Origin of the sequence: Streptomyces sp. AHA2, assembly GCF_036857595.1 — a bacterium.
Classification (GTDB): domain Bacteria; phylum Actinomycetota; class Actinomycetes; order Streptomycetales; family Streptomycetaceae; genus Streptomyces.
On sequence record NZ_JAUQWJ010000016.1, the window covers coordinates 1 to 115,343 of the forward strand.

Sequence of the window (115,343 nt, forward strand, 5' to 3'; positions counted from 1 at the left end):
GCCAGCGCCCGCAACGCCCGCACCAACTCCGGCACGTCCGCCGCCACCACACTGGCCCGCTGCTCGAAGTGCGTACGGTGCCGGGCGGCCGTGGCGGCGACGTCGGCCAGGGCCACGTCGTGGTGAGTGGTCAGCCAGGATGCCCAGCGTCCCGCCTGCTCGCGCAGCGCGGCCTCGTCGCGTCCGGCAAGCACCACCGGCAGCGGGCCGGCCGTCTCCTCGGCCACCGGCTCGGCCGGCTCGGTGAGCGGCGGCTCTTCGACGATCACGTGGGCGTTGGTGCCGCTCAGGCCGAACGAGGACACGCCCGCGCGGCGAGGACGGGCAGCGTCGCGCTGCCAGGGTTCGAGGGTGTCGACGACGCGGACCGGGAGGTCGTCCCAGGCGATGTCGGGGTTGCGGGGGCTGCTGTTGAGCGTCGCGGGCAGCGCGTCGTGGCGGAAGGAGGCGAGGACCTTGCAGACGCCCGCGATGCCGGCCGCCGACTCCAGGTGGCCGATGACGCTCTTGGCCGTGCCCAGGCCGAGTTCGCGGCCCGGCTCGCGGCCTTCGCCGTAGACGGCGGCCAGGGCCTGCACCTCGATGGGGTCGCCGAGAGAGGTGCCGGTGCCGTGGCACTCGACGTAGTCGACGTCGGCGGAGGTGAGTCCGGCCGAGGCGAGGGCGGTGCGGATGACCTTCTGCTGCGAGGAGCCGTTGGGGGCGGTGATTCCGCTGCTGGCTCCGTCGTGGTTGACGGCGGTCGCCCGGATCACGCCCAGCACCGTGCGGTTGTGGGCGACGGCGTCGGACAGCCGCATCAGCGCGATCATGCCGACGCCTTCGCCGCGTCCGTAGCCGTCGGCCTCGGCGGAGAAGGACTTGCTGCGGCCGTCGGGTGCGAGTGCGTGGGAGCGGCTGAGCGCCACGAAGGCGTCCGGGTCGGCGAGCACCTGCACACCGCCGGCGAGGGCCAGTTCGCACTCCTCGGAGCGCAGTGCCTCGCAGGCCAGGTGGAGGGCGACGAGGGAGGAGGAGCAGGCGGTGTCGACCGACAGCGCCGGTCCCTGAAGACCCAGGTGGTAGGAGAGCCGGCCGGCGTTGAAGCTGGGCAGGGTGCCGGTCAGGGTGTAGGTGTCGGCGGTGCCGCCCTGCCGGTGCTTGCCGTACTCGCCGACGCCCGCGCCGACGAAGACGCCGGTGGTGGTGGCGCGCAGGTCGCCCGGGACGATGCCGGCGTTCTCCAGGCAGTTCCAGGCGGTCTCCAGCAGCAGCCGGTGCTGCGGGTCCATCGGTTCGGCCTCGCGGGGGCTGATGCCGAAGAAGGCGGCGTCGAAGTGGGCCACGTCGCCGAGGAAGGAGGCGTGGCGGGTGGAGGTGCGGCCGTCGGCGTCGGGGTCGGGGTCGTAGTAGGCGTCGGCGTCGAAGCGGTCGGCGGGCACGGTGGTGACCGTGTCGCGGCCCTCGGCGAGGACCTGCCAGAGGCTGTCGAGGTCGTGGGCGTCGCCGGGCATGCGCAGGCCGACGCCGACGATCGCCAGGGGTTCGCCGGCCGGGCGGCGGATGCGGGTGGGGGTCGCCGGGGCGGCCTGCGGGGCGGGGGCGAGTTCGCCCAGCAGCCAGCGGGTGGCGGCGGCCAGGTTCGGGTGGTCGAAGACGAGGGTCTTCGGGGTGAGCACGCCGGTGCGCTGCTGGACGCGGACGCTGAAGTCGACGGACATCATCGAGTCGAAGCCGAGGTCCTTGAAGCCGCGTTCGGGATCGAGGGCTGCGGGATCCTGCACGCCGAGGACCGCGGCGGCCTCGATGGCCAGCAGGCGTTGCACATGGTCGGTGTGCGCCTGCCGGGGCAGGTCCAGGAGGGTCGCCCGTAGGGTCGTGCCGGTGTCGGGGGGTGCGGCGTCCGCCAGCGCGCGGGCGGCCTCGGGGACGGTGCGCAGGAAGGGGCGGTCGCGGCCTTCGCCGTAGGCGGGGGCGGCGACCGTCCAGTCGATGCCGGCGACGAGGACGGCGGGGCCCCGGTCGAGTACGGCGTCCAGGGCGTCCAGGGCGTGCGCGGCGGGCATGGGTTCGAGGCCGCTGCGGCGCAGCCGAATCTCGGCGGCGCCGTGGGTCATGCCGCCGTCGGCCCAGGGGCCCCAGGCGATGGAGACGGCGGGCAGGCCGGCCGCGCGGCGGCGGGCGGCGAGCGCGTCGAGGGCGGCGTTGGCGGCGGCGTAGTTGGCCTGGCCGACGTTGCCGAGGACGCCGACGACGGAGGAGTACAGCACGAACGCGTCGAGGTCGATGTCGCGGGTGAGTTCGTCCAGATGAAGTGCCGCGGTGAGCTTGGGTGCGGCGGCCGCGGTGAGGGACTCGGCGTCCTGGCCGTCCAGCAGCCGGTCGTCGAGCAGGCCCGCGGTGTGGAAGACGGCGCGCAGTGGGGTGGGGTCGGCCTTGAGCGTGTCGACGAGGGCGGCGAGCTGCTGCCGGTCGGTGACGTCGCAGGTGGCGAGGGTGACGCGGGCGCCGAGGGCTTCGAGGTCGGCGGTGAGTTCGGCGGCGTTGTCGGTGGCGGGGCCGCGCCGGGAGGCGAGGACGAGGTGCTCGGCGCCCCGTTCGGCCAGGCGGCGGGCCAGGTGGGCGGCGAGGGCTCCGCTGCCGCCGGTGACCAGGACGGTGCCGCGCGGGGTGAAGGGGCGGGCCTGTGCGCGGGGGTCGGCGCGGCGCAGCCTGCGGGCCAGGCGTCCGAAGGGGCGCAGGGCGATGTGTTCCTCGGCGGTGGGCGTGCCGTGTGCGGCGAGGGTCGCGAGCAGTTGGCGCAGTTCGCTGTCGCCGGGGTGGGCGGGCAGGTCGATCAGTCCGCCCCAGCGGGTGGGGTGTTCGAGGGCGACGACATGGCCGAGGCCCCAGATCTGGGCCTGGGCGGGGTCGGGTGCCGGGTCGGCGGCGTGCGCGGCGACGGCTGCCTCGGTGAGGAACCACAGTGGGGCCCGTACGGCGGTGTCGGCCAGGGCCTGCACGAGAGTGAGGCCGTGCGCGGTGGCCGCGGTTCCGTCCGGGTGGGCGGGGTGCGGGGTGCGGTCGGTGTCGGCGATGGCGAGGACGCCGCTGAGGGTGTCCTCGCCGAGGGCCGCGGTCAGGGCGGCGATCAGCGCCGCGCAGGCGGGCCGGTCGGTTCCGGTGGTCAGGACGTGGGGGTGGGCTCCGGCGGCCGCGAGGGTGGTGGCGAGGCGTTCGGCGCGGGCGGAGGTGGTCGCGCAGGCGGCGATCAGCCAGTGTCCGTGCAGGGTGGGCGTGGTGTGCGCGACGGCGGAGGGCTCCCACCTCTCCTGGTAGATCCAGTCGGCGATGCGGCCCGTGCGGGTCTGCTGTGCGCGCCAGGCGGCCAGGTGGGGCAGGACGGCGGCGATCGCGTCGGCGTCGGCCGTGCCGAGGAGTTCGGACAGTCGGCCGGCCTCGCCGCTGCCGACGGCCTCCCAGAAGGCGTCCTCGGCACGGGAGTGTTCTCGGGTGCGCGAGCGCGTCTGGCGGGTGGTGTGCAGCCAGTGGTGCTCGCGCTGGAAGGCGTAGGTGGGCAGGTCGGTGGGCCGGCCCGCGGCCAGGACGCGGTCGAAGGCGAGGGCCTCGCCCGCGACGTGCAGGGCGGCGAGGGCGCGGATCAGGGTGCGGACCTCGTCGACGGGTTCGGTGCCGCGCGGGGCACGCTGGGAAGCGACGAACACCGCTTGGCTCTGGACGCATCCGGCGCCCATCGCGGACAGTACGGCCGCCGGGCCGCATTCCAGGTAGCGCGCCGTGCCGGAGGCTTCGAGGGTGCGTACGGCGTCCAGGAAGCGCACCGGCTGGCGGACCTGGCGCACCCAGTAGGCCGGGTCGGCCAGTTCCGCGGCCGTCGCCCAGTGGCCGGTCACCGTCGACACCAGGGGGATCGTGGGCTCGCCGAACGCGCAGGAGGCGGCGACCTGCTCGTAGGCGGTGAGCATCGCGTCCATGTGCGGGGAGTGGAAGGCGTGCGAGACCACCAGTTCACGTGTGCGGCGTCCGGCCGCGGCGAAGTGGGCGACCACCGTCTGCACGGCCGCGCGGTCGCCGCTGACGACGGTCTGCGTGGGGCTGTTGAGTCCGGCCACCGAGATGCGGCCCGCGACCCCGGCCAGTACCTCGGCCACCTCCTGGTGCGGTGCCTCCACGGACGCCATCGCGCCGCCCGCCTCGCACGCCTGCATCAGCCGGCCGCGCGCGGACACCAGCCGCGCCGCGTCGGCCAGGTCCAGTACCCCGGCCACGTGCGCGGCCGCCAGCTCGCCCACCGAATGCCCCGCCACCGCGGCGGGCGCGAGCCCCCACGCCTGCCACAGCCGGAACTGCGCCACTTCCAGCGCGAACAGTCCCGGTTGGGCGAACTCCGTGTGGTGCACCAGTTGCGCGTCCGCACTGTCCGCGGCCGCGAACAGCACGGCCGTCAACGGCACCCGCAGATGGGGGTCCAGCGCGGCGGCCACCTCGTCGAACGCCTCCCGGAACGTCGGGAACGCCGCGTACAGGGCACGGCCCATCCCCAGACGCTGACTGCCCTGGCCGGTGAACAGCACCGCCGCAGGGGCGGTGGCGGCGGCACCCTCGACGACGTCCGGGTGGGTGTGGTGGCCGGCCAGTGCCCGCAGCGCCTCGACGGCCCCGGCGACGGTCCCGGCGGTGATGCCGGCCCGGTGCTCGAAGTGGGTGCGGTGGTGGGCGGCGGTGTAGGCGGCGTCGAGGAGGTCGCCCTCGCAGGCACCCTGGAGGTGGTCGGCGAGCAGGGCGGCGTTCGCGGCGCGGGCCTGTGCGGTCTTGCCGGACACCGTCAGGATGAGGGGTGCGCGGCGGGCGGCCGGTTCCTGGCGGCCGTGCACGGCGCCCCAGTCGAGGTGGTGTCCGTCGCACCACAGGCGTGCGGCGAGTTCCTCCAGGTCGCGGCGGGCGTTGTGGTCGCGGCGGCAGGTGGCGAGGGCCGCCGAGCGGGTGTCGCCGAGGTCGGTGAAGGTCCGCTCGACGCAGTGGCGGGCGACGGGGTGCGGGGCGATCTCGACGACGCGCAGTCCGCGGGTGGCGGCGGGACGGGCGAGGGTGAGGGCGGTCACCGACTCGGTCAGCAGCATCGGTTCGCACATGTTGCGGGCCCAGTAGGCGGCGTCCAGGGCGGTGCCGTCGACGTGGTCGGCCAGGACGGTGGAGAAGAAGGGGACGGAGGTGGTGCGGGTGCGTACCGTGCCGAGGCGGCGCAGGAGTTCGGGGGCGAGGTCGCGCAGGGTGTCGCTGTGGGAGGCGTAGTCGATGTTGACGCGCAGTGTGCGGGTGGCGCGCTGGGCGAGGTGGCGTTCGAGTGCGGCGACGGCGTCCAGGGGTCCGGACAGGCAGACCTGTCCGGGGGCGAGGTGGCCGGCGACGGTGATGCCGCGGGCGGGGTCGGCCGCGAGTTCGGCGGCCTCGTCGATGTCGAGGTCGCAGACGGTGAGGGCGCCCAGGCCGCAGGCGCGTTCGGCGATCAGCGCGGACCAGGTGGTGATCAGGCGGGCGCCCTCGTCCAGGTCGAGGGCGCCGGCGACGACGGCCGCGGCGACCTCGCCGACGCTCTGTCCGAGCACGGTGTCGGGTTCCAGGCCCCAGGCGGTCAGGGTGCGGGCCAGGGCGATCTGCACGGAGAACAGCACGGGCTGGACGACGTCGGTGCGGTGCAGCCGGGAACGGGTGCGGCCGGTGAGGAGTTCTTCGGTGACGGACCAGCCGGTGTACCGGCGCACGGCGGTGTCGCAGGCGTCCAGGGCGGCGCGGAAGGCGGGTTCGGCGAAGAGGTCGCGGCCCATGCCGAGCCACTGTGAGCCGTGGCCGGAGAAGAGGAAGGCGAGCGGGGGGCGTTCGCCGGTGCGGGCGGGGCCCGCGAGGAGTTCGGCGGTGGTGCCGCTCACGGCGGCGACGGCTCGGTGCTCGCCCGGTTCGGGGGCAAGGGTGCCGCCGGAGGCGGTGGTGGCGCCGGTGAGGGCGGTGAGGCTGTCGCGGAGGGCCCGTTCGCTGCCGGCGGTGAGGGGCTGCAGGGTGCGGCGCCGGCCGGGGGCCTCCTCCAGGGCGATGTGGGCGTTGGTGCCGCCGAAGCCGAAGCCGCTGACGCCGGCGTAGCGGCGGGGGGCGGCGGGCCAGGGCTGGTGCTCGGTGACCACGCTCAGGCGGTTGCGTGCGAAGTCGATGTGCGGGTTCGGTTCGTCGAAGTGGAGGCTGGCGGGGAGTTCGCCGTGGTGGAGGGCGAGGGCGGTCTTGAGTAGGCCGACGACTCCGGCGGCGGGCTCCAGGTGCCCGAAGTTGGTCTTGGCGGAGCCCAGGCGCAGGTTCTCGGTGCGGCCTTCGGCGAAGACGGTGCCGAGTGCCTGCGCCTCGACGGGGTCGCCGAGGAGGGTGCCGGTGCCGTGCGCCTCGACGTAGGAGACGTCGCGGGGGTCCACCGCGGCGTCCTGCCAGGCGGCGCGTACGACGTCGACCTGGGCCTGCGGATTGGGGGCGGTCAGGCCGTTGGAGGCGCCGTCGTTGTTGACGGCGGTGCCGCGGATGACGGCGTAGACGCGGTCGCCGGCGGCCAGGGCGTCGGACAGGCGGCGCAGGACGACGACGCCGGCGCCCTCGCCGCGCACGTATCCGGCGGCGCCCGCGTCGAAGGCGCGGCACCGGCCGTCGGGGTTCATGCCGCCGAACTTGGTCATGGCGACGGTGGTGTGCGGGTGCAGCATCACGTTGACGCCGCCGGCGAGGGCGAGGTCGCTCTCGCCGCGGCGCAGGCTCTGCACGGCGAGGTGGGTGGCGGTGAGGGAGGAGCTGCACGCGGTGGCGACGGCCATCACCGGTCCTTGAAGGCCCAGGGTGTAGGCGATGCGGGCGGGGATGACGGAGTTGTCCCAGCCGACGGCGGAGTGGGGGCCGATGGCGTCGGGGTCGGCGCCGGTGGCCAGGTGGTATTCCTGCGCCATCGCGCCGAGGAACACACCGGTGCGGCTGCCGGACAGGGAGCCGGGCACGATCCGGGCGTCCTCCAGGGCGGCCCAGGCGACCTCGAGCGCCATGCGCTGCTGGGGGTCCATGTGCCGGGCCTCGGCCGGGGAGATGCGGAACAGTTCGGCGTCGAAGCGGGAGACGTCGTCGAGGAAGCCGCCCCAGCGGGTGTTCATCGTGCCGGGGGCGCGGGGGTCGGCATCCAGCCACTCGTGGACGTTCCAGCGGTCGGCGGGCACCTCGCGGACCGCGTCCAGGCCGTCGGTCAGGGCCTGCCAGAGCTGTTGGGGGGTGTCGACGCCGCCGGGCAGCCGGCAGCCGAGGCCGACGACGGCGATCGGTTCGCCGTCCTCGGCGCGGACCGGGGCCCCGGGGGTGGCGGTCAGGGGGGTGGTGCCGGCCAGATGGGCGGCGAGGGCGGTGATCGTCGGGTACTGCCACACCACCCAGCCGGGTACGGGCCGGGCCAGGTGCTGCGCGAGGGCGGCGACGAGGGACACGATCCGCATCGAGTCCAGCCCGAGGTCGCGCAGGGGCCGGCCGGTGTCGACGGACTCGGGCGTGACGTCGAGCAGGGCCGCGACCGAGGTCCGCAGGAAGGCGGTGACGTCCTCGGCGGAGGTCGTGTCCCGGCCGGCGCCGTTGTTCACCTGGGCATAGCTCATCTGCTCATCCTCGAAGCTCGTGGGAAGCGAACGACCGGTGCCCGAGGCGGGCTGGGGGGGCGGGTGCCGCCACGGCGGGCGCACCCCGTGGTGCAGCTGTGCGGGGTGCGCCCGCGCGTGGTGTCAGCCGGCCGGGGTGGTCTTCACCGCCGTCCCCGGGGCTGCGGGCCGGTGGGGGCGGGGGTGGCGGCGGGTGTGCCGCTGCCCTGCTCGGGGCTCAGCGGGCCGGTGCCGCCGTACGCCTTGCGCTGCCGGGGCGTCAGGGTGCGGGAGCCGGCGATGGCCGAGTAGACGCTCACGGACTGCGTGGGGGTGCGCTCCATGGTCGTGCGGTCGACCTCGTACAGGCCGAAGCGGGCGGTGTAGCCCGAGAGCCACTCGAAGTTGTCGAGCAGGCTCCAGTGGTAGTAGCCGCGCACGTCGGCCCCGGCGGCGCGGGCCGCGGTGATCTGTTCCAGGGTGCGCACGATGTGCTCGGTGCGGCGCACGGGGTTGTCGGTGGCGATGCCGGACTCGCTCACCAGCAGCGGAATGCCGGGGTAGCGCTGGGAGTACTCCTTCAGCACTCCCGTCATGCCCTGCAGCGAGCCCTCGTAGCCCATGGCGGGCACGAAGTACGACGGGTCGCGGTAGGGAAGGCAGGGGGCGGTGGTGCACAGGTCGACGCCGATCACCGGGTAGGTCTGGCCGGTGCCGGTGCCGCCCTTGGCGGAGACGCCGATGCGGGCGTAGAGCTGCGGGCCGAGCCAGTCGAGGGTGCCCTTCCAGTCGGGGTGGCGTTCGTCGGGCGTGCCGTCCAGGTCGCTGTCGAACGTGCCGTCCCGCAGGGCGTCGACGAACCCGAAGTCGAGGTACTGGCGGTAGCGGTCGCGGGCCTCGATGTCGCGGGGGTCGTCGCTCGGCTTGCCGTCGCGGATGGGCACGTACTCCTGGGCGCCCACCGTCAGGCCCACGCTCGAGGCGGCGCCGTCCCGGTCGGCGTCGATGCGGTCGTCCTTCTTCACGGCCCGGTACATCGCCACGTGGGCCTGGAGGTAGCTGCGCTGGGCCGCGGTGAACCTGGGCAGGTCGGCCGGGTTCAGGTGGGCCTTGCCGGGCGGGCCGGCGCCGAAGGCGTGGGCGAAGGTCATGTAGACCATCGGCTCGTTGACCGTCACCCACTCGTCGACGCGGTCGCCGAAGCGCCGGGCGAGCAGTGCGGCGAACTCGGCCATCTCGGACACGACGAGCCTGCCGCCTCGCGGGTGGTCCAGCCCGCACAGGTTGGTGTCGCTCGGGCCGTTGGCGCAGGCGGCGTCGCGCGGGTCGTCGACCCATACCGGGTTGGCGAAGTGATGCAGCGTCACCATGGGGCGGATGCCCTTGGCGGCGAGGGCGTCGAGTTGCTTGCCGTAGTGGTCGAGGGCCGCTTGGTCGATCTTGTCCCGTTCGGGTTCGACCCTGGACCACTCGATGCCGAAGCGGTAGGAGTCGACGTTCAGGTCGTCGACCAGGTCCACGTCCTGGACCGCCCGCGTGTAACCGCCCACGCCGTCGCCCACGAACGGGCTCTTGCCCAGGCCCTGGGGGGCCGGCTTGGTCCACAGGTACCAGTCGTTGCCGGTGTTGTGGTCCTCGATCTGCGTGGCCGAGCTCGACACCCCGAAGCGGAAGCTTCCCGCGCCGGAGGGCTGCGAGAGCGAACCGATGCCCGGGAAGGCGATGCGCCCGCGGCCGGCGGCGCCGTCCTGCGGTGCGGGCGAGCCCTGCGCTCCCACGGGTGTCAGGGCGACGGCCAGCGCGGCAGCCGCCGCCACGGTCATGCCTATCAGTCGTTTCACGGTGTCTTCCTCGTTGCGGAGACGGTTGTCGTCGGGGCCTGCCGCCGGTCCTGCCCGACCCGGCCGGGCGCATGCGACAGCGGCCGCGTCGCCCTCGCGGGCTGACACGGCCGCTGCGAAGGCGCACCCTTGTCGGGTCGGCGGCGGGCGAAGCACGCGAGATGCTGTCCCGTCACTCTCCCCCGGTCCGCTCGAGGTCCGCTGGAGCTCAGGCGGTGCGGCGGGCCAGGTACTCCTCCACGGCGTCCGCGGCGAGGGCCGGGCCGTCGACCTCGCGCATGCGCCGGCCCATGTCCGTGGTGCGCTCGGCGATCGCCCGGTCCGCGGCGACCTCCTCGACGCTCTTGCGCAGCGACTGGGCCGTGAAGTCCTCACGCGGCAGCAGCCGGCCCAGGCCGAGCTCGTCGACGCGCATGCCGTTGGCGCGCTGCTCGCTCATCTGCGGGATGACGATCATGGGCACGCCGTTGTAGAGGGACTCCATGACGCTGTTCATGCCGCCGTGGGTGACGAACAGCGAGGCGTGCTTGAGCACGTCCAGTTGCGGGAAGCTGCGGCGCACGTCGACGTTGCGCGGCAGGGTGCCCAGTTGCGCCGGGTCGAGGGTGTCGCCCACCGACAGCAGCACCTGCCAGTCGCCGCCGCCGAACGCCTCCACGCTGGTGTGGAAGAACTCCGGCCAGCCGGTGGCGGCGGTGCCCAGGGACAGGTAGAGGACCGGGCGGTCCTCGGACTCGGGCCGCCACGTCCCCTGGAACGCCGACCGGTCGCCCAGGCAGGGGCCCGCGAAGACGAAACGCTCGTCGAAGGTGTCCCCGTCGTAGTGGAAGTCCCTGGGCAGGAAGATGATGCCGAGGCCGGCCGGCTCCATGAGGAACTCCATGGCCGTCTTCCCGGGGAACCCCAGGTCGGGCAGCATCCCCTCCAGCTCGGCGATCATCTCCATGACCTTGGGGTCGGTCATCTCGGCCATGGGGAACTTGGCCTGGATGGAGAAGTGCTCGTTGAACCCGTACGAGGGGAAGAGCCGCACCAGGGGGATGTCGTGCTGTGCGGCGTAGAAGCGGGCCCCCCACGCCATGAAGTCGTGGAGGATCACGTCGGGGCGGTTGTCGCCGTAGAAGCCCTCGACCTGGGCGACCAGGGAGGTCGCCTCCTGCAGCGTGCGCAGCCCTTCGCCCGAGATCGCCTCGGGGGTGAACGGGTTGGTGTAGTACTCCCCGAAGACGGAGGTGTAACGGACCGGTTCCGCGCCCGCTGCCTCGATGGCCGGGGCGAACCGGTCCGTGGTCGTGCACGAGACCCGGTGGCCGCGCCGCACGAGTTCCGCCACGACCCCCAATGTCGGGTTCAGATGCCCAAATGCAGGGAAATTAAAGAATGCGACGTGGGAGGTCATGGCAACACCTTCTTCGGGCTCGCAGAATTGGCGCTCACGGCGATCCGGCACTGTACCAGCGGCCGCCGTGCCGGCGCTTGGCGTTCTCGAGCGCGACGGTTCAGAACGGGACCGTCATCCCGAGGGCTCCGCGCAGACTTCCCAGTTGGCCGCCGTGGTAGGCGTCGTGCATCTGCACCAGCGACAGCGCGGACCCGAGCTTGGCGAGACGGGTCTTCCAGTAATCGTCGAGCGGGGCTTGAATCTCGACGGGAGTCTCGCGGTGCAGATCCTCGGCGCTCAGTGTGCCGACCAGTTCACGCAGCCGCCGGTGGATCTGCTTGTACAGGCCGAGCATCTCCGCCAGGGACGGGGCGTCCTCCCAGTCGACCTGATCGCAGTCGCCCGCCCACTTTTCGTAGAATTCCAGAGAAAGGGCTATTCCGCCTTCCTGGTAAAGACCCGACACGTAGTCCTTGGAGCACATCAGGTGCCCGAGGAACCACAGGGCCGGCATATGTCCGGGCGGCGCCGTGCGGGCGCTTTCCTCATCGAATCCGTCGATGAGTTGCAGGATCATTTCGTAGGCCAGGTCGAATTCCTGCAGCAGGTGGGCGCCGAGGGCGTCGGTGCCGGGCTCCGCGGGGGCGATCGTCATGTCCGGTTCCTCTTTCTTTGTTCGGCGAGCCTGGCGCGTACCTCGTCGAAGGTGGGCAGGACGGGTGAGCTGCTGACCCATCGCGTGCCCTCCCAGGCATAGGCCAGGTTCTTCGTCTTGCGCACCGCGTTCATGTGGCCCTCGGAGGTCAAGAACGCCTGCAGCGACTCCTGGTCCGTCCACACCGCGAGCGCGCGTGAACTCATCCAGCACTTGTGGGAGATGGCGAACGTCGCGGCGAGCAGGCCCTGGCAGCGCCACAGTTGCTCCAGGAGCACCCGGTTGAGGTCGGTGGCCACCTCGATCGCGCCGGGCTTGGGCCAGCCTCCGGACGTGGCGACCACATAGGTGGGCGGAAGGGGCCCCTTCAGGGCGCCCGTGGCGGGGTCGATGGCCGGCCCGGTCCAGGGGACGACGATCTCCAGGTCCGCCTCGTCGCAGGCGGCGAACTCCTCGACGGTGGCCGGCACGGGGCGGGCCGCCGGGCCGACGGCGCTGTCCGCGCTCATCTCAGGCCGCCTTCCGGCGCACCGGCAGCTGCACGAACTCGGAGATGAGCAGGCGCAGCACGAGCATCTTGGACTCGCCGTGCAGCTGCAGCGTCGGCAGGACCGGGAGCAGGGCCCGGAACATGGCGCGCAGCTCGGTCCTGGCCAGGGCGGCGCCGATGCAGCGGTGTTCGCCGTTGCCGCCGAAGGCGATGTGACGGTTGGGCTTGCGGGTGATGTCGAAGCGGTAGGGGTCGGGGAAGACCTCGGGGTCGCGGTTGGCGGCCGGGAAGAACATCGCCACCGTCTCGCCCTTGCGGATGCGCTGTCCGCGGATCTCGGTGTCCTGCCGGGCGGTGCGGGCCATGACCACGGCGACCGACGTCCACCGCAGGATCTCCTCCACGGCCCCGTCGAGCAGGGCGGGGTCGTCGATCAGCAGCTGCAGCTGGCCGGGGTTTTCCAGCAGGGCCTTCAGGCCGCCGGTGATGGCGTTGCGGGTGGTGCCGTTGCCGGCCTGCACCAGGTTGAACAGCTGGTACGACATGTCGTGGAACGCGAGGGGGTTGCCCCCGACGGTGGCGCGGGCGAGCCGGCTGAGCACGTCCGTGCCGTTGGCGCCGCCCTCCTCCATGCGCTTTGTGGCCAGCGCGGACATGTACTGGTCCAGCTCCACCATGGCGCGCATGAAGCGGGCCATGGCCTCCTCGCCCTCCTCCTGCTTGTAGCCCTTGTGGAAGGCCGCAGCGGTGTCCTGGTGGACGCGGAAGAGGTGGTCCCAGTCCTCGTCGGGTACTCCGAGGAGTTCGAAGATGGCGGCGAGCGGCAGCCGGCCGGCGAGGTCGTGGGCGACGTCGGCGGTGCCCTCCTCGTCCAGCTTCTTCAGGAAGTCGGCGACGTAGGAGGTGGACCGTTCGAAGAAGCGCTCCTCCATCGCCGCGGTCGCCTTCGGGGTGAAGCACGGGTACATCGCCTGCCGGACCTGCCGGTGCAGCGGCGCGTCCATGAAGCCCAGACCGGCGGGGTAGTCGGCGACGTGGCCGTAGACCTGCCCGCGGCGCTCGCGTTCCATCTCCCAGGGGTCGATCTCGTCCGGGGTCTCGACGGCCGTGCGCTCGCGGCAGGAGAACAGCTCCGGGTTGCGCGCGACCCAGGAGATGTCCTCGTGCCTGGTCAGCGCCCAGAACGGCTCGTAACCGGGGCGGTGGTACCAGTGGACGGGAGACTCCTGCCGCAGCCGGTCCCACTCCTGCCACGGGTAGCCCTTGTCGTCGTAGAGCTGCTCACTGGTGATGTCGATTGCTGCGAGCGATTGCATGGGCACTTACCTCTTTCGGCTCGGGGTGTTCTTCAGCAGGAACTCCACGACGGACGCCACCGTCGCGTCGCGCCGGTCGGGCGCGTCGAAGCCCGCAGCGAGCACGGTGGCCCGCGGCGCCTCGGCGGCGAGGCGTTCGGCCAGAGCGCGCGGCTGGCGCGGGCGGTCACCCGCGAGCACCAGCAGCGGGGCGGGCAGGGTGGCGATCCACTGGTCGGGCACGGAGAAGTGGGCCCGGCCGTCGGGGAACATCGCGTCCCGGAAGCGCACCAGCAAGGTGATGTACTTCTCGCGCCGGAAGGTGAGCATCTCCTTGCGGAAGTCCTCGTCGTGGTGCAGCCGCGCCGCGAACGGGCCGGCCTCGAGGTTGCGGGCGAAGACACCGTCGCGGGCCGCGGCCTCGAAGATGGCGCCCAGGCCCTCGGTGTCGGGGTCGTCGAACCCGGCGGCCCGCACCAGCCTCATCGTCGCGTCGAAGAGCCCGAAGAAGTCGCCCAGCGAGGTGTCCGCGTCCCGGCCGGCCGGCTCCTGCGCCACGATGGAGCGCACCCGCTGCGGCGCGTCGTGCGCCAGCCGCCAGGCGTGCACACAGCCGAACTCGGCGGCCACGAGGTGGGCCTGTTCGGCTCCGACGGCGTCGAGCACGGCCAGCTGGTCGCCCGCGGTCTGCTCGTAGGAGAACGGAACGGCCGGGGCGGCGCTGCGGCCGGCGTGCCGCTGGTCCATCGCGATCACCGTGAAGTGCTGCGACAGTTCACGCACCGGGTGGTAGAAGTTGTCGTTCCAGGTGTCGGTTGCGCTGCTCACGTGGCCGGGCGCCAGCAGCAGCACGGGGAAGCCGTCCCCGTGCACCTCGTAGTGGATCCGTGCGCCGTCCTGGCGGATGACTTCAGGCATTCTCTTCTTCCCTGTCCTTTCGGATCGCCGCCAGGAGCTGCGCGGCCATCGCCTTCGAGTTCTCGATCGGTGCTGCGTGGCTTCCGTCGATGACGCGGAGCACGAACTCGCCGCGTGTCAGGTGGTGCCAGCCCTGCATGGTCCCGTCGGGAAGGACCGGGTCGTCCTTCGCGGCGACGGCGACCACGGGGACGTCGAGCGGGGGCCGGTCGTCGCCGGCGAGGCCGTCGCGGTGGTTGGTGGACAGAACCGCGTCGTGGGCCAGGGCGGTGCGGTACGAGGCGAGCAGCTCGGGGCTCTTCAGTACCTCGTCCGGCAGGATGCCCCGCAAGACGTCCGCCAGGTCCTTTGCGGACGCCTGGTGAAGCGATGCGGCCAGCTCCTCCATGCGGCGCATCGCCGGCGGTACCTCGGCGAACGGCGGCAGCGCGCACGCCGGTACGAAGGTCAGCGGCGGGGCGTCCGGCAGGCTCGACAGGAACCGGGTCAGTTCCCAGGCCATCCAGGAGCCCTGGCTGTGTCCGTAGACGACGGTGGCCACCTGCGGGCGGTCCGCCAGTTCCGCGGCCGTGGCGGCGACGACGTCGCGCATCACCGTCGCGGGGGCCTCGTCCGCGCGGCCCTCGCGGCCGGGCATCTGCACGGCCAGCAGTTCCACGTCGTCGGGAAGGTGCCGGATGAGCGGAACGTGTCCGGCGGTGGTGCCGCCGCCGCCGGCGATGCAGACGATCCGGGCCCGGGGCCGGGCCGACGGCTTCAGGGTCCGCAGCCAGCGGGGCGCGCCGGCGGCGGGCGCTGGTGCCGTGACGCCGTTCAGTTCCCGCAGGAGGTGACCGGCCACGCCCCGGCAGCCCTGGTCGCCGAGGACGGTCTGTACGGGCACGGTGACGCCGGTCAGCTGCGCGATCCGGCCGCGCAGGCCCAGTGCCGTCAGGGAGTCCATGCCGAGCTGGAACAGCGGCCGGTCGGCGGGGAGGGAACCGCCCGGCAGGCCCAGGATGTCCGCCGCCTCGCCCACGACCAGGTCCAGGACGGCGGGCAGCCGTTCGTGCTCGCTCAGCGCGGCCAGCCGGTCCGTCAAGCCGTGCTGCCCGCCGCGGGCCGGAGCGGGGGTGTGCCGGGCCGCGGGCGTGTGGGGCTGTCCCTGCGTGCGCAGCCACTGCTCCAGCAGGGGCACGATCTGCGCGATGCTGTCCTGGAGGTGTTCGGGTGCGTTAAGCAGGTGCGCGACCTCGGCGGCGCCACCGGTGTTCACCGCCTCCCACAGTGCCTGGCCCGCACGGGCCTGCGCGGTGCGCGCCCGCGGTGCGTGCCGCCAGTGGCGGTGGCGCTGGAAGGCGTAGGTGGGCAGCGGCACCGGGCAGGGGGTGCCCTGGGGTGTGCCGAGGGGTGCGAGGGCACCGAGGACCCGGTCCCAGTCCAGCTCGTGGCCGTGGACGTGCAGCTCGCCCAGGTTGCGCAGCACCTGGCTCATGCCGCCGCGTCCGCGGGCCAGCGATCCGGCGACGATGCCGCCGCGCTCGGCGCATCCGTCGGCCAGCGGCGCGGACAGCAGCGGATGGGGGGAGATCTCCACGAACACGGTGTGACCGTCGTCCAAGAGCCGGTTCAGTGCCCGGTCGAAGCGGACCGGCTCGCGCAGGTTGTGGCACCAGTAGGTGGCGTCCAGTTCGGGGCCGGTGACGACCTGACCGGTCACCGTCGAGTACAGGGCGGTGCCGGCCGGGCGCGGGGTCAGCTCCGCGAGCCGCTCGGCCAGCACGGGCAGCACCGGATCCACCTGCGCGCTGTGGCCGGCGTAGTCCACCTTGATCTTGCGGGCGTAGACGTTGCGCGCCCCGAACTGGGCGACGATCCGGTCGATCGCCTCCCTCTGCCCGGAGACGACCGTGGAGCGGGCGGTGTTGACCGCTGCGACCGACAGTGTCTGCCCGTGGGGGGCGAGGAACTCTTCCACCTCGGCCACCGGGCGCTCGATCAGTGCCATGCCGCCCTCGCCGGCGTGCTCGCGCACGGTCCGGGAGCGGACGGCCACGATCTGGGCGCCCTGCTCCAGCGTGAGGGCGCCGCTGGTCACCGCGGCCGCGATCTCGCCCTGCGAGTGGCCGACGACGGCGGCGGGTTCCACGCCGAGCGAGCGCCACACGGCGGTCAGGCCGATGGCCATGGCGAACACCGCGGGCTGGGAGACGTCCGTGCGGTCCAAAGCGGGCAGGTCCTCGCCCCGGCCGGTGAGCACCTGCTGCAGCGACCAGCCGGTGTACGGCCTGAGCGCGGTGTCGCACGCCTGGATGGCCTCTCGGAAGACGGCGCTGGTGGACAGCAGTTCCCGGCCCATGCCGGCCCATTGGGAGCCGCCGCCGGGGTAGACGAAGGCGACCTTCGTGCGCCGCCGGGCGGTCCCGGTGACCACCGCCTCGTGGGTGCGGCCGTCGGCCAGCGCCTGCAGCGCCTGCACCAAAGCGGCCCGGTCGGCGGTGCTCACGCTCGCCCGTGAGGCGAAGTGCGTACGGTGGCGTGCCGCGGTGATCGCCACCTGCGCCGGCCGTACGTCGGGCCGGTCGGCCAGCCACGACGCCCAGCGGGCCGCCTGCTCGCGCAGCGCCGCCTCGTCGCGGCCGGAGACCACCACGGGCACCGCGGGCGCCTCGCCGGCCGCTGGTTCGCCGCCGTCCGGCGTCAGGGGTGCCTCCTCCAGCACCACGTGGGCGTTGGTGCCGCCGAGGCCGAAGGCGCTGACGCCGGCGCGGCGCGGGAGGGCTCCCGCTTCCCAGTGCGTGAGTTCGGTGTTGACGTAGAGCAGTTCGGGGTCGAGTTCCATTTCGGGGTTGGGCTTGTCGAAGTTCAGGCTCGGCACGAGCTGCCGGTGGTGCAGCAGCAGGGCCGCCTTGATCAGGCCCGCGACGCCCGCCGCGCTGTCGGTGTGGCCGATGTTCGTCTTCACCGATCCCAGGGCGCACGGCTTCGGCCGTGCGGCGGTGGCGAGGACCTGTTGCAGGGCCTGCACCTCGATCGGATCGCCGAGTCTGGTTCCGGTGCCGTGGGCCTCGATGTAGCCGATGGTGTCGGCCGTGACGTCGGCGTCGGCGTGGGCGGCGGCGATGACGCGCGCCTGGCCCTGGACGCTGGGGGCGGTGAAGCCGACCTTGCCGGAGCCGTCGTTGTTGACGGCGCTGCCGCGGATGACCGCGTAGACGGTGTCGCCCGCCGCCAGGGCGTCGGACAGGCGGCGCAGGACGACGACGCCGACGCCGTTGGCCAGCACGGTGCCCGCTGCGTCCGCGTCGAACGCCCGGCACGTGCCGTCGGGTGAGAACACCAGGCCCTCTTGGTGGAAGTAGCCCTGCTGCAGCGGGTAGCTGAGGGAGGCGCCTCCGGCCAGGGCGATGTCGGACTCGCCGCGCAGCAGGCTCTCGCGGGCCAGGTGCGTGGCGACCAGGCTGGTGGAGCAGGCCGTCTGGACGGTGAGCGCGGGCCCGCGCAGGTTCAGCTTGTGGGCGACCCTGGTCGCCAGGAAGTCGTTCTTCGTGCCGACCATCGTGCGGTAGAACTCGGACAGGTCGGCGGCGTCCTCGCTGTGGAGGTAGCCGCTGTGCCCGGCGCCCGCGAACACGCCGATGGCGCCGTCGAACCGCTCGGGCACCTGCCCCGCGTGCTCCAGTGCCTGCCAGGCGCACTCGAGGAACAGGCGGTGTTGCGGGTCCATGGTGTCGGCCTCTGCGGGCGAGCAGTCGAAGAACTCCGCGTCGAACAGGTCGGCGCCCTCGACGAACCCCTTGGCCGGCACGTACGCCGGGTCCTGAAGGACCTCCTGTGCCACTCCCGCCTCCTGCAGCTCCTGCACGCTGAACCGCCGGATCGACTCGACGCCGTCCTTGAGGTTGTTCCAGAAGGTGTCGGCGTCGGCGGCGCCGGGCAGGCGGCAGGCGAACCCGACGATGGCGACCGCGTCGTCGGCGGCCGGCCGGCGGGCGGCCGCGGTGCGGGGCGTGTGCGGGGCGGGTGAGACGCCGCGCAGGAAGCCCGCCAGTTGCCGGACGGTCGGATAGCGAAAGAGCGCCGAGAGGGGGAACTCCCGCCCCAGTCCCTGGCAGATCGTGCGGTGCGCCTGGAGCGCCGTCATGGAGCTGGCGCCGAGCTCGAAGAAGCCCCGGTCGACGTCCACCCGGGTCAGGTTGAGCACCTGCGCCCAGGCGCGGCAGATCAGGTCCTCCAGCGACTCCTCGCCGGCGCCCGCGGCCACGGCGGCCGCGGGCGCCGGGGCGGGCGCCGGGGCGGGTGCCGGGGCGGGCAGCGCCGCGATGGCCTGGCGGTCCACCTTCCGGTTGGGTGTGTGCGGCAGCTGCTGCATGCGCACCAGCCGGGAGGGCACCATGTAGGACGGGAGGCGGTTGAGGAAGTACCGCAGCAGGGCGTCGTCGTCGGCGTGCTCGCCCTCGGCGGGCGTCCAGTACAGGCACAGTCGCGGGTCGCTGCCCTCGTCGTTGCGGACCACCGCCGCGCACTGGGCGATCGCCGGGTGCTCGCCGGCCACCGCCTCCACCTCGCCCAGCTCGATGCGGTGGCCGTGCAGCTTGATCTGGGCGTCGCTGCGGCCGCAGTACTCCAGGCTGCCGTCCTCGCGGTAGCGGACGATGTCGCCGGTGGCGTACATGCGCGCGTCGTCCGGGCCGGCGAAGGGGTCGGCGACGAACCGCTGCGCGGTCAGCTCCGGGCGGTTGAGGTAGCCGCGCGTGACGCCCAGGCCGCCGATGTGGAGCTCGCCGCGGCTGCCCCGGGGCACCCGGGCCCCGTGCCGGTCGAGGATGTACAGGCTGGTGTTGCGCACGGCGTCGCCGAGGGAGACCTCCCCCGCCTCGGCGTGCCAGGTGGTGGACCAGACGGTCGTCTCCGAGGGGCCGTAGATGTTCGTCAAGGTGCCGCGGACGGTGCGCATCAGCTTGGCGGCGAGCCCGCGGTCCAGGGCCTCCCCGCCGACGATCATCCGCTTCAGGCCGCCCAGCAGGGCACGGCCCGCGCGGTCGGCCAGGAGCAGCCGGGCCAGGGAGGGGGTGCACTGCAGGTGTGTCGGAGCGTAGGAGCGGTAGGCGGGCCACTCGCCGACGCTGCCCTGGGCGATCACCACGCGGTAGCCGCGGGTCAGCGTCCACAGCAGTTCGACGGTGGAGATGTCGAAGGAGGGGCTGGTGACGGCGAGCCAGGTGTCGCCGGTGCCGCCGCCGATGCGTTCGTCGACGGCGTGGCAGAAGTTGACGAACTGGCCGTGTTCGATCAGGACGCCCTTGGGCCGGCCGGTGGAGCCGGAGGTGTAGATGACGTAGGCCAGGTCCTGAAGGGCCGGCGGGGTCGTGGGGGGCAGTGTGTCGCCGGCGGGCACGGCGGTGACGGCGAGGTCGTCGGCGAACACCAGCCGGGCGCCCGTGTCGGTCAGGTCGCCGGCCGTCGTGGAGCGGGTGATGACCACCTCCAGGCCGCTGTCCTGGACGACGTAGGCCACGCGGGCCTGTGGATAGCCGGGGTCGATGGGCAGGTAGGCGCCTCCTGCCAGCCAGATGGCGAGCGCGCAGAGCACCAGCTCCGCGGAGCGCGGCAGGTGCACGCCCACCGGGGTCTCGGGGCCGACACCGGCCGCGCGCAGCCGCTCGGCCAGGGCGGCGGCCCGCCAGGCCGTCTCCCGGTAGGTGAGTTCGGCCCCGTCCGAGACCAGTGCCACCGCGTCGGGGGTGCGGCGTGCCTGGTCCCAGATCAGCTCCAGCGCCGTGGGCTGGCCGGGGCTGTGCGGGCCGGCCAGGCCGCCGCGTGCGACGAGCCAGTCGAGTTCGTCGGGGCCGAGCAGCTGCAATCGGCTCAGCGCGCGCTCCGGTTCGCGCACGACCGACTCCAGCAGGGTGCGGAAGCTGTCCAGCATGCGCTGCGCCGCGGGGCGGCTGAGTACGTGCGCCTGGTATTCGAACTCGCCGCGCAGTTCCTGCCCGCAGGGGATGAGGGTGATGCCGAGTTCGAACTTGGAGGCGCCCCGGACGTTGCCGGCGAGGCTGCCGGTGGCGGGCAGGGTCCAGGCCGCGTCGCCCTCGCCCACGGTGGGCATCGCCGCGCCGGCGTAGTTGAAGACGGCACGGAAGAGCGGGTTCTCCTCGCCCGTGCGCTGCCCGCCGGCCCTGCGGACCAGCTCGGTCAGGGGGAGGTCCTGGTGCTCGAGGACGCCTCGGATCCTGGGCGCCATCGAGGCCAGCAGTTCCTCGAAGGTCGGATCACCCGTCAGGTCGCAGCGCAGCGGCAGGGTGTTGGCGAGGAAGCCGAAGGTTGCCGTCAGGCCCGGCAGTTGCCGGTTGGACCAGACGGTGCCCACCGCGAAGTCGTCCTGGCCGGTGAAGCGGGCCAGCAGCGTGGCGAAGGTGCTCACCAGCACCGTGTAGGGGGTGACCGAGGTGCGGGCGGCGAGTGCCTCCAGTTCGCTTCTGAGGCCGGCCGGGACGGTGAAGTAGAGGGTGTCGCCGCCCTGGTCCTTCGGTGCGACGCGGTCGGGCCCGGGCGGGAACTGAAGCCGCTCCACGCCGTCGAGTTCGGCGGCGAAGTGGGCGAGGGCTTCCTCGAAGCGGCCCTCGGCCAGGCTGCGCCGCTCCCATGCGGCGAAGTCGCCGAGGTGGAAGGGGGCGGGGCCCGGTTCGGGTTCCCGCCCGGCCTGGAACTCCTGGCAGGCGTGGAACAGTTCGCTCAGGAACAGTGACAGCGACCAGCCGTCGGTGACGGCGTGGTGGACGCTGAAGCACACCACCTGTTCGTCGTCGGCGACGTCCAGCACCCGGCAGCGCAGCAGCGATGTGCCGCTCAGGTCGAACGGCTGGAGTTCCTCGTGCCGGATGTGTGCCTCGACGGCGTCGGCGCCTTGGCCGCGCAGGTCCTCGAAGGTGATGTCGGCGGGGCCGGCGGTGTGCACGACCTGGACGAGTTCGCCCTCGCGCATGTCCAGGCCGGTGCGCAGCGCCTCGTGCCGGGCGGTGATCCAGGTGAGCGCACGGGTCAGCACGGTGTGGGCGAGCGGCCTGGCCGTCCGGATCCGCATCGCCACCTTGTACTGGGCGGAGCCGGGGTTCATCTGCTCCAGGAACCACAGGCGCCGCTGGCCCTCGGTGGCCGGGTGCACCTCGCGGTCCACAACCTTCTCGAGCGGTGGCATCGCCGGGTCGTCGTCCGCCGCCGCGAGCAGGTGCGGCAGCAGGTGCCCGGCCAGGGCCCGCGCGGTGGGGTAGGTGAAGGCGAGGGTGGCGGGCAGGGTGGTGCCCGCCAGTTCGCACAGGCGGTTGCGCAGTTGCAGGCCCATGATCGAGTCGAGCCCGAGCTCTTGGAGCTTGGTGTCCGCGGGCACGGGCCCGGCCGCGCGCAGCACGGTCGCGGCCTCTCGGCGGACCAGGTCGACGAGCGCGTCCGCGCGTTCCTCGTCGGGCATCGCCGCTATCCGGGCGCGCAGCCCGGCCAGACCCCGCGCGCCGGTGTCCTGTTGCCGGCTCCGGCGCGCCGCGGCGGAAGCGGCCGGTGCCGTGGCGGGCAGCGGCACGTCGGCCCAGTAGCGTGTGCGCTGGAAGGGGTAGGTGGGTGCCTGCGCCGGGTCCGCGGCCGATCCGCCGTCCAGGACCCGGCGCCAGTTCACGGTGTGGCCCTGGACGTGCAGGGCGGCCAGGGAGTGCAGCAGCTGGGCGAGTGAGCCGTGGTCGCGGTGCAGGCTGGCGACGACGGTGCCCGCGACGCCGGTGGGGCCGGTGGTGGCCTCGGTGAGGGTGGTGCCCAGGACCGGGTGGGGGCTGATCTCGATGAACACGTCGTGGCCGTCCGCCACCAGCTGGTCCAGGGCCAGGTCCATGCGGACGGTGTCGCGGACGTTGCGGCACCAGTAGGCGGCGTCGAGTGCGGTGTCCTGCACGCGGGTGCCCGTCACCGTGGAGTAGAACGGCACGGCCGGCGTGTGCGGTGTCAGTTCGCTCAGCTGTTCGGCGAGCCAGGGCAGGACCGGGTCCACGTGGGAGCTGTGGCCGGCGGTGTCGGACTGGATGCGCCGGCTGAAGACGTCCGTGCCGGACAGCTTCTCCAGGAAGGACTCGATGGCGTCGACGTCACCGGAGACCACCACGGAGGTGGCGCTGTTGACGACGGCGACGGACAGCGCACCGCCGTAGGGGGCGATGCGCTGCTCGACCTCGGCCGGTGCCATCTCGACCAGTGCCATCGCGCCGCGGCCGCTGCACTCGCGCAGCTGCCCCTGGGAGCGCAGCGCCGTCAGGCGGGCGCCGTCCTCCAGGGTCAGCGCGCCCGCGACCACGGCCGCGGGCACCTCGCCCTGGCTGAAGCCGACCACGGCGGACGGCTCCACCCCCAGGGAGCGCCACAGTTCGGCCAGGGAGATCATCATGGTGAACAGGGCGGGCTGGAGGACGTCGATGCGGTCGAAGGGCGGCAGGTCGGCGTCGGGTGTCTGGCTCAGCAGGTTCGCCACCGACCATCCGGTCCACGGTCTCAGGGCCGCGTCGCACCTGCGCACCGCCTCCCGGAAGACCTGCGATTGGGCGATCAGGGCGCGGCCCATGCCGCTCCACTGGCTGCCCTGGCCGGGGAAGACGAACACGGTCTTGGTGCGTTCGTGGGCGGTGCCCACCACGGTGTCGGGGTGGCGCAGCCCGTCGGCGAGCGCCCGCAGCGCCGCCACGGCCTGCTGGGTGTCGCAGGCCGGGATGGCGGCGCGCGCCGGAAGGTGTGTGCGGTGCAGGGCCGCGGTGCGGACCGCGTCGGCGAAGGCAGGGCCGTCGGCCGCCTCCAGCCACGCCGCCCACTGCTCGGCCTGGGCGGCCAGTGCCCGTTCGTCGTGGGCGGAGAGCACCAGCGGCAGCCGGTCGGGCAGCTCGCTCACGGCCGCCCGGCCGCCGGCGGCCGTCTGCTGGGGCTGTGGTGCCTCCTCCAGGACCAGGTGTGCGTTGGTGCCGCTGATGCCGAACGCCGACACTCCGGCGCGGCGCGGGCGTTCGCCCCGCGGCCAGGGGTGTTCCTGCTGCAGGAGCCTCAGTCCGCTGCCCTGCCAGGCGATGTGCGGGCTGGGCTGCTCGGCGTGGATCGTGCGCGGCAGGCGCTCGTGCTGCAGTGCCAGCACCATCTTGATCACGCCGACGACGCCGGCGGCCGCCTGGGTGTGCCCGATGTTCGACTTGGACGAGCCGAGGTGGACGGGGGTGTTCGCGGGGCGGCCCGGTCCGAAGACCGCCGCGAGGGCGCCGGCTTCGATCGGGTCGCCCAGCGGGGTGCCGGTGCCGTGGGCCTCGATGGCGTCGATGTCGGCGGGGGTCAGCCGGCTGGCGGCCAGTGCCTCGCGGATGACCCGCTGCTGCGCCGGCCCGTTGGGGGCCGTCAGGCCCTGGCTGCGGCCGTCCTGGTTGACGGCGGAACCGCGGATCACGGCGAGCACCCGGTCGCCGTCGCGCTGGGCGTCGGAGAGCCGTTTGAGCAGCAGCACACCGGCGCCCTCGGACCAGCCGCCGCCGTCGGCGCCGGCGGAGAAGCTCTTGCACCGCCCGTCGGGGGACATCGCCCCGAGCCGGCTGGACTCCACGAACATGCCCGGCGAGCTCATCACCGTCACGCCGCCGGCCAGCGCGGCGTCGCACTCGCGGTTGCGCAGGGCGGTGGCCGCCAGATGCAGGGCCAGCAGCGAGGACGAGCACGCCGTGTCCACGGTCACCGCGGGCCCCTCAAGGCCCAGCGCGTAGGAGATGCGGCCGGAGATGACACTGCCGGACACGCCCGTGCCCTGGTAGCCGTCGAGCAGTTCCAGGTCGGTGCGGATGGTGTCGTAGTCGGGGCGCATCGCACCGATGTAGACACCGGTGCGGCTGCCCTGGAACTGCTCGCGGCGCACTCCCGCCCGCTCCAGCGCCTCCCAGGCCGTCTCCAGCACGAGCCGCTGCTGCGGCTCCATCGCCTGCGCCTCGCGTGGTGCGATGCCGAAGAACTCCGCGTCGAAGCCGTCGATGCCGTCGAGGAAGCCGCCCTCACGGGCGTAGCTCTTGCCGGGCGCGGCCGGGTCCGGGTCGTACAGGTCGAAGGCGTCCCAGCGCTCGGGCAGCGGCCCGATGGCGTCCCTGCCCTGGGCCAGCAGGTCCCAGAACGCCTGGGGGGTGGTCACTGCCCCCGGCAGGCGGCAGGCCATCGCCACGATGGCCACCGGCTCGTGGCGCTGGTTGTCCAGTTCCGCGTTGCGCTGCTGCAGCTGGAGCACCGCGGCCATGGCGCGCCGCAGTCGCTCCTCGTTGGCCTGAGCGTTCATCTGTGCCTTCCGTCTCTTTCGCAGTGCGTCGCGGGTGCCGTGACGGCGGGGGTGCGCCGGCAGGCTCAGCGCTCGACCGTGACGTCCATGTAGGGCGGCAGTTGCGGCAGCCGGGCGCCGTCGTGCTCCAGCACGCTCACGCCGCCGGACTGCCCCACCTCGCGGAAGCCGGAGAACTTGTAGGTGACGTACATGGTCCGGTTGCGGTCGGTGGGCACGAACTCCGCGCGCAGGGCGACGCCGGCCTGGTGGGCGCTGCGGATGAGATGGCCCAGCAGCACGGAGCCGACCCCGCGTGCCATGACACGGCACGACATCAGCAGCAGCTTCACCGTCCACACGTCGCTGCCGCGCTCCACGAGGGCCAAACCGATCCTGCCGTAGGTGCCGTAGCGGTCCTCCAGGCCCGCGACCAGCAGGTCGTGGCCGGGCGAGCGGCGAAAGGCGTCCAGTTCCTCGTAGGAGTAGGTGTAGCCGGTGGCGTTGAGCTGGTGGGTGCGCACGGTCAGTTCCTCCGCGCGCTGCAGGTCGCGCTCGCGGGCGGGCGCGATGGTCAAGCGCATGCCCAGGCAGGCGAGGAACTCCTCGTCGGTGCCGTGGTGGTCCACCTGCGCCTGTTTGCGCTCGGCGTCGGCCCGGTACAGGTGGCGGCGCTCGCGCGAGTCGGCGGTGACGAACCGCGGCCGCATCCGCGGCAGGTCGGGAAGGGCGGCGGCGTCGGCGGCGTCGACGCACAGCACGTCGGCGTGTGCGAAGCGCACCTCGTCCCGTTCGAAGGGCTGGTCGTCGACGAAGGCCAAAGTGTCGACGCCGATGTTGATCGCCTCGGCGACGGCTTTCACCGACTGCGACTTGCTGCCCCAGTTGATCTGCGGGTACAGGAAGTACTCGGCGATGCCGAACTCCTCGAGCTTGGCCATGGCCGCGTCATGGTCGTTGCGGCTGGCGACGGAGTGCAGGATGCCGCGCTCGTCGAGGGTGCGGATCACCTCGACGACCTCGGGCCGCACGGTGACCTCGCCGTCCTCCAGCAGCACGCCGTCCCACACGGTGTTGTCCAGGTCCCACACCACGCACTTGACGGTCTTGACGGCATTGACGGTGGCGGTCATCGCTCACTCCTGCAGGGGCGTTGTTGGAACGCGTACTCGGCGAGGCCCACTTGGTGCAGCTGCGCGCTGCCCTCGATGATCTCCATCACGCGGGAGTCGCCGAGCAGGCGCTGGACGGGGTAGTCGGAGCTGCAGCCGTTGGCCCCGTGCAGCTGCACGGCGTCGGCGGCGGCCCGCCCGGCGGCGGCGGCCGCGAAGTACTTCGCGGTGGACGTGGCGGCCGGCGCGTGCGGGTCACGCGCGTCGCGCAGCCGCCCGGCCTCCAGGCACAACAGCCGGGCCGCGCGGGCGTCGGTGTACATGTCGCTGATCATCCGGCGCACCAGCTGGTGGTCCTTGATGAGGGATCCGAACTGCTCGCGCCGGCAGGCGTAGTCCACACAGGCCTCCAGGGCGGCGTCGAGGATGCCGACGCAGCCCCAGCCGACGGTGTAGCGGCCCAGGTCCAAGGCGGCGCCCACCGCGTGGGAGACGCCCAGCCCGGCCCGGGCGAGCAGATGGCTGCCGGGGATTCGGCAGCCGTCGAGGCGGACATGGGCGGTCATCGAGGCACGGATGCCGATCATGTCCTCGATGAGCTCGGTGGACAGCCCCGGGGTGTCCCGCTCCACCAGCAGGGCCGTGGGGCCCTCGGCGGAGCGCCCCACCAGCAAGAAGACGTCGGCGCTGTCCCCGTAGGTGATCCACTTCTTGTGGCCGCTGACGATGAAGTCGTCGCCGTCGCGGTCGATGCGGGTGCTGACCCCGGCCGCGTCGCTGCCCGTGCCCGGCTCGGACACGGCGAGCGCCGCGATGCGTTCACCGCTGGCCAGCCGGGGCAGCCAGCGCTCCTTCACCTCGCGGCCCGCCCAGCGGGCGACGGTGTGCGCCACCATCGAGTGCACGGTCAGCAGGCTGCGCACCGAGGAGCAGGCGCGGCCCAGTTCACCGGCGAGCAGCCCCAAGGTGACCGCGTCGCAGCCGCCCCCGCCGTACTCGCGCGGCACATGCATGCCCAGCAGGCCCTCTTCGGCCAGCAGCCGGATCACTGCCGGCGGGGTGCGCTGGGCACGGTGCCAGGTGTCGGCGTGGGGTGCGATGTGGCGGTCGGTGAAGGCCCGGAACTGCGTGCGGGCCTGTTCCTGGTGCTCGGTGAGCGCTCCGGTCATCGTCCTCGCCCCGCTCTCGGTCGGCCCTCTACTGCGCGAGGGAGGCGGACAGCTTGCGGGTGACGAACCCCTCAAGCGCGCTGATGGAGCGGAAGTGCTCCATCTCCAGATCCTCGTTGTCGACCGTGATGGCGAACTCGTGCTCCACGAACGACACCAGCTGCATGGCGAACATCGAGCTGACGAAGCCGAGCTCGAAGATGTCGTCGTCGTCCGTCAGATCCTGGACCGGGAAGAAACGCGCAAGGTAGGCGGCGATCGTGGCCCTGATGTCGGGGCCGGCCGGGCCGGCGGTGGTGTCCGTGCTCATGGTCGTGGTCATCCGTCCTGTCGTCGTGGCGGTGGAAAGAAGACAGCGGGGCCTCAGCGGTAGGTGTGGAAGCCCTCGCCGCTCTTTCGCCCGAGCAGGCCGGCGGCCACCATCTTCTTCAGCAGCGGCGCCGGCCGGTACTTGTCGTCGTTGAAGCTCTCGTACAGCACCTCGACCGACTTCAAAATCGTGTCCAGGCCGATCAGGTCGGCGGTCTCCAACGGGCCCATGCGGTGGTCGAAGCAGGTCCGGAAGATGCGGTCGACGTCGGCCGGCGCAGCGACCTTGTCCTGCACCAGGAAGACGGCCTCGTTGATGGTGAGCATCAGCACCCGGTTGGACACAAAGCCCGGCACGTCCTCGACGACGATGCACTCCTTGCCCAGCTCGGCCAGGAAACGGCGGGCGGTGTCGATCGTCTCGGGCGTGGTGTGGTAGCCGCGGATCACCTCCACCATCGGCTTCATCGGCACCGGGTTCATGAAGTGCATGCCCACCACCCGCTCGGGCCGCACGGTGCAGGAGGCGATACGGGTGATGGAGATCGCGGAGGTGTTCACCGCGAACACCACCTCCGGGCGCACGATACGGTCGATCCGCTCGTACACCTCCTTCTTGACCTGCCAGTCCTCGGTGACGTTCTCGACGACGAAGTCGGCCTCGGCGAGCAGTTCGTAGTCGGTGGTGAACTCCACACGCTCGATGACGGCCGCGATGTCCACGCCCGCGCCCTTGTGGAACAGGGCAAAGGTGCGCAGGCCGGTACGCAGTTCCTGCCGGGCGCGCTGAAGGACGTCGTCGTGGACGTCGACGAGGACGACCCGGTGACCGCTCTGGGCGAGGCTCTGCGCGACGCCGACGCCCATGACACCCGCGCCGACCACTGCCACAGTCGCAAATTCCATGTCCGAAACTCCGTTCACGTCAGCGTCAGCGTCAGCCGCGAACGGCGTAGATGTTGTGGATGTCGGTGCCGACATACATCTCGTCCTGCTCGGCACACACGGTGAAGCCGTGTCCCCGCAGCAGCTTCACCAGGCGGGCGACCTCGCCGTCTGCGTCGTGCACCTCCAGCACCATCTGCTGGATCTTGGGCCAGTCCTGCTCGGCGATACCGTCGATGACCTGCCGCTCGCTCTTTTGCACATCGATCTTGATCAGGTCGATCCGCTCGATGCCCTGCTCACGGATCACCGCCGACAGCGGGCGCAGCGTGGCGGTGAACTCGATCGCCTCCAAGCGCACATCGAGCAACTCCTCGTCGGCGACCAGCCCGGCCACCTCCGCGTCCGCCTCCCTTCGGTGCTGGTTGGCGATGATCGTGCGCAGGTTGTGCTTCTCCTCCGCCTCGTCGGGGTGGAAGGAGGACATGCCGGAACTGCGCGGGTAGAAGGTGAACGCCGCCTGCGACTCGGCGTCGGACAGGCCGATGTCGAACACGGTGGCGTTCACGCCGTGCTCGGCCACGTTCCGGCTGAGCAGCTCGACCATGGGCGGGGCCGGCTCGAAGGCGAAGACCCGCACGTTCTTCGCCTCGTAGTGCGCGAACAGGGTGAACAGGCCGATGTTGCCGCCGACATCGACGACGGTGGCCCCCTCACGCAGGGTGATGCCGTTCCTGGCGTAGGTGCGGTGCTCGAAGATGTCCTGGTAGAAGTGCCGGGTCTCGGCCTCGTTTTGGTGCCACACCGTCAGCGCGTTGGGCAGCTCGATCCGCGCCAGCGACGTGCCGGTGTGCGAGGAACCCGCGGCGTCACCGTCGAGCTGCCCGCCCGCCCGGAGCCTTTCCACGGCGGCGGCCATCCGGGCGATCGTGGACCACTCATAGACCTGACGCAACGTCAACTCCACGCCGAAAGCACGCTTGATGCGCAGGCAGAGCCGGGTCGCCAGCAGCGAGTTCCCGCCGACCTCGAAGAAACTCACATCACGCGCCAGCCGCTCGTTGTTCAAGATCCTCGCCCACACACCGGCCAGCTCCCGCTCCACCGCGCCCACCATGCCGGCTGAACCACCCCCCTCCCGCCCGACCGTGCCGGCACCGGCGGCAACCCGGTCCCACTCCCCCACGGCACCGGCGGCAGCACCATCGGCAGCCGTGTCCAGCGCACCCGCAGCACCCCCGGCAGCACCATCGGCGACCGGGCCCCACTCCCCCACGGCACCGGCAGCAACCGGGTCCAGCGCACCCGCGGCACCGGCGGCAACCGGGTCCCACTCCCCCGCAGCACCCTCGGCAGCACCGCCGGCGGCCGGGTCCAGCGCACCCGCGGCACCGGCGGCAACCGGGTCCCACTCCCCCGCAGCACCCTCGGCAGCACCGCCGGCGGCCGGGTCCAGCGCACCCGCGGCACCGGCGGCGACCGGGTCCAGCGCACCGGCGGCACCGGCGGCGGCCGGGTCCAGTGCACCGGTGGGGAAACGGTCCCAGTCGATGTCCGCGCCCGCCAGCCACAGCCGGCCCAGCGCCTTCAACGCCACCGCCGAGTCCGACGTGCGCTGAAGCGAGTGACGCATGGACGCCACGATCGCACCGGCGTCGCTGCCGCGCACCGCGCTGGCCATACTGCTCAGGCTCTGACCCGGACCGGCCTCCAGCAGCAGCGCACCGGCCGGCAGATGCGCCAGCCCCTCGGCGAACCGCACCGGACTGAGAAGATGACGCGCCCAGTACGCGGGATCGGTGGCCTGCTCGTCGGTGATCGGCTCACCGGTGACATTGGACAGGTAAGGGATGCTCGGCGCTTTGAGGGTGACCGACCGCGCCAGCTCCGTCACCCGCTCGGCGACAGGCTCCATCATCGAGGAGTGGAAAGCGTGCGTGCTCTGCACCCGGCGACACACCACACCACCCTCACGCAGGGAAGTCTCCAGCGCCTCCACCGCAGCCACCGCACCGCCCACGACACACAACTGCGGGCCGTTGACCGCCGACAGCGACAGCTGCCCACCCAGCAGCGCGGTGACCTCCCGCTCAGGCAGCATCACCGCCAGCATGGCCCCCGCGGGCAACTCCTCGATGAGCGCCGCCCGACGAGCCACCAGCATCAACGCATCCCCGACACTGAGCACACCGGCCAACGTCGCCGCCACATACTCACCCAGGCTGTAACCGACCATCAACGACGGACGAGCACCCCACGACTGCCACAACCGGGCCAGCGCATACTCCACGACGAACAACGCCGGCTGCGCCAACGCAGTGGCACGCAACCGGCGCTCACCCTCACCACGCGGACCCCTCCCACCGGCCAGCATGCGGCGCAGATCCACCACCGGCCCGCCCGCCACGGCCGCATCACCACACCCAGCGGCGGGAAAGATCACCTCGCGGATGTCCACACCCAACTCACCGATCAGCGCCTGCGCACAGACATCGACCGCCTCACGAAACACAGGGAACTCGCGATACAGATCACCACCCATGCCCACGTAGTGATCCCCCAGACCGGGAAACATGAACACCACCGGCTTCACACCGGCGACCTCCCCCACCCCGACCCGCGTGGTGACACCCCCACCCGTCAGGAAAGCACCACGCCACCCACCCGGGGCACCACCCACCGAACCCACAACCACCGGCACACCCCCCCCAGCGGCCGCCCCACCCCGACCGGCTCCCGACCCGCCACCACCCGCACCCACCACCGCACGGCAACCGGCCAGCAACGCCAACCGCCACGACACCGGCCCACACCCCGCCGACACCGCCCCGTCATCGGTCCCAGCTGTCATGATCCTGGAGCTCATGCCTCTCCCCGCAGTGTCGGCCGTCCGCAAGGGCCCAGCACCCACAGCCCCGCGCCCCCACATCCATCACCCACCCACCCTCACCACCCCACCTAGAGCACCACCAGAGCAACACCAGAGCACCACCCCACACCCCCACACCCGGCACCCCGACACCCCGACACCCCGACACCCCGACACCCCCAGCACCCGGCACCCCGACACCCCGGCACCCGGCACCCGACACCCGGCACCACGACACCCCCGCACCCGGCACCCCGACACCCGGCACCCGGCACCCCCGCACCGGAAACCACAGCCCAAGACGCAAAACCGGAAAACGCAACGAGCCGACCGACCGCCATGCCATACCCAGTCCATCGCTGGGCACGAAGCGAAACGCCAGAGCACGACGATCGGGAACGAGAAACACCCACCCGGGTATAGCCGCCCACCGTGGCGAGGCAGCTCGCACACCAGCGGTAGGCGTGGGCCGTGCCCGGCTGGTCGAGGTGGCAGGCGACCACAGGAGCGCCGATCGGTGTCTCCGCTCCCGGCCTCCCGTCAGCTCGCCGCAGCATTTCCATGTCCTGCTCGCAGAACGCTGTGAGATCGGCATCCGTGCGCCACGGACACCGCGTGCACGGCCAGTTGCGATACTCGTACACGGCGCCCGGCGGCAGATGCCACACCGCGTGCCCGCTGCTCTCTCAGGCCGTGCCCGTCTGACAGAGCTTCTCCATCGGCCCTTCCGCCCTGCTCGCTCGGCACTCGATCATCCCGGCGTGCGATGCGGTTTGACCGGCCCCCGCACGTCATGTGGCGCGGTCCACCGTCTGGTTGGGCCGTCCCGAAGTCTCCGACGGGCCCGGGGCGCAGGTCCCTGCCCGCCGTCGAACGCCCCCGGCGTGCACCGGAGCGCCCCCGCGTGAGGGGATGACCGTCGGCGCTTCTGCGCCAACCATGGGAGCGGGCCGGGCCGGGACCGGCGCCACGGAGGCGAGGGCCGTCGAGAGCGTGCGGGAGGCAGCGATGGGGCGACGTTGGCTGGTGACGGGGTGCTCCTCGGGACTGGGCCGGGCGCTGGCCGAGGCGGCGGCGCGGGAGGGGCACGAGGTGGCGGTCACCGCACGCGACACCGCCGCCCTGGACGACCTGGCCGCCGCCTGGCCCGGACGGATCGTCCCCCTCCCGCTGGAACTGCGCGACGCCGCCCAGTGCGAGGAGGCCGTCCGCACCGCCGCCGACCGTCTGGGCGGGGTCGACGTCCTCGTGAACAACGCGGGCGCCGGCCTGTTCGGCGCGGTCGAGGAAGTCTCCGACGCCGAGCTGCGCGACCAGCTGGAGACCCTGGTCGTGGGCCCCTGGCGGCTGGTCCGCCTGGTCCTGCCGCTCATGCGCGCCCAGGGAGGCGGGCACATCGTCAACGTCTCCTCCCTGGCGGGCCGGATGGCGTTCCCCGGGCTGGGCGCGTACGTCGCCGGGAAGTACGCCCTGGAGGGTATGAGCCAGGCGCTGGCCGCGGAGGTGGGCGGCCAGGGCGTGCGAGTCACCGTGGTGGAGCCCGGCGGTTTCGCGACCCGTTACGGGACGTCGCTCGCCGAGTCGGGCCGCCGGCTGTCCGAGTACGCCGCGGTCACCGCCGAAACCCTGGACGCGGTGCGCGGCATGGCGGGCGACCCGGCCACCGGACGGCCCCAGGACTTCGCCGCCCGGATCCTCGCCATCGTCGCCGCCGACGTGCCCACCCCGTTGCGCGTCCCGGTGGGCGATGACGCCTACACCTACCTGGAGATTGCCGAGCAGGCCGCCCGCGAGGAACTCGCCGCCGCCCGCGCCCTGGTCGGGGGATTGTCACCGCTGCCGTCCGCCACGACGTAGGAGCCGCGCCGCGCACCGCCGACCACGTGACAGGCGGGTGTGACGGGCGCCGTCGCCCGCCCGGTCGCGGTCGGGGTTGCACAGCACGGTGAACGCGTCGTGGTTGCAGGTCAGGGAACCCCTCGGGGGCCTCGTAGAACTGGAGGCGGGGTTAACGACCAGCGCGCGCAGTTCGCGTCTGCCGGGGTAGGTCCCGGCGTAGCGGGTGGAGAACTCGGCGGCCGTGGCGCGGTAGCGGTCGGCGGCCGGGCCGCTGACCTTCTCTCCGGCGTCGATGCGTTCGCCGGCCTCGGCGAGGGTCTCGGCCAGGGCAAGGCCCTTCTCCTGTTCCGGGACCTCGAGCATGTCGGCCTTCGGGCGGCCCAAGCGGTGATGCCGGTGGGGATCCACGGACGCATGCACCCCTCCTCGGTTCGTAGTCGTCCCGTCACCTACGGTAAGGAAGGGTGCCGGCCGGAGACAGGGCGCGACGAGTCACACGAGGGCAGGGCCGTACGACGCCACGCACCCGTCCCGTCACCAGGCCGCGTTCGGCCCGTCGCGACGACGTCCGGCCGTGCGCCGGCGACGTGCCCAGTCGCCTCGCCGAGCGATCTCTGCTCGAGGAAGCCAAGCGCTGGTGCCACCGAGCAGCTCTGGCCTCGCCTTCACGCCGACGGCCCGTACACCCGTCGGCAACAGCGCCGGCAGCACGGCCCCGCTGTCCGGTCACCTGCCCAGCACCGAGTCGAACGCCGTACGGATGTCCGACTCGGAGGGGGAGACGAACTGGTCGCCCGGGCCCAGGTCGTACAGGTGGTACTGGTAGTGCAGGACGCTCGGACAGCTGGTGCCTTCGATCTGGACCGAGCGGGGGGTGAGTCGTTCGCCGGTGCGCAGTTCGTAGACCTTGAGAGGAATCCTGGCCTCGTAATAGGTGACCCGGTGGGGCAGGTACCGAGACTTCTTGTTCTCGTACGAACAGGTCTGCACGACGCTGCCGTTCTCCGCCTCGCCCGCGCAGACCACCAACGCGGCCTTCGCCGGGTCGGCCGTGCGCCAGGAGCCGGGGAGCCTGTCGGTGTACTCCGTGTCGCCGAGGAACAGGGCGCGGGCGGAACCCTTGCGGAAGGGCGGGGCCGCGCTGTACTTCGCGGGCTTGTCGCAGTAACCGGACGAGGTGTCCGACGTGGCCTCCACCAGCTCCCGCACCTGGTTCAGCTCAATGGCGACGGTGGCCTTGCGCACCCCGCCGCGTGCCCGGCCGGCCCGGCTGTCGGCCGGGTACTCGGCGAGAAGCCTTCGGTACTGCTCGCGCGCCTCGCGCCAGGCGTCCCGCGCCATCAGCCGGTCACCGCAGTCCACCAGGGCGGCGGGTTCCGTGCGGCCCGCCGTGGACACGGAGCGGTCCAGGACGTCGTGGCTGCGTGGGCGCTTGCGCAGCCAGGCCGTGAGGTCGGACGTGTCGCAGGAGTCGTCGGTCGGCAGCGCGTCGAGGAAGCCGTCCAGGACGGTCCCTACGGTCTGCTCGTTGCCGGGTTCGTCCAGCACAGTGGCGAGCGTGCCGAAGCCGCGGGCCAGCTCCTTCGTGCTGCCCGTGCGCACCGCCCTGGCCAGGGCGGACGCGGCGCCGTCGAGACGCCGGCACGCCCGCACGACCGCGTCCCCGGGCTGCACCACCGGCGCGCCCGCCAGCCGGTGCCCCCGTCCCACCTCGCCCTGTGCCGCCACGGCCGCCTCGCAGTCACCGGCTTGACGGGCCGCCGCAACACGGTTCTCGATGCCGTGGGCGTCCACGCGCAACAGCACCGCCGTCAGCAGGACCGTCAGAGCCCCGGCCAGGGTCGCCGCGCGCTGACCGCGGCGTACCGTGTGCTCGGGCCACCGCCGCGCCAGGTAGCGGCCGTGTGCGATGCCGCCGGCCCACCACAGCAGCAGCAACACCTCGGCCCAGGTCTCGGAGGATCTCGCCACGGCGGTCAGCAGCATGACGGAGCCGAGCACGGCGACCGCCGCCGCACGCCGTCGGCGCAGCATCAGGTAACCGATACCGAGCAGCGTGGCGTTGCCGAAGGCCACCGCCGGCGGGTCGGGCGCGGCCGCAAACAGGGAGCGTCGGGGTGCGTACGCCGAGTGCGCCGCATCGGTGTGTTCCGTCATGGCGCGTCGACCTCCCGCGCCCCGGTGACGGCCGGGCGTGCCGCGAAGTAGGAACGGCCGCTGCCGCCGCTCACGGTCCACAGCGCCGCGCCGTCCACCACCGCGATCAGGAGCACGCCGAGGTTCGGCGCCCCGCCCGCGAGCGAACCGAGGAGCGCGAAGAGCATCGCAAGCGTCACCAAGCCCATGCAGACGATCAGCACCACACGGACCCAGCTGTGCCGCCGGTGCGCCAGGACGGCACAGGCGATCAGCATCGCCGCCAGCCCCCAGCACAGCAGCGCCACGAACCAGGCCAGGCCCCACGACATGATCAGGTCCTGCCCGTGGTCCTGCTTGTTCCGGTTCTCCGCGATGACCGCCCACCCGCCGAAGACGCACCCGACCGCATGCCCGGCGGCCACCACCAGGACGAAGATCAGTGCCCCGGGCATCTTCACCCTCCGGGAGTCCCGCGCTTCCTGCATCACCGTGACCTCACCCTTCGTCGTCCCACGTCCATGTCTGACGTCTTCGTCGCCGGGGCCGCCGTGCCCTTCGGGCAGGTGCGGCCCGAAGCCTCCCCACGCGGGATTCGGGCCGCACCCCCGGCCCGGCGCTCAGTCGACCACCGCGCGGGGTTGTTCGGCAGGTCCCCTTCCGGCACCGAACAACCTGGGCGGACACCCGGCACGCGGGGCGCACGAGGGCCTGGCCCGCGCGAGGCGGGATCCGCCCCGTGCGGCGGGAGGATCCGTGAGGATCGGGTGAACTCCCGTGTGTCGCAGGGCGATATGTCGGAGTGTCGATCCGACGGGGACGCTGGGGAGGGGGCCACATGGCAGGGCAGTCAGGACCGGGTCGTGCCGAGGGCGACCTCGACCCGGCGGCCGGGCCGGTGCAGCGGTTCGCCGCGGGGCTGCGCGCGCTGCGCGAGTCGGCGGGCAGACCCACCTACCGGGACATGGCACGGCGGGCGCGCTACGGCGTCACCACCCTGTCCCAGGCGGCGGCCGGCAAACAGTTGCCCACCCGCGCGGTGACGCTCGCCTACGTCAAGGCCTGCGGCGGTGACCTCGACGAGTGGGAGCGGCGCTGGCACGAGGCGTCGCGGGAACTGGCCGCCGAGACCGCCGCCGACGACAGCGTCCGGCCCCCCTACCGCGGCCTGACGCGGTTCGAGCCGGGCGACGCCGAGCTGTTCTTCGGCCGCGACCGGCTCGTGGAGCGGCTCACCGAGCTGAACCGCAAGCACCGCTTCACCGCGGTCTTCGGTCCCTCCGGCAGCGGCAAGTCCTCCCTGCTGCGCGCCGGCCTGATCCCCCGGCTGGGCGAACCCGGCGACGACCCCCCTCCCGCCGCCGTACGCATCCTCACCCCCGGCCCCGACCCGCTCCGTACCCACGCCGAACGGCTCGCTCCCGTGCCCGGCACGGACGCCGACACCTGGCTCGTCGTCGACCAGTTCGAGGAGCTGTACACCCTCGGCGCCGACCCGGCCGACCGGGACACCTTCATCGACCGCCTGGTCGCCGCCACCGGGGCCGACAGCCGGCTGCGCGTCGTCCTCGCGGTACGGGCGGACTTCCTCGGTCGCTGCGCCGAACACCCGGCACTCACCGCCGCCTTGCAGGACGCCACCCTGCTCGCCGGTCCGATGAGCCGCGCCGAGCTGCGGGAGGCCATCGTCCGGCCCGCCGCCGCGGCCGGCCTGATCGTCGAACGCACCCTGACCGAACGGCTCCTCGACGAGGTCGAGGACGCCCCGGGCGGGCTGCCCCTGATGTCGCACGCCCTGCTGGAAACCTGGCGCCACCGCGCCGGCCGAGCCCTGACCGAGACGGCCTACGAGGCGGCCGGCGGGCTGCACGGCGCCGTCGTACGAACGGCCGAGGAGGTGTACGGCGGACTCACGCAGGCGCAGGCCGAGTTGGCTCGGCGTATTCTGCTGCGTCTTGTCACTCCGGGCGACGGGACCGCCGACACCCGCCGCCCCACCGTCCACGCGGAGCTGGACTTCGGTGACCCCGAGGACACCCGGCTGGTCCTGGAACGACTGGTGCGGGCCCGGCTTCTCACCTTCGACGACGGCACCGCCGACCTCGCCCACGAGGCCCTCATCACCGCCTGGCCACGGCTGCGCGCCTGGATCGACGCCGAACGCGACCGGCTGCGCGTGCACCGCGCCCTGAGCGAGGCGGCCCGTACCTGGCAGGAACTCGGGCACGAGAACGCCGCGCTCTACGCGGGCTCCCGCCTCGCTGCCGCCCGGGATGCCTTCCCGGCCCCCGCGCCGCGGCCCACCCGGCCGCCCGAACCCCCCACCTCACCGAGGCACTCCCCACCGACCTCGCCCCGGCTCTCCTCACTGCCCACCCCACCACCCCCTTCCCGCGTCTCGGCCGGCGACGAACTCACCCCACTGGAGCGGCGGTTCCTCACCGCCTCCCTGCGGCGCCGGCGCCGCGCCCTGCTGCTGCGCCGCACGGTCGTGGCGATACTCGCCGCGCTCGCCCTGCTCGCCACCGGCACCGCGGTCGTCGCCCTCCAGGCGCGCGCCACCGCGCAGGCCGAACGGGACGACGCGGTCTTCGGGCAGCTCACCGCCGAAGCCGACCGGGCCCGCGAGACGCACGCCGGGCTGGCCGCCCGGCTCGATGTCGCCGCCTACGGCATGCGCTCCACCGCCGGGCTGCGGACCCGGCTGGCATCGGACGCGGGCCGGGTCCTGGCCACGCGGCTGCCCGGGCACGACGGGGTGGGCAGTTCGATGGCGTACGCGCCGGACGGGCGCACCCTCGCCAGCGGTGGCCACGACGGGTTGGTCAGGCTGTGGGACGCCGGCGGGAAGGCGCTGGGCGCGCCCCTGCGGCTCGGTACGGCACGCGTCGGCGCCGTAGCCTTCGCCCCGGCCGGCCGCGACCTGCTCGCGGCGGCCGGCGAGGGCGGTGCCGTCCGGCTCTGGGACGTGCGCGACCGGGAGCGGCCCCATGCCCTCGGCCGGCCGCTGACCGGCCACGACGAAGAGAACGTCGTCTCCGCGGCGTTCGCCCCCGACGGCCTGACCCTCGCCACGGCCGGCGACGACGGCACCGTACGCCTGTGGGACCTGACCGACCCGGCCCGCCCCGTGCCGCTCGGCAAGCCGGCCACCGCCGACGACTCGGACGACCGCAGCGTCCGCGCCGTCGCGTTCGCGCCCGGCGGCGGCACCCTCGCCACGGCCGGCTACGACGGCACGTTACGGATGTGGTCCTACGGCGACGAAGGCGTCCGCTCCCTCGGCAAGCCCCTGCGCGCCCACACCGACCCCGCCTGGTCGCTGGCCTTCTCGCCCGACGGCCGCACCCTCGCCACCGCCGGCTTCGACGAACGCGTCCGCCTGTGGGACGTCTCGGACCCCGGCCGCGCCGAGGCGCTCGGCGAACCGCTCACCACGCACACCGCGCCCGTCATGTCCGTCGCCTTCAGCCCCGACGGCACGGTCCTGGCCAGCGCGGGCGAGGACGACGCGCCGATCCTGTGGAACGTGGCCAACCCCGCCTACCCGCAGCAGCTCGGGGAACCGCTGACGGGCCACACCGAGGCCGTGTGGGAGGTGGCGTTCAGCCGCGACGGCCGGACCCTCGCCAGCACCGGCGCCGACGGCGGCGTCCTGCTCTGGCACCGGCCGCCGACCGTCCTCACCGACTTCACCAACCCCGTGACCGCCGTCGCCTACAGCCCCGACGGCCGCCTGCTCGCCGCCGCCAGCACCGACGACGGGCTCGTCCGTCTGTGGGACGTGCACCGCCCGGACCGGCCGCGCCGGCTGCCACGGCCGCTCGCCCACGACGACCGGGTGCTGGCCTTGGCGTTCTCCCCGGACGGCCGTACGGTCGTCAGCGGCAGCGGGGACGGCACCGTCCGCCTGTGGGACCTCGACGAACCGGACCGCCCCGAGCCTATCGGCGCACCCTCGGAGGCACACGACGGCGCCGTGCACGCCGTCGCCTTCTCCCCGCACGGCCGGGCCCTGGCCACCGGCGGCGAGGACGACACGGTGCGGCTCTGGGACGTCCGCCGACGCCACGCTGTTCGGCCGCTCGGCGCGCCCCTGCGCGGCCACGAGGACACGGTCGGCGCGCTGGCCTTCTCCCGGGACGGGCGCCTGCTGGCCACGGGCGCCGGGGACGCCGCGGTGCGCCTGTGGACGCTGGACGGGGCGCTGCGGGCCCGCCCCGGCGCGCTGCTCGACGGCCATGGAGGGGCCGTCGAGGCAGTGGCGTTCGCCCCGGACGGCAGGACCCTCGCGACGGGCGGCGACGACCGCACCGTGCGGCTGTGGCGCACCGACCGGTCGGGCCGCGCCGAGCCGCTGGGCCAGGAGCTGACCGGGCACCGCGCCGCGGTCCGGGCCCTCGCCTTCGCCCCGGACGGCAGGACCCTGGCCACCGGCAGCGGCGACCGGACGGTCCGCCTGTGGGGCGTGACCGACCCGGCCCGCGCCCAGCCCTGGGGCGAGGAACTCACCGGCCACCTCGACACCGTCACCACGGTCGCCTTCAGCCCCCGCGGGGACACCCTCGCCTCCGCGGGCTACGACCTGACGGCTCGGGTGTGGACGCTGGACACCGACCGGGCGGCGAGCTACGTCTGCGACCGCACGGCCGGTGTCCTCACCCGCGCCGACTGGCAGGAGGCCCTGCCCCGGCTGCCGTACCGGGAGGTGTGCGAAGGGCGCGGTGAGAGGGTGCGCCGGGAGGTGCGCGAGCCGCGCGACTGAATCCGTACCTGCCGGTGTGCGAGGGGGGCCGCCGGGCCCCGGAGAACTCCGAGCCACGCGCCTGGCATCATCCTCAGCCGCTGGGACGAGCCAGAGCGGGGGAAGACCCGGCTGCGCATCGGCATCGACGCCACCGACGGCGACCAGGACGCCGAGCCGGACGCCTGCCTGGCGGTCGCCGCCGGGGCCGCAGGTGAGGGGGCAGGCGATGACGGCGGCCTGGCCGTCGCGTGTGACGAGACCAGGTGTCCACCGTCAAGGGGAAGCCTCAGACGTCCTGCACCGCCCCGGGCGTTTGCCGAGCGGCTTGCCAACGTCATCCCGTAGTAACCCCTGCGCCGAGTTGTTCAGGGGGTGGAACAGGTTACTGAACAACCAGGCGGGTGCTGGAATCGGTGCAGCGGGGGCACCGGCCGGCCGGTTCGGCTCCGGGCGCACTGGGTGCTTCGGCTCCGGTGGCGCAGGTATCCCCCTTGCCGTTTCCGACCGACCGAAGGGCAATGACGTGAACCGTATTCGTCGCCTGACAGACGCCACCCTGGTGACCACCGCCGGTATGCGCCGCAGGGCCGCGACGACCGCCGTGACGCTGACCGTGGCGGGCACACTCGGGTTCGCCGTGATGACGCCGGTGGCATCAGCCGCCAACGGGCCCTGCTATGACGGGCGGTGCAAGACCACTGTGTCGGCGCCCAAGACCATCAAGGTCGACAGCCGGAAGTTCGGGTTCGGTAAGTTGAAGATCACGAGCATCAGCTCCCGTTCCGTGAAGATGTCGGCCGCTGACGGGCGCCTCAGCGGCAGCACCAGCCCGGGCGGCACCGTCCAGTTCAACAACCTGAAGATCTGGGTGAAGTCGGTCTCCGGCAACAAGGCCAAGCTCGAGCTGTTCCCGACGCGGTACTGAGCCAGTCGGTGGGCTGCGGCGCGTCTGCCTCGCGCCAGGGTCCGTCGTTCCCCGAAGAGATGGGGTTCCGCCGCCCCCTGGGGTGGCGGAACCGCTGCCTGTCCGAACGCTTGCTGTTTCTCGTCCCCCTGGCGCATCGTGGCCGCGCCTCCGTCTCACCGGTGCCCCTCCGTCAGGTCCGGCACTCCAGAGACAGTGGCTGCTCCCCCGCGGACCTCCGGCTGCATCTCTGTGTTGCTGACCGGTGAAGGCCCTGGAGGTGGTTCGGGCGCCTGGGACTTGTCACGGGAGTGTGCCGGCCGACTGCGGGGGTGAGGCTGTTGCGGTGCGCCGGTAGTCGCTGGGGCTGATGCCACGGGTTCGTTTGAACGCCGCGCTGAACGCGAACGCGTCGGAATAGCCCACGGCGCGGGCGACCTCCGCGACCGTCATCGTCTTGCGCTCGGTCAGCAGGTCTGCCGCGAGCGTCATGCGCCAGCGGGTGAGGTAGGTCAGCGGCGGTTCACCGACCAGGTCGGTGAACCGCTTCGCCAACGTGGCCCGCGACACCCCGGTCCGGCCGGCGAGCGAGGCAACCGTCCACGGCGCTGCCGGTTCCCCGTGCAGCAGACGCAGCGCGCCGCCCACCACCGGGTCACGCCCGGCGGAGTACCAGCCCGGCGGAGTTCCGCCGGGCCGGTCGAAGTACTCGCGCAGCGCGCACACCAGCATCCAGTCCAGCAACCGGTCGAGAACGACCTGCTGGCCCGGCGTGTCGGCGGCGACCTCGGCGGCGAGGTGGTCCCACACGGGGTCGGGCCCGTCGCCGGATCCCACGCGCAGTACGACGGGCAGCGCATCCAGCAGCCTGCGACTGATCTCGCCGTGCGCCGGATAGGCGCCGACGACCAGGGTCGTCGTGTTCTCCCCGCCGGTACCGGCGTCGTGCCAGCCGAGCCGGTACCGGGTCCCGCCCTGCTCGGGCGTCGAGCAGAATGCGCCGCACGCGACGGGGTCGGCCCGGGTGCCCACCTCGTCGACGAAGAGGAACGGCGCGGGGCCTCGCACGATCACCGTCTCGCCGGTGCCCAGACGCTCGGGCGGGCGGTGCTCCGGCACGATCCAGCCGCCTCCGGAAAGGACGGTGCACAAGGTCAGCGGTGCGCCGTCCACGAAGTGCAGCGACCAGGGCGGGGTCAGGGTCGAGCTGCCGAACAACGAGCCCTGGGCCCGCAATCCGCGCAGCAGGTCGCCGAAAGCATCCACACGCCGAGGGTAGACGATCCAGACGATCACCCAGGTGATCTGGCGTATGACCTATGGATTCGTCCGAGTGCGTGCCGTTGACTCGCTGTCATGAGCAACGACCCCACTCTCGTCCTCGGCGCGACGGGCAACACCGGCCGGCGGGTGGCCGTCCGGCTGCGGCCGGGAAACACACCCGTGCGCGCCGCGAACTTCGCCCAGAACTTCGACGGGCACCCCTTCCGCGTTCCGCCGGCCGCCGGCGAGCTGGCGCTTCCGGCGGGCACGGTCCCTGAGCCGTTCACCGACGTCGAGGATGTCGCCGACGTAGCGGCCGCGGTGCTGTCCGAGCCCGGCGGGCACGCCGGTCGAGTCCATGAGCCGACCGGGTCGCGCGGGCTGACCTGGGCGGAGGCCGTCGAGCTGATGTGCGGACCTTCGGGGACTTCGTGCTGCGGGCCACGGCTGCGGAAGCCTGGCAGTGCTGAGTACGGCGGGCCCTGGCCCGACGCACTGGACTCAGGGAGGCGGAGCAGCGCGCGCCGACCTGCACACCCACACCACTAGCCGACGTCCGTTCTTCACATAACCGGAGCCATCGATGCACACCTTGCTGGTCGCCGCCAACCCGGACCCCCGGTCTCTCACGCATCACGTGCTGGGAAGACTTGAGGCCGCGCTTCGACCCGGTCCGGTCGAGATCGCCGACCTGTCCGCGGAACGGTTCGACCCCCGGTTCACTCCGGCGGATCGTCGGGCGTACCACGAGGGCGGCAGCTATCCGGCCGACGTCAGGGCCGAGCACCGTCGTCTCGAGCGTGCCACCGATCTTGTGCTGGTCTTCCCCGTGTATTGGTGGTCGATGCCTGCGCTCTTGAAGGGGTGGATCGACCGTGTCTTCGTCAACGGCTGGGCCTTCGAGCACTCCCCCGCTTCGGGTCTGAAGCCGAAGCTGCAGAACCTCACCACCCATCTTCTGCCCATCGCCGGCGACGACTCCGGCGCCTACGAGCGTCACGGATACGAGAGCGCGCTGCGGACGCAGATCGAGCACGGCATCGTCGACTACTGCGGCAGCCGGCGCGGCTCGACGGCGTTCCTCTACGAATCCGAACAGCTCTCCCGCGAGGCCACGGTGCGCGGGGTTGACCGTGCGGTGCGGATCATCAGCGAGGCCATCCTGGCCCGTTGAAGGAATGAGGCAGGTCAGACACCCGCTGAGGCTGTCCGGGACGAACACGACCGGGTGTTCGTCCCGACGGCGCAGAGCTGCGCTGGAGTCCGTGTCCGCCGCCCGCCCGCTCGTCGCGCCGTGCGCTCTGTGCCCGTCGACCACCGCGACCGATGTCCGTGCACGACGACGTGGTTCTGGAGGGTCCGCCATCGGGCACCGCTGAGCTGTCACACCGCCGCTGTGCTCTGGCACCCGGGCGGCACAGTGGGTCGGGAGCGTGCCCGGAGGTGAGAGCCGTGCACCGGGCGCGGGTGCTCGTCAGTTCGTGCGCCGTTCATGAGGAAAGGACGGCGGCGTGAGCGAGGGCAGCGGTCTGCTGTGGCGTTCCGTCGATCGGGACGGCCGCGCCCCTTTCCTCCTCGCCCAGCGGTTCGAGGTCGGACACTTGCGAACGGAGCAGTTCGGGCGGCATGAAATGGCCTCGTCGGGCGGTGATGCGTGCGGCGATGACCTCCGGTGAGCCGTCGAGGTGCAGGAAGAAGACATGTGGCGCGGCGGAGGCCAGCCGGTCACGGTAGCGCCGTTTGAGCGCCGAGCATGTCACCACTCCGCCGCTGTCCGCATGGTCGACGAGCCACTGTGCGATCTTGTCCAGCCAGGGCCCGCGGTCGGTGTCGTCGAGGGGATGGCCTGCTCGCATCTTCGCCACGTTGGACGCGGGGTGGAGGTCGTCCCCCTCGGCATAACCGACATCGAGGCGCTCTGCCAGCAGTCGGCCCACTGTTGTCTTCCCCGAGCCCGAAACGCCCATGACGACAACCAGGGGAACGGTGTGGTGAGACATTCAGGTCCTTCCTGCGAGATGGTGTCCCTTACGGATCGATCAGAGTTCGATGACCACCTTGACGTCGTCCTGTTGTGGGCTGAACGCTTCCATCGCGCGCTCCAGCGGCACCCGCCGAGTGATCATGCGCTCCAGCGAGGACAGGTCGGCCTGTGCCAGGGCGTCGGCAGCCTGGTGGTAGTGACGCAGGTTGGCGTTGACCGATCCGACCACCGCGTCATTCTGCAGGACGATCTCCCTGTTGATGGCACCCCCGTCCACGGTCGTCCTGCGGCCCGTGGGAGACACCCCGGTCAGGCACACCACTCCGTAGGGCGCGGTGCCCGTCAGGGAGGTGAGGACCACCTCGTTCGCGCCCGTGGCCTCGATGACGACATCCGGGCAGACACCGGTGATGACCTGCTCGACGTCCCCCGCGTGGTATGTGGCACCCAGGTCCCGTACCAGGGCGGGCTTGGTCCCTTCGGTCACCCGGTCGAGTACGTGCACCTCCAGACCACGCTGTGCGCCCAGGAGAGCGGCCAGCAGGCCGATGGGCCCTGCACCCGTCACCAGGACGCGGCGTGGCTCGAACCACGAGCGGGCACCGACACGCTCGACCTGTTCCCATGCCTTGGCCACCACGGAAGTCGGCTCCAGGAGCACACCTGCGCGCTCCAGATGCGGCGCAAGCTTCACCGCGTAGTCGGCCTCCACGCACCACGTCTGCGCGCCGAAGCCGTCGATGCTCTTGATACCGCGTTCGGTGTAGCGGCCGTTGCGGCACATGTCGAATTCGCCCCGCGCGCAGGCCCCGCAGGGCTCCGGGTCCGGCCGCCGTACCACCCCGGCCACCAGGTCGCCGGCCGTGAAGTCGCTGCCGGGCGGCGCCTGCCGGACCCTCCCGAGGGACTCGTGCCCCAGCACCAGCCACTCACGCTCTGCGGGAGCCCAGCCGTACTCGCCCTGGACGATCTCCTTGTCCGTTCCGCACACGCCCACGGCCAGGCCCTGCACCAGCAGCTCACCGGCTGCCGGAACGGGATCGGGCACATCACGCACCTCGAGGGACCCCTTCTCACCGGGCCGCACGGTCAATGCACGCATCGCCAACCTTGTCCCTCCTGTCATGGGCGCCGTTCGTGCGCGCCGCTCCATGACGTATGTCCCGTTCGGAGCCCTTCAGCACCAGTCAGCCGGGATGACGACCTGGGAGCGCGCACCGGGCAGTATCCGCATCGAGGCTGTCGAGATCGCGGACAAGTGACCCGTCCCCCGTCCCGGCGAGGCGCCATCGCCCTCAGCTCGTCCTCACCCATTCGTGGCTCCGCAAGGGGCCTGCGGTCTTCGGGTCCGGCTCGGCTTCACCCTGACGTTGATGATGCGAGGGGCTGTGTCGCCGGGTCGGGCGTCCATGAACCGCTGATGGCACGACTGCCGCTACTCCTGGTACTGCGTCAGGTCGATGCCGTACAGCACCAGGTCGTGGCCGTGGAGCGGGTCCTGCGCGGTGCCTTCCGCCTGCATGCCGAGTTTGCCGAGTACGTTCGCCGAGCTCCTGTCGTCCACCCGGCACACCGCGACCACGCGGTCGAGACCCCGGTCCTGCACGGCGAACTCCAGTGACGCGTGAGCCGCTTCGGAGGCGTATCCCTGCCCCCAGAACGCCCGTCCCAGCCGCCAGCCGATCGCCACCTGGCCGGCGACGTCAGCCGGCGTCTGCGCCACGGAGAGGCCGACTGCACCAGCCAGTTCACCGGACCCCAGGAGCTCGACGGCGAACATGCCGAATCCTTCCTCGTCCCACTCCTCCTCCCACGCCTCGATGTCGTGGGCCGTCTGCTCCAGGGAACGGGTCGTGCCGTTTCCGACGTTCTGCATCACCACCGGATCGGCGTGGATCTCCGACAGAGCGGCGAGGTCGTCGTCGAACCATCGGCGCAGGACGAGGCGCGGTGTACGGATTTCGGTCATGGCCCCATCCTGCCGACACGGCCTCGCCGAAGCGAACCGGGGCGCCGCCCGTGGTCAGGGACGAGTCACCGGATGGTGAGACCCGCGGTGGAGGATGAGGAGAGAGACATTCGCCAGGAGAAAGCCTCCGCCCATACCAAGAAAGGTGGTGTGTGGTGTCACGGGGCTTGGATCCGCCGGTGCGGCCGAATGGCCGCTCAGTGCTTTCCTGCGCTTCCTGGCGGCGGCATACCCGTCAGAGCCAGCCCTGCCGGGACGCCTGAAGACCCAGTTGGAATCGCGTCTGGGCTCCGAGGAGCTCCTGAAGTCTGCTGATGCGTCGGGCGATCGTCCGCTCGCTGACGCCCAGTTCGCGGGCGATCGCCTCATCGGTGAGGCCTGCGCTGAGGTATGTCAGCAACTGCTTGGTCCGGGCTGGTGCGTCACGGTCGGCCGCGTCACCGGCGGTGATCGGCACGGCCATGCGCCAGAAGGCGTCGAAGACTCCGGCCAGCCCGGACAGGAACGGGGAGTCGTGCACGACGACCGCGGCGACCTGGGGCCTCCCGACGAGTGGCGCTCGGGCCGCGACCAGCGCCCACCGGTCGTCGACGAGGGTGATGTTCATCGGCACGTGGGCGAACACCCGGGCCTCCTCACCCGCGTCGACGCACTGCTGCACCATGCGCAGGGCCTGCGGGTCCCGCAGGACGTGGGTTCCATAGATCACTTGGTACTCGACGCCCCGGCCCAGGGCGTCGAAGAGGCCGTCGACGATCTTGTGGCCCTCTGTCGAGAGGTTGCCGAGGGTCATGGCCCGCACCCGCTCGCGCGCCAGCCGCTGGACGCTGTCGAGTACCTGGCGGCCCGCCCGGTGAGAGGGCAGCAGCTCGAAGTCCGAGCGTTCCCCGAAGCTGCGGCTCCACAGCTGCGACAGGACTTCTGCGCTGTCCCGGGCCGCGGCCGCTTCCCGTGAGCGGCGTTCGGCGAGGGCTTCCATGACGAGGCGGGGCGGGAGGGGAAGGACCGTTTCGGCGTCCCGGCGCTCGACGAGGCCGAGGGCTCGCAATTCCTCCAGTGCGTCCACGACGTCGTGCGAGGGGACGTGCAGGCGGGTGGCCAGTTCGCTCACGACGCACTCGCCGGAGTCCACGAGATCGAGGTACGTGCGCTCTGCGGCGGCGGACAGGCCGAGAGCTTGCAGGGGGCCCATGGACGACGTTCTACCACCACTGCCGACGGTGAACGACGCACACGTGACCAGCACCACTGCGGTCCGGGCCTCCCGCCGCCTTGGAGCGCCGGTCAGGCGTCGGGCTCGGTGAGCCGGGGCAGCTCCTGATCGAACAAGGTCGCGAAGGTCTGCGAGGCCAGGATGTGCCCCTGCTTTTGAGCGGCCTGGGTGACGCCGTAGGCCCACTCGACGGAGTGCAGGCGCTGGTTCGGCGTGCCGTGGTGGCTGGAAAGGGAGAAGGAGCAGTCACCGAGCTGGAAGAAGACCTGGGAGAAGGCCTGGACGCGCTTCCACTGCATCGCAGCACCCCGCGCGTGGGTCAGGTAGTAGGAACCGAAGGCGTCGGCCATCAGCTCGGTCCGCCTGCCGGCCTCCGCACCGGTGAGATCGCTGGCGAACAGGCCCTTCCGGTACTGCACCTGGTGGCCGTACTCGTGGGCCAGGATCGCCTGGGGGGCTACGTCGTCCAGGCCGGCGGCACGGAAGCCTTCGAGGACGCCGTCACCCATCACGATCTCGGGCGGGATCGTTCCGACGCCCGGCAGGTCCAAGCCGTCGACGGCGAATGCGTTGAAGGTGAACAGCGGATGCCGGCCATGGTCGAACTTGTCCTGGTCGGCAAGAGTCGCCACCGCGTTCGCGAGCTGGGCCGAGATGCTTTCGCTGAACCCGAAGCCGGTCTCGAAGACCCGCTCGACACGAGCCGGGTCGATGAGGACGTCGGAGTGCATGGGCACCACCCGCACGCGGCTGCCGTCGATGTCCCAGAAGGACCGCAGATCGCGCGCGGCGTGGGTGACCTGGGTGGTGAACTCACCCTGCGGCCCGAAGTCGGTCCCCGCCTCGTCGGGAAACAGTACGGCGTTCAGCAGCACCACCTGCTGGAAGATGCCGGCGACGCTGTGGTCGGAGGCGTCCCATCCGCTGGTGGAGGTGGCCAGCCAGTCGCGCACTGGCGTGGACGTCGTGCACTGGTAGTCGGCGGGGTCTATGGCCTCGCCGGGCAGCAGGTCGTCCACGCCCAGCTCCGCCCGCAGCCGTTCGGCCCGGGCCGTGCCGTCCGGCAGCAGTGATGCGAGACGCTGCTCCAGCGGCTGCGCCTGAGCCGGGTTCAGGTCGCCGGAGGGTGCGCCGTGCGCCTGAGCCGGCAGCGCGATCAAACCGATCGCCAGGCTCACGGCAGCAGCGGCGGTGCGCCAGGTGGTGCGTGTGTTCATCGTTCTCCTCGGACACCGGAAGATGTGGGACGCGCTCACTAAACACAGGCGACGCCCAGGGAATCGAGGTGCTTGGGCTGACGGAAAGCGGCATGGCAGGAAGACGACGTCACACAGGCCGCAGCATCCGCAGGCGGTGGGCTCAGCCGCCTGGTCCGCCCCGCCTTCGAATGGAACTTCGCTCCGCAGCGGAGGTCGCATGTGCGCGGCAACAGCCCAGCGGCGTGCCGCTGACCGTGGAGGAAGCCCATGTGTCCTTACACGGCCTCTCAGCCCGGCCCGGGCCGGGCCTCCTGGCGCCTTGTGCGCCATCAGCTCATCCCCGGCGAAACCACGTGCTCCGGCGTCGGTTCTGGCCGAGTTCGACAGCTCCTCGTGGGATGCCAGGGCTGTCGACGAGCGCGTCCTCAGCGACCTGCGCCACCACTACGCGGGCTCCGAGAAGCGCGTTGAGTTGCTCACGTCAACTCGCTATGTGCGCGCAAGGTGAAGCGATACTCGGCCCGGGAGCCCTGCTCCCGGGCCGTACGTCTAACGGTCGCCGTGTTCGGTGTGCCGGGCTCCCCGCCGACCGGGCAGGTCCTCAGGCACACGGATCAGGTGCACGGCCGTACTGGCCCAGTCACCGGCCGGCAGGTCGAGACGCAACCCGTACTCGGTGAGCACCGTGGACCGGTGGAGGGCGCCGGTGCGGCTGTCGCGGTACCGCGCACCGGGCGGCAGGGCGGCCAGCCGCACCGGCAGCCGCGGGCTTCCGTGGCGCGGCCCGCGCTGCCAGGCCAGGATCAACACCTCGTCGGCGTCCTCGGCCACGTACTGCACGACGGTGGGGGCGTCGTCCAGCGGTGGTGCGGACAGCCAGTGCAGCGAACCGTGCTGTACGAGGTGCCGCACCTTCTTGTACTCGGCGACCAGCGCCGCCGCCTCGGAGAGTTCCTCCTCGGACCATCGCGTGAGATCGCCGCCGATGCCCAGCAGCCCGGACATCGCGACGTGGAAGCGGAAGCGCAGCGGCACCGAGCGGCCCGTCAGCTGGTTGGGCACGTCGGTCACCCATGCGGACATCGCACGCGCCGGATGGAGCTGGGTGAAGCCGTGGTGGATGGAGAGCCGGTCCACGGCGTCGGTGTTGTCCGACGCCCACGCCTGGTCGGTACGGGCGAGGATGCCCAGGTCGATCCGGCCGCCGCCGCCGCTGCACGTCTCGATCCGCAGATCGGGATGATCGGCACGCAGCCGGTCGATGACGTCGTAGAGGTTGGTCACGTACCGCGTCCACAGCCGGTCGGCGCCGTCGGGCTGTCCCGGCCAGCCGGCCTCTCCGAAGGACCGGTTCATGTCCCACTTGAGGAAGTCGATGTCGTGGTCGGCCACGAGGCGGGTGAGCCAGTCGTAGGCCCAGTCGGCGACGTCCTGGCGGGCGAAGTTGAGGACGAGCTGGTTGCGCAGTTCGGTGCGCTGCCGTCCGGGGATGTGCAGGACCCAGTCGGGGTGGGCGCGGTACAGGTCGCTGTCGGGGTTGACCATTTCCGGCTCGACCCAGATGCCGAAGCGCATGCCGAGCTCGTGGACGGCTCGGGCCAGGGGGCCGAGCCCTTCGGGGAAACGGTCGGGTGCGGGAACCCAGTCGCCGAGGCCGGCGGTGTCGCTGCGGCGGGCGCCGAACCATCCGTCGTCGACGACGTAGAGCTCCACTCCCAGTGCGGCGGCCCGTTCGGCCAGCGCCTTCTGGCCGACCTGGTCCACGTCGAAGCCGGTCGCCTCCCAGGAGTTGTACAGCACCGGCGCCGTCTCGTGGGCGTGGGGCATCACGTGCTTGCGGATGTAGGCGTGCCAGGCGCGGCCGGCCGCGCCGAATCCGCCGTCCGTGCACAGCCCGGCGAAGACCGGGGTGGTGAACTCCTCCCCCGGCGCGAGAGGTACGGGGACGCCTTCGTGGCCGGCGCCCCCGGTGAGGCCCGCGCGGCCGTCGGGCGTGCGCTGCACGGTGATGCGCCAACTCCCGCTCCACGCGAGGGCGGTGCTCCACACCCGGCCGTGGTGTTCGGTGGCCTGGCCGGAGTCCAGCATGACCCAGGGGCTGACGTGGTGACTGGTGATACCGCGCCGGCTGGTCAGCACGGTCTCGCCGTGCGGCAGCCGGTCACGGTGCACCTGGCTCTCGGCCGACCACTGGCCGGTGACGTGGCTGAGGCGGTAGTCCGGCAGCAGGGGCAGGGCCCATGCGGCGGAGTCGGCGCGAAGCAGGCTCAGCTGCTGGTCCCCGCCGTTGCGCAGGACGGTGCGGCGCTCGATGACGTCGGTGTCGCGGCGGACGCGGTAGTGCAGCGTCACCTCCAGCGGGTACAGCCGGTCGCGGAACTCGAGGACCAGCTCGGCCTCGTCGGCGGAGGGCTCCAGGACCCTGTGTCCGGTCGGCTGCCACTCGAAGGCGCGGGAGCCGTCCTCGTAGCGGATCTGCAGGGAGGGAGGTCCGTAGCGGGTGCCGCCGTCGACGGGCAGTTCCTCACCCACCGGCGGCCGGCCCTCGAAGCTGCTGGCCGACGGGCCGGGCGAGGTGAGGAGTTCCTCCGCCTCGTCCAGCGTCAGCCGCGGGCCCCAGGCCACATGGCAGGGCGCGCCGGTCTCGTCGATCCGCAGCACGTATGACGTTCCCTGGGTGTTCAGCAGCCATGTCCCGGTGTCGGGGTGGCGGGAGATCAACGGCATGGGGCCTCACGTTCGGGCTTCGGGGATGCTCCACAGAGACAACCGCGACCTTTGATCACGTGTCAACCCCCCGTGCAGGGTGAGGATTTGCAAGCTCAAGGCGGCCTGAACTTTCACTTCCGACGATCTCTGCTTCTTTCATTGACAGCAGAAAATAACCAACATAAGTTCCGGCCATGCACCCCGCCCTCCGTCCCGAGACGTTCCCGGTGAACACACCGGCCGCCTCCCAGATCTTCACCACCGTCCTGGCCCATGGCCCCCTCACCCGCCTGGAGGTGGGCCGCCGAGCCGGGCTGTCGCCCGCCGCCGTCACCAAGGCGGTACGTCCTCTCATCGAGGCCGGTTACCTGGTGGAGGGCGCCGACGAGGACGCCCGCCCCGCGCTCGGACGGCCGGCGAACCTGGTTCGGGTCGACGGCGGGCGGGCGCTGTTCGCCGGCCTCAAGGTGACCGGTGACGAGATCATCGGTGTCCTCACCGACCTGTGCTGTCGCATCCTCGTTGCCCGTCACACGCCACTGACGGGCCGGGACCCCGGATCGGTCCTGACCACGGCCGCCGAACTGGTGCGGGAACTGCTCGCCGAGGCCGACGGCCTCGGTGTGGGGGTCCTGGGCCTCGGTGTCGCCGTCTCCGGCGACGTCGACCGCGGGGAGGGCACCGTCCGCTACTCGCCGTTCCTGGAATGGCACGACGTGCCGCTGGCCGAACTGGCCGCCACCATCACCGGCCTGCCGGTCACGGTCGACAACGACGTGCGCGCGCTCACCGTCGCGGAGCAGTGGTTCGGTGCGGGGGTGGGGCTGTCCGACTTCGCCGTGGTGACGGTCGGCGCGGGCATCGGCTGCGGGCTCGTCGTGCACGGCCGGGTCGTCGCCGGTGCGCACGGGGTGGCAGGCGAGATCGGCCATGTGACCGTCGATCCGGCCGGCCCGCCCTGCCACTGCGGCAACCGCGGCTGCGTGGAGGCGATCGCGTCGGACGCCGCGATCATCGGCCGGATCCGGGAGGCGACAGGGGTCGAGGTCACCGACCCGCTCCACGCCGTCGAACTCGCGCGGCAGAACGTGGCCGGTGTACGGGAGGTGTATGCGGCCGCGGGTGACGCGATCGGCCGCGGCATCGCCACCGTCGCCAACCTGCTCGGCCCCGAGCGCGTGATCATCTCCGGTGAAGGGCTGGCCGCCTACGACTTGTTCGCCGAGCAGATCCGTGACGCCTTCACCACGGCCGCCTTCGGGTCCGCCGCCCGGTGCGACGTACAGACCCGCCCCCTGCCCTTCGAGGAGTGGGCCCGTGGGGCCGCGGCCACCGCGATCCAGTCCTTCATCAGATCAGAAACGAACTAACACGCACGAGGAGCAACGATGACGCAGCAGAGCCGCACTCCCCTGGCTGCGCAGGGTCCCGGCCGTCGCAGAGTCGTGGGCGGGCTGGTCGGCCTCGGCACCACGGTCCTGTCCGCTCCGCTGCTCGCCGCCTGCGGCGGAGGAGCGGCAGCCGATCCCAAGACGGTCACCTTCGGCTCCAACGGGGCCGACGCCACACCGAAGTCGGCCTACGCGGCCGTGACCAAGGCGTTCACCCGGGACTCGAAGCTGAAGGTGACGACGAACACCGTCGACCACGACACCTTCCAGAAGAGCATCACCAGCTACCTGCAGGGCACTCCGGACGACGTCTTCACCTGGTTCGCCGGCTACCGCATGCAGTACTTCGCCGAGAAGGGCCTGTGTGCCCCCGTCGACGACGTGTGGGACACCATCGGCGGTGGTTTCAGCGAAGCCACCAAGCAGCTCTCGCGCGGCGAGGACGGCAAGTACTACTTCGTCCCGCTGTACAACTACCCGTGGGCCGTCTTCTACCGCAAGAGCGTCTTCAAGGAACGGGGCTACGACGTTCCGCACAGGTGGGACGAGTTCACCGCGCTCGCCAAGCAGATGAAGAAGGACGGCCTGGCGCCCATCGCCTCCGGTTACGGCGGCGGCGACAGCTGGTCCGTCCTCGGCGCCTTCGACTACCTGGACCTGCGGGCCAACGGCTACGACTTCCACATGCAGCTCATGCGCGGCGAGGTCTCCTGGACGGACAAGCGGGCCGCCCGCGTCCTGGACCTGTGGCGTGAGGTGACCCCGTACTACCAGAGCGGCGCCGGCGGGCGCTCCTGGCAGGACGCCGCGCAGTCGCTGATCGACAAGAAGTCCGGCATGGCCGTCATCGGGCTGTTCCTCGGCCAGCAGGTCACCGACGAGAAGATACGCGCCGACATCGACTTCTTCCCCTTCCCGGAGATCGACGCCGCCCACGGTCAGGACGCCGTCGAGGCACCCACCGACGGGTTCATGCTCAGCCGCAAGCCCAAGAACGACAGCGGCGCACGGAAGTTCCTGGAATTCCTCGGCGGCGCCCGGGCCGAAGAGCTGTACATGGGCGTCGACCCGAGCAACCTCGCCGTCAACAAGCAGGCGTCCACCGCCTCGTACAACGACCTGCAGAAGAAGTCCGCCGAACTCATCGCCTCCGCCAAGCACATCAGCCAGTTCGCCGACCGCGACAGCGACCCCGGCTTCATCTCCACCGTCGTCCTGCCCGGCCTCACCGAATGGCTCGGCCACCCCGACGACGGAGCGTCGACGCTGAAGAGGATCGAATCCCAGCGCTCGCGCTTCTTCTCCGCCTGACCAGGACCGGAAAGGCCCCGCCGTGTCCTCCGCGACCTCCCCCTCCCGGCTGAGCAAGGGCGACCGTCTCTTCCTGACGGCCGCCATCGGCCTGCCCGTCCTCGCCCTGCTCGTCTTCGTCTGGCTGCCGGCACTCGCCTCGGTCGGGCTGTCCTTCACCACATGGGACGGCATCTACCTGAGCGACATCCACTGGACGGGCACGGAGAACTACCAGCAGATCCTGACCAATTACCCGCCCTTCTGGCCCGCCGTGCGGCACAACGTCGTCTGGCTGCTGTTCACGGCGCTGCTGCCGACCCCGTTCGGCATCTTCCTGGCCTACCAGCTGGACAAGAAGATCCGCTTCACGCGCTTCTACCAGACGGCGATCTTCCTGCCCATGGTGCTCTCCCTCGCCGTCGTCGGCTTCATCTGGGAGATCATCTACAACCCGGACACCGGCCTGCTCAACAGCCTGATGGGCGCGACCGGTTCGGCCCATCACATCGACTGGCTGGGCAACCCCGACCTGAACCTGTGGGCCGTCCTCGTGGCATCCGGCTGGCGGCACACCGGCTACATCATGATTCTCTACCTGGCCGGCCTGAAGAGTTTCGACCCGGCCCTGAGAGAGGCGGCCTCACTCGACGGCGCGAACGGCCGCCAGACGTTCCTGCGCGTGGTCTTTCCCGCGCTGAAGCCGGTGAACATCATCATCCTGGTCGTCACCGTCATGGAATCCCTGCGGGCCTTCGACATCGTCTACGTCCTGGGCGGCGGCATCGGCAGCAAACCCGGCATGGAACTGCTGTCCCTGCTCATCACCGACAACATCATCGGCGAGTCGAGTCACATCGGGTACGGCTCCGCCCTCGCGGTCGTCCTGCTCCTGGTCTCCCTGGCCGCCATCGGGACGTTCCTGTTCCAGACGTTCCGCAAGGAGGACCAGTGACCACGACCGCCCCCCGGCCGGCTCGGCGGCCGCGGCCGGCGCGCCGGCCCGAGCCGCACGACGGCCCCTCCCGCCCGCCCCGCAACCTGGGCCGCCACCTGCTGCTCGGCGGCGTCTCCGTGCTGTGGCTGGTCCCCCTGCTGTGGGCCGTCTACACCTCCCTGCGCTCCTACGGCGACACCTCCGAGCACGGATACTTCTCCCTGCCGCACAGCTTCGGCCTGGAGAACTACAGCGACGCCTGGAACGAGTCCGGGATGCCGCACTTCTTCTGGAACTCCGTCCTCATCACCGTCCCCGCCGTCCTCGGCACGCTCCTGTTCTCCGCGGCCGTCGCCTTCTTCGTCGCCCGCTTCGACTTCCGCTTCAACATCGCCCTGCTGATGCTCTTCACCGCGGGCAACCTGCTGCCCCCGCAGGTCCTCATCACCCCGCTGTACCGGCTGTACCTGCAGATCCCGCTCCCGCCCTGGATGAGCGACTCCCTGCTGCTGTACGACTCCGCCTGGGGCATCATCGCCATCCACATCGCCTACCAGTGCGGCTTCTGCACCTTCGTCCTCAGCAACTACATGAGGACGGTCCCCAAGGAGATCTTCGAAGCGGCCGTCGTCGACGGAGCGCAGGCCTGGCGCCAGTTCTTCCAGATCGTGCTCCCCCTGTGCCGCCCCGCATTCGCCGCACTGGCCACGCTGGAGTCGATCTGGATCTACAACGACTTCTTCTGGCCCCTCATCCTGATCGACACCGGTGACAAGCGCCCCATCACGTCCGCGCTGGCCAACCTCCAGGGCCAGTACTTCACCAACCCCAATCTGATCGCGGCAGGTGCGCTGATGACCGCGATCCCGACCCTGCTGGTGTACTTCGCGCTCCAGCGCCAGTTCATCAGCGGTCTCACCATCGGCTCGGGCAAGGGCTGAGCCGCCCCGTTCCCCCGACGGAACCGAACCCACAGGAGGCGCGACCCATGCGGTCATCCTCATACACCGTCCTGCCCGCACGCACCCTGAGAGCCCTCGTGGTCCTCGCCCTCACCGCGGGCGCCGCCACCGCCGTCACGCCCACCGTCCACGCCGGGACCCGGACGACCCCCGCTGCGGCCCCCACCTCTGCCGAGGTCTCCTCCGCCCCGGCCGCCAAGCCCTACATGGGCTGGTCCAGCTGGAGCATGCAGTCGTCCAAGTACCCGGGCCTCAACCCCGACGGCGACTACAGCTACCTCACCGAGGCCAACGTCCTGAAGCAGGCCGACGCCCTGGCCGCCAAGCTGAAGAAGTACGGCTACGAGTACGTCAACATCGACGCCGGCTGGTGGCGTGACAAGACGTGGAAGCCCGGCTTCGACCAGTACGCCCGTCAGAAGGCCGACCCCGTCCGCTTCCCGCGCGGCATGAAGGCCGTCGCCGACCACATCCACGCCAAGGGCCTCAAGGCGGGCATCTACCTGCCGGCCGGACTGGAAAAGGAGGCGTACAACGACGGCAGGACGCCGATCTGGAACACCGACGACTGCACCACCGCGGACATCGTCCACGACGACCTGCGCACCACCAACGGCTGGGACAGCTCCTACAAGCTCGACTTCTCCCGTCCCTGCACGCAGAAGTACATAGACTCCCAGGCCCGGCTGTTCGCCGACTGGGGCTACGACTTCCTCAAGCTCGACGGCGTCGGACCCGGCTCCGGCAAGAGCGGCGCGCAGTACGACAACGTCGCCGACGTCGCCGCCTGGCACAAGGCCATCGCCGCCACCGGCCGCCCCATCCACCTGGAACTGTCCTGGTCCCTCGACATCGGCCGGATCGCCGACTGGAAGAAGCACTCCCAGGGCTGGCGCATCGACACCGACGTCGAGTGCTACTGCAACACCCTCGTCAGCTGGGAGAACTCCGTCGACGACCGCTGGGACGACCTCCCGGCGTGGACCCGGCACGCCGGCCCCGGCGGCTGGAACGACCTCGACTCCCTCGACGTCGGCAACGGCGAGATGGACGGCCTCACCAAGGCGGAACGGCAGAGCTACGCCACCCTGTGGGCCATCGCCAAGTCGCCGCTGTACACCGGCGACGACCTCACCCGCCTGGACCCCTACGGCCTGTCCCTGCTGACCAACCGCGAGGTCATCGCCCTCAACCAGGGCCCCAACCCGCCCGCACGCCCCGTCACCCCCTCCGACCCGCAGCAGGTGTGGGCGTCGAAGAACCCCGACGGCAGCTACACCGTCGCCCTGTTCAACCTCGCCGACAAGCCCGCCTCGGTGACCGCCGCCTGGGCCGCCCTCGGCTTCACCGGCAAGGCCGGGGTCCGGGACCTGTGGAACCACGAGAACCTCGGCACCCACAAGAACAAGATCACCCAGGCCCTGCCCGCCCACGGCTCCCGGCTGTTCACCGTCGACCCCAGGGGCGAGTCCCTGACGACCACGGCCTACGAGGCGGAGCGGTCCGCCAACACCCTCGCCGGCAACGCCTCGGTCGCCGACTGCTCGGCCTGCTCCGAGGGCAAGAAGGTCGGCAACCTCTACCAGGGTGGCAAGCTGACCTTCAACGACATCGTCGTGACCGAGCCCGGCACCTACCAGGTCAGGATCGCCTACATCAGCGGTGACCCCCGCTCCGCGCGGGTGTCCGCCAACGCCGGCGGCGGAACCGGCCACAAGTTCGCCTCCACCGGCGACTGGGGAACCGTCGCGACGGTCAGCGTCCCGGTGACGCTCGAGGCCGGCAGCAACACCATCACGATCGACAGCGGTACCGGCTACGCCCCGGACATCGACCGGATCGACGTACCGAAGACGCTCTGACATCCCATGGGGCCCGGCCACCGGCCGGGCCCCTCGCCCGACGTCCCCGGAGCCGCCGCCATGACCCTCCGTCCGTCCCAGCCCAGCAGACGAACCCTGCTCTCGCTCACCGCCACGGCCGGTCTCGCCGGAGCGCTCGGCACACTGCCCGCCTTCACCGCCTCCGCAGCGCCGCAACGCCCCACCGACGCGCCGTCCCTCCCCGCGTCCCCCGCCGGCCGACTGTGGTGGCAGGCCCCCGCCGACGACCACTCGATGATCGAGCAGGGCCTCCCTGTCGGCAACGGCCGCCTCGGCGCCCTCGCGGGCAACGACCCCGGCCGCGAACTGCTGCTGATCACCGACGCCACGATGTGGACCGGCGGCCTCAACGACACCCTCGAACAGGACGGCCAGTTCCCCTACGGCCGCGACGACTTCGGCTCCTTCACCCTGCTCGCCCGCCTCACCGTCGACCTCGACGGCCACGACCTGTCCACCGTCTCCGGCTACCGCCGCACCCTCGACCTCGAGCGGGCCGTCGTCACCACGTCCTACGAGCACTCCGGCGTGACCTACCGCCGGGAGATCTTCGCCAGCCGCCCCGACGACGTGATCGTGCTGCACTTCACGCAGAGCGGCGGCGGCCGCCACACCGGCACCGTCACCCTGGCCGGGACACACGGCGAGGACGCCGCCACCTCGTTCGGCGCCGCCCTCCCCAATGGACTGCGCTACGGCGCCGCGGTCACCGCCCACGGCAAGGGCGGCCACGTGACGGTCGACGGCGAGCGCGTCTCCTTCACCGGCTGCAGAGAACTCACCGTCGTGGTGAGCGGTGGCACCGACTACCAGCCCGACGCCGCCACCCACTTCCGCGACACGTCCCTCGACCCCGAGCGACTCGCCCGCACCAAGGTCCGCACCGCCGCAGCGCACACCGCCGCCACCCTGCTGCGCACTCACATCACCGACTACCGCGCCCTGTACGGCCGCATGGACGTCTCCCTCGGCACCTCCACCCCCGAACAGCGCTCCCTGGACACCTGGGAACGCATCCGGGCCCGGGCCCACAACGGGACACCCGACCCCGAACTGGAGGCCGCCTTCCTCCAGTTCGGCCGTTACCTGATGATCTCCGGCTCCCGGGGCAGCCTGCCGCTGAACCTCCAAGGGCTGTGGCTCGACGGCAACGACCCCGACTGGATGAGCGATTACCACACCGACATCAACATCCAGATGAACTACTGGCTGGCCGACCGGGCCGGTCTGTCCGCCTGCTTCGACACGCTCACCGACTACTGCCTCGCCCAGCTGCCCGCCTGGACCGACCTCACCCGCAAGCACTTCAACGACCCGCGCAACCGCTACCGCAACTCCACCGGCAAGATCGCCGGCTGGACGGTGGCCATCTCCACCAACCCTCACGGCGGCAACGGCTGGTGGTGGCACCCGGCGGGCAACGCCTGGCTGTGCAACTCCCTCTGGGAACACTACGAGTTCACCACCTCCCGCACTCACCTGGAGCGCATCTACCCCCTCCTCAAGGGCGCCTGCGAGTTCTGGGAGGCGCGGTTGCTCACCACCACCCTGCCGGGCAGCTCGAAGGAGGTGCTGATCGCCGACAGCGACTGGTCGCCCGAGCACGGCCCGCTCGACGCCAAGGGCATCACCTACGCCCAGGAACTCGTCTGGACCCTGTTCGGCAACTACTGCGCCGCGGCCGCCGAGTTGCGCAAGGACGGCGCCTACGCGGACACCGTCGGCGCCCTGCGCCGAAAGCTTCACCTGCCGAAGGTGAGCCCGAAGACGGGCTGGCTGGAGGAGTGGATGTCCCCCGACAATCTCGGCGAGACCACCCACCGCCACCTGTCCCCGCTCGTCGGTCTCTTCCCCGGTGACCGCATCCGCCCCGACGGCTCCACCCCGCCCGACATCGTCGAGGGCGCAACCGCCCTGCTCACGGCACGCGGCATGGAGAGCTTCGGGTGGGCCAACGCCTGGCGCGGCCTGTGCTGGGCCCGCCTGAAGGACGCCGAGACGGCCTACCAGCTGGTGGTGAACAACCTGCGCCCCTCGGCCGGCGGCAGCAACGGCACCGCCTTCAACCTCTTCGACATCTACGAGGTCGAGAAGGGGCGCGGCATCTTCCAGATCGACGCCAACTTCGGCACCCCGGCGGCGATGATCGAGATGCTGGTGTACTCGCGTCCCGGCCATGTGGAGCTCCTGCCCGCCCTGCCGACGGCGTGGGCGGAGTCCGGCTCACTCACCGGGGCGGGCGCCCGCGGCGGCTTCGTGGTCGACCTGGAGTGGAAGCAGGGCAGGCCCACCGAGGTACGGGTCCGCAGCGTCGGGGGCCGGACCACCACGATCGCGTACAGGGGAGGGTCCCGCACGGTGTCACTGAGGCCCGGTGAATCGGTCACACTGAAGGGCTTCGCCCGATGACGCGCCGACTCGCCCGCGCCGGCGGGCTGACGGCCGCGGTGCTGGCCGCCGTCGTCCTGCAGCCCGCGCCGGCTCCCGCGCAGGCAGTGGGTCAACGGGGTGACGTGGTCACCTGGGCGGCGAGCGCGGACCGGATGGGCGAGGCCGCCGCCGACCGGAGCTACCGCCTGGTCGTGCGCACCAGCGTCGCGGGCACCGATCTGCGCATCCGGCTGTCCAACGCCTTCGGGGACCGCCCGGTGACGTTCGACAGCGCCTACACCGGACTGCAGGCGGAAAGAGCCGCGCTCGTGCGGGGCAGCAACCGTCGGCTGACCTTCGACGGGAACCGCTCCGTCACCGTCCCCGCCGGGAAGAGCGTGCTCAGCGACCCCCTGCCCGGCAGGCTGCCCGCCGGGAGCGACCTGGTCGTCAGCATTCACACACCCGACGCCGCGGGCCCGGCCACCGGCCACGGCATGGCCCTGCAGACCTCCTACGCCGCGAAGGGTGACCACACGGCGCAAGCGGGCGCCGAGGCATGGACGGACGAGATCGGTTCGTGGTTCTACCTCGACGCGGTCTCGGTCCGGCCGCAGGCCGGCACCGGGGCCGTGGTGGCACTGGGCGACTCGATCACGGACGGCTGGCAGTCCACGACCGACCTCGACCGCCGCTGGCCCGACTACCTCGCCCGCCGCCTCCAGAAGGCGGACACTCCCCTCAAAGGCGTCGCCAACGAGGGAATCTCCGGCAACAAGGTCCTCGCCGACGGCGCCGGGCAGAGCGCCCTCAACCGCCTGGACCGCGACGTCCTCTCCCACCCCGGCGTGCGCACTGTGCTCCTGTTCGAGGGTGTCAACGACCTCAAGGCCCACACCGGCGTCACCGCCCAGGACTTGATCGCCGGATACCGGCAGATCGCCGACCGCGCGCACAAGGCGGGCAAGTGCGTCGTCGGAGCCACCGTCGCCTCCTTCAAAGGCTGGTCCGAATGGGACCCGGCCGCCGAAGCCGTACGCCAGGAGGTCAACACCTACATCAGAACCAGCGGCGACTTCGACGCCGTCACCGACTTCGACCGCGTCCTGCGCAGCCCCTACGACCCCGAACGGATCCTGCCCGTCTTCGACGGCGGTGACCACCTGCATCCCAATGACAAGGGCATGCAGGCCATGGCCGACGCGGTCGACCTGCACCGCCTCGACTGCGACCGCCCACGCCGCACCGGCTGAGCACTCCGTACACGGTACGGCTGGCAGCCCGGGCATCAGCCCTGCACGCTGAACGGCATGCCCATCTCGACGCCGCCGGGTGATCGCGTCTTACCGGCTTTCGGTCACCGTTCATCAGTGCTGCCGGTGGACGGCCGTCGCCTGCCGGAAGCCCGGACGGCGACGGCCGGACCGACCCGGCCCTGCCTCCCGTCCCGGCGGCCCGAGGGGTTCCTGGCTGAAGAGGCCGGGGTGCGGGAGGAGACGGCGAGGTCGAGTGCGCAGCGCGGCCGGTCCCGATCGGTCCGGGCGCCGTGGCAGCCGGCGGCGTGCAGCGGCAGGAAGGCCGGCGTGCCCTGCGGGCACCACCACACCCGCCGGGGCGACTGCCCGGGGGCGGGCGGTTCGGTGTGTCCGGGATGCTGGAGCACGGGTCCGGTGACGGTGTCCCAGAGCCACTCCGGTACGCCGGGGAAGGTCTCCTGCGCGGACCGGGTCCCCTCCAGGCGGGCTCCGGGGCGGGAGGCGGCGCGGATGGCGTCGCGGAAGGCGGCTACCTGCTCGGCCACGGTGCCGGAGCACACCTTCAGCGGCAGGACGTCGATCGTGCCGTCGGCCACGATGACGGCGTCGCAGAGACGCTGATGCTGAGGAGCACGACGGGTCCGTCGCCCGCCTCGCGGAGGGTGTCCTGGCCCGGGTGCCGGGCCAGGACACACTCGGCTAGCCGCGCAGTGTCGTCACTGCGCTGTTGTACGCCTGCGCGGTCAGCACCGGGCGCCGTGAAGCCGAGGCCTCCGACGGCCAGGACAGGGTGACGCGGCGGGATTCGCCGGGCAGCAGCCAGAAATAGTTGTCGCTGTACAGCGTCGGCAGCACCCGGCGGCCGTCCGCTTCCTCCAGCAGCGACAGCCGGACCATGGCGGCCACCGCCGCTCCGCGGTTGTGGACCGTGGCCGTCAGCTCGTGACGGTCTCCGGAGCGCGACGTCCTGGTGATGTCCCCGGTCAGCTTCACCCGCATGACCTTGTTGAGCGCCCGCAGGGCCGAGGCGTCGCGGTGGCGCCAGTAGGTGTTCCGTGAGACCTCCCTGCCCTCGGCGTCGGTCAGCGTGAGCCGCAGAAGATGCACATCCGGAAGGTCGTCCGTCCACCCCGCGGTGAAGGCCTTCGCGGTGGCCGCACGCGCGACATTCAACCGAGCCGTTCTGGTCGAGCCGAGCTGACGGCCGTTCAGGTCGAGAATCCGGGCCGTGACGGTGGCTGCGCGCAGGTCGCTCGACGTGTGGTTGACGGCCAGGACCTGCCACTTCACCGGGTCGGCCTGGACGTGCAGCGGTTCGCAGGCCGAACGGGCGCCGTAGTAGGTGCCGTTGACGTCGAAATCGTAGTCGTAGGTCTGCCAGACCGTGCTGTGCCAGGCCGGGTGGGACATCCACAGCATCAGGCCGGAGGCGTTGTCCCACAGGTTGGCGTTCCACGCCTCGAACATGGCGCGGGTGTTCTCGTAGTTGACGAACTGCGCCTTGCGGGCGAAGTCGTCGAGGTCTGCGGCCTCGCCGAGGCGTGCCTCGATGGCCGCCTTGTAGTTCTGCGGCGCCTGGTTCCCGCGTTCGCTCCAGTCGTGGTGGTACCAGGCCCCTCCGATGGGCCACTCGGGCTCGTCGCCCGTCATGGCGCGGACGCTGGCCGCGGTGGAGACCACGGGCATACCGATCTCGGTGTGGAAGCCGAAGTCCTTGCTGCCGTAGGTCATGGGGTCGAAGTACTTCTCCGGCTCCACCCAGCCGTAGGGACCGCCGCCGGTGACGATTCCTCCGGCCGAGTTGTTCTGGTACAGCAGGCCGGGTGCCTGGCCCTGCACGGCTTCGCGCATGCCCTTGTCGATGGCGGCCGGGGGGTTGCCCTCGTTGGCGCCGCACCAGACGACCACGCTCGGGTGGATGCGGTAGCGAAGCACGGTGTCCCGGGCGAGCGAGATGAAGGCCTCACGGTCCGGCGGGTCCATGCCCCACGCGTTGGGGAAGTCGTTCCACACCAGAATGCCGTGCCGGTCGCAGGCGGCGAAGAACTCCTCCCGGTCGCTGCTGCCGACCCAGTTGCGGATCATGGTGAAGTTCATGTCGCGGTGCATGCGTACGGCCGCGTCCATACGCTCGGGGGGCATCCGGCGCAGCAGCTCGTCCCAGCCCCAGTTGCCGCCGCGGGCCAGCACGCGGACACCGTTGACGCTGATCTTCAGGGGTTCGGGGGTGTTGGACACTGACTTGACGTCGGTCCAGGACTCGCCGTCGTCGGAGACCTGGATGACGTACGTCTTCGGGTACGCGCTCTCCCAGACGACGGCGACGCGGTCGAAGGCCCGTGGTGATCCGAGGTCGACCTGAATCCACTGATGGTCCTCGTACGTGGAGGACCAGCGGGTGCCCGCATCGCCGTCGGTGGCGTGGGACGCGGGGTGCTCGGACTCCTCGGTCGAGGCGGTGGCCGTCCGGCGCAGAGCGAGATCGGTGCCCGGGTCAGTCCGGTCGATGACGCTGAAGGTCCACAGCGAGTTGCCCCAACTGGTGTTGCGCAGGCCGCAGCTGAGACGGACGTAGCGTGCCGTGCGCCGGTCGAAGTCCTCGACCCGGAGACTGGCGTTGCCGTTGCCGAACGGCAGTGGCACGGCCCCGTTGTCCACCGACCGCACGTCCGTCCACTTCGAGCCGTCCGCCGAGACCTGGACGACGAAGGTCTTCGCGTACGCCTGCTCCCAGGTCAGGTCGACGCGGTCGAAGGACTGGGTGGAGCCCAGGTCGACGCGTATCCACTGGTCGTCCTCGTAGGCGGAGGACCAGCGGGTGCCGGCGTCGCCGTCGGTGACGTTACCCGCTTCGTGGTCGTCCTGGTCCGTGGTGGATGCCTCGGCCGGGGCGTGCAGGGCCAGGTCGACGCCCGGCCGGGCGCTGTCGCCGACGGCAAGGGCCCACAGGGAGCTGCCCCAGGAGGTCGCGCGGGTCAGGCAGCGGATGCGGACGTGCCGGGCCTGCTGCCGGTCGAAGGTGACGGTCTGCGTGTAGGAGTCACCGGACGCGGTGAACGGCAGCGGCGTGTCGTACTCGTAGCCGAACTGTCGGAGCCCGAAGCGTGTGGTGCGCCGGTCGCTCTCCCGGCCGCCGGCCGATGCCGTCAGAGTGAGGTCGTGCAGGTGAGGCTCGCCCAGGCCGTTGGGCCACCACAGCTCGGGGTCGCGCACCTTCAACTGCTCGTATGCGCCGGGAGCGAAGACGACATCGACGCTCTCGCCCGCCTTCACGGTGACGCTCCGGGAGACGCGCACGCCGTCGAAGGCTGCGGTGACCGTCGCCCGGTGGTCGATGTCATCGGCGTTGCGGACCGGTACGACGACGGTCACCTCGGCGGCCGACACATCGGGCAGGTCAGGCAGCACGGTGTCCACCCGCGGGTCGCCGAGGACGACGTGCCCGGTCGACCGGAGCCGGACGTGGTTCCAGATGCCGGCTGCGCGGTCGCGTACGGCGGGCATCCAGTCCCAGCCCGACGAGGCCAGATACGTCGGGGAGTTGAGGTTCATCTGCTGTGCGCCGGCGTCGACCCAGGCCTCGCCCGCGGGGCCCTTGTCTCCTGGACTGCCGGGCACCGGCATCGGTGTGATCCGCACGGCGAGCGCGTTCTCGCCCTCGACATCGAGGTGGCCGGTGACGTCGAAGGCGGAGCGGGCGAACGGGTAGGTGAGGTCGCCGACCTGCCGGCCGTTGAGCCAGACGTCGGCCTTGTGATTGATGCCGTCGAACTCCAGCCAGACATGCCGGTCGGCGCCGGTGCGCAGGCCCTTGGGCAGCGCGAAGTCGCGCTTGTACCACCAGGAGTGGCGAGACAGGGCTTCCGGGATGTGGAGGTTGTTCAGACCCGCCACGGGGTCGGGCAGCTTGCCCTGGTCCACGAGGGAGCCGAGCACCGTGCCGGGCACGGTCGCGGGCAGCCAGGTACTGGTGTCCACGGAGGTCTTCGAGAGGCCGGCGCCGTCGGCGTCGGCCCAGTCGTCCATGGTCAGGCGCCAGCCGGATTCCAGGGGCACGGTCCCGTCGCCCGCGACCTTCAGTTTGGGCGCCTTGGCGGGGTGGGAGCCCCAGTCCGTCCAGCCGGTCGCCGAAGGGCGACGGCCCTCAGTGGTGCCGTACACCTCGAAGCCGTTCAGGCCGAGTGGCAGTGGGCTGGAGCGCTTCTGGGAGGTCATGCGCACCCAGCGGGCCCTCACCGGGCGCGGGAACTGGACGTTCACCATGCCACCGGTTCCGGCCGTGGTGCGGTATGCGGTGGTCCAGGACTTGTCGTCGAGGGAGGTCTCCACCACGAAGACCAGGGAGTAACTGGACCGGATCTCCTTGCCGGTGGTGCCGCTGTGCACATTGCCGCTGGTGGGAGGCGTGTACACCGGGTCGGAGGCATCGGCCTCGAAGGTCAGCCGAATGTGGGTGACCTCGCACGCCGCCTGGAGGTCGACGGCGATCCACTGCGGGTCACCCCCCTCGGCGCGCCATCCACTGCCCCTGACGCCCGGGGAGGCGAGGCGGTCGACGACGAACGAGCCGGGCGTGGCGGCGTAGGCGGTGGAGGAGACCGCGACGGGTCGGTACAGAGCCAGCTCGCCCGGTGTGGCGGGCGCAGCCGGTGGGCCGGTCGGGGCGGCGGCAGCATGCGGCGCGGGAAGCGAACTGAGGCCGAACCCGGCCAGCAGCGTGGCACCCGAGGTGACAACGGTCCGTCGCGACGGAAGGCGCGATGAGCCCGGAAGATCTGTCATGTGTGTGATGTCCCATCAAACAGCGCAAGCCGAACCGGCTCCGCACGCCGGCGCCGAATCGGATGACAACGTTGCCAAAGGCTGTGCCGCGCAGCGTTCACTGTCAACCCCTGGGGCGCGTCTGCTTGGCCCGCCGTCTGACGGATGTTCGCAAGCCATTGCTGAAGCGAACGTCGCGGATCGTGGGGCACACTCAAGACCACGTCCCGTCGCGGCCGTCTTTCACCTTCGGTACGCGCCTTGTCGGCGACTGCGACGTTCCTTGTCCGAACTGGGTTCTCTGCGCGGCGCCTTCCCTCGTTCGCCGACCGGCCTCAACCATCTGACGTGCGGTTTTAAGGCCTCACTTAGAGACTTGTCGGGCCAGATGGTGGCTGCCAGTGTGTTCCACGAAGCGCGCTGTGGTCGGTTCACAGCCCCAAGCGGCGCGACGGGTAGGTCACTTCGATGAGAGAGGCACATGTATGCGCCGAATTTCTCGGATCCTGGGAGCATTTGCCGTGGCGGGATCCTTGACCGTCTCCGGGCTGGCAGTGGCGAGCCCGGCGGTGGCGGACCAAGCCGGGGTGCTCGCGTGCAGTCTGGGTGCCAGTCCGCCGACCGCGGGCGCCAACGGCACCATCGTCGGAGTGGGTAGCCGGACCGACTGCGGCTCCAGCCGTGTGACGCTCACTGTCAGGGTGCAGAAGAAGAGGACTCTGCAGACGGACGTCACCGTCGGATCGCGCACGCATGCTCTCTTCGGCAACGGCAACATGAGCGTGGTCGCCGGTTGTGACGGCAACGCCACGTACTACACGGAGACGATCAGCTCCACCGGCAACAAGGTCAAGTCCGCCGAGCGGAGGCTCTGCTGAGCCGTCCGCTCAGACCCGGGGACCGCGGCAGGTGGGGTCGTCGCGGCCCCCGGGTGCCGGAGGTGTGCCTCCGCCCGACAGGGCGGCGCCCAGCGGGGTGATCAGGTGAAGTACCGATCCACCCCGCCTCCTTGTCGTGATCAGGCGCGCGTTGCGGAGGATTGCCGTGTGCTGACTGGCCGCCGCCACCGAGATGCCCAACCGCCGGGCCAACTCCGTTGTGGAGACGCCCTCCACCGTCGCCCTGAGAGCGGCGGCTCGGGTACGTCCCAGCAGCGCGCCCAGGTTGGCAGGGGCATCGTCCGATCCGGTCGAGTCCGGTGAGGTGGGCGCGCCGTGGACGGCGGGCACCGTCATGCGGGGTGCTTGAGTGATGTCGAGCGGATCCCACAGGAAGCTGACGGCGTTTCCCGCGAACAGGGTGGGTGTGATGACCAGCCCCCTGCCCTGTAGACGCACCTCCACCTCCCGTGGATAGGAGACTTCCAGGACCGGCCGGCGCCACCGGATCAGTTTCGGTTCCAGTTCCCGGAAGAAGGCGTCGACGCCACCGCCGAGCATCAGGTCGGAGTGCCGGGTCGACATCACCACCAGTTCGGTGCGCGCCCTGTTCCAGGAGGGGGCGACCAGGAGTCGATGGCAGGCGCGCAGCGCGGCGACGAGTTCCTGTCTCTCCTCGAGCCGCCCCGCCGCGACGGCGTGCGCCCACGACGCGTGCCGCGGGAGGAAGGTGATGTTCCGGAATTCGGCCTGCCAACGCGAATCGGAAACACTCAGAAGGTTGTCGACCGCGTGGTCGATGAACGGTGTGTCTCCGGCCAGGGCCAGCAGATCCGGGCCGATGCCGCCTGCCTCGAGGAGAGAGGTCAGGGGGCGCGTGTCCGCTCCCCGATCGCGTGGGCCTGCATGAGCCTCATGAGACGCCCTCGGCCGTCTGCTCATCACTGTTTCCAGTGCGTAGCAGGTCTCCGCCGCCACTCCGATGGTCGGGGCGAAGCGTATGCGTTCCAGGTCGGCCGTCGTGAAGTGAATGCGTAACACGCAATGCCTCCGTTGCATGGAGCGAAAGCCCGCTTTTCTTCTTCCGCGCGCCCCCGGTCGATCGACAGCCGTCCCGACCATCATGCCCAGATCGCCAGGCTACTTCACGGCGCCCGCCATCAACCCCGACTCCCACAACCGCTGGAGCAGCACGAACGCGATGACCAGCGGCAGGACGGCCAGCCAGGAGCAGAGCACCCCATGGTCAACCTCCAGGTTCGACGTTTCACCGCCGGCCGTGCACCAGCTCGTCAGTAGTCCCCGCGCCTGCGGAGGTAGCCCGAGGCAGGCCACCTGGCCGACTTCCTTGCGCTGACTGCCGATCGGGACTCCAGGCACCTGCCTGGCCCTTGCGCTGTCGTCACAGCAGCCCTTGCCCGCGTTCTGGGCCTTCCCGCATCGGCCCTGTCGCCGAAGCCGTAGGACGGCACGGGCTTCGCCGGCCACGAAGGCGGTCCCCTGGATTGTCATCGTGTGCGACGCGGTGAGCATGTTCGTGTGTACCTCCCTGCAGGAAGACGCCCTCTGTGGTGGACCGTTGGCCCGACGGGGGAGCCGGCTGTTCTGCTCGTCCATCGGCATCACCTGCGCCGAATGCGCTTCGTGAAGGGTCGGGGTCAGCGGGGAGCCACGTACTTGAGGCGGACCACCCCGTCGCACCGAAACGACGCCTGGGCCGCACGCGGACCCGGTCGGGGACGGTCCGCGTACGCGTCAGCCGACCCCGAGGCCGACCGCCAGTGTCAGTTCGAGGACCCGGTGCGGCGATGCGAGGTCCGGGAACAGCTCCCGCAGTTGCGACATCCGGTACCGGACCGTCTGGGGATGGACGAACAACGCCGCTGCCACCTCGTCCCGTCTGCCCTGGTGCAGCAGCCACGCCCGCAACGTCTCCTCCAGCCGCCGTGCCCTCGCGACAGGCAAGGTCCGCAACGGTGCGAGGGCCCGGGCGCGCAGGTCTGCGAACGCGTCCACGTCGGCGCTCAGGACCAGCTCGGGCAAGTGGTCCTCGGTGTCGCGGATGTCGGAGGAGAGGGAGCGCGCACGCAGGGCTCGTGCGTAGGAGGCGGACGCCAGAGTCCATGGCCGGGCCGGGCCGGCCACGGCGGTGCGGTCGGTCAGCCTCCGCAAGAGGAGTGATCGGTCGGCGTCGGGAACGAGCAGCACACCGGTGGCGTCCGGCAGATCGTCGAGGACGAGGGTGTTCGGGTCGAGCGTGCGGTAGGCCGGCCGGGCCTGGGCGGCGGGCAGCAGGACCGCGGTGAGCGAAACCGGAGGCTGCCACCCGGCCCGTTGAGCAGAGGCCAGCAGCACCTCCGGGCTCGCGCCGGCGAGGAGGTCGCGGGCCAGGTGTTCCAGCTGGCGCTCGTGGGCCCTGCCCTGGGCGGCCAGTTCGTCGGCGTGGCCCGCGGCGCTCGCGGCGGAGAGTTCGTCGATGTAGGCGAAGGTCAGCTCGGCGAACTTGGCCACCTCGGCGGCGGGCAGACCTGCCGGTACGGCACCCGCTGCCAGGCATCGCCAGGCCACGCGTGCGCCGACGCGGTAGGCGCTGAGCAGGGCGTCCATCGAACGGCCGTCGCGGACCTCCCCGCGGCCCAGCTCGTAGGCTGCGTCACCGGCGTCGCCTCCTGTGGCCTTCCCGCTCGCGAGGTCCAGGTAGTGCCCCAGGGCGGTGCGGACGGCTCGCCGGATGGTGGCGCCCATGTGGCCGGAGAGGGCGTTGGCGTAGGGAGGGACCTCGTCGATGATCGCCTGGACGACCTCGTCGGCGGTGGTCTTCAGCGTGGCCCGAAGTACGGTGACCGTCGTCTCGTCCAGGGCCAGTTCGCTCGCCCTCTGGATTGCATGACTCACTTCTTGTTCCCTGCGAATAAATCAGGCGATCAGATTCACGTCCTGCGGTCAGGACTTTACGCCCTGAGGCGCAGCAAGCTGGAGTCATGACGAGTGCAGCCCTGCGCGGCAGGGCGTGGAAACTGCTGGAGATGGTCACGACACCGCTGCTGCCGTCGGACTACCTCGACCTGGTCAGCCCGCTGCGTGCGGGCGCTGACCTGCGCGGGCGCATCGAGGCCGTGCACCCCGAGACGGGTGACGCCGCGACCATCGTGATCAGGCCGGGACGGAGCTGGCGCGGCCACACAGCCGGTCAGTACGTGCGGATCGGGGTCGACGTCGACGGGGTGCGCCTGTGGCGCGCCTACTCCATCACCTCGCCGACCGACCGCCAGGACGGCCGCTTCACGATCACTGTGAAGGCGATCCCGGACGGCAGAGTCAGCAACCACCTCGTCCGCAGGGCGACACCGGGCACGTTGATCCAGCTCGACCAGCCGACCGGAGATTTCGTGCTGCCCGAGGCCAGGCCTGCCAAGGTGCTCTACCTGACGGCCGGCAGCGGCATCACGCCCGTGATGGGCATGCTGCGCGACACCGAGCTCGACGACGTCGTCATGGTCCACTGCGCGCCGCGGCCGCAGGACGTGATCTTCCGCAACGAACTGCACGACCTGGTCGCGGGCACGAAGCTGCGGCTCACCGAGGTGCACAGCGACACGGACGGCGTGCTCGACATCGCCCGTCTCGACGAACTCGTGCCTGACTGGGCCGAGCGCGAGACCTGGGCCTGCGGGCCCGCGGGTCTGCTCGACGCCGCCGAGCAGCACTGGGCCGAGCACGGCGTCCCAGAGCGCCTGCACACCGAACGCTTCCGTCCCGGCATCGTCGTCACCGGCGACGGCGGCGGCGAGGTCACGTTCAGCGGCACCGGCAAGACCGTCGACGCGGACGGCGGCACGCCGCTGCTGGACGTCGGCGAGGAGGCGGGCGTGCTCATGCCCTCCGGGTGCCGTATGGGCATCTGCTTCGGCTGCGTCACGCCGCTCAAGGCGGGCGCCGTCCGCGACCTGCGCACCGGCGAGATCACCGAGGCCGAGCCGGGCGTGCTCATCCAGACTTGCGTGTCCGCCGCGGCGGGCCCCTGCGACATCGAACGGTAGGAGCATCTTGACCGCCATCGACCCCACCGCCCACCTGACCGCGGAGCAGATCGAGGAGCTCGGCCGCGAGCTGGACGCGATCCGCGACGAGGTGATCGCCGGCCGCGGCGAGAAAGACGCCGCCTACATCCGCAAGGTCATCTCGGCGCAGCGCAAGCTCGAGCTGGTCAGCCGGGGCGTGCTGCTGTTCTCGCTCTTTCCGCCGGCGTGGCTGATCGGCACCGCCGGTCTGTCCGTGGCGAAGATCATGGACAACATGGAGATCGGCCACAACATCCTCCACGGCCAGTGGGACTGGATGCGGGACCCGAAGATCCACTCCACCACCTGGGAGTGGGACCACGTCTCGCCGGCCGACCAGTGGAAGCACTCGCACAACGAGTTGCACCACACGTACACCAACGTGATCGGCAAGGACAACGACCTCGGTTACGGCATCATGCGCGTCGACGAGGACCAGAAGTGGCACCCGTTCCACCTCGGCCAGCCGCTGTGGAACTTCATCAACGCCTGCTTCTTCGAGTACGGCATCGCAGCGTACGACCTGGAGCTCGGCAAGAACCTGAGCAAGCGCCGCCGCAGGAACCCGGAGTTCCGCGCGCGGGCCAGGGCCGTGGGGCGCAAGATCCGCAAGCAGGTGCTCAAGGACTACGTGATCCACCCGCTGCTGTCGGGCCCGTCGTTCCTCCCCACGCTCGCCGCCACGTTCACCGCGAACCTGGTCCGCAACATCTGGTCCCACTCGGTGATCATGTGCGGGCACTTCCCCGAGGGTGTGCAGGTCTTCGAGCGCCGGTCGATCAAGGACGAGACGCGTGGCCAGTGGTACCTGCGCCAGATGATGGGCTCGGCGAACATCAGCGGCAGCAAGGCCATGCACTTCATGACCGGCAACCTCTCCCACCAGATCGAGCACCACCTGTTCCCGGACCTGCCGAGCAACCGGTACGCCGAGGTCGCCGTGAAGGTGCGTGCGCTGTTCGAGAAGTACGAGCTGGAGTACGTCACCGGACCCCTGCCCAAGCAGGTGTTCTCCGCGTGGCGCAAGGTGTTCCGGCTCTCGCTGCCGAACAGGAAGGCGGAGGTCAAGACGCCGGACCGCGAGCAGAGGCTCGTCGCGGCCTGATCCCGGTATCGGTTCGGCCGGAGGTCGGTCGCGGCGTCGCGGCGTCCGCCGACTGCTCGACGCTGCGGCAGGTCATCCTGAGGCGGCACTGGACCGAGCGTCGGCTGTGTCCCGCCTTCGGCGGAGCGTGGACGGCGGCGTGCCGGGACCGGGTCTCGCCTGCGAACCGATGGTCCCGTGGCCAGGACGAAGCCGACGGGTGCGTGGGCGGGACGATGTCGGTGCGGGTCCGGGCGCTGTCGGCGTCACGATGCGCCGACAGCGGCCGTGCTGCGCAGCGCTCCGCTCGGCGGCTGCGCTCAGGTCGTGCCGCAGCCGCCGAGCAGCGATCCGGACCGCATCCGGCGTTCCGGCTGCGGTCCTCGGGCTGCGGCGCTCCGGCTGTGGTGCCGGCGGCGAGGAACGGCGGCGGCGTTCGACGTCCACCAGGACAAGCCACCCTGCAGACCTGGTGGGGTGCGCCGAACGCGGGCGCTCGCGTGGCCGGCAGCGGCGCGCGGTTGTCCTGAGACGTCCCGATCACACGCGTACTGCGTTCGCCGGCACCGACCACGCGGTTCAGATGCCACAGGTAGGGGCGGACCAGTACGGGGAAGGGTCGAGTGCGACATGGGTGTGGTCATTGTGACCGGGATAGCCCGGACCGAGGATCTCGGAGAAGCCGTGCGTGCGGGCCTGTTGGGCGAGGCGGCAGAGCGACGGGGAGCCGGTCAGATCGGCGGCGTCGCCGTACAGGTGGCGGCTGGTGGACGAACCGCCGACTGCGTTGTTGCAGGCGTAGGAACGAAAGCCGCTGGAGACGGTGAGCGGGACGTCGCCGAGCTTGTGCCGCATCGCCTCCAGTTTCCACATGGTCTTCAGCGCGTTCGCCCTGGCGGTGGCCGCCGGGACGGCACCGCCCGACCAGTCGGAGTTGCAGCGGTTGAGCTCGGCGTAGGAGAAGTGGATCGGCGTGCAGTCCGCGTCCTGCAGCGCGTAGAGCCTGTTGAAGGTCGCCGGACCCGCGACCCCGTCGGCGGCAAGGCCGTACGCGGACTGGAAGGCCCGCACGGCGGCGGCCGTGCGGGCGCCGTACTGGCCGTCGTAGGAGAGACGCTCCCCGGACGTGACCCAGCCCGCCACCCGGATCTGCAACTGGGTGACGTCGCTGCCGGAGGCGCCCTGGGAGAGGGTTCGACTCCAGGTGTAGCACTCGTCGGCGTGTGCGGTGCCGGCGGTTGCGCCCACACCGACCACCGCCCCTGACGCGAGCATGACAATCACAGTGAGGAGACGTGCGAGCCGTCTGAGCATTCAGACCTCCCGGTCGTCGGTGCGACCAACCGCATGCGTGGCGGTCATCGGTCCCAGCCTGAGCCCAAGTGCTACGCGCGTCAACGGTGCGGTCATGGCGGGAGGGTGAACGGCGGCGGCTCTCGTCGCGTGAGCGTGCGCCCGGGAACGACGCGGAGTGAGGAGAGCACGGGTTCCGCGGACGCGGAGGGGCCGGGCGCAGCGGCGCCGGTGAACCCGGAGCCGCCGCCATGGTCGGGGGTGGTGTCGTGGTGAAATCCTCAGCGGCCCTTTGGCCCGTGTCGGCTCAGCCGCCGCTCTTGCGCCTGAACGGCCGCTGGTGCGCAGCCGGTCCGTGCGCGCCACGGACCTTCGCCGCGTGGGGGCTCGCTGCCACGTCAGCGGCATCCGCCTGCAACCCCCGCTTGCGCGCCAGAGCTTCCCGGAACTTGCGCTTCAGGTCGTACTGACCGTCGGCGTCGGGCGAGAGAGCGGAGTTCTCGGCGTCGGCCGGTTCCGAACTTTGTGGCGTTGCAGACTCTTCAGCCATTTCGACCTCCTGGGATCGGGCTTGTGAGACCACAGCTTGTCATGCCGTGGACCGCGTCCGGCTCCGACGGCCGATATCAGCAGCCGCTTACCTGCGATCTCGTCGGCGGACCAGCGAGTGCGACCCTGACTGCAGCGGGCCGACTTGGGCGGGATGGCGGTGGACACCGACAGGCGCTGTCACCGACGGGCACCTTCCCGAACTGCTGCCGGCACCTCGTGACGTCCCGGTCACGGATCATGACCGAGTCCCGCGGGCTCCCCGCGTCAGCTCTGCAGACCGAAGAAGTGGATCGGGGAGTTCGGCTCGAAGCCGATGCGCGGGTAGACCGGTGCGCCGGCAACGGTCGCGTGCAGTGTGGCGCGGGTCAGGCCGGTGACGCGAGAGCCCTCGTACAGCGCCTTGCGTGTGACTGCTTCCCCGTAGCCTCTGCGCTGCCACTGCGGGTCCGTGGCGACCAGGACGACGAAGAGCCGTCCCTCCGCAGCGATGGCGCCGGCGCACGCAACGGGGAGATCGCCGCGCATGGCCAGGTAGGCGTGCACGTCCTTCTTCCAGAGCGTGGAGCCGACGAGGCCGTCGCGTCCTGCTTCGAGGGGGAAACCGTAAGCACGCGAGTTGATGTCCGCATACACCTCGAGGTGTTCGTCGGTGGTCACACGGACGAACGTCAACTCCGGGTGGACGGGATCGGGGATGGGAAGGAGGTCGCCTGCCATTCCGGTCCCGGGAAAGGCGTACTGCAGCCCCGCCTGCTGGGCCGCTTCCTCCAGCGTGGAGCGGGCCCCGTCGTCGAGCAGGTCCTCGAAGAGCCACAGGAAGCCCGGATATCTCTTCGCCCGCATCAAGTCGGCCACTCGGGCCAGACGTTGGCGAAGAAGCCGTGCGTCGGCGCCCACGTCGGTGAGAGTGATGGCGTTCCAGAACGCGAACCGGCAGTCAGCCCAGCGAACAGCGATGCCGGGGAGGTCGCGCACGTCCGCATCCGCATCTCGATCGAGCACCATCGCACGCCACACCACCGCGAGTTGCTCCCTCGACTCGATGGACTGGGCGAGGTCCGTCATCGCATCTCCTTCATCGTCGACACTTCATGCGTACGCGATCCTTCCCTCTCCGCTCTCCCGGGTGACGCCTTTCGTGGTTACTGATCACTACAAGACGATCACGCCCGTAAGGTTCGGCAGCCGCGCACGCCCCTCCTGCCGGGCCCGCTCCAACGCACCGTATCCTCGCCGAACGGTGGAGCGCCGACCCCGACGTGCTCCGCTCCTCGTGACCGCGCTCGCCTTCGTCACGTGGCTCACGGGGCTGCGGCACCTGCCCTCGGCGACCGTGGGTCTGATCGGCCTGCTCAACCCGGTCACGGGCGTACTGCTCGGCATGGGGGTCGCCGGCGAGGAACTGGCCGTTCAGCACCTGTGTGGCCTGGTGCTGGTCATGGTCGGCGTCATCCTCGGCCGACCCGCGCGGGCGACACCGCTCGGCCACGCGGGCAGAAGCCCTGTTGCCCCCGAACGGTCACGGTCTTCCGGCACTCCCCCGGGCACGCACGACCGCCCGCCGACAGGGAGGCCGTTGGGAGTATGGAGCCGCCTTTCATCGCGGCTTCGCCGGTGACTTGGAGTCTTCTGCCCCCGGAGCTGCCGGCAAGGGCGTCGCGTCCACATCTGGTCGCGTGCGGACGGCGTTCACGCCGGGCCCTCGACGGCCCGCCACCGGTCCGCGCGGGATGCCGGTGCCGCGGCCGGTGGAGGGCTGCCCGTCCGTCTCGTCTGAGGGGGCGAGGTGTGCCCCGGTCAGGCGTCGATGATCACCGGGATGATCAGCGGCCGGCGCCGGTGGGTGCGGAACGCCCAGTTGCCTACGGCGCGGGCGAGGAGCTGTTCGAGCTGGCGGGCATCGCCGACGCCTTCCTGAGCGGCGTTGGCCAGCGTTTTCTCGATGACGGGGATGACCGGCTCGAAGGTGGTCTCGTCGTGGACGAAGCCGCGGGCCAGGAAGTCGGGGGGCTCGGTCAGTGCTCCGGTGTCGGCGTCGACGATGGCCACGACGGTGACGACGCCTTCCTCGGCCAGGGTGACGCGGTCCTTGAGGGAGGCTTCCGTCGCGCCGCCGACTTCCATGCCGTCCACGTACACGTTGCCCGCGGGCACCTTGCCGGTGATGGAGGCGCGGCCGTCCACCAGGTCGACGACGACACCGTCCTCGGCGATGACGACCCGCTCGGGGTCGACGCCGGTGCGGATGGCGAGGTCGGCGTTGGCTCGCAGGTGGCGGAACTCGCCGTGCACGGGCATGACGTTGCGGGGGCGGACGATGTTGTAGCAGTAGACGAGTTCACCGGCGCTGGCGTGGCCGGAGACGTGCACCTTGGCGTTGCCCTTGTGGACGACGTTGGCGCCCCACCGGGTCAGGCCGTTGATCACCCGGTAGATGGCGTTCTCGTTGCCGGGGATGAGAGAACTGGCGAGCAGGACCGTGTCGCCCTTGCCGATGCGGATCTGGTGATCGCGGTTGGCCATCCGGGACAGGGCGGCCATCGGTTCGCCCTGGGATCCGGTGCACACCAGGGTGACTTTGTGGTCGGGGAGCTTCTCCAGCTCCTTGGTGCTCACGACCAGGCCGGAGGGGACCTTCAGATACCCCAGGTCGCGGGCGATGCCCATGTTGCGGACCATGGAGCGGCCCACGAAGGCCACCTTGCGGCCGTACTGGTGGGCGGCGTCGAGGACCTGCTGGATGCGGTGCACGTGACTGGCGAAGCTGGAGACGATGACCCGTCGCGGTGCGGTACGCATCACCTGTTCGATCGCGGGGTTCAGTTCGCGTTCGGAGGTGGTGAAGCCGGGGACCTCGGCGTTGGTCGAGTCGGTGAGGAACAGGTCCACGCCCTCCTCGCCGAGGCGGGCGAAGGCGCGCAGATCGGTGATCCGGTCGTCCAGGGGGAACTGGTCCATCTTGAAGTCACCCGTGTGCAGCACCATCCCCGCTTCGGTACGCAAGGCCACCGCGAGACTGTCCGGGATGGAGTGATTGACGGCCACGAACTCGCAGTCGAAGGGACCGAAGCCGCGCCGGTCGCCCTCGCGCACGCGCACCGTGCGGGGCCTGATGCCGTGCTCCTTGAGCTTGGCCTCGATGAAGGCCAGGGTGAGCTTGGAGCCGACGAGGGGGATGTCCCTCCGCTCCCGGAGCAGATAGGGCACGCCGCCGATGTGGTCCTCGTGGCCGTGGGTGAGGACGACGGCGACGATGTCGTCGAGGCGGTCCCGGATGGAGGTGAAGTCGGGCAGGATCACGTCCACGCCGGGCTGGTTCTCCTCCGGGAACAACACCCCGCAGTCCACGATCAGCAGCTTGCCTGCATGCTCGAAGACGGTCATGTTCCGGCCGATTTCGCCCAGACCGCCCAGGGCGGTCACCCTCAGAGCACCTTCGGGCAGGGGCGGGGCGGCTTTGAGTTCGGGGTGCGGGTGGCTCATACCCTCACGTTACCGAAGAGTCCCCGCCAGGACGATCATCTGTTTGCAGGCGAGGCGCGGTACGACCTCGAGGATCGCCGGCCCGGGTGCCCGGCCGCGTGACGGGGGTCGCCGCCATCCCTCTCACCACGAACGGAAAGACGGGCAGCGAGGCCGTGAAGAGGCCGCTGGCTGCCACGCGCCGGCAGCGCTCCCCCACCTCTGGTGCTCCCAGGCCCTGCGAGGGTTCCTGATCCCGTCGCCGTACCCGAGTGCGGCACCGCGTCGGTGGGAGTGCGCGGGCCTCGTCAGGTGGAGAAGGAGAAGTAGAGCGTCTCGCTGTAGAAGGAACCGAAGTGGCTCTGCCAGTCGGCTCGGATCGAGGCCAGCCAGTCGTCGTTGTGGCCGGCGATCGCCGCCTCGGCCTGGGCCACGGCGTCGGGGATGTCCCCGGACGCCAGACGCTGCACGCCCGCTACCGGGTCCTGGTCCGTCATCGAGACGATCTCCCCGGTCTCCAGGATGAAGTAGGTCGCCTGCTGCTTGTCGAGGTGCGCCCTGGTCGTGGCAACGCATGCGGCGAACCCGGCGTCGTCCTCCAGGCCCTTGCCGACTGCGCGCAGGAGGTCGCACAGCAGGGCCGCCCCGTCGGCGTAGTCCGCGGCGATCCCGATCGGAGGGTTCCAGATCATGGAGGGAACGACCGTCGTTCCGCGCCCCACCATGAGCTTGTGCGCGAGCGGGATGTCCCAGTTGTGTTCGGATATGCATCGGACCGGCTCGGGGATCTCCGCCTCGTTCGGCATCGAGTCCGCGGAGTGGAGACAGGAACGGTTCGCCATGGTCGGCGACGCCAGCACCGCGGACCGACAACGCCCCCGCCCGCACGACCCACCCGCGCGGGCACACGCGGGTGGGACTCGGCACTTCACTGCTCACCGGGGGCGTGCTCCGGGCGTGTTCTCAACTGCCGGTTGCCGCGTCATCAGGCGTCGTGGGTTCGCTGCGATGTTCCCGACGGTGAGCCGCCTGGTGGCCGACGTGGTTCCGAGCGTCGTCGCGGCCGAGGTCGAAGCGCTCGGTCAGCTCGCGCAGGTCGGCTCGGTAGGCCGCGACGTTGCGGAGTTTGACCTCCTCGAACCCGCGGACCATGTCGGGGAGTGAGGCGATCTGCACGGCCACCGCGTGGTTGGCGGGGGTCAGAGCGGACGACAGGTGGATGATGCGCTCGGTGTAGTCCTCGAGCAGGGCCCGCTCGACCTTGCGCACATGAGCCCGGCCGAAGGGATCGAGAGCGGTTCCGCGCAGCCGGCGCATGCGGCGGAGGGCGGTGAAAGCGGGACGGAACCGGGCACCGAGCCGGATCTTGCGCCGCATACCGAGAACCCGCAGCACCGGGGGTTGCAGATTCCACTGCGCCCGTGCCCCGGGACCGAACAGTTCGGTCACCTCGGCCGCGACGCTCTCGTCGAGGGCGAGGCGCGCCACTTCGTACTCGTCCTTGTAAGCCATCAGCCTGAACAGGTTCCTGGCCACTGCCGTGGCCAGCTCGTCGGACCCGGGCAGGACCCGTCGCTCGCGCTCGTGGACCGTGTCGACGATCTCGGCGTAGCGGGCGGCGTACCCGGCGTCCTGGTAGGCGCTCAGCTCCGCGGCACGGTTCGCCACGAGCCGGTCGAGCGGTGCGGCCTCGGCAGGCGAGTCCGCGGTCGCGGGCTCGGACACACGCCGGGCGCTGCGCTTCACGGCGGCTGTCACCGCGTTGCGGTCCGTGACCCACAGCCGCCCGTAGCGGAACGCCTGGAGGTTGGCTTCCACGGCGACGCCGCTGATCCGGATCGCTTCCTCGACGGCGGCGGCCGGCAGCGGAAGGCCGCCCATCTGGAACCCGACGCCGATCAGCAGGGTGTTGAGGTACTGGTCGTCGCCCAGCAGGGCCAGCACCGTTTCCCGGGCGTCCAGCACCGCCGCGCCGGAGCGCACCCGCGTCAGCAGCCGGTCGGTCATGGCGGTGGTGTCGGGATAGGTCTGGCGGACGTCGGCGACCATGTGACCGGTCGCGACCTTCGCGGTGTTGAGCACCGCGACCGTCCGCTCGGGCGAGGTCACCGTGAGGTTGGTTTCGTCGGCAGCCACCAGGAGGTCGCAGCCGATGTAGAGGTCACATTCACCGGAACCCAGTTTGTTGGTGTGCCCCTCCCCCGCGCGGTGGAAGCGGATGTCGGAGACGACCGCGCCACCCTTCTGCGCCAGTCCGGTCTGGTCCAGTGAGCGAGGCGTCCAGCCGGCGAGCAGCCCCGCCGTGGCGAGGACCTGGGAGAGCGTGACCACACCGGTGCCGCCGACACCGGTCAGCCGGACACCGAAGCAGCTCCCCGTGACGGAGGGGGCCGGGTCGGGAAGGGGCGCGTCACCGAGCACCCGCGCATCGTGCTCCAGAGCGCCCGCGGGACCCGTCGCCGAGTCGACGCCGGTGATCGTCATGAAGGCCGGGCAGTCGCCCTCGAGGCAGCTGTAGTCGACGTTGCACGAGGATTGGTGGATCCGGGTCTTGCGACCGTACTCGGTCTCGACCGGCTGCACCGACAGGCAGTTCGACTTGCGGCCGCAGTCACCGCAACCCTCGCAGATGCGCTCGTTGATGAACACCCGGGTGGTGGGCTTGTCCTGCTTGCCGCGCTTCCACCTGCGTCGTTTCTCCGTGGCGCACTCCTGGTCGTGTACGAGCACCGTGACGCCGGGAACACCGGCCAGCACCCGCTGGGCCTCCTCCGTCCGGCCGCGGTGCCAGACCCTCACGTCGTACGGCAGCCGCATGCGCCGGGTGCGGCGTACGTCGTCGGAGGTGACGATGATGCGGGCCACCTTCTCGGCGCGCAGGACGTCGACGATCTGCCGGAGGTTCATCGCCCCGACCGTGCGCTGGCCGCCGGTCATCGCGACGGCGGAGTTGTAGAGCAGCTTGTAGGTGATGTTCACGCCGGCCGCCACGGCGGCCCTGATCGCCAGGGAACCGGAGTGGTCGAAGGTGCCGTCACCCAGGTTCTGCAGGTAGTGCCCGCGCTCGGTGTACGGGGCCATGCCGATCCACTGCAGTCCCTCGCCGCCCATCTGGGACAGACCGGTGACCGTGCCGACCTGCTCCTCGTCCATGAGCAGCACCATGGCGTGGCAGCCGATGCCCCCGCCGACCAGTGAGTCGTCGGGCACCTTGGTGGAGCTGTTGTGCGGACAGCCGGAGCAGAAGTAAGGGGCACGCTTGGGGAGTCCGACCAGCGGGAGCATGGTGCGGCCCCCGGTGCGCCCGGGGTGCCGCTGCTCCACTGGAACGCCCCGGGCCCGCAGCTCACGGGCGAGCGGGCCGATGATGGCGTCGGCGTCGAGCTCACCGTAGGACGGGATCAGCTCCTCGCCCTGCTCGTCCTCCTTCCCGCAGACCCTGGGCGCACGGGCGCGACCGTAGAGGGCTTCCCGCACGGCGGTCTCCAGGAAGGGGCGCTTCTCCTCGACGACGATGATCCGGTCGAGGCCGGCGGCGAAATCGGCGATCGTCTCGGTGTCCAGGGGATAGGGCATCGAGACCTTCAGCAGTCGGATGCCGGCTTCGGTGAGACGCGTGTCGGTCAGCCCGAGTCGATCGAGGGCGGCGCGCAGCTCACGGTAGGTGCGGCCGGGGGCGACGATCCCGATGACGTCGTCGTCCCCGCGCAGTTCGATCCGGTTGAGCCGGTTGAGCCGGCAGTACTCCCGGGCCAGCCGCAACCGGGTGGTCACGAGGTCCCGTTCCAGTGGACCCAGGGTGGGCTGGAGGAGCCGGGCGGTCGGACGGTGGCGGCCCGAGCCCGGCGGCAGGACCGGCGCCGGCCGCTCGATCCCGAGATCGACGAGCGAGGAGCCGTCGGCGACCGCGGTCACGATCTTCAACCCCACCCAGAGACCGCTGGCGCGTGACAGCTCCACCCCGTGGAGGCCGAGGTCCAGCACCTCCTGGGAATCGGCCGGGTACAGGAACGGCATGGCGAGGTCCATCAGCGCCAGCTCCGAAGCGCAGGGGACGCTCGACGACTTCGCGGCCGGGTCGTCGCCCACGAGCACCAGGGCGCCGCCTGTGGGGTGGGCCCCCATGAGATTGCCGTGCCGCAGCGCGTCGGTGGCCCGGTCCAGGCCGGGGGCCTTGCCGTACCAGAGCCCGAGTACGCCGTCGCGCGTGGCGCCGTCCAGGGTGCTGACCAGTTGGCTGCCCTGTACCGCGGTGGCCGCGGCCTCCTCGTTCAGCCCGGGCACGTGCCGGATGTCGTTGGCCTCCAGCAGGGGCCGGAGGCGGCCCAGCTCCATGTCGTAGCCGGCCAGTGGCGAACCCTCGTAGCCGGAGATGAAGGTGGCGACGTCCTTCCCCGCGGCGAGGTCGCGCCGGTGCTGGTCGATCGGCAGCCGTGCCAGCGCCTGGACACCGGTGAGCTGCGCGCACCCGGCCGTGGCCTCGTAGCGCTGGCGGGGGTCGACCGGTACACCGTCGTCGGGACGGGAGTCGGCGTCGACGTTGGTCGTCATCTCGCCTCCTGTTCGTTCTCGGCCGAGCGCGGAGTGCGCTGAGCCGCAGTCGCACCAGCATGGGCCCGTGGCCTGCCCCGGACGCCGGCAACTGGTCCGTCGGACCAGAACGTCCGCCCCTTCACTGGACCTTGTGATCCATCGGCACAGAACGGGGAGGGCTCGGGGCCATGGCTCGGGGCCCTCGTCGAGGACCACGGAACGCGGAACTCACGGCAGGACGGCCCTGTGGCTGCCGGTCCGCCCTCACCGGTGACGCCTTCCGTGGTCGGTCGGCGCCGGTCCGGAGGCTTTCGTCTCGTGCGACGCGAGGTCATGGGCCACCAGGGTCAGCAGCGGTGCGACGCGGTTCGGCAGCCGCTCGCTGAGGGCGATCTCGGTACGGCAGCGCACCACACCGGGTAGGTGCAGGAAACGCTGGATGACCTCCTCGACGTGTTCGGTGTCCCGGGCGGCGACGCGGCACAGTACGTCCCCGTCCCCGGCCGTGGAGTGGGCCTCCAGCACCTCGTCGACGAGCGCCAGGGCCCGGGTCACCCGTGCGAGCTGTCCCTGAGCCAAGTGGAGGTGGACGAACGCGAGGATGGGGAAGCCGAGCTGGGCCGGTGAGAGCCGTGGCGCGTAGTCGGCGATCACACCGAGCCGCTCCAGGCGGCTCACCCGCGTGTGCACCGTCCCCCGGGCGACAGCGAGGGTACGGGCGAACTCGCGCATTCCGGCTCGGGGCCGGGCCAGGAGTTCACGCAGGATGGAGACGTCCAGTCCGTCGAGAGCGGCCACGATGACCTCGCAATGTCTCGGTGAGGGGCTCGGTGAGGATGGGCTGTCGTTGTGCGGCCGAGCCGGTGGTCCACCGGCCGCCGCTGCGGCCTGCCCGCCGGGAGTCAGACTCTGGCGCGGATCAGGAACCGGAGAGCCAGGCCGGGTGCGCTGCGGGCCCGGCGACACGGAACCACGCCGTCCCGCACCGCCCGGGGCTCAGCTCGTGACGGCCGCGGCAGTTCCCGCGCCTGCGGCGGCTGCCGCGACGGTCCGCAGCACCGCGGTGTTCACTGCCGCTGCGCTCCAGCTGGCCTGCTCCAGCCGCTTCGCGCGGGTGTGGACCGCGCCCGACCACGGAATCACGCGGTGCAGGCTCGGCAGAGTGCCGCTCGCGGACAGCAGGGCGATCAGCGCCGCCGTACGGTCGTCGGGTTCCTCCCCGTCGATCAGCACCGCGCGGACCCGCTTCACCAAGGCCTCCTTGTGCCGGGTGTCGGCGGCCCGGGTGGCCGTCGTGCGGAAGACGCCCCACCTGCGCTTGCTCTCCCGGCGCAGCATGCCCCGCTCGACCAGCCGGTCGAGGACGGTCTCGCGCAGCCGCAGCCCGGTGCCCAGCTCGATGAGGAGGGTCTGGACGCCGCGTACCCGTTCGGCGGTCTTCTCGCCGGCCGCCCGGAGCACCGGGTCGGACAGCGGCTCGCCGGCGACGGAGTGCACCCGCAGCCCGTTCAGCGTCCGGTCGTGCGCGTCGACCCGGACCCGGCCGGCCTGGGCCAGCTCCACGAGCACGGCGCCGCCCAAGGTGTAGTAGAGGGTGCCCGCGCCGGCGATCGCCCCCGATTCGTCGTCGAACATCAGCAGCATCAGATCCTCGACGATGAGCGGATTCTCGCGCATGGCTCCTCTTCCTTGCTCGGGTGGCACATCCGCATGACGTGCCTGCCGGGACATGCGCCCCCACTCTTCCGTCAGGGGAGCGCAGCGGCAGCGGGACACGTCCTGACGGTCTGGGCTGTTCCCGGTGTTCGCCCCCTCGGTCCGCCCCCGCGGTGGAACGGAGCCGCTCCGCCGGACCGGGGGCGGCTCGGTCGGCGCGTGCACCAGCACCCGTCGGGCCCTTCGGGACGGTCATGCGCCGGCGGTGCGGGCCGACGCCTCACGTGTCATGACGACGTGCCTCTCGTGATCACGACGGATGACGGCCGGGTGGCCGCGTCGTAGGCGGCGTGGGCCCCGGTGGCGCCCATGCCGCTGTCGCCGGCCGGTTCCCAGACCATCTCGGCGCTGCCGCCCTGCGACTGGTTGATCGTGACGATGCCCGCGGGCAGCCGCGTCGCCGCCTCGATGTGCTCCGGGTCCCCGGTGTACACCGTCGCGGCGAGGCCGTAGCGCGACCGCGCCGCCCTCCGCAGGCCGGTGGCGAAGTCGGGCACGACGGCGACGGGCGCGAGCGGCCCGAAGGTCTCCTCGGACATCACCAGCATCGAGTCCTCGACACCGGTGAGCACCGTGGGCGGGTAGTAGTAGCCCTTGCCGGGCGGCTCCTCGCCGCCGGTGCGGACGACGGCGCCGCGCCCGACGGCGTCGGCGACGTGCCGTCGGACGATGTCCCGCTGCCGCTCGTCGACCAGCGGGCCCAGCACCTCGCCGGGGGTGTACGCCCCGGCCGCCGCCACCAGGGCGTCGGTGAACTCCTCGGCGACGTCCTGGTGGACGTAGATGCGTTCCACCGAGGTGCAGATCTGGCCGGTGTTGAGGAAGGCCCCCTGGGCCACGGCCTCCGCGGTGGCCTGGACGTCGACGCCCGCGTCCACCACCACGGCGTCCTTGCCGCCGAGTTCGAGCAGCGCCCGGTGCAACCGGCGGGCGGCGCCGGCGCCGACGGCCCGGCCGGCCGCCACCGAACCGGTGAAGTGCACGAGCTGGACGTCCTCGTGCTCCGCGAGCGGCGCGCCGGCGCGGACGTCACCGAGGACGAGGTTGATCACCCCGTCCGGCAGCCTGAGCAGCTCGCACAGCCGTACGGCGGAGAGGGGTGAGCGTTCGGAGGGCTTGACGACGACGGTGTTGCCGGCGGCGAGCAGCGGTCCGAGGGCGCCGAGCAGGACCGCGACCGGAAAGTTCCACGGCGTGATCACCGCGGTGGCGCCCAGCGGGTGCCGCACGACCCTGGTCTCACCGTGCGGGTGCGGGAAGGTCCGCTCGAAGGGGTAGGACAGGGCCCGCTCGGCGGCGGTCCTCATGCCGGCGGCCGCTGCCTCGATGAAGGGCCGGCCGAGGTCGAGCGGCTTGCCCATCTCCCGGCGCTCCAGTTCGGCGAGTTCGTCGGCGTGCGCGGTGACGACCTCGGCCCACTCGGCGATCCGTGCGACCCGCTCGGCGACCGGCAGCGCCGCCCAGGCCGGCTGCGCGGCCACGGCGGCCGCGACGGCCCGGTCCACGTCGGCCGCGCAGCCGGCCGGTGCCCGGGCGACGAGTTCCTCGGTGGCCGGGTCCACGACGTCGATCAGGCTGTCGCCGGCGGTGTCCTGCCAGACGCCGCCGACCAGGATTCTTGCGATGTTCACGGGTTCGGTCCCTTCAGTCGAGGCGGTCGGCCATCAGCTCGCCGGCCATGATCACGGCGAGGTTGGTGTTGGCGCGGGGCACGAACGGGAAGATCGACGCGTCGACCACCCGCAGCCCCTCCACGCCCAGGACCCGGCAGTCGCCGTCCACGACCGTCGCCGGGTCGTCGGCCGCGCCCATCCGGCAGGTGCTGGTGCCGTGCTGGGTGTCCACCACCGTGGCCAGGAGGTAGGCGTCGAGGTCGCGGTCGCTGTCCAGGGCGGCGAACAGCTCGCGGTTGGCCTCGGCGACCGGGGCGGTGGTGATCCGCTCCGTCTCGCTGCCGCGCGCCAGCTCGACCAGTTCGCGGACCCCGGTGCGCATCCGGGGCAGGTCCCGGGGGTCGGAGAGCATGCGTTCGCGCACCAGCGGGTGCTGGGCGGGGTCGGTGGAGGCCAGCGTGAGTTCGCCGCGCGAGTAGGTGCGGTTGAGCCACACGCCGTAGGACCCGATCCGCTCGCCGGGGGTGGCCGAGCCCAGCGCCAGCACGTTCTCGTTGAGGGCGACGAACATCAGGTCGTTCTCGGGGGCACCGGGGCCGCTGGTCCGGCGGACGCAGACGTTGGTGTGCCGGTCGTCCCGCGTCCTGTTGCCGGCCGCGTCGGTGAGGTGCAGCAGCACCGCCGCCAGCGGGTGGTCCTGCAGGCCCTGGCCGACGGGCAGGTCGTGGCGCACGTCGATGCCGAGCGTGCGCAGGTGTGCCGCCGGGCCGATGCCGGAGCGCATGAGGATCGCCGGTGAGTGGATCACCCCGGCGCTGAGCACGACGGTGTCGGCGTGTTCGGTGCTCACCTCTCCCCCGCTGACCACCCGCACCCCGACGGCCCGGTCGCCGTCGAGGAGCACCCGGTCCACCAGGCTGTCCCCGCGCACCGTGAGGGTGTCCAGGTCGCGGGCCCACTCCAGGTACCCGTCGTTGACGGTGACCCGCCGGCCGTGCCGGGAGTTGACCGGGTACGGCGAGATGCCGCTCCCCGACGGGGCGTTGACGTCCTCGCACCAGCCGTAGCCGGCCGCGTCGCACGCCCGGGCCAGGGCCTTGTCGACGCCGCCCCAGTCCTGCCGCGGCACCCGGTGGACCGGGATCGGGCCGCCACGGCCGTGGTAGGGCTCGTCGCCGAACTGTTCGTCGTCCTCGAGCCGGGCGAAGTAGGGCAGCACGTCCCCGGGTCCCCACCCCGTGCACCCCTGAGCCCGCCACTCCTCGAAGTCGGCCATGGGCGGGCGGATGGCGATCTGCCCGTTGACCGCCGAGCTGCCACCGGCGCCGCGGCCGCGCCAGTACAGCTCCGGCTCCTGGTGGTCGGTGCGCGTGGCGTTCAGGCCGGGCCACATCAGTTCCTCGGAAGCCTCCTTGTCCAGCAGGGCCAGCCGGGGATTGGGCGAGCGCCAGACCTCCTTCATCTGTGCCGACCGGTAGTCCGGCCCCGCTTCCAGCAGCAGTACGCGCCTGCCCCGGGCCGCCGTGCGGGCGGCGAGGGCGGCGCCCGCGGATCCCGCTCCCACGACGATGACGTCCCAGTCGTTGCTCGTCACTGTCCGGCCTTCCCATGAGTCGATGTCGTGCAGTCGGTGGCCGCGTGGCCCGCGCCGGGGAGGCGGGGCCGCGTCACGGTGCGGCCGCCGCTGCGGGGACGCCCATCACCTGGTCGAGGACGCGCATGGCGTTGCCACCGAGGACCTTCCTGATGTCGGTCTCGGTGAAGCCGCGCTGCTCCATCTCCTCGGTGATCCGGGGCAGGTCCGAGGGCCGGCGGATCTCGGCGGCTTCCCAGGTGGCGGCCATGCCGGGGATCGCCCAGCCGCCGTGGACCTCCCGGTAGTAGTCGTCGATGAAGTCGGGGCCGAGCCCGACGGCGTCGATGGAGGTGACCGAGGCGAGGTGTTCGATGTGGTCGACCACGCGGGCCGCGGTGGGGCGGCCCGGGTCGATGAAGGGCGGGATGGCCGCGGCCACGCCGATGACCCCGCCGAGTTCGGCGACGCCCTTGAGCTGGGTGTCGGTGAGGTTGCGGTGGATGTCGGTGACGGCACGGCACGCCGAGTGCGTCGCCAGCAGCGGACGGCCGGCGAGTTCCAGCACGTCCTCGACCCCGGCGAGTCCGAGGTGGCTGAGGTCGTAGACGATGCCCAGGCGTTCCATCTCCGACAGGACCTCCCGGCCCTGCGGGGTGAGGCCGCCGCAGGCGGTGTCGTCGACGCCGCTGCCGTCGGCGAGCAGGGTGCGGCCCAGGTGGGCGAGCGAGACCACCCGGACACCGATGCGCTCCATCGTGCGGATCAGTTCCGGGTCCTGGCCGAGGGCGTGTGCTCCTTCCAGGGCGATGACCAGGGCGATCCCGCCGTCCGCCGTCGTCTGCCGGATCTCGGCGGCGGTGCGGCAGACGGTCAGCTGCGGGTACTGCTCGGCCAGCCGGTGGATGCGCTCGACGAGCAGCAGGGTGCGGCGCAGTGCCCCCTCGGACTGGAATGGCTCGTCGATGAAGACCGGGAGCACCTGGACGTCCACGCCGCCGGCGCGCAGTTCGGGCAGCCAGAAGTCGCCGAAGTAGTCGGGCCGCCCGCGACGGTCGAAGTGGTCGACCAGGAGGATCAGGTCGTTGTGCAGGTCGGCCACCAGGGCCTCCCGGTGCAGCGCGGTCATCGTCCGCCTCCGTCCGGCGTCCGGTGCGGGCCGGACAGGCCCGCCTTGCGCAGCAGGTCGGTGATGACGTCCGGCATGTGGGCCATGAGGAAGCTGAGGTGGCCGTGGCGGCCGTAGACGTGCAGGTCCGCCCCGGGGACGGCGCGCGCGAGCCAGACCGAGTGCTCGTAGTGGATCATCCGGTCGAGCCTGCCGGTCCAGATGCTGACCGGGGCGGTGATGGCGCCGAGGTCGAAGCCCCAGGGGGTGACCAGCGCCAGGTCGTCCTCCAGCCAGCCCTCGACGCCGGTGGAGACGGCCTTGCGCAGGCCCGCCACGAAGGTCTCGCCGAACTCGGTGGTGAACAGCTCCTGGTCGACCGGGGGCAGCGTCCCCCGGAAGGCGTCGACGAAGCCGGCCGCGCTGAGGTCGTCCCACTCGGCGACGGTCCGCTCCAGCCAGGGGCCGACGGCCTCGCGGCCCTGCTCGGCGAGTTTCCACTCCTCGACGTTCTCCGGTCCCATCCCGGCGTAGTAGTCCAGGCCGTCCGCGTCGATCGGTGCCGGGCTCACCACGGCGGCCGCGGCCCGGCAGCGGCCGGGCAGCAGCGCGGCGCAGGCCAGGGCGTGGGGGCCGCCGCCGGAGCCGCCCATGGTGACGAAGGTGTCGACGCCGAGGTGGTCCAGCACCCGGGGCAGGTCCTCGGCGATGTCGGCCATCACCCGCCCGGGCCGGGCCGTGCTCAGCCCGTACCCGGGCCGCCCGGCCACGACGTAGCGCAGGCCGAACGCGTCGCAGACCCGTGCGTGGGCCGGCCGCGGGACCAGGCCGCTGGGGGTGCCCCCGTGCCAGACCAGCGTGCCGTTGGTCGCCGTGCCGTGGGTCAGCACCTCCGTCACCCGGCCGTCGGGCAGCGGCACGAGGTCGTGATCCCATCCTTCGGCGGCGTCGCTCACGTCGTCTCTCCTCACGTGCGGTGCTGGTCGGTGGTGCTTCACCGGGAGGTGGCCTCGGCCACGAACACGGCGAGGGCGTCCGTGAAGGCCCGCCGGCTCTCCTGCCAGGTGTAGAACATGTGGCCGCCGGGGAAGTGACGGACTGTCAGACGCCGGGCGGTGGCCGGGTCGAGGCGCATCAGGTTCCGCAGCCGCTCGCTGGTGTGGTACGGCGTCACCAGGTCGTACCAGCCGTGGGTGATGAACGCCCGGGTGTGCTGGTTGACCGCCATGCCGTGGCGGAAGTCGTCGGTGGCGCCGGGGCAGCCCTGGAAGTAGTACTGGGCCTCGTCGTTCTTCCAGACGGCCACCAGGTCGTCGTTGAGCACCTCGTACCTGCGGTCGGTGACGACGCCGATCTCCGTGCGCAGCAGGCGGTTGACCGCGGCCGTGAACACCGCCTTCACGGCGGTCAGCGAGGGTTCCGCCCCCTCGTAGGCGTCCCGGTCCGGGAAGGGGTCCGGCGAGGTGACGGTCGCGTCGTAGACGTCCAGGACGGTGCGGGTGTCCTTCAGCAGCTCGCGCTTGAACCGGTTGACGCCCACGCGGCCCTCCGCCCGGGCGACGAGCCGGGCGTCCAGACCGGTCAGGTCCGCGTACCGGTTGATCACGCGTTCGCGGTCCGTGGCCGGCATCGAGGCGCCGCGGGTGAGGAACGAGGCGTATTCGCCGGTCGCGAACTCCTCGGCCGCGCGCAGCACCTCGGCCGGCGGGGTGCCGGGCTTGAAGGCGCGCGAGCGGCCGTGGTGCACGGCCGCCGCCGCCATGCTCGGCAGTGCGTCGATCCACGGTTCCACGGCGTAGTCGCCCCGCCCCATGAACGCTTCCAGCTGGTTCCATTCGAGGGCGGGCGAGATCAGGATGACGCCGTTCAAACCGACGCCCACGGTCTCCTGCAGGTGGCGGGTCAGGCGTCCCACGCGGTAGCCGCCGTAGCTCTCGCCGGCGATGAACACCGCCGAACCCCAGCGGCCGTTCTCCGACAACCAGCGGCTGATGAAGTCGCCCATCGCCTTCAGGTCGCGGACGGTGCCGAAGTACTGCCCGCGGCCGTCACCGGAACCGCCCGGGTGGGCGCCGGACTTCTGCTGCCCGCGGTCGGCTCCCGCGTCGGCGTGCGCCGCGCCGTCCTCCACGTACCGGCTGAACCCGGTGCCGACGGGGTCGACCAGGACGAGGTCGGTGAAGGCCAGCCAGGACTCGTCGTTGTGGACCAGCACCGGCGGGAACGCCGGCACGCTGCCGTCCGCCGGGAGGTCGATCCGCTGCGGACCGACGGCGCCCAGGTGCAGGTAGGCCGAGGCCGCCCCGGGGCCGCCGTTGAAGACGAAGGTCACCGGCCGCTCGGCGGGCGGGTCCTGCGCGAGGTAGGAGATGGAGAAGACCTCGGCCGTGGGCGTGTCCTCCTCGCGGAGCACGAGCCACTGGGCGGACGCGGTGTAGGCCAGGCCGTTCCACGTGTCCGTGGTGGAGGCTCCGCGCGGCGGCTCGTGGTCCCCGGCGGCGCCCCGGCCGGTCTGGTCGGACGTCATGGCTGGTGTGCTCCCTGGTGGTCGAGCGCGGTGGTCGCCGGCGACCCGGGCGGTGGCGCACCGAGCCAGCTGCCGTCGGAGCGCGGAACGGACCGCAGGAGTTGGTCCGTGTAGGCGTGCTGCGGATGGTCCAGCACCGAGTCGGTCGGCCCGGACTCCACGACCCTGCCGCCGTTCATCACGTAGAGGAAGTCGGAGGCCTGCCGGACGATCGACAGGTCGTGGGTGATGAAGAGGTAGCTGATGCCCCGCTCGGCGCGCAGGTGTTCCAGCAGGTTCAGGATCTGTGCCTGCACCGACATGTCCAGGGCGGACACCGGTTCGTCGCAGATCAGCAGGCGGGGATCGGCGGCCAGGGCCCGGGCGATGGCGATGCGCTGCCGTTCGCCGCCGGAGAGGGCGGAGGGCCGGCGGCGCGCGTAGTCGCGGTTGAGCCCGACGGACTCCAGCAGGTCGCCCACCCGGACGGCCACGTCGACCGGGCCGCTGCTGTGGGTGGTGACGGCCTCCTTCAGCGTCCATCCGATGGTGCGCATCGGGTTGAGGCTGGAGTAGGGGTCCTGGAACACCGTCTGCACGGTCCTGCGCAGTCTGCGCCGGTCGCGGTCGCCGAGCCGGCGCCAGTCGCGCACGGAGACGCCGTCGATCCGGACGTCCCCGCCGGTGGGGGTCTCCAGGCCGACCAGCATGCGGGCCAGGGTGGTCTTGCCCGAGCCCGACTCCCCGACGATGCCGACGCTCTCGCCCTCGCGTACCACCAGGGAGACGTCGTCGACCGCGCGGACGGTGCGGCCGCCGACGGTGTAGACCTTCTCGACGTGCTCGACCTCGATGAGCGGGCTGCCGGTGCGGCCGTCGGCGCGCGCGGGGGCGGGCTCGTCGGCGCGGGCGCGGACCTCGGCCATCTCGGTGCGGATCTCGGGCAGTCGCACACAGCGGGAGGTGCGGCCGTCGGCGACCGTCCGCAGCGGGGGCAGCTCGTGGTGGCAGACCTCGTCCGCCCAGTGACATCGGGCCGCGAACGGACAGCGGTCGGGCACCTCGGCGGCCGTGGGCACCGAGCCGGGGATGGCGATCAGTTCGCGGACCTTGAGCCCGACGGGCGGTTCGGACAGCAGCAGGCCCTGGGTGTAGGGGTGCAGCGGCTCGTGCTGCATCTCGTGGGCGCCGGCGGCCTCCAGCAGCGTGCCCGCGTACAGCACGTGCACCCGGTCGCAGGTGGCGAAGGCGACCCGCAGGTCGTGCGTGATCAGGATCAGGCTCATGCCGCGGGCCCGCTGGATCCGTTTGATCAGTCCCAGCACCTCGCGCTGGGTCACCACGTCCAGCGCGGTGGAGGGCTCGTCCGCGATGAGCACCTTCGGGTCGCGGGCCAGCGCCGCGGCGATGGCGACGCGTTGACGCATGCCGCCGGAGAGCTGGAAGGGGTAGCGGTCGACCACCGAGGCCTCGGTGATGCCGACCTCGGCCAGCCGGCGCACGGCCTCCTCGCGGCGCTCGGCGCGGCTGAGCCGCCGGCCCGGCGCCATGGACTCCTGGAGGATGTGACCGCAGCGCATCACCGGGTTGAGCATGGTGAAGGGGTCCTGCATGACGGTGCCGATCTCGCTGCCGCGGATCGAACGCCACGCGCGCTCGGTGAGGTCGAGGAGGTTGCGGCCCCCGTACTCGGCGGTCCCGCTCGCCTCCACGCCGGGCGGCAGCAGTCCGGTCAGGGCCTTGGCCGTCATCGACTTGCCGCTGCCCGACTCGCCGACGACGGCGAGGCTCTCCCCCGCGGCCAGGTCGAACTCGTCGGCCGTGACGATCACCCCGGCGTCGCCCTGGCCGGCGCGTCCGATCCTCATCCCGCGTACGCTCAGCACCGCTTCGCCCGGCGTGTGCGCCTGCTCGGTGTCGTTCACCGGACGGCTCCTCGGCTCGATATCTTCTCGAAGGTCCAGTCGCCGATCAGGTTCGTCGCGGTGGCGGCGAGGACGATCGCCACGCCGGGGGCGATGGTGGCGACGGGGTTGGCGAACAGCAGGGACTGGTTCTCCGCCAGCATCTGCCCCCAGTCCGGGGTGCCCGGTTCGGCGCCCACGCCCAGGTAGGACAGTCCGGACAGGGCGATCAGCGAGCCGGCGAAGACCAGGAAGGTGTTGGCGAAGGCGGTGGCCGCGATGTTGGGCCAGATGTGCAGGAACATGATCCGCCGCTCCGGCAACCCGAGGGTCTTGGCGGCCTCGACGTAGGGGCGTGACACCTGTTCCAGGGTGGCGGCGCGGATCACGCGGGTGTCGAGGGGCACCGACAGGACGCCGAGCAGCGCGACCGCCATCCAGTAGCCGCCGCCGAGCGCGCCGGCCACCACGATGATGACGAGCAGCGACGGCATGGCCACCATGAGGTCGACCCAGCGCATCAGGGCGAAGTCGAGGGCGCCACCGCGGTAGCCGGCCAGCAGGCCGAGGATGTTCCCGCAGACCATGGCCCCGACGGCGATCACCAGTGGTCCGACGATCGCGGAACGGGCGCCGGCCACCAGCCGGGACAGGACGTCGCGGCCGAGAGCGTCGGTGCCCAGCCAGTGCTCCGCGCCGGGCCCGGCCGAGCCGGACAGCACGTTCTGTGCCCGCGGGTCGTGCGGCGCGAGCAGGTGGCCGAACACCACCATGAGCGCCAGCACCGCGAGGACGAGGAAGCACAGCGCGATGGGGAGGGACAGCCGCCGGCGCCGTTTCGCCGACCTGGCGGCCCGGCCTTCGGGGGGCTCGGTGAGGGAGACGCCGTCCGTCATCAGGCGCGCCTTTCGAATCGGATCCGGGGGTCGATCGCCAGGTAGGCGAGGTCGGCCAGCAGGTTGGCCGAGATGATGATCACGGCGATCATGAGCGTGAGCCCCTGGAGCATCGGCAGGTCGTTCGACTCGGCCGACCGCACGAGGAGTTCGCCGAGCCCGCCGAGCGAGAAGGTGGTCTCCACCAGCACGGCGCCGGTGACGAAGTAGGTCAGCATCACGCCGCTGACGGTGACCACCGGGATCAGCGCGTTGCGCAGCAGGTAGCGCACCATGATCCGCCGTGTCGACAGGCCGCGGGCCCGCGCGAACGCCACGTGGTCCTGGCTCAGCACGCCGATCATCGAGGCCCGGGTGTGGCGCAGGAGGAAGGCGGAGACGGTCAGGGCGAGTGCCACGGCCGGCAGCGTGAGGTGCCACAGTTGGTCGAGGAGCCCCTGGCCCTTGCCGGCCGCGGGGAAGACGGGCACGGCGATCGCGAAGAGATACAGCAGCAGGATGCCCAGGACGAACGGCGGGGTGCTCAGGGCGACCACGGCCCCGGCGACCAGGCCCCGGTCCAGCGCCCGGCGCTGCCTGAGCGCGGCGAGGACGCCCGGCACCACGCCGAACAGGAGGGTGAGCAGGTAGGAGTAGACACCGAGCAGGACCGACGGCCCGAAGCGCGCGCCGATCTCGTCCGTGACCGGCAGGGTGGTCTGGATGGACGTGCCGAAGTCGAGGCGCAGCGCGTCCTTGGCCCAGAGCCAGTACTGGGTGAAGAAGGGGTCGTCGAGGTGGTGTTCCTCCTTGAGGGTGGCCACCAGCTCGGGGCTGCTCGGTCTGCCTCCGAGCAGGGCGTCGACGGCGTCGCCGGGCGCCAGGTAGACCAGGCAGAACACCGCGAAGGAGAGCACGGCCAGCAGAACGGCCATCGCGCCCAGCCTGCGGGCGATGAAGGCGACGGCGGACGTGAGGCTCATTTGGCCACCACGTTCAGGGCCCACGGCATGTTCAGCGTGTAGCCGTCGAAGCCCGCGATGCCGTACTTCACGGACGCGTAGTGGGCGCCCTCGGCGTACAACGGCACGTACGGCACGTCCTCGCCCACCCGCTTCTGCAACGCGGTGTAGATCTTCAGGCGCTTGCCGGGGTCCTGGGTGGTGCGGCCCGCGGCGATCATCCGGTCGATCCCGGGCGGGGTGTAGTTGGCGGTGTTCAGCCCACCGGGGACGGTGTTGGCCTTGCCGAGGTAGACGGAGCTGAAGCTCGGGTCCGGCAGGCAGGCGCCGGTCTCGAACGCGGTGACCGGGCGCTTGTCCGCCGGTCCGGTGACCGCGGCGGCCCAGGCGGTGTCGTTCATGCTGCGGATCTTCAGCTTGACGCCGATCTTCTTCAGCTGGTCGGCGATCACCTGGGCGGGCGCGGCGGCGGACTGGCTGGTGACGAACGTGCCGCTGAATCCGTGGGGCACCTTGGACTTGGACAGTTCGGCCTTGGCCTTGCCGAGGTCGTGGTCGTACCCGGGGACGGAGTCCAGCGCCTTGTCGACCTGCTCCTTGCTGCCGAGCGTCCGCATGACGAGGGGCGAGATGAGCGTCCGCTGCGGGGCGCCGGCCCGGCCCTGCGTGGAGGCGATGACGCTGTCGCGGTCCACGGCGTAGGCGACGGCCCTGCGCACGTGCACGTCGTCCCACGGCGCGGTCTGCGTGGGCATGCTCATCAGCGCCGTCGCGCAGGTCGGGACGGTGGTGACGGTGTTCTTGCCCGCGGTGGCGTCGAAGCCCTTGGGCGCGCCGATCGACGGGGAGATGTCGATCTCACCGGAACGCAGCGCGAGGGCGAGGCTGTTGTCCTCGGTGTAGGACGTGACCGAGATCCTGCCGATGGGGGGCTTGCCGCCCCAGTAGTGCGGGTTGGCGGACAGCTCCATGCCGCTGGTGGGGTTGAGGCTGTCGAACTTCCAGGGGCCGGTGGCCACCATCAGCGTCCCGGGCTGACCGAACGTCTTCTTGTGGGCCTGCGCGAACTTCTTCTGGAAGATGCCCGACCAGAACATGGCGGGGGTGTACTTCCAGGAGGCGTCCGGGACCTTCAGCGTGACGCGGACGGTGCGCTCGTCGGGAGTGGCGATGCCGGCGATGTTGGCGTAGTAGTGGCCCCGCGGGCTGCCCTTGCCGGCGTAGTACTCCCAGGAGTACCGCACGTCCTCGGACGTCAGGGGCGAGCCGTCCGAGAACTTGACGCCGCGGCGCAGGCGGTATTCGTGGACGACGGGGCTCTTCTGCTCGAACGTGTCGGCCAGCCACGGCTCCAGCCGTCCGTCGCGACCGATGCGCAGCAGGCTCTCCAGGCCGAGGGTGTGGGTGTACAGGCCGGCGCCGATGTTCTTGGCGGGGTCCAGGGTGGGTATCGTGCCGAGCACACCCACTTTCAGTTGGCCCAGCCGCTGCTGCGAGACGGGTTTCCCGGGAGCCACGTCGCGTTCTTCGGGGACCCGGCCGGCGCCACCGGCGCTGCTTTCCGGGCGATTGTCGGTGCAGGCCGCGACCCCCAGCACCATTACGCCGGTTACGGCCAGCGCCGGCAGACGCAGCATGCGGCGAGCGCCGTTCACTTGGGACTTCATGGTGACTCCGGGTTCGATCGGGTGCCGGTGAGTCAGGAGAAAGCGGCCGTGGCCGGGTGGCCGGCCGCTTGTGGTGAACCGTGAGTGCCGTGTCGGCGGGGCGGGTGGTGCACCTCGCCTGTGCCAACGGCATGGGCCAGTTATATTGGGCCAACTTCCGATGGTCAATAGCCTAGCCTCAAGTGCCTATATCGACCTAGCACGTCAGTCACATGCAGAGCGCACCGCTGCCGTGCCTCCTCGAAGGAGGGCCCATGCCCCTTCCGCCTCTCACCGCCGAACGCCTCGCGACCCTCCGGAGCGTCACGGACCCGCAGGTCTCCGACGACGGCACGCTGCGCGCGGTGGTGGTCCACGCCCCCGCCGCGGCGCGGGGGGCGTCCCCGCGGTCGGGGATACGGGTGTTCCGCCGCAACGGACCGGCCCGCACGGTGACTTCCGGCCGAGGGGTGCACCTGCTCCCCCGCATCTCGCCCTCCGGCCGCCGGCTGGCCTTCGCCTCGGACCGTGACGAGCCCGGGTTGTGGCGGCTGTACTGCGCCGAACTGGAGGAGGCCGAGCCGGCTCCCCGCCCGCATTGGTTCGACGCCCTGCCCGGTGTCGTCGAGGACATCGTCTGGGCCCGGGATGAGACAGCCCTGCTGGTGGGCGTCGCCGACGACGGTTCCGAGACCGGCAACGCCCGCGGCGGGACGCGGTTCGCCGGCGGAGACGAGGCGGAGGCGCCCTGGACGGTGCACCGGCCCGCCACCGGGTGGCGGCGGCTGTACCGGGTGGACCTGGCTTCCGGGGCGGCGGTGCAGGTCAGCCCCGACCGCCTCACGGTATGGGAGTTCGGGTGGGCGGGGCACGGTCCGGTGGCGGCCGTGGTCTCGGCCGACCCGAGCGAGAACGGCTGGTACGACGCCCACGTGGCGGTCCTCGACATCGAGACCCGGACCGCGCGGACCGTGCACCGGCCGCGGTGGCAGCTGCAATCGCCGGTCGTCGCGGAGGACGGGCGGACGGTGGCCTTCGTCGAGGGGCCGCAGAGCGACCGCGCGCTGCTGGCCGGGGACGTGACCGTCCTGGACCTGGAAACGGGGGCGGTGGCACGGCCGGACCACGAGGCCGACGTCTCCCGGCTGCGGTGGACGCGGGACGGACGGCTCTTCTGGGTGGGCGTCGTGTCGCTGGAGACGGCCTGCGGCTTCCTGCGCCGCGCCGCGCAGACCTGGACGGTGGACGAGTGCTGGCGGGGGCGGGCCACGATCGGGCGGGCCCATTGCAGCCGGGACGGCCGCACCGTCGTGGCCGTGCGGCAGGCCCACGACCGGCCGCCGGAGCTGCACGAACTCACGGTGCCCGCGGCTCGGGCAACGGGCGGCGCGGAGCCCGGCGCCCAGTGGCGGCCCCTCACGGCGGTCAACGCCGCGCTTGCGGGCATCGCGCCCGCTCGGGAGACCGTGCACCGCTGGAGGTCCGGCGACGGCACCGAGATCCACGGACTGCTGTTGCTGCCCGTGGACCGGCCGGCCACCGCACTGCCCCTCGTCGTCGTCGTGCACGGAGGCCCCACCGGCGCGGCGACCTCCCTGTACGCCCAGGGCACGCAGCGCGGTGACGCTCTGCTGCTGGCCCAGGCGGGCTGCGCCGTGCTGCTGCCCAACTTCCGGGGTTCCCTCGGGCGGGGCCGGGAGTTCATGGCCGCGAACATCGGCGACCTGGGCGGCGGCGACCTCGGCGACATCGAGTCGGGGGTGGCCTCGCTGGTGGCGGCGGGCCTGGCCGATCCGGACCGGGTGGGGATCACCGGTGCCTCGTACGGGGGGTACATGGCGGCCTGGGCGGCGGTGCGCAGCGAGGTGTTCGCCGCGTCGGTGCCCGTCGCCGGGCTGATGAACTGGCTGAGCTACCACAACACGTCGAATGTGGGCCGGTTCGACGAGATCTTCCTGGACGGCGACCCGTACGACCCGGCCGGTCCCCACCTGGCGCGGTCGCCGGTCATGTATGTGCGCGGCTGCCGCACGCCCACGTTGCTGCTGCACGGCGACGCGGACCGGGCCTGCCCCCTGTCCCAGGCGCAGGAGTTCTACCAGGGTCTGGTGTCCGCCGGGTGTGAGACGGAGCTGGTCGTCTACAAGGGCGCCGGGCACGGCATGACCCAGCGGGAGCAGCTGATCGACGTCCAGCGCAGGATCGTCGACTGGTTCACCCGGCACCTGCGGCTGGAGCCCGCGGGGCGGTCCTGAGCGTCACCATGTTTGTCCTAGTGATTCTGGCTGAATAGCATAGGACGAAGCTGTTCCGTCGGCGGTGCGCCGTCCGGCGGTCGGGCCCGGCGCACCGGGGTGCGGGCAGGGTCGAGGAGAGGGAGAGCCGAGCTTTGGTGGACAACCTTCAGGTGAGCCGTCACTCCGACGTGCCCATCTTCCGTCAGATCGTCACCCAGCTGTCGTTCATGATCGAGTCCGGCGACCTCGAACCGGGACAGGCCCTCCCCAGCGCCCGGCTGCTGGGCGACAACCTGCACATCAACCGGAACACGGTCGCGCGCGCCTACGCGCAACTCGGCGAGCTCGGGCTGGTCGAGAGTCATGGCCGTGGCGGCACCCGGGTGGTGGGCCCGCGGCCGGCGCAGGAGGACTCACCGGCACGGGACCAGGCGTTGGCCATCCTGCAGCGGGCCATCAGGCAGTGCGTCGACCTCGGTCTCACCGCAGCGGAGATCCAGCCGCTGGTGGCGGGGCTCGCGATGCGTGCGGAGGAGGACCTCCTCAAGGTCTCCTTCATCGAGTGCAACGCCGACCGGGCCAGGTACTTCGCCAACGAGCTCGGCGAGCACATCGGACTGAAGGTCAAGCCGCTGGTGCTGGGGGCGTTCGACGCGGCGGCGGAGCAGGCCGACCTCGTCCTCACCACGTTCTTCCACCTGGCCGAGGTCCGCGGACTGTTCCGGCGGCCCCGGACCGAGGTGGTGGCCATCGTGGTGGCGCCGCACGTGCAGACGCTGGTGCAGATCGCCTCGGTGCCCAAGACGCGGACGGTCGGCATCTGGTACCGCACCGAGGAACAGGCCGTCAGCGTGCGGGACTCCCTCACCCAGTCGGGCATCGAGAACATCAAGGTCCTGCACGGCATCGAGAAGGAGGACCTGGAGGGCGTGGACCTCGTGGTGATCCCCAGCGAGATGCCCGAGTTGAAGACGCAGTTGGAGGGACGGGTCCGGGTCATCGAGTTCGGCAACGTGCTGGACGCGGCGTCGATCCGCATGGTGACCGAGGTGGTCGGCGACATGCAGGCGGCCAAACGCGGCGGGGTCCAGGCCACCGCCGCGCACTGACCACGTCGGCCGGCGCCCCCGGAAGGGGCCCGGCCGCCGCCGTGCCGTCTGCGGCGCAGCCTCGGGCGGCCGTCCCGGCCCGCGCGGTCCTCCGGCCGGTGTGCCCCGGCCGGAGAACCATCGCCCCCGTCAGGCCTCGCCGTCCTCCGGCCGCAGCCGGTCCGCGGCCCAGATCGGGAACTGCGGTTGCGCGGGCGGCGCCGAGTCCTCGGTGCTGTTGCCGTAGACGAGCAGACTCCGCGCCCGCGGCCAGGCGCCCTCGGCGAACTGGACGTGGGAGATCCAGGAGTCGCCGATCATCAGCCGCAGGTCCTCGTCCACGGGCAGGAGGTCCAGGACCTTCAGCACGCCCAGCACACCGGACCCGCCGTCCGCCGGGAGCGCGTCCGCGCCCGTGCCGAGCAGGTACACCTGGCCGATGGAGGCGTCCAGGGGCACGCCGAGGCCCGCCAGCGTCGCGACCGCGGCGCGCAGGGTCTCCACCGCCCGTCCGGCGTCCACCAGGCCTCCGGGCACGTCGCCGGGCCGCGCGGGCTGCTTGAGCAGCGTGCCCTCCAGCAGCTGCGGGCCGCTGAGCAGCCCCCACAACAGGAAGAGCACGTAACCGGCGCTGTCGGCGTGGGCGTGCCGGTCCCACGCGGTCAGCACGTCGACGGCAGGGGCGAGGTCCGCGTCCCCGGTGGCCGCGGCGCACAGCTCGTCCAGGACGATGTCGGCGAGCAGCGCGTGCTTGCTGTACTTCAGACGGAGCAGCGCCTCGGGGCTGATGCGCTCCTGCTGTGCGAGCCAGCCCCGGGACGCCGCGCTGCGCAGGTCGACGAGGTGGAGGGGGTCGGGTGCGATGGCGGTGGGGTACCGGGCCGGGTCCAGCGGCGGGTCCGTGTACAGCCACGGGTTCTCGTTGGCGTTCTGCACCCAGCCGCACGGGGGGTCGATGACACGGGGCATCGCGGAGGCCGGGTGCACCTCGGTCCACAGCCGGTCCGGGTCGGCACCGGGGAGCCGGCGCCGGACGTCGTCGATGCTGTTCCAGGCCGCCACGGGCGGCGTGCCGCAGTACAGCGCCCCGATGGAGCCGCGCGCGTCGGCGGCGATGATGTTGAACAGCGGCAGCCACATGGCGTCGTGGACGGCGAACAGCTCCCGGACGCTGCCGGCCGTGGACATGCGCCACCAGCCCTCCAGCGCGGAGGTCGCCGGGTGGTGCAGGACGCCCGCCACCCGGATCGCGACGTCGGTGCCGTCGGGTGCGGTGAGGACGGGGCCGTGGACGCTGCGCCGTTCGAGGACCGTGACGGGGTCGGCGCCGGCCACCTCGATGTGGTGGCTCGTCGTGTCGAAGGCACGCCGTTCGTCACCGAAGAGGTACGTGTCCTCGGTGACGGTCAGCTCGTAGACGGTGAGGTTGGGCACCAGGTTGACGGTGTGCCCCCAGCCGACGTCCCGGCCGTAGCCGAGGGTCTGCCAGGGCAGCCCCACCAGCGTCGCCCCGTGGAAGTCGCGCCCCGGGTGGGTGCTGCGGGCCTCGAACCACCGGTGGTAACCCTGCCAGGCCAGGTGCGGGTTGATGATCAGCTGGGCGTTGCCGGTCGTCGACCGGCTGGCGGAGACGGCCCATCCGTTGGACCCGGCGGAGGCGAGGAAGGAGTCGGGCGGGAAGGCCAGGGCGGCCGGGTCCATGGTGATGAAGCGGACGAAGACCCGCTGCGTATGGGCGATCACGTCGCGCGGTGCGACCGGCAGCACCGCGCGGCGGCCGGTACCGAGGAAGGGGTCCTCGGCGCACGCCGCGTTGAAACCGTCGCAGAAGGCCTGGATCCTGGCCAAGGTCTCCGGCGCCTGCGCGTCGAACCAGACGTCGGTCTGCGCCTTGAGGCCCAGCCGTGCGGTGAAGGTGTCCTCGGCAATGAAGTCCGGCCCCCACAGGGCGGCCGCTGCGCCGCGGGCGATGCCGTACAGCTCGAGCACCAGCGTGGCGTTGGTTTTGGCCTGGGCGTATCCGAAGCCGTAGGTCACGTCGAGTTCGTCGGCGCCGACGATGGTGGGAACTGCCCACCGGTCCCAGGTGATGTCCATGCTGGCTCCCTACTGGCGTGCACCATTGGCATCGTGAGATTCGTCCGGCGATGCTACTAGGTCATGTGGCCAGTTTCGCCCTAGTGCACTGGGTTTTTTTGTTCACCCGCCCGACGGCTCATCGACCGAGGCAGCGGTGTCGGCCGAAAGACCGACACGCAGGACGTCGGGTCATACGAGAAGCTGACGCGGTCGCGTGCGGTCCGGCGCGATCATGGCTGAGCGGGAGCCGGTGGTGCGCCCGGGAGCGGTGTGCCGCTCGTCGTGGGAGGCGCGGGCGCGCCGAGGTGAGAACCGCGCTCGAAACGACCCCCACGGAGCTGAACACTTCCTCCTCGCGCCTCGCTTCGACCCGGCGGCCCGTTCACCGCCGAAACCGTCAGCACGGACGGCTCCACCGTCTGCGCGCACCTGGTGGAGCCGGGCCGGGACCGGGACGTGAGCGTCGAGCCGTCGGGCGACGCACCGGCCGGCCGCCTCGGGCGTGACCGCGCCGCCCGCTTCCCGCTCCACCGGATCAGGTGCTCCCGGACACCGGTGGCCGCAGCGCGTGCAGTACCACGTGCACGGCCGCACGAGGTGGCGCGCCCCTGCGGGTCACCGCCGTGATGGTACGCGTCACGGGGGCGGCCAGCTCCCGGGTGGCGACACGGTAACGGCCGGCCTCGACAGCCAGCCCCGGCAGCAGTGCGACCGCACGCCCGGCCTCGACCAACTCCAACGTCAACATGTAGTTGCTGAACCGGCCCACCACCCGCGGCTCGAACCGCGCCTGCCGGCACAGCCGCAGCGCGAGGTTGGCCATGTACGACTGGGGGACGTCGAAGGCCCACGGCTCGTCGGCGAAGGCTGCCAGGTCCGCAGGCCCTCGCCCGGCGGCCGGGTGGTCCGGCGGCAGCACGAGCAGGATCGGATCCGTCGTCAGCGCCAGCAGGTCGAGGTCAGGGCCGAGCGGCAGCTCACCGAAGTCCGTGGTCGTGATCACGAGGTCGGCGTCGCCCGCTCGCAGGGCCGGCACGCTCGCATGCGGCTCCAGCTCCTTCAACTCCACGTCGACGTGCGCATACTCACGGGCCAGCCGGCTCACCGCCGGTACGGCCAGCGTGTGCACCGCGCTCTGGAACGCCCCCAGCCGCACCAGGCCCGACGGCTCGTCACCGAAGCCTCGCAGCTCGGCCTCCACGGTGTCCATGTGGTCGAGAAGCTCCCGCGCGCGCCGGGCCAGGATCACCCCGGCCGAGGTCAGCCCCACGCGGCGACCGGCGCGTTCAAGGAGCTGAGTGCCCGTCTCGGTCTCCAGTACGGCCAGCTGCTGGGACACGCTGGACGGGCTGAGGTTGGCCGCCTGGGCCACCGCCCGGACCGTGCCCAGTGCTTCCAGCTGGGTCAGCAACCGCAGCCTCCACGGGTTCAGCATCCCCCGATTGTTGTGCGGTTCTGCCGAACAGTACAGCCGGAAATGTGTGATGGACGCGACACTCGCCCTCGCCCTACCGTCGTCTTCATGGTTGCTCTGCCTCCCTCCTCCACCGTCCTCACGCCCCCCGGATCCACGTTCTGGGCCGACGCGGACCGGCACCTCGTCCGCTACGGCGGCGGTTTCACCCGTGAGGTCATCCAGCGCGCCTCCGGAAGCTTCGTGTACACCGCGGAGGGCCGCGAGATCCTCGACTTCACGTCGGGGCAGATGAGCGCCATCCTCGGGCACTCGCACCCGGCGATCGTGGAGACCGTCCAGCGCCAGGTCGCCACCCTCGACCACCTGTACAGCGGCATGCTCAGCCGCCCGGTCGTCGACCTGGCCCGTCGTCTCGCCGGGACGCTTCCCGCGCCGCTGGAGAAGGTGCTGCTCCTGACGACCGGCGCCGAGTCGAACGAGGCGGCCCTCCGGATGGCCAAACTCGTCACCGGCAAGCACGAGATCGTGTCGTTCGCCCGGTCCTGGCACGGCATGACCCAGGCCGCCGCATCGGCCACCTACAGCACCGGCCGCAAGGGCTACGGGCCCTCCGCCCCCGGCAACTTCGCCATCCCCGTCCCCCATGCCTACCGCCCCGACTTCACCACCCCCGACGGAGAGCTCGACTGGTGCCGCCAGTTGGACTTCGCCTTCGACCTCATCGACGCCCAGTCCACCGGAAGTCTCGCCGCGTGTCTCGTCGAGCCGATCCTCAGCTCCGGCGGCATCATCGAACCGCCGCCGGGCTACTTCACCGCCCTGCAGAAGAAGTGCCGCGAGCGCGGCATGCTCCTGATCCTCGACGAGGCCCAGACGGGCCTGTGCCGCACCGGCACCTGGTACGCCTTCGAGCGCGACGGCGTCGTCCCGGACATCCTGACGCTCTCGAAGACCCTCGGCGCGGGCCTGCCCCTGGCCGCCGTCGTCACCAGCGCTGAGATCGAGCAGGAGGCGTACGGGCGGGGCTTCCTCTTCTTCACCACGCACGTGTCCGACCCGCTGGTGGCCGCGGTGGGCAACACCGTCCTCGACGTCCTGGCCGAGGACCACCTGGACGAGCGCGCCCGCGCGCTCGGTGCCTTCCTGCGAGCCGGTCTGGAGGAGATGGCCGGCCGCCACGAGGTCATCGGCGACATCCGGGGGCGCGGCCTGCTGGTCGGCCTGGAACTCGTCGTCGACCGCGAGACCAAGCGGGGTTCGGACGAGCTCGGTGCCCGGGTCACCCGCCGCTGTCTGGAACTCGGCCTGCACATGAACATCGTCCAGCTGCCCCGCATGGGCGGCGTCTTCCGCATCGCTCCCCCGCTCACGGCGACCGAGGAGGAGTTGGCCCTCGGCTTGTCGATCCTGGACACGGCAATCGGGGAGGTGGCCGCCGCGCCGTGACTGCGCGTTGCCCGGCAAGCCGCCGAGGCTGCCGCCGCACGCGCCTCGGGCCGCGGGCCGCGGGCGCAGGCCAGGTGACGGCCCGGCATCACACGCCGACGGGGCCGCCGGGCCCGGCCGAGGGCTGCCAGCCGACGCGTCCTTCCGATCGGTTCACACGGGCGACGGGTGGCCGGTCGGCGCGTGGAGACACGTATGAACAGAGGGAGGGTGACCGAGGAGCACCTACCTGGTCACCACCTGCCACGCGTTCGTCGCGGCGGCCGAGCCGCATGCCCCCCGGCCTGCGAGATCGCGCTCCGAGCCCAACGAACGCACGACCGCGTCAAAAGGTCGCAGGTGAGATGGCGACGTTCGTCGGGGTCGAACTCGCCGCCGACATGGGCAGGGGACCGGCGTCTGCCAGTCCCGCTGCCCGGTCGGGATCGTAGGGCAGTGATCCCGTCGCGGACTTGGTGGCGCTGCAGATCCACGGCCCCGCGCCCGCCGGTTGATGGCCGTACAGGGTTCGGTCGGTCCGGCCTCGACCGCAACACATACCCTTCGGGACACGGGCGGTGTAGGCGATACGCGGTCGGCGCATCCCGGGGCGAACCTCGTACGGCCATCAACCGGCGGGCGCGAACGCCCCGGAAGCCATCGCCGAACTCGGCGCCCTCGCCCGCAAGCCGTGACCACGTCGTGATGCCCTGACTCGAGGTGACACGGCCCCCGCACGGTGGATGACCACCGCGGTGATCATTCGCCCTGTCGGCCCTCCGGCCTGCAGCGCACCTCGCGTACCGCTGACGCCGGCTAGGAACCGGGGCACGGTTCGCCTGTCTTGGCTACGGCGAGAGTGACGAGATCGGTGATGTGGTGCGTCCCGGCGGCGGGAGTCTGACCGCACACGTGCCAGGTGCTGGTGAGCAGTTGCCTCCGGTCCTTGTCCAGTGCGTCGTGGGTGGCCAGCCGGTTGAAGCCGGCCTCACGCGCGGCGTTCCGTGCTTCTTGCAGGGTGACACCCCTCAGGTCGGGAAGCTCCGCCGTCTGCTTCTTGCCGTACTCGGAGAGGGCGAACAACCCGACGACGACTGCGATGACGAGCAAGGGGCCTTTGCGCATGCGTCCTCCTAGGGGCGGCGACACCAGGTGGCCGGTCGACGCGAAACGGAGAAGGGGCCGGCCACTGCCGATCCGTCTGCCAGGAGGCGGTGCTCGGGAGCGGCCAGGAAGGACCGGGGCCCGCCCCCGCGCAAGGTGTGGCGGGCCCCGGCATGCTCAGTGCTGTCCGTCGCGCTGGGACATGACGAGCGGTTCGCGTTCCACGGGCGCCGCAGTGTGCCGGGACAGCTTCTCGCCTTCGATGTCGACCACGGGCAGGATGCGATCGATCCAGGCGGGCAGGGACCATGCCCGGTGTCCCAGGAGAGCGAGCGCGGCGGGCACGATGGTCATGCGGACCACGAACGCGTCGAAGGCGACAGCGGCCGCCAGGCCGAAGCCGAGCGCCTTGATGACGGCCTCGGAGGAGCCGGCGAAGCCGGCGAAGACGCTGATCATGATGAGGGCCGCGGCGGTGATGACCTTGGCGCTGTGCCGAAAGCCCACGGTGATGGCCTCAGCCGGGTCGGCTCCATGGATGTAGGCCTCACGGATGCGGGTGACCAGGAACACCTGATAGTCCATGGCGAGTCCGAAGACGATGCCGATACTGAGGATCGGCATCAGGCTCGTGATCGGTCCTGTCTGTTCGAGGCCCAGCAGATCCTTCAGCCAGCCCCACTGGAACACGGCCACCAGTGCCCCGAACGAGGCAAGGACCGACAGCAGGAACCCGGCGGCCGCCTTCAAGGGGACCACGATCGACCGGAAGACGAGGATCAGCACCAGGACGGCGAGACCGACGACGACCATCAGGTAGGGCGGCAGAGCCGCGGTGAACTTGTCGGAGATGTCGATGTTCAGCGCAGGGGTGCCGGTGACCATGCCTTGTGCGCCCGTGTCCTTCTCCAAGTCCGCGGAGAGGTCCCGGATGCTGTGGACAAGGCTCTCGGTCGCATCGCTGGCGGGTGCGCTCCTGGGTATGACGCTGATGACGGCCGTGTCGCCCTGAGGGTTGAACACCGGAGGGGAGGCGGTGGTCACATCGTCGAGCCTGCCGATGGCCGCCTGCATGTCGGCAGCCGAGTCCTTGGCGATGCCCGGGTCGTGACCGGTGACCACCACGGTCAGGGGTCCGTTGAACCCTGCACCGAAGGACTGCGACAGCATGTCGTAGGCCTTGCGCTGCGTGCTCGACGCCGGCGCTGCACCGTCGTCCGGCAGGCCGAGCTCCAGTTTCGCGGCCGGAAGCGCGATCACGACGAGGGCGGCGACCGCGATGCCCATCACCCGCACGGGTCGACGCAAGGTCAACGCCGCCCAGCGTTCACCGAGCGAGGCCCTGCCGTGGTCGGTGCCCCGGAACCGTCCGCCGCGCACGGCGCCGCGGAAGAGGCGCCCTCGGGCACCTCCGCGGGAGCGCTCGGGAGCAAAGCCCAGCATGGCCGGCACCAGGGTGACTGCGACCAGCACGGCGACGGCGACGGCCCCGGCGGCGGCCATGCCCATGGCCGTGAGGACAGGCAGGTCGACCACGGCCAAACCGGCGAGCGCGATGATCACGGTGAGACCGGCGAAGGCGACGGCCGAGCCCGCTGTTCCGTTGGCCCGGCCGGCGGCCTCCCGGGGGTCATGGCCCGCGGCACGTTCGGCACGGTAGCGGGAGACGATGAACAACGCGTAGTCGATGCCGACCGCGATGCCGAGCATGGACGCGAGAGCGGACGTGCTGCTGGTCAGGTCGAAGGCGGCGCTCACCACCGCGATCGCACTGGTGCTGATGGCGACACCGACCACGGCGGTCAGCAGCGGCAGCCCCGCGGCGACGAGCGAGCCGAGTGTCATGAACAAGATGACAGCGGCCAAGGCGAACCCGATGACCTCTGCGGACGCCCCGGCCTCGGACGCGGCGAGCGCGCTTCCGGAGGCTTCCACGGTGAGTCCGGTGTCCCGGCCGGCTTGCAGCGCGTCCTCGAAGCGCTCGTGATCGCGATCGGTCAGGTCGGTGGCTGCGACCTTGTAGGTGACCTGTGTGTACGCCGTCGTGCCGTCCTTGCTGACCGTGCCGTCGGCGACCGGATCGCCGACGGACGCGACGGCGGAGGACGACGCCCGCAGATGCTTCACCGTCGCGGCCACGGCGGTGTCATGACCGGCGCTGGTGATCTTCTCCCCTCCCGGCGCACGCAGAACCACACGTGCGGTGGCGCCCTCGGCGTTGGCAGCGGGGAACTTCTCGCTCAGCAGATCGTTGGCGCGCTGGGCCTCCGTGCCGGGAAGCGTGAACGAGGAAGTGGCACTGCCGGAACTGCTCGACGCGGCCGCGCCCAAAGCGCCGAAAGCGACGACCCAGAAGAGGAGCACCAGCCGACGGCGCCGGAAAGCAGCCCGGCCGATGCGGTGCAGGAAGGTGGCCATGAGGCAGTGAGAGACTCTCTGTCGGTACGAACGGTCGCCAGCGGCCGGGTTCGGGGGAAGCTCCGGCCGCTGTGATGTCGATGATTCCGCCATGACGTCAGCCACGGCATCGGCCGTACGTACCCAGTGCGCACGGGACTGTCGGCTCTTCGGCCGACACACACCTCGACTCGCGTAGGCCCGTCGGCTGACATGCGCCATGCCCACGTCGGCCGTTCGGCCGACACACGCCTCGGCTCGCCTTCCTAAGCTGACAGGCATGGACTCGAGGCTTCCGCTCTCCCCCGGCGTCAGACGGTTTCTCCTCACCAGCGGCGCGTTCGCGTTCGTCGGCGCGTTCCTCGTGGACCTCAGTGAGCTGGCCAAGGCCCCTGATCCGTTCGGCACCCCCGGCATCTGGCTGCCCTGCCTCGTCACCGGGCCCCTGAGCGGTCTGGCCGTCCTGGAGACACCCTGGTCACCCTCCCTGGGCAAACGGATCACCGCAGTGGTCACCGTCTCGCTCGCGCTCACGGTGTGGGGCCTGTCCCAGCCTCTCGGACACACGTTGCTCAGCGGGCTGGAACTCTGCGGACTGCTGCTCCTGACCGTCCGCACCACGACCCGCCGCGGCAAGGCCACCACAGCGGCCGTCTACACCCTGCCCCTCGTCATCGCCACGCTGCTGCTCCCGCTGCGGGTGCAGCAGTGGCCCCAGCTCGTTGCCGGCGCCTACCTCATGACCGTCGTCGTGACGGTCGCCGTCAGCATCGGGTGCACGATCCGAGCGCTGGAAAGCCGCAAGGAGCGCACCGCCCGCGAGGTCCGCCAGGCCGAGCGCCTGTCCCTCGCCCGCGATCTGCACGACCTCATCGCCCACCACATGACCGGCATCATCGTGCAGGCCAACGCCGCTCTGACCATCCATGCCGCCGCGCCCGCCAAGGTCGAACCGATCCTGCGCAACATCGTCGACTCGGGTACCGAGACGTTGGAGGCCACGCGGCGACTGGTACGCGTACTGCGGGAGAACGACCACGGCACCATGCGTCCGGGGGATCTGCTCACCGAACTGGCCGAGCTCGTCGCCGCCCACTCCGTTGCCTGCGCCGGCGGCGACGGCACGGCCCGGCTGGAGGCCACCGCCGCCGCGCGCACCGCCCACCTCGCGCCGGAGGTGGAGATCTCAGTCCTCCGTCTGGTCCAGGAGGCGCTCACCAATGTCCGCCGTCACGCGCCGGGCGCACGGACCGTCGTCCACCTGGACGCCGAGCCGGCGTGGGTGCGCGTGACGGTCACCAATACCCCGTCGGCCCACAGCGCGGCCAAGCCGATCGGGGGCCACGGCGGCTACGGCCTGACGGGGCTGCGGGAACGCGTCGAAGCCCTCGACGGCACGCTGCACACCGGTCCGCTGCCGGGTGGCGGGTGGCAGGTCCAGGCCGCCCTGCCCCTGGCAGCCCCGGCCGCGACCTGACCCCGCGCCGTCATCGGCCAGGACGGACCGCTCCGGTCTCCCAGGCCCAGGCCGCGATCTCCACCCGGTTGCGGGCACCGAGCTTGCTCTGGATCCGGCCGAGATAGGTCTTCACCGTCGACAACGACAGGAACAGCTCGTCGCAGATCTCCTGATTGGTGCGGCCGACGGCGACCAATCGCACGATGTCCGTCTCGCGCTCGCTCAGGTCGGCGATCTCCCGGCTCTCGCCCACCGCCTGCTCCCCCTCCTTGAGCTGCCTGAGCAGCCGCACCGTGACCGCCGGGGACACCAGCGCGTCCCCGCGAGCAGCCGCCTGCACCGCTTCCACGAGCAGGCTGGGCGAAGCGTCCTTCAGCAGGAACCCGCACGCGCCGTTGCGCAGAGCGGTCCGGACGTAGTCGTCCTGATCGAACGTCGTGATCATCACCACGTTGAAGGGATCGGCGACGTCGGGGCCGGCCAGCTGCCGCACCACTTCCAGTCCGTCCAACCGCGGCATCCGGATGTCCGCCAGCACCACGTGCGGCCGCAATCGACGCGCCAGCTCGACACACTCCACACCGTCGGCCGCCTCACCGACGATCCGGAAGCCCGGCTGCGCCCCCAGGATCAGGCTGAAACCCGCCCGTACCAACTCCTGGTCATCGGCGATCACCACATCGATCTGCGTATCGGACATGCCCCGTTCCTACCACAGCCCCGTCCTGGGACACGTCCGTCGAACCAGCGGTGCAGTGCAGGTGATGTGGTCGGTCACCGGCCGGCGCATGGAGCCGGAAGGCGAAGGGATGCCGTAGACGGCCGCCGCCGACGGGCTTCCTACGCTCGCCGGCAAGGGCAGCATCGGCACTCGCGTGCCCGTCCGCTGTCCGTCCGCCGAGCGTCCCCGCCCCCGGGGGCAGCCGGTCGACGGTCAACGTGTCTCCGCGGCCTGGCGGCGGAGGAGACGGTGGTGAAGAGGACGAGGGCGGTCGCCAGGCCGCGTGGCCCAGAGGTCGCCATGAGGCTTCCTGCCGGACAGCGGTGTGCCGGGCGTGCGTTCGCCGGTTGCGAGCCCGTTGTGCGACGTGCGTGCAGTGCGAGGCTGCCGTGGCGGAGCAGTGCGGCCATACGGGTGACCCGCACGGGGAAGCCGCACCATCGATCTTCTGCCGCCGGTACACCGGTTCCACCAACCGGACCGTCCCCAGGGGGCCGTTATGACAACGTCAAGGCGTCGGTTCTTAGGCATCAGCATCTCGGTGGCCGGGGCGGCGGTGGCCGCCGGTACGCCGGGTGCCGCAACGGCCGGGGCCGTGCCCCTGGCTGCGCCGGTGTCGCAGAACCCCGACAGCATCCGGGGCATCAAGTGGCGCACGGTGCGCCGTCCGGCCCAGCCGGGAGACACATCCGACACCTTCGGTGTCCGGTTCGACACCCAGGGCCTGGCCTACCGCACCGCCGTCGCGTCCCTGTTCAACAACGACTTCAGGACCGTGGTCCTGCGCGTCGCCAACATGAGCGACCTGCCCCGCGGCACCACGAAGAAGCAGCGCGACGACGAGATCATCAAGGTGCTGCGCGAGCTCAACCGCCGGGGTATGAGGGTCTACCTGTGGAAGCGGCAGTGGCTGCAGCGCAGCGACCGCTCCTGGGGCGCCTACAACAGACACCCCGGGGCGGACGAGTTCATCGCAGACATGAGCGCCCTCATCCAGCGCGCGAAACGCGAGGGGATCGCCGGATCGCTGCAGGGTGTGATGCCGGTGGAGACCAACCTGAACAACTGCGCCGAGGTCCGCAACCGCGCCCTGTACATCGCCCGGGGCATCAACGCCCGTACCGGCAACTGGCTCAGGACCCACACGCTGATGGTCCCCGGCGCGGGCATGGGCCCGTACTTCAAGGGCATCCACAACGGTGGCACCGCGTGGCTGCAGCAGATGCGCGCACAGACCGGCCGCTTCGCCTTCCTCTACAAGCACATGATCAGCCACCCCGAGGCCGTCTGCCGGCTCGGCCGCCTGAACGACCAGTGGCTGACCAACGTCGGCTACGAGGCGAAGAAGACCGTGGACGAGCAGATCCGCTTCCTGCGCACCACGATGGGCCTGGCCGACCTCGAACGCTACCTGCACGGGCACCGGGCCCGCTTCCCCCACCACACCCACGTGGTGTTCTGGGGCGACATCGGCGACGGCATCTTCAGCATGTCCGCCCTCGACAACCAGCCCCGGTGGAACTACAACACCGTCCGGGCCCTGCACAAGCTGCTCGTCAAGCAGAACCGCTGGCACGGGCACTTCTTCAACTTCCCCTTCACCTACAGGGGAGCCACCCGCACCGACCTGTGGGGCTACCTCATCACCGTCGACCGGCGAAACGGCTACGCCCGCGCCAAGAACCACCAGTGGAACCGCGCGAGGACGCACTCGGTGTGGGACGAGTGGCACGCCTGGTCACGCGAGAACGCCGCGTTCTGACACCTCACAGCCACGTCCGCGCGACGTCCACCGGCCAGGAACAGCCGCCGCTCCCCCCGCCGTCCCCGCTCTCGCGCCCACTCCGCCCCAGCGCGCAGCCGACACGAGCAACTGGTCCCCTACGGCACCCCGCCAGCGGGTGACCTGACGCGCCCTCCACCACCAAGCACGCCTCGACCGAAGGAACATGACGCACGTGAGACTGAGACCGACCAGAATCCTGGCACTGCTCGTGGCGGGCGCGGCAGCGGCAAGCACCCTGGCCGCCGGACCGCTTTCACCGGCGGCAGCCACACCGCTGCCCGACCGTGCCCTCTCCAGCGCCCCGGAGAGTCCCCGTGCCGCCGCCGCAGTGTTCTGGCGGGGCAGCTGGGCCGCCGCGCAACAGCCTCTCAACCCCAACGCCCCCGGCTGGGCGAAGCAGGGCTTCGTCAACCAGTCGGTGCGCCAGGTCGTCCGGCTCACCGCAGGCGGCACCATGGTGCGGGTTCGGCTGTCCAACCTGTACGGCACCACGCCCCTGCGGCTGACCGGCGCCTCCATCGCCCGCACGTCGGCCGGCGCAGCCGTCGAACGCGGATCCCAGCGCAACCTCACCTTCGCCGGCCGGAAATGGGCGCAGATCCCCGCCGGCAGGGAACTGAACAGCGAGCCACTGCGCATGGCCACCACAGCCAAGGAACGACTCACCGTCACCCTCTACTTCGCCCACCGGACCGGACCGGCCACCTACCACAGCCGGGCCATCGCCGACAGCTTCCGCGCCGCCGGAGACCACCGCGTCGACCCCGGCGCCGGAGCGTACACGCGAACCGCGGCCAACTGGTACTACCTGACCCGCATCGACGTCCGCGGCGCCCAGGCACAGCCACGTAACGGCATCGTCGCCCTGGGCGACTCCCTCACCGACGGCCACAGCTCAACCCACAACGGCAACAACCGCTACCCCGACCAGCTCGCCGAACGGCTCATCAACAACAGGACCCCGCGCCCCGTCCTCAACGCCGGCATCAGCTCCAACCGGCTGCTGACCAGATCCCCCTGCGGCGGTGAAGCAGCCACCGCACGCTTCCGCCGGGACGTCGCCCTCCAGCCCGGCGCACGGACCGTGATCGTGCTCGTGGGCACCAACGACATCCGCCAGCAAGCCGGGACCACTCGGTGCGCCGAGGGCGCACCGAGGATCACCGCTCAGCGACTGATCGACGGCCACCGCTACCTGATCAGATGGGCACACGAACGAGGCCTCAGAGCCGTCGGTGCCACCGTTCCGCCCTGCGGCTGCATCGGCACCAACGAGACCATCCGCACCCAGCTCAACCAGTGGATCCGCCGCACCGCAGGCACCAGCAGCGGCTACGACGCCCTGGCCGACTTCGACCGCGCCCTGGCCGACCCCCACAGGCCCAACACCCTGCGCCCCGCCTATGACAGCGGCGACCACGTCCACCCCAACAACACCGGCTACGACCGCATGGCCCGAGCCGTCCCCCTCACGAAGCTGTGAGTGGCCACATCTGACACGGTAGGTGGGCCAGGCTCCGGTCTGGCCCACACATGTGCGTCCTAGTCGTGGTGCCGTCGGTGTCGGGCCTGCCTGATCACGGGAAGCCCTGTGTCACTCGAAGAACCCGACCGCCCATCCCGGGTACCCGGTGGCCCGCTCACCGCGGTGCAGGGTCCTGACCATGTTCCCACAGGTGGGGCCGTCGAAGATCATCGCGTGTGCGCTCGTCTGGTTGTAGAAGGTGACCTCTCCCTTCGTGGGGTCGGTGGTGATGCACTTGCGGGGCGCCGGGTCCATGTACCTGATGGTCTGGCCGGACTGAGTGATGTAGAGCGGGCCCGTCGCCGCGTGGGCGGAGGTGGTGAGACCGACGGCCAGCAGGACGGCAGAAGCCAGCGTGCCGATCGTCGTCAGGACTTTGCGCATGGGGAGGTTCCTCCTGTTCTGCAGCGTCTGCTGACGCCTGCTCCGGACGGTAAGCGCCGAACCGGCTCCTGCCAGGCAGTCGCCTCGTGTGGGGGACAGCGCACTGAAGTGAGCGAGGTGCGAGCAGAGGGTGAACCGCGCGCAGAACGGCGCGGACGTCTCAGTTCGCGCTGCCGATGGTGGGCCGGGCGACTTCCCCTCACGACGAGGTGGAGCCCTCAGGGCGTGCAAACACCGGGTGCAGCCCGCGAGTCGGGCCGTGGCGGGGCAGGGCCACCGGGCGACCCGGAGCAGGTGCCCTGTCCGTCAAGCCGGCCAGAGGGCATGCCGTCAACTTCACCCTCGCTGTTACCTCTCGTGGGTGACGCGTCTTTCGGTCTCTTCGAGGAACACGCGGTGCTTGGGCATGTCAGGGATCATCCACGGGACAGCGCTCAGGGACGCGGTCGCTGGGGGGATGCAGTGTCGGCCTCTGCACAGGGCCGGGGCCGCTGGGTGCCGGCGGCTGGCCGGGCGTGTTGTGCTCGTCTCGCTGCGGTGACGCTTCGTGACGCATCGGTGACGGATGCGTGGTAGTTGTACTGGTGCGTTTCTTGTGACCGCTCTTGTCTGTTCGCTCCGTGTGGGGGTTTTCGTGCGTGGGTTCGTCGTGTCCGCTGCTGTCGCCGTCGCTGCTGTCGGGCTGCTCACCGGGTGCGCCGGTGGCGGTGATGGGGATGCTGACGCGAAGGGTGCCGGGTCGGCCGGTGCGCCGGATGTCGCGGCATGCGAGAAGGCTGTGACGGAGCAGGTGAAGAAGTCGATGGGCGGGGATGAGGCGGCGAAGGACTCGGACATGCCGGCGTCGTGCCGGGGCTTGGATGAGGCGACGAAGAAGCGGGTGGCGGAGAGGGCTGCGGCTGCTGCTGTCGCGGGTGCGCTGGGGGGCGGCGAGAAGGAGTCGTCGGAGGGGCCCGATGCGGCAGCCGACGTGAAGATCACCGACTGTACGAGGGACGAGTTCGGCTACCCGGTCGCGAAGCTCGAGGTCGTCAACTCCACTGACCGGAAGCAGGACGTGAACGTGCAGGTGTCGTTCAACGGTCCGGACGGGACGCGTCTGGCGGAGGGCGGCACGATCGTGTCCGCGCTGGAGCCGGGGCAGAGGGCGAAGGAGGACGCGATGGGTTTGAAGGAGATCTCCGGCAAGTTCACCTGCAAGGTCGGCAACGTGGACCGCTGGGAGTCCAACTGAGTCGTGTCCGCCACGTGAGGGGGCGGACTCAGGTCGGCCGGGCACGAGCGGGGTGACTGACGGTGCATCAGTCGGGAAGTCCACGCGATCGACTCGTTCTCCACGGTCCGTTCATGCGAGGAGACGGACAGTATGTATGCGTAGGTGACCGACCGCTGTTTTGAAGCACGGTGCGAATGACGCACGCGCACCGGCGAGCCGTGGGCCGGTTCAGCGGTGCTCGGATCGGGTGCGCAGCCACGCACCGACACCGTGGACGCGGCGGCTACCAGGCTGACAGCCTGCGCGCGCGGCCGCGTCGTCGGATGTGTCGGCCAGGGCGATGCGGGCGGTGATGAGTTTGCCCATCGGTACTTGCTCGATGAGCAGGTCTTCGGTGATGGCCTTGACGATCTCCAGGCCGTGCCGGCCGATCCTGCCGGGATCGGCGGACCGGGCTGCCGGGACCGTGGGGTCACTGTCCCCCACCAGCACTTCTACGACGCGAGCCGTGATGCGCAGCTCCATCGAGGCCGGTCCGGGAGCGTGCTTGTGGGCGTTGGTGACCAGTTCACTGACGACCAGTTCGACGAGGTCCCTGGCGCGGTCGGACACGACCAGCCGGTGGACAGTGCGGGCCTGGTCGAGGAAGGCGAGGGCGTGGTGACGGGCGTCGGCGATGCATCTGCTGCCTGCATCCAGGTCGTAGCCGGCGCACACCAAGTGCGTGTCGGGCTCTGTACAGCCTTGGCAGTCCGTATCGGATCGCAACGGCCTCGTCCTCACTTCCTCCGCGCGCTGGTGTCTCGGGTACCTCGGGTATCGGCATGCATGTCATGCTCATCGCGCGCGCAGGCCCGCTCGGGTGCGTCCGGCCGTAGTGTTGGGCCAGACATACCCGCGCCCCCTCCCGAGGGGGCAAGCCTGAATCGCATTCGAGGAGACCGTGGCCCCCACCGAGCAAGCCGACCGACCAGGGCATCTCTCTACCGAGCACCGCGTGATCGACGGGGTGCGTGTAGTGACCCTGTGCGGCGAGATCGACCGCGACGTCCAGGGCGTGTTCCGTGAGGCGCTGCTGGGTGAGGGCAAGACGGTGCC

The 115,343-nt window shown here is 71.4% G+C and carries 75 protein-coding genes (1 of these 75 running past the window's edge); 23 read left to right on the forward strand and 52 right to left on the reverse strand.

What is annotated here, in order from left to right; genetic code table 11:
• From Q5694_RS26335 to Q5694_RS26395, 13 genes are all read right to left on the reverse strand, one after another.
• Positions 1-7,640 (reverse strand): SDR family NAD(P)-dependent oxidoreductase (locus Q5694_RS26335; protein WP_333935851.1); only part of this gene is annotated, 7,640 nt, incomplete at its 3' end.
• 143 nt (positions 7,641-7,783) lie between these two features.
• Positions 7,784-9,460: a glycoside hydrolase family 1 protein gene (locus Q5694_RS26340; RefSeq protein WP_333935852.1), complete on the reverse strand. Its 1,677-nt coding sequence runs from the start codon at positions 9,458-9,460 to the stop codon at positions 7,784-7,786.
• A gap of 208 nt (positions 9,461-9,668) precedes the next feature.
• On the reverse strand, positions 9,669-10,859 hold the full coding sequence (locus Q5694_RS26345; protein WP_333935853.1) for a macrolide family glycosyltransferase: 1,191 nt from the start codon (positions 10,857-10,859) through the stop codon (positions 9,669-9,671).
• 100 nt (positions 10,860-10,959) lie between these two features.
• On the reverse strand, positions 10,960-11,496 hold the full coding sequence (locus Q5694_RS26350) for a DinB family protein (RefSeq protein ID WP_333935854.1): 537 nt from the start codon (positions 11,494-11,496) through the stop codon (positions 10,960-10,962).
• The gene (locus tag Q5694_RS26355) at positions 11,493-12,005 is read right to left on the reverse strand and encodes a hypothetical protein (RefSeq protein WP_333935855.1); all 513 of its coding nucleotides are present in this window, start codon (positions 12,003-12,005) and stop codon (positions 11,493-11,495) included. Before Q5694_RS26355 ends, Q5694_RS26350 begins: the two co-directional genes overlap by 4 nt.
• 1 nt (position 12,006) lies before the next feature.
• The gene (locus Q5694_RS26360) at positions 12,007-13,302 is read right to left on the reverse strand and encodes a cytochrome P450 (RefSeq protein ID WP_333935856.1); all 1,296 of its coding nucleotides are present in this window, start codon (positions 13,300-13,302) and stop codon (positions 12,007-12,009) included.
• Positions 13,303-13,308: 6 nt separating this feature from the next.
• A complete protein-coding gene (locus Q5694_RS26365; protein WP_333935857.1) occupies positions 13,309-14,199 on the reverse strand; it encodes an alpha/beta fold hydrolase in 891 nt (296 codons plus the stop codon).
• Entirely contained in the window at positions 14,192-24,505 is a 10,314-nt protein-coding gene (locus Q5694_RS26370; RefSeq protein WP_333935858.1) for a non-ribosomal peptide synthetase/type I polyketide synthase, read from the reverse strand. Before Q5694_RS26370 ends, Q5694_RS26365 begins: the two co-directional genes overlap by 8 nt.
• A 65-nt stretch (positions 24,506-24,570) precedes the next feature.
• Positions 24,571-25,617, reverse strand: a complete 1,047-nt coding sequence (locus Q5694_RS26375; protein ID WP_333935859.1) for an HAD-IIIC family phosphatase — start codon at positions 25,615-25,617, stop codon at positions 24,571-24,573.
• Positions 25,614-26,765: an acyl-CoA dehydrogenase family protein gene (locus tag Q5694_RS26380; RefSeq protein ID WP_333935860.1), complete on the reverse strand. Its 1,152-nt coding sequence runs from the start codon at positions 26,763-26,765 to the stop codon at positions 25,614-25,616. Before Q5694_RS26380 ends, Q5694_RS26375 begins: the two co-directional genes overlap by 4 nt.
• Before the next feature lie 28 nt (positions 26,766-26,793).
• Positions 26,794-27,087 (reverse strand): acyl carrier protein, encoded by a 294-nt coding sequence (locus tag Q5694_RS26385; protein WP_333935861.1) that lies wholly within the window; start codon positions 27,085-27,087, stop codon positions 26,794-26,796.
• Between the two features lie 41 nt (positions 27,088-27,128).
• Positions 27,129-27,980, reverse strand: coding sequence for a 3-hydroxyacyl-CoA dehydrogenase family protein (locus tag Q5694_RS26390; RefSeq protein ID WP_333935862.1), 852 nt, complete (start codon positions 27,978-27,980; stop codon positions 27,129-27,131).
• Positions 27,981-28,011: 31 nt separating this feature from the next.
• Positions 28,012-30,552 (reverse strand): FkbM family methyltransferase, encoded by a 2,541-nt coding sequence (locus Q5694_RS26395; protein ID WP_333935863.1) that lies wholly within the window; start codon positions 30,550-30,552, stop codon positions 28,012-28,014.
• 1,284 nt (positions 30,553-31,836) lie between these two features.
• Between Q5694_RS26395 and Q5694_RS26400 the strand changes: the two genes are divergently transcribed.
• Entirely contained in the window at positions 31,837-32,685 is an 849-nt protein-coding gene (locus tag Q5694_RS26400; protein WP_333935864.1) for an SDR family NAD(P)-dependent oxidoreductase, read from the forward strand.
• Here Q5694_RS26400 and Q5694_RS26405 read toward each other — a convergent pair.
• From Q5694_RS26405 to Q5694_RS26415, 3 genes are all read right to left on the reverse strand, one after another.
• Complete coding sequence (locus tag Q5694_RS26405; protein ID WP_333935865.1) at positions 32,659-33,030, reverse strand: hypothetical protein; 372 nt, start codon at positions 33,028-33,030, stop codon at positions 32,659-32,661. The genes Q5694_RS26400 and Q5694_RS26405 overlap by 27 nt on opposite strands.
• 363 nt (positions 33,031-33,393) lie before the next feature.
• Complete coding sequence (locus tag Q5694_RS26410) at positions 33,394-34,824, reverse strand: hypothetical protein (protein WP_333935866.1); 1,431 nt, start codon at positions 34,822-34,824, stop codon at positions 33,394-33,396.
• Entirely contained in the window at positions 34,821-35,258 is a 438-nt protein-coding gene (locus Q5694_RS26415; protein WP_333935868.1) for a hypothetical protein, read from the reverse strand. Before Q5694_RS26415 ends, Q5694_RS26410 begins: the two co-directional genes overlap by 4 nt.
• A 383-nt stretch (positions 35,259-35,641) precedes the next feature.
• Here Q5694_RS26415 and Q5694_RS26420 point away from each other — a divergent pair, with 383 nt between their 5' ends.
• Both Q5694_RS26420 and Q5694_RS26425 read left to right on the forward strand, forming a co-directional pair.
• On the forward strand, positions 35,642-39,568 hold the full coding sequence (locus tag Q5694_RS26420; RefSeq protein WP_333935869.1) for an nSTAND1 domain-containing NTPase: 3,927 nt from the start codon (positions 35,642-35,644) through the stop codon (positions 39,566-39,568).
• A 505-nt stretch (positions 39,569-40,073) separates the two neighbouring features.
• Complete coding sequence (locus Q5694_RS26425) at positions 40,074-40,475, forward strand: hypothetical protein (RefSeq protein ID WP_333935870.1); 402 nt, start codon at positions 40,074-40,076, stop codon at positions 40,473-40,475.
• A gap of 282 nt (positions 40,476-40,757) precedes the next feature.
• Here Q5694_RS26425 and Q5694_RS26430 read toward each other — a convergent pair whose 3' ends face one another.
• The gene (locus Q5694_RS26430; RefSeq protein WP_333935871.1) at positions 40,758-41,720 is read right to left on the reverse strand and encodes an AraC family transcriptional regulator; all 963 of its coding nucleotides are present in this window, start codon (positions 41,718-41,720) and stop codon (positions 40,758-40,760) included.
• Between the two features lie 580 nt (positions 41,721-42,300).
• Here Q5694_RS26430 and Q5694_RS26435 point away from each other — a divergent pair.
• A complete protein-coding gene (locus Q5694_RS26435) occupies positions 42,301-42,891 on the forward strand; it encodes an NAD(P)H-dependent oxidoreductase (protein ID WP_333935872.1) in 591 nt (196 codons plus the stop codon).
• 316 nt (positions 42,892-43,207) lie between these two features.
• Here the strand turns inward: Q5694_RS26435 and Q5694_RS26440 are convergent, their stop codons facing one another.
• From Q5694_RS26440 to Q5694_RS26465, 6 genes are all read right to left on the reverse strand, one after another.
• A complete protein-coding gene (locus tag Q5694_RS26440) occupies positions 43,208-43,717 on the reverse strand; it encodes a gluconokinase (RefSeq protein WP_333935873.1) in 510 nt (169 codons plus the stop codon).
• A gap of 39 nt (positions 43,718-43,756) precedes the next feature.
• A complete protein-coding gene (locus Q5694_RS26445) occupies positions 43,757-44,803 on the reverse strand; it encodes a glucose 1-dehydrogenase (protein ID WP_333935874.1) in 1,047 nt (348 codons plus the stop codon).
• A 333-nt stretch (positions 44,804-45,136) separates the two neighbouring features.
• On the reverse strand, positions 45,137-45,670 hold the full coding sequence (locus Q5694_RS26450; RefSeq protein ID WP_333935875.1) for a GNAT family N-acetyltransferase: 534 nt from the start codon (positions 45,668-45,670) through the stop codon (positions 45,137-45,139).
• Between the two features lie 235 nt (positions 45,671-45,905).
• Complete coding sequence (locus tag Q5694_RS26455; protein ID WP_333935876.1) at positions 45,906-46,862, reverse strand: helix-turn-helix transcriptional regulator; 957 nt, start codon at positions 46,860-46,862, stop codon at positions 45,906-45,908.
• A gap of 92 nt (positions 46,863-46,954) precedes the next feature.
• Complete coding sequence (locus tag Q5694_RS26460; RefSeq protein WP_333935877.1) at positions 46,955-48,100, reverse strand: hypothetical protein; 1,146 nt, start codon at positions 48,098-48,100, stop codon at positions 46,955-46,957.
• Between the two features lie 531 nt (positions 48,101-48,631).
• Positions 48,632-50,809, reverse strand: a complete 2,178-nt coding sequence (locus Q5694_RS26465) for an alpha-galactosidase (protein WP_333935878.1) — start codon at positions 50,807-50,809, stop codon at positions 48,632-48,634.
• 176 nt (positions 50,810-50,985) lie between these two features.
• Here Q5694_RS26465 and Q5694_RS26470 point away from each other — a divergent pair, with 176 nt between their 5' ends.
• The 7 genes from Q5694_RS26470 to Q5694_RS26500 are packed head-to-tail and all read left to right on the forward strand — an operon-like array spanning position 50,986 to position 60,877.
• On the forward strand, positions 50,986-52,161 hold the full coding sequence (locus tag Q5694_RS26470) for an ROK family transcriptional regulator (RefSeq protein ID WP_333935879.1): 1,176 nt from the start codon (positions 50,986-50,988) through the stop codon (positions 52,159-52,161).
• Positions 52,162-52,179: 18 nt separating this feature from the next.
• Entirely contained in the window at positions 52,180-53,493 is a 1,314-nt protein-coding gene (locus Q5694_RS26475) for an ABC transporter substrate-binding protein (protein ID WP_333935880.1), read from the forward strand.
• Between the two features lie 22 nt (positions 53,494-53,515).
• Positions 53,516-54,427, forward strand: coding sequence for a carbohydrate ABC transporter permease (locus Q5694_RS26480; RefSeq protein WP_333935881.1), 912 nt, complete (start codon positions 53,516-53,518; stop codon positions 54,425-54,427).
• Entirely contained in the window at positions 54,424-55,350 is a 927-nt protein-coding gene (locus Q5694_RS26485) for a carbohydrate ABC transporter permease (protein WP_443040945.1), read from the forward strand. The genes Q5694_RS26480 and Q5694_RS26485 overlap by 4 nt, the downstream gene beginning before the upstream one ends.
• 47 nt (positions 55,351-55,397) lie before the next feature.
• Positions 55,398-57,233, forward strand: a complete 1,836-nt coding sequence (locus Q5694_RS26490; protein ID WP_333935882.1) for an alpha-galactosidase D — start codon at positions 55,398-55,400, stop codon at positions 57,231-57,233.
• 60 nt (positions 57,234-57,293) lie between these two features.
• Positions 57,294-59,663, forward strand: a complete 2,370-nt coding sequence (locus tag Q5694_RS26495; protein WP_333935883.1) for a glycosyl hydrolase family 95 catalytic domain-containing protein — start codon at positions 57,294-57,296, stop codon at positions 59,661-59,663.
• Positions 59,660-60,877, forward strand: coding sequence for an SGNH/GDSL hydrolase family protein (locus tag Q5694_RS26500; RefSeq protein ID WP_333935884.1), 1,218 nt, complete (start codon positions 59,660-59,662; stop codon positions 60,875-60,877). Before Q5694_RS26495 ends, Q5694_RS26500 begins: the two co-directional genes overlap by 4 nt.
• Before the next feature lie 104 nt (positions 60,878-60,981).
• On the opposite strand, the gene Q5694_RS26505 is transcribed toward Q5694_RS26500, so the two are convergent.
• Positions 60,982-61,476 carry a hypothetical protein gene (locus Q5694_RS26505; RefSeq protein ID WP_333935885.1) on the reverse strand — a complete coding sequence of 165 codons (495 nt, stop codon included), beginning with the start codon at positions 61,474-61,476 and terminating at the stop codon, positions 60,982-60,984.
• Positions 61,477-61,579: 103 nt separating this feature from the next.
• Positions 61,580-65,662: a discoidin domain-containing protein gene (locus tag Q5694_RS26510; RefSeq protein ID WP_333935886.1), complete on the reverse strand. Its 4,083-nt coding sequence runs from the start codon at positions 65,660-65,662 to the stop codon at positions 61,580-61,582.
• Positions 65,663-66,162: 500 nt separating this feature from the next.
• Here Q5694_RS26510 and Q5694_RS26515 point away from each other — a divergent pair, with 500 nt between their 5' ends.
• On the forward strand, positions 66,163-66,519 hold the full coding sequence (locus tag Q5694_RS26515) for a hypothetical protein (protein WP_333935887.1): 357 nt from the start codon (positions 66,163-66,165) through the stop codon (positions 66,517-66,519).
• Positions 66,520-66,528: 9 nt separating this feature from the next.
• On the opposite strand, the gene Q5694_RS26520 is transcribed toward Q5694_RS26515, so the two are convergent.
• The 3 genes from Q5694_RS26520 to Q5694_RS26530 form a co-directional block, all read right to left on the reverse strand.
• Entirely contained in the window at positions 66,529-67,560 is a 1,032-nt protein-coding gene (locus Q5694_RS26520; RefSeq protein ID WP_333935888.1) for an ArsR/SmtB family transcription factor, read from the reverse strand.
• Positions 67,561-67,659: 99 nt separating this feature from the next.
• Positions 67,660-67,899 carry a hypothetical protein gene (locus tag Q5694_RS34885; protein ID WP_443040946.1) on the reverse strand — a complete coding sequence of 80 codons (240 nt, stop codon included), beginning with the start codon at positions 67,897-67,899 and terminating at the stop codon, positions 67,660-67,662.
• A 375-nt stretch (positions 67,900-68,274) separates the two neighbouring features.
• A complete protein-coding gene (locus tag Q5694_RS26530; protein ID WP_333935889.1) occupies positions 68,275-69,414 on the reverse strand; it encodes a PucR family transcriptional regulator in 1,140 nt (379 codons plus the stop codon).
• 86 nt (positions 69,415-69,500) lie between these two features.
• Here Q5694_RS26530 and Q5694_RS26535 point away from each other — a divergent pair, with 86 nt between their 5' ends.
• Together Q5694_RS26535 and Q5694_RS26540 are read left to right on the forward strand one after the other, a co-directional pair.
• Entirely contained in the window at positions 69,501-70,559 is a 1,059-nt protein-coding gene (locus tag Q5694_RS26535; protein ID WP_333935891.1) for a ferredoxin reductase, read from the forward strand.
• Between the two features lie 7 nt (positions 70,560-70,566).
• Positions 70,567-71,685, forward strand: a complete 1,119-nt coding sequence (locus Q5694_RS26540; RefSeq protein ID WP_333935892.1) for a fatty acid desaturase family protein — start codon at positions 70,567-70,569, stop codon at positions 71,683-71,685.
• A gap of 558 nt (positions 71,686-72,243) precedes the next feature.
• Here Q5694_RS26540 and Q5694_RS26545 read toward each other — a convergent pair.
• The 3 genes from Q5694_RS26545 to Q5694_RS26555 form a co-directional block, all read right to left on the reverse strand.
• The gene (locus tag Q5694_RS26545; protein ID WP_333935893.1) at positions 72,244-72,978 is read right to left on the reverse strand and encodes a D-Ala-D-Ala carboxypeptidase family metallohydrolase; all 735 of its coding nucleotides are present in this window, start codon (positions 72,976-72,978) and stop codon (positions 72,244-72,246) included.
• Between the two features lie 286 nt (positions 72,979-73,264).
• Positions 73,265-73,507, reverse strand: a complete 243-nt coding sequence (locus tag Q5694_RS26550; protein ID WP_333935894.1) for a DUF5302 domain-containing protein — start codon at positions 73,505-73,507, stop codon at positions 73,265-73,267.
• A 266-nt stretch (positions 73,508-73,773) separates the two neighbouring features.
• On the reverse strand, positions 73,774-74,574 hold the full coding sequence (locus Q5694_RS26555; RefSeq protein ID WP_333935895.1) for a GNAT family N-acetyltransferase: 801 nt from the start codon (positions 74,572-74,574) through the stop codon (positions 73,774-73,776).
• Positions 74,575-74,782: 208 nt separating this feature from the next.
• On the opposite strand from Q5694_RS26555, the gene Q5694_RS26560 reads away from it, so the two are divergent.
• Positions 74,783-75,127, forward strand: coding sequence for a DMT family transporter (locus Q5694_RS26560; RefSeq protein WP_333935896.1), 345 nt, complete (start codon positions 74,783-74,785; stop codon positions 75,125-75,127).
• Between the two features lie 179 nt (positions 75,128-75,306).
• Here Q5694_RS26560 and Q5694_RS26565 read toward each other — a convergent pair whose 3' ends face one another.
• The 14 genes from Q5694_RS26565 to Q5694_RS26630 form a co-directional block, all read right to left on the reverse strand.
• Positions 75,307-76,992 carry a ribonuclease J gene (locus Q5694_RS26565; protein WP_333935897.1) on the reverse strand — a complete coding sequence of 562 codons (1,686 nt, stop codon included), beginning with the start codon at positions 76,990-76,992 and terminating at the stop codon, positions 75,307-75,309.
• 287 nt (positions 76,993-77,279) lie between these two features.
• A complete protein-coding gene (locus Q5694_RS26570) occupies positions 77,280-77,813 on the reverse strand; it encodes a DUF7822 domain-containing protein (protein ID WP_333935898.1) in 534 nt (177 codons plus the stop codon).
• Between the two features lie 121 nt (positions 77,814-77,934).
• Positions 77,935-81,522: an indolepyruvate ferredoxin oxidoreductase family protein gene (locus tag Q5694_RS26575; protein WP_333935899.1), complete on the reverse strand. Its 3,588-nt coding sequence runs from the start codon at positions 81,520-81,522 to the stop codon at positions 77,935-77,937.
• 246 nt (positions 81,523-81,768) lie between these two features.
• On the reverse strand, positions 81,769-82,302 hold the full coding sequence (locus Q5694_RS26580) for an Lrp/AsnC family transcriptional regulator (protein ID WP_333935900.1): 534 nt from the start codon (positions 82,300-82,302) through the stop codon (positions 81,769-81,771).
• Positions 82,303-82,500: 198 nt separating this feature from the next.
• Positions 82,501-83,181, reverse strand: a complete 681-nt coding sequence (locus Q5694_RS26585; protein WP_333935901.1) for a GOLPH3/VPS74 family protein — start codon at positions 83,179-83,181, stop codon at positions 82,501-82,503.
• Between the two features lie 266 nt (positions 83,182-83,447).
• Positions 83,448-84,851 carry an aldehyde dehydrogenase family protein gene (locus Q5694_RS26590; protein ID WP_333935902.1) on the reverse strand — a complete coding sequence of 468 codons (1,404 nt, stop codon included), beginning with the start codon at positions 84,849-84,851 and terminating at the stop codon, positions 83,448-83,450.
• A gap of 13 nt (positions 84,852-84,864) precedes the next feature.
• Entirely contained in the window at positions 84,865-86,427 is a 1,563-nt protein-coding gene (locus Q5694_RS26595; RefSeq protein ID WP_333935903.1) for a GMC family oxidoreductase, read from the reverse strand.
• Between the two features lie 73 nt (positions 86,428-86,500).
• A complete protein-coding gene (locus tag Q5694_RS26600; RefSeq protein WP_333935904.1) occupies positions 86,501-87,535 on the reverse strand; it encodes a dipeptidase in 1,035 nt (344 codons plus the stop codon).
• Entirely contained in the window at positions 87,532-88,470 is a 939-nt protein-coding gene (locus Q5694_RS26605) for an alpha/beta fold hydrolase (RefSeq protein WP_333935905.1), read from the reverse strand. Before Q5694_RS26605 ends, Q5694_RS26600 begins: the two co-directional genes overlap by 4 nt.
• Positions 88,471-88,508: 38 nt before the next feature.
• Complete coding sequence (locus Q5694_RS26610; RefSeq protein ID WP_333935906.1) at positions 88,509-90,041, reverse strand: S10 family peptidase; 1,533 nt, start codon at positions 90,039-90,041, stop codon at positions 88,509-88,511.
• Positions 90,038-91,945 (reverse strand): ABC transporter ATP-binding protein, encoded by a 1,908-nt coding sequence (locus Q5694_RS26615; protein WP_333935907.1) that lies wholly within the window; start codon positions 91,943-91,945, stop codon positions 90,038-90,040. Before Q5694_RS26615 ends, Q5694_RS26610 begins: the two co-directional genes overlap by 4 nt.
• Positions 91,942-92,820 (reverse strand): ABC transporter permease, encoded by an 879-nt coding sequence (locus tag Q5694_RS26620; RefSeq protein WP_333935908.1) that lies wholly within the window; start codon positions 92,818-92,820, stop codon positions 91,942-91,944. Before Q5694_RS26620 ends, Q5694_RS26615 begins: the two co-directional genes overlap by 4 nt.
• Entirely contained in the window at positions 92,820-93,782 is a 963-nt protein-coding gene (locus tag Q5694_RS26625) for an ABC transporter permease (RefSeq protein WP_333935909.1), read from the reverse strand. The genes Q5694_RS26620 and Q5694_RS26625 overlap by 1 nt, the downstream gene beginning before the upstream one ends.
• Complete coding sequence (locus Q5694_RS26630) at positions 93,779-95,428, reverse strand: ABC transporter substrate-binding protein (protein ID WP_333935910.1); 1,650 nt, start codon at positions 95,426-95,428, stop codon at positions 93,779-93,781. The genes Q5694_RS26625 and Q5694_RS26630 overlap by 4 nt, the downstream gene beginning before the upstream one ends.
• Before the next feature lie 254 nt (positions 95,429-95,682).
• On the opposite strand from Q5694_RS26630, the gene Q5694_RS26635 reads away from it, so the two are divergent.
• Entirely contained in the window at positions 95,683-97,662 is a 1,980-nt protein-coding gene (locus tag Q5694_RS26635; RefSeq protein ID WP_333935911.1) for a S9 family peptidase, read from the forward strand.
• A gap of 152 nt (positions 97,663-97,814) precedes the next feature.
• The gene (locus tag Q5694_RS26640) at positions 97,815-98,753 is read left to right on the forward strand and encodes a GntR family transcriptional regulator (protein WP_333935912.1); all 939 of its coding nucleotides are present in this window, start codon (positions 97,815-97,817) and stop codon (positions 98,751-98,753) included.
• Between the two features lie 129 nt (positions 98,754-98,882).
• Here the strand turns inward: Q5694_RS26640 and Q5694_RS26645 are convergent, their stop codons facing one another.
• Together Q5694_RS26645 and Q5694_RS26650 are read right to left on the reverse strand one after the other, a co-directional pair.
• Complete coding sequence (locus Q5694_RS26645) at positions 98,883-100,829, reverse strand: penicillin acylase family protein (protein WP_333935913.1); 1,947 nt, start codon at positions 100,827-100,829, stop codon at positions 98,883-98,885.
• 517 nt (positions 100,830-101,346) lie between these two features.
• A complete protein-coding gene (locus Q5694_RS26650; RefSeq protein ID WP_333935914.1) occupies positions 101,347-102,246 on the reverse strand; it encodes a LysR substrate-binding domain-containing protein in 900 nt (299 codons plus the stop codon).
• A gap of 87 nt (positions 102,247-102,333) precedes the next feature.
• On the opposite strand from Q5694_RS26650, the gene Q5694_RS26655 reads away from it, so the two are divergent.
• On the forward strand, positions 102,334-103,674 hold the full coding sequence (locus tag Q5694_RS26655; RefSeq protein ID WP_333935915.1) for an aspartate aminotransferase family protein: 1,341 nt from the start codon (positions 102,334-102,336) through the stop codon (positions 103,672-103,674).
• Positions 103,675-104,469: 795 nt separating this feature from the next.
• Here the strand turns inward: Q5694_RS26655 and Q5694_RS26660 are convergent.
• Positions 104,470-104,778 carry a hypothetical protein gene (locus Q5694_RS26660; RefSeq protein WP_333935916.1) on the reverse strand — a complete coding sequence of 103 codons (309 nt, stop codon included), beginning with the start codon at positions 104,776-104,778 and terminating at the stop codon, positions 104,470-104,472.
• 156 nt (positions 104,779-104,934) lie between these two features.
• A complete protein-coding gene (locus Q5694_RS26665; RefSeq protein WP_333935958.1) occupies positions 104,935-107,175 on the reverse strand; it encodes an MMPL family transporter in 2,241 nt (746 codons plus the stop codon).
• Between the two features lie 259 nt (positions 107,176-107,434).
• Between Q5694_RS26665 and Q5694_RS26670 the strand changes: the two genes are divergently transcribed.
• Positions 107,435-108,631 (forward strand): sensor histidine kinase, encoded by a 1,197-nt coding sequence (locus Q5694_RS26670; RefSeq protein WP_333935917.1) that lies wholly within the window; start codon positions 107,435-107,437, stop codon positions 108,629-108,631.
• A 10-nt stretch (positions 108,632-108,641) separates the two neighbouring features.
• Here the strand turns inward: Q5694_RS26670 and Q5694_RS26675 are convergent, their stop codons facing one another.
• Positions 108,642-109,313 (reverse strand): response regulator transcription factor, encoded by a 672-nt coding sequence (locus Q5694_RS26675; RefSeq protein ID WP_333935918.1) that lies wholly within the window; start codon positions 109,311-109,313, stop codon positions 108,642-108,644.
• A gap of 634 nt (positions 109,314-109,947) precedes the next feature.
• Here Q5694_RS26675 and Q5694_RS26680 point away from each other — a divergent pair.
• Both Q5694_RS26680 and Q5694_RS26685 read left to right on the forward strand, forming a co-directional pair.
• Positions 109,948-111,096, forward strand: coding sequence for a hypothetical protein (locus Q5694_RS26680; RefSeq protein ID WP_333935919.1), 1,149 nt, complete (start codon positions 109,948-109,950; stop codon positions 111,094-111,096).
• Between the two features lie 196 nt (positions 111,097-111,292).
• On the forward strand, positions 111,293-112,603 hold the full coding sequence (locus Q5694_RS26685) for an SGNH/GDSL hydrolase family protein (RefSeq protein ID WP_333935920.1): 1,311 nt from the start codon (positions 111,293-111,295) through the stop codon (positions 112,601-112,603).
• 111 nt (positions 112,604-112,714) lie between these two features.
• On the opposite strand, the gene Q5694_RS26690 is transcribed toward Q5694_RS26685, so the two are convergent.
• On the reverse strand, positions 112,715-113,029 hold the full coding sequence (locus Q5694_RS26690) for a hypothetical protein (protein ID WP_333935921.1): 315 nt from the start codon (positions 113,027-113,029) through the stop codon (positions 112,715-112,717).
• Positions 113,030-113,624: 595 nt separating this feature from the next.
• Between Q5694_RS26690 and Q5694_RS26695 the strand changes: the two genes are divergently transcribed.
• Positions 113,625-114,263: a hypothetical protein gene (locus Q5694_RS26695; RefSeq protein WP_333935923.1), complete on the forward strand. Its 639-nt coding sequence runs from the start codon at positions 113,625-113,627 to the stop codon at positions 114,261-114,263.
• A gap of 210 nt (positions 114,264-114,473) precedes the next feature.
• Here the strand turns inward: Q5694_RS26695 and Q5694_RS26700 are convergent, their stop codons facing one another.
• On the reverse strand, positions 114,474-114,962 hold the full coding sequence (locus Q5694_RS26700; RefSeq protein ID WP_333935924.1) for an ATP-binding protein: 489 nt from the start codon (positions 114,960-114,962) through the stop codon (positions 114,474-114,476).
• 226 nt (positions 114,963-115,188) lie between these two features.
• On the opposite strand from Q5694_RS26700, the gene Q5694_RS26705 reads away from it, so the two are divergent.
• Positions 115,189-115,343, forward strand: the start of a protein-coding gene (locus tag Q5694_RS26705; RefSeq protein ID WP_333935925.1) for an STAS domain-containing protein. The gene runs 220 nt beyond the window's last position; the window shows 155 of its 375 coding nt (coding positions 1-155); the start codon lies at positions 115,189-115,191; its stop codon lies off the right edge, out of view.

What these genes read in the sequence shown, in the direction of transcription:
- Q5694_RS26360 (WP_333935856.1), bottom strand. Translation starts at nt 13,302, where the DNA reads ATGCAATCGCTCGCAGCAATCGACATCACCAGTGAGCAGCTCTACGAC.
- Q5694_RS26475 (WP_333935880.1), top strand. Translation starts at nt 52,180, where the DNA reads ATGACGCAGCAGAGCCGCACTCCCCTGGCTGCGCAGGGTCCCGGCCGT.
- Q5694_RS26445 (WP_333935874.1), bottom strand. Translation starts at nt 44,803, where the DNA reads ATGCGTGCATTGACCGTGCGGCCCGGTGAGAAGGGGTCCCTCGAGGTG.
- Q5694_RS26600 (WP_333935904.1), bottom strand. Translation starts at nt 87,535, where the DNA reads ATGACCGCGCTGCACCGGGAGGCCCTGGTGGCCGACCTGCACAACGAC.
- Q5694_RS26370 (WP_333935858.1), bottom strand. Translation starts at nt 24,505, where the DNA reads ATGAACGCTCAGGCCAACGAGGAGCGACTGCGGCGCGCCATGGCCGCG.
- Q5694_RS26660 (WP_333935916.1), bottom strand. Translation starts at nt 104,778, where the DNA reads ATGCGCAAAGGCCCCTTGCTCGTCATCGCAGTCGTCGTCGGGTTGTTC.
- Q5694_RS26405 (WP_333935865.1), bottom strand. Translation starts at nt 33,030, where the DNA reads ATGCTCGAGGTCCCGGAACAGGAGAAGGGCCTTGCCCTGGCCGAGACC.
- Q5694_RS26415 (WP_333935868.1), bottom strand. Translation starts at nt 35,258, where the DNA reads ATGCCCGGGGCACTGATCTTCGTCCTGGTGGTGGCCGCCGGGCATGCG.
- Q5694_RS26670 (WP_333935917.1), top strand. Translation starts at nt 107,435, where the DNA reads ATGGACTCGAGGCTTCCGCTCTCCCCCGGCGTCAGACGGTTTCTCCTC.
- Q5694_RS26350 (WP_333935854.1), bottom strand. Translation starts at nt 11,496, where the DNA reads ATGACGATCGCCCCCGCGGAGCCCGGCACCGACGCCCTCGGCGCCCAC.
- Q5694_RS26420 (WP_333935869.1), top strand. Translation starts at nt 35,642, where the DNA reads ATGGCAGGGCAGTCAGGACCGGGTCGTGCCGAGGGCGACCTCGACCCG.
- Q5694_RS26490 (WP_333935882.1), top strand. Translation starts at nt 55,398, where the DNA reads ATGCGGTCATCCTCATACACCGTCCTGCCCGCACGCACCCTGAGAGCC.
- Q5694_RS26385 (WP_333935861.1), bottom strand. Translation starts at nt 27,087, where the DNA reads ATGACCACGACCATGAGCACGGACACCACCGCCGGCCCGGCCGGCCCC.
- Q5694_RS26380 (WP_333935860.1), bottom strand. Translation starts at nt 26,765, where the DNA reads ATGACCGGAGCGCTCACCGAGCACCAGGAACAGGCCCGCACGCAGTTC.
- Q5694_RS26665 (WP_333935958.1), bottom strand. Translation starts at nt 107,175, where the DNA reads ATGGCCACCTTCCTGCACCGCATCGGCCGGGCTGCTTTCCGGCGCCGT.
- Q5694_RS26550 (WP_333935894.1), bottom strand. Translation starts at nt 73,507, where the DNA reads ATGGCTGAAGAGTCTGCAACGCCACAAAGTTCGGAACCGGCCGACGCC.
- Q5694_RS26575 (WP_333935899.1), bottom strand. Translation starts at nt 81,522, where the DNA reads ATGACGACCAACGTCGACGCCGACTCCCGTCCCGACGACGGTGTACCG.
- Q5694_RS26635 (WP_333935911.1), top strand. Translation starts at nt 95,683, where the DNA reads ATGCCCCTTCCGCCTCTCACCGCCGAACGCCTCGCGACCCTCCGGAGC.
- Q5694_RS26535 (WP_333935891.1), top strand. Translation starts at nt 69,501, where the DNA reads ATGACGAGTGCAGCCCTGCGCGGCAGGGCGTGGAAACTGCTGGAGATG.
- Q5694_RS26620 (WP_333935908.1), bottom strand. Translation starts at nt 92,820, where the DNA reads ATGACGGACGGCGTCTCCCTCACCGAGCCCCCCGAAGGCCGGGCCGCC.
- Q5694_RS26450 (WP_333935875.1), bottom strand. Translation starts at nt 45,670, where the DNA reads ATGACCGAAATCCGTACACCGCGCCTCGTCCTGCGCCGATGGTTCGAC.
- Q5694_RS26345 (WP_333935853.1), bottom strand. Translation starts at nt 10,859, where the DNA reads ATGACCTCCCACGTCGCATTCTTTAATTTCCCTGCATTTGGGCATCTG.
- Q5694_RS26465 (WP_333935878.1), bottom strand. Translation starts at nt 50,809, where the DNA reads ATGCCGTTGATCTCCCGCCACCCCGACACCGGGACATGGCTGCTGAAC.
- Q5694_RS26390 (WP_333935862.1), bottom strand. Translation starts at nt 27,980, where the DNA reads ATGGAATTTGCGACTGTGGCAGTGGTCGGCGCGGGTGTCATGGGCGTC.
- Q5694_RS26585 (WP_333935901.1), bottom strand. Translation starts at nt 83,181, where the DNA reads ATGCGCGAGAATCCGCTCATCGTCGAGGATCTGATGCTGCTGATGTTC.
- Q5694_RS26565 (WP_333935897.1), bottom strand. Translation starts at nt 76,992, where the DNA reads ATGAGCCACCCGCACCCCGAACTCAAAGCCGCCCCGCCCCTGCCCGAA.
- Q5694_RS26365 (WP_333935857.1), bottom strand. Translation starts at nt 14,199, where the DNA reads ATGCCTGAAGTCATCCGCCAGGACGGCGCACGGATCCACTACGAGGTG.
- Q5694_RS26440 (WP_333935873.1), bottom strand. Translation starts at nt 43,717, where the DNA reads ATGTCTCACCACACCGTTCCCCTGGTTGTCGTCATGGGCGTTTCGGGC.
- Q5694_RS26630 (WP_333935910.1), bottom strand. Translation starts at nt 95,428, where the DNA reads ATGAAGTCCCAAGTGAACGGCGCTCGCCGCATGCTGCGTCTGCCGGCG.
- Q5694_RS26460 (WP_333935877.1), bottom strand. Translation starts at nt 48,100, where the DNA reads ATGAACACACGCACCACCTGGCGCACCGCCGCTGCTGCCGTGAGCCTG.
- Q5694_RS26355 (WP_333935855.1), bottom strand. Translation starts at nt 12,005, where the DNA reads ATGAGCGCGGACAGCGCCGTCGGCCCGGCGGCCCGCCCCGTGCCGGCC.
- Q5694_RS26455 (WP_333935876.1), bottom strand. Translation starts at nt 46,862, where the DNA reads ATGGGCCCCCTGCAAGCTCTCGGCCTGTCCGCCGCCGCAGAGCGCACG.
- Q5694_RS26625 (WP_333935909.1), bottom strand. Translation starts at nt 93,782, where the DNA reads ATGAGCCTCACGTCCGCCGTCGCCTTCATCGCCCGCAGGCTGGGCGCG.
- Q5694_RS26650 (WP_333935914.1), bottom strand. Translation starts at nt 102,246, where the DNA reads ATGCTGAACCCGTGGAGGCTGCGGTTGCTGACCCAGCTGGAAGCACTG.
- Q5694_RS26570 (WP_333935898.1), bottom strand. Translation starts at nt 77,813, where the DNA reads ATGGCGAACCGTTCCTGTCTCCACTCCGCGGACTCGATGCCGAACGAG.
- Q5694_RS26645 (WP_333935913.1), bottom strand. Translation starts at nt 100,829, where the DNA reads ATGGACATCACCTGGGACCGGTGGGCAGTTCCCACCATCGTCGGCGCC.
- Q5694_RS26545 (WP_333935893.1), bottom strand. Translation starts at nt 72,978, where the DNA reads ATGCTCAGACGGCTCGCACGTCTCCTCACTGTGATTGTCATGCTCGCG.
- Q5694_RS26610 (WP_333935906.1), bottom strand. Translation starts at nt 90,041, where the DNA reads ATGACGTCCGACCAGACCGGCCGGGGCGCCGCCGGGGACCACGAGCCG.
- Q5694_RS26470 (WP_333935879.1), top strand. Translation starts at nt 50,986, where the DNA reads ATGCACCCCGCCCTCCGTCCCGAGACGTTCCCGGTGAACACACCGGCC.
- Q5694_RS26375 (WP_333935859.1), bottom strand. Translation starts at nt 25,617, where the DNA reads ATGACCGCCACCGTCAATGCCGTCAAGACCGTCAAGTGCGTGGTGTGG.
- Q5694_RS26500 (WP_333935884.1), top strand. Translation starts at nt 59,660, where the DNA reads ATGACGCGCCGACTCGCCCGCGCCGGCGGGCTGACGGCCGCGGTGCTG.
- Q5694_RS26555 (WP_333935895.1), bottom strand. Translation starts at nt 74,574, where the DNA reads ATGACGGACCTCGCCCAGTCCATCGAGTCGAGGGAGCAACTCGCGGTG.
- Q5694_RS26400 (WP_333935864.1), top strand. Translation starts at nt 31,837, where the DNA reads ATGGGGCGACGTTGGCTGGTGACGGGGTGCTCCTCGGGACTGGGCCGG.
- Q5694_RS26690 (WP_333935921.1), bottom strand. Translation starts at nt 113,029, where the DNA reads ATGCGCAAAGTCCTGACGACGATCGGCACGCTGGCTTCTGCCGTCCTG.
- Q5694_RS26435 (WP_333935872.1), top strand. Translation starts at nt 42,301, where the DNA reads ATGCACACCTTGCTGGTCGCCGCCAACCCGGACCCCCGGTCTCTCACG.
- Q5694_RS26675 (WP_333935918.1), bottom strand. Translation starts at nt 109,313, where the DNA reads ATGTCCGATACGCAGATCGATGTGGTGATCGCCGATGACCAGGAGTTG.
- Q5694_RS26655 (WP_333935915.1), top strand. Translation starts at nt 102,334, where the DNA reads ATGGTTGCTCTGCCTCCCTCCTCCACCGTCCTCACGCCCCCCGGATCC.
- Q5694_RS26495 (WP_333935883.1), top strand. Translation starts at nt 57,294, where the DNA reads ATGACCCTCCGTCCGTCCCAGCCCAGCAGACGAACCCTGCTCTCGCTC.
- Q5694_RS26410 (WP_333935866.1), bottom strand. Translation starts at nt 34,824, where the DNA reads ATGACGGAACACACCGATGCGGCGCACTCGGCGTACGCACCCCGACGC.
- Q5694_RS26510 (WP_333935886.1), bottom strand. Translation starts at nt 65,662, where the DNA reads ATGACAGATCTTCCGGGCTCATCGCGCCTTCCGTCGCGACGGACCGTT.